Source organism: Rhizobium sp. 01N447_2 (genome assembly GCF_056399245.1).
Map to the genome: position 1 here is coordinate 1 of NZ_JBFTQY010000004.1, position 115343 is coordinate 115343.

Here is a 115343-nt window from a genome sequence, read left to right on the forward strand (position 1 = left end):
GCGCGGCAGTCGGCGCCGCTATCGGCGGCGTGTCTGGCGCCCTCATCGGCAGCGTCGCCGAACAGCCCGGCCAGTGCTACTATCGCGACCGTTACGGCCGCCGCTACATCGATAGTTGCCCGCGCTGAGAGCGCTCGGAGATCGGCAAATTCAGGAAATCCCGGACACACGTCCGGGATTTTTTGTGCTAAATTAGCGCGTTGGCAATTTAAAATGGTACACCCCKCGCGATTTTGTCGCTAAGCTGTTCATGGCTGGGCAACGAAGCTTCAATGTAGACATAACCAAAAGCGGCGGATGCGGATCAGAGGGACAGGCCCGAAAACAGGTACTGCGTATCGGCGAACAGGCRCCATGATGGTGGTCGCAGCGGCAGCTGCGTTCTCACCGGTCCTGATCGGCGACGCTTACGCCTTCAAGCTTTTCGGCATCACCATTTTCGGCAAAGAAGAAGACGAAGGCGAACAGGTGCCCGATCCGGTGCGCTACCACGTCGACCTCAGGGCCGATACCGCCGATCCCGACCTGAAAGAAGCGCTGGAAAACAGTTCCCGTCTCGTCAGCGACCAGAAGCAGCCGGTTTCCGGCGATCTTGGCATCGTCGTCAAGGCGCGCGACGACCGTGAGCGGCTGATCGCCACTCTGTATGAAAAGGCCCGTTATGGCGGCCTGGTGACGATCGCCATCGACGGCAAGAATATCGACGACCTGCCGCCCAATCCGACATTCGACCGGTCCGGACCGATCCCCGTCACCGTCGACATTGCTCCCGGTCCCGTTTTCAAGGTCAGGGAGGTACAGTTCGGCGGCGATGCTGCAAACCACAATCCCGCCGATTACGACCTCGCCCCGGGCGCTGAGGCCGGCTCGCTCGCCATCATCAGGGCCGGCGACAAGATCGTCGAACAATTGAAGAGTGAAGGCCGGCCCTTCGCCAAGTTGACCGAACGCAAGGTCGTCGCCGATCACAACAGCGATACCGTCGATATCGTCCTTGCTGCCGAGGGCGGTCCCATCGCCCCGATCGGCGATGTCGGCGTCACCGGCGAGAAGACTGTCAGACCAGGCTTCATCCAGCGCTACTCCCGGCTGAACAAGGGCGAAGCCTATTCCCCGGAAACGCTGAAGAAAGCCGGCGAGCGCCTTCGCGCCCTCGGCGTCTTTTCGAGCGTCACCATCCACCAAGGGGATGCGCTGGCGCCGGATGGCACCTTGCCGATGACGATCGAGGTCTCAGAAGGCAAGAGACGTTACTTCGGCGTCGGCGCGCAATATTCCACCACCGACGGCTTCGGTGTTCAGGGCTATTGGGGCCACCGCAATCTGTTTGGCGAAGCCGAAACGCTGAGGATCGAGGGATCGGTTTCGCGGCTTGGCGAAACGACGGATGTCGGCAGCCTCGACTATTCCGCAGGCATCCTCTTCACCAAGCCCGGCGCCTTCTTTCCCGCCGCCACGCTGAAAGCCGGCATCGTCGCCAAGACCGAAAATCCGGATGCCTATAACGCGACGCTCGTCACCGCCTCGCTCGGTCTTTCCTACGAACTGACTGACCAGGACACGGTCTCGGCGAGCGGCGAGGTCAGCTGGGAACGCGATGATGACGCCTTCGGCACGAACGACTATCTGACCTTCACCCTGCCGATCCAATATGATCGCGACGCACGCGACGACAAGTTCAACCCGACGGAGGGTTATCGCGCGACATTCTCGGCAAAGCCTGGCTACGAAATCTTCAACGCCACGCCCTATGCGGCATTCGAGGGCTCGATCTCCGGCTATCTGCCATTCGGCCAGGAAGACGGCGTCGTGCTGGCCGGCAAGGTTGCCGCCGGCGTCCTGATCGGCGGCGATAGCATTGGGGATATTCCCGCCACACAGCGCTTCTTTGCCGGCGGCGGCGGCTCCGTGCGCGGATACAGCTATCAGGAAATCTCGCCTTATAACGACAATGGTGATCCCACTGGCGGCCGCTCCTATGTGACCGGTTCGCTGGAGGCTCGCATCAAGATTACCGATACGATCGGCATCGTGCCCTTCATCGATGTCGGCACCGTATCGGACAGCACCTTTCCAGGTTTTTCCGATATCCGCGCCGGCGCCGGCGCCGGAATACGATATGCAACGCCTTTCGGCCCGCTGCGGCTTGATTTTGCCATGCCGCTGAACAAGTACGAAGATGGCACAGATTACGGAATCTACGCCGGCATCGGCCAGTCCTTCTAGAATTGCCGATTCCGTTCGTGTTTTCCGATCTGTGAGCCGTCATGAAAACGGGGTAGTGTCCGCGCCAATGCAAACGCTGGCAAAAATCGTCAACTGGATCATACGGCTCACCGGCTATGCCGTCGGTGCCACTTTGATTCTCGCGGTCGCTGCGCTTGCGATCTTCGGCTTCACCAGTTTTGGCGCTCGAATCGTTACCGAAAAGATAGCCTCCACGCTTTCCAACCGCGACATGACGATCGAGGTTCGCGAACCGCAAGGCCTTTTGACCGGCGGGCTTCGCGCCGCCGAGATCTCCATCTCCGACACCAGGGGTGTCTTTGCGGAAATTCATGGCATCGCGATCGACTGGAATCCGCTTGCGCTGCTGACGGGAACTTTCCATGCCAAACGCTTCGAGATCGAAGCGATCAACGTGCTGCGCAAGCCGGTGCGCACCCTGCCCTCGCGGCCCGGAGCTGAAAATTCCGGCGTATTTAATCTTCCGATCAAGGTCGATATAGACCGTGTCGCGCTGCCCGATATCAAACTTGCCGCACCCGTTGCCGGCCGCGCCTTTGCGCTCGCCGCCGAGGGCAGCCTTTCGGCGAATGGCGATGGCGGCGAAGCTGTCGTCAATGTCAGCCGTCACGCGGTCCCGGATGCGCGGCTTGCCGCCGACATCGCCTTTGCGCCTGCCGAAAACCGGCTGCGGCTGAAGGCGCAGCTGTCCGAGCCGAAGGGCGGGCTGCTGGCGGGCTTTCTCGGCCTGCCGGACAGCCCGGCCGTCAACATCGATCTGGACGGCCAGGGGCCGATATCCGATTGGAAAGGCAAATTGCAGGCTGCCCTCGACGGGCAGCAGCGCGCCGCAATCGAGGCCCGGCATCAGATTACGGAAGACGGGCTGCACCACCTCGACCTCAAGGGCGGCGGTGACCTGAGCTCGCTGCTTCCATCGGCATTCCGGCCGCTTTTTGCCGGCCAGACCAATATCGATCTTGCCACCACCTTCGACAATCACGGCAAGATCGATATCCAGACCGGCAATATCGCCACCGGCAGCGTGGTGATCGCCGCCTCGGGCACCCTCGATCCGGCCGRCAACAACAGTCTGAACGCCAATCTGCTCGGCACGTCGGGGCCCGTCGATTTCCGTTGGCCACTCGCTGAAGGCGAAGCGCGCTTCCTCATTTCTGGCCTCAACCTGGCACTAACAGGCGATGCGCAGGCGGCCCGGCTGAACGTCAGCGGCTCGCTCGACACCGCAACCCTTCCGCAGGCCAATATCGGCAATATCAAGCTGACCGCAAAGAGCGACGCCTTCAATCTCGCAGCGCGTTCCGGCAGCGTCCAGCTGCGCCTCGTTGCCGGCGACGCGACCTTTGCCGAGCCGAACCTCAATCGCGCGGTCCAGGGCCCGGTCACGATCGCCTCGCCGCTGCAGATCTCGCCCAGTGGCATCGGCTTCAACGGCACCACCGTCGAAAGTGCCAATATCAACGGCGGCCTCAACGGTTCCTATCGGCTGGCAGACAAGGCGCTGACCGGCAACCTCAAGCTCACCATCAACCCGGCAGCCCTGCCGGCTGCGGTAACAAGCAAGTTCGACGGACCGATCTCGCTCGAAAGCCAGGTGGTCGGCACCATCCCGTCAAAATTCGCGCTGTCCAATCTCGTCCTGAAGTCCAGCACGCTCGAAGCCGCCGGCAACGTCGCGCTTGATGGCGGGATGTTGAATGCCGATCTCTCCGGCCGGCTGCCTGACATCGGCAAGCTCATCCCCGGAGCCAGTGGTGGGGCGGGTTATGCGTTGAGAGTGGGCGGTGAGCTCCCGGCAATCTCGGTGACGGCCAATCTCAAGGCCGCCAGCCTTAAAATGGCCGACCGCACGCTCAGCAACCTCAATATCGACCTGTCGGGTCTCGCCGATCCCAAGGCGCCGCAGGGCAGGATCGCCGCCACCGGTACGATCGATGGCCAACCGATCGGCATCAACGGCGACATCACCTCGCAGGACGGCAAGATAAGCATTCCGGCACTGACCGCCGATATCGGCGGCAACCGGCTGACCGGCAATGTGGAATTCTCGCCCTCTCTGGAGCCAACAGGCGCATTGACCTTCGATTTCCCCAATGTCGGCCTGCTCGCCGCACTCGGCGGACAGAAGGCCGAAGGCGATCTCAAGGGTTCGCTCGGCGTCAGCAGCGACAGCGGCAGGATCGCGCTCAAACTGCTTGCAACAGGCGGCTCGATCCGCCGTGATACGCTTGCGATCGTCAAGCCGGATATCGATGTAACGGTCAGCGATCTCAGCGCCCTTGCCGCAAACGGCACGGTCAAGGCCGAGGAGGTGAGCGCCGGAACGAACAAGCTTGCCGGCCTTTCGCTTAGGTTTACCAAGCAGCAAAACCATACCAACTTCGATCTCGATGCTGCCTATGACGGCAATCCCCTGCTGGCCGCCGGCAATGTCGAGGCGGCGGACGGCACGATCCACCTGAACCTTGATCGTTTCTCGGCAAGCCCCCGCAATATCCCGATCGAGCTTGCCGCACCGACGCAGGTCGCCATCGGCGACGGTGCCGCCAGTCTGAACGGACTGACGCTGAAGACCGGCGCCGGTTCGGTGACCGTCACCGGTTCCGCCGGCGAAACGCTGAAGCTTGATGCCGATATCCGCGAGCTGCCGGCGGCGCTCGCCAACGGTTTCGTTCCGAACCTTTCAGCCGGCGGCACGATCTCCGGAACGATTGCCGTGACCGGAACGCCGGCAGCACCGGTCGCCGACTTCAAGCTCGACTGGAAGGATGCGACGACGGGCCAGACCAAGGGCGCCGGCCTGGCACCGCTCGGCATCACCGCCGGCGGCAAATTCGCCGACAACAAGCTCGATTTCGACACGACGGTCGGCAGCAATGACGGCCTCTCGCTGAAGGCCGCCGGCAATGTCGCGCTCGCCGACCCCAAGGCGCCGGTGCTTGATGTCAACGCCGATATCCTCAACCTGCCTGCCCGCATCGCCAATGGTTTCGTGCCCGATCTCGCCGCCGAAGGCACGATTACAGGAAAACTGACGGCCTCCGGCTCGCTGGCTGCTCCCACCGCCAATTTCGATCTCGATTGGAAAAGTGCTGCGACGAGCCAGACGAGGCGTGCAGGCCTTGCCGACCTCGCTGTCAAGGCATCTGGAAAATTCGCCGACAGCAAGCTCGATTTCGATACAGTGATCGGCGGCGCCGACAGCCTCTCGCTGAAGGCAAACGGCAATGTCGCCATCACGGGCACGACGATCGGCAAGGTCACGGTCGACGCCGCACTGGCGAATGTTCCCGCAAATATCGCAAACAGCTTCGTCCCCGATCTCGCCGCCGAAGGCGCGATCTCCGGAAAGATCTCGGCCAGCGGGTCGCTCTCCGCCCCGCGTGCCGATTTCGATCTCAATTGGAAAGACGCTGCAACGAGCCACACGAAACGTGCCGGCCTTGCAGCGCTCGGCGTGACCGCATCGGGAAAATTTGCCGACAACAAGCTTGATTTCAACGCGGCAGTTAGCGGCGACAAAGACCTCTCACTGAAGGCCATGGGCAATGTCGCATTGGCCGGTACGGCGATCGACAGCATCAAAGTCGATGCCGCGCTGGCAAATGTCCCAGCATATATAGCAAACAGCTTCGTCCCGGATCTCGCCGCCGAAGGTGCGATCTCCGGAAAGATCTCGGCCAGCGGGTCCCTTTCCGCCCCGAGTGCCGATTTCGATCTCAATTGGAAAGACGCTGCGACGAGCCACACGAAACGTGCCGGCCTTGCAGCGCTCGGCGTGACCGCATCGGGAAAATTTGCCGAAAACAAGCTTGATTTCAACGCGGCAGTTAGCGGCGATAAAGACCTCTCGCTGAAGGCCATGGGCAATGTCGCATTGGCCGGCACGGCGATCGACAGCATCAAGGTCGATGCCGAGATCGTCAAGCTTCCGGCCAGTCTCGCAAATGCCTTCGTTCCCGATCTGGCGGCCGGCGGCACGATATCCGGCACTGTGTCCGCCGCCGGGACACCCGCCGCACCGAAAGCCGATTTCAAGCTCGACTGGACGGATGCTGCGACCAGCCATACCCGAAGCGCTCATCTCTCGGGCTTAGCGCTCACCACATCCGGACGCTTCGCCGACGACCGGCTCGATTTCGATGCCAATCTCGGCGGCCGGGACGGCCTCTCGCTGAAGGCCGCCGGCAACATCGCGATATTAGGCACATCAGTTCGCAACCTCGACGTCAAGGCCGATCTCGCCAACCTGCCTGCAGGCCTCGCCAACGGCTTCGTCCCCGGTCTTGCCGCCGAAGGCACCGTCTCGGGCACGGCATCGGCCTCCGGCGCGCTGCCGAAGCCAGCGGTCGATTTCAAGCTCGACTGGAAGAACGCCGCGACCGCCCAGACCAAGAGCAGCGGCCTTTCGGGCCTGAGTGCTGCGGCATCCGGCAAGTTCGCCAACGACCGTGTCGACTTCGATGCCAACCTTAGCGGCAAGGACGGCGTGTTGGCCAAGGCGAAGGGCGGCGTCACGATCGCGGGAACGGCCATCCGGGACCTTTCGATCAATGCCGATATCCCGGCGCTGCCGGCAAATATCGCAAATGCCTTCGTTCCCGGTCTCGGTGCTGAAGGCACGCTTTCGGCAAACGCCATAACGTCGGGAACGCCGGCAAGCCCGATCGTCGATTTCAAGCTCAACTGGAAAGATGCCGCGACCAGCCACACCAAGGCTGCCGGCCTCTCTCGCCTTGCGCTGGCAGCGACGGGAAAATACGCCGGTGACAGGCTGGATTTTGATGCCACCCTCAACGGCAGCGGCGGCATTGCGCTCAAGGCCACCGGTAATCTCGCCATAGCCGGCACGTCGATCAAGTCTCTCGATGTCACGGCGAATACCACCAATCTGCCGGCGGGCATTGCCAACGGCTTCGTTCCCGGTCTTGCAGCCGAGGGCGCGGTCTCGGCGACCGTAAAGGCCACCGGCGCGCTATCGGCGCCCTCCGTCGACTTCAAGGTCGACTGGAAGAACGCGGCGACGAGCCAGACCAAAGGTGCCGGCCTTTCGCCGTTCAGCATCGGTGCGTCAGGCAAACTTGCCGGAAACAGGCTGACGGTCGACACCAGCCTTGCCGGTGACGCCGGCATGTCGCTGAAGGGCGGCGGCAGTGTCGTGATCACAGGCAATCGCGCCATCGACATGCGGTTTAACGGCAATCTTCCTTTCGCCGTGCTCGGCGCCCCGCTTGCGCAGCAGGGCCTCGTTGCGGATGGCGTCGCCACCGTCAATCTCCAGATCGGCGGAACGGCCGCAGCACCCGTCATCAACGGCACGGTCTCGACCAATGGCGCCAAGCTCGTCGACGTCCGACGCAACCTGGCCATCAACAATCTTATGGCGACCGTGACCTTCAATGGCAGCCAGGCCGTGATATCGCGCCTCAACGGCAGCCTTGGCGGCGGCGGCACGATTTCGGCCAGCGGCACGATCGGCATCCAGCCAGCCGGCGGCTTTCCCACCGACATTTCGATCAAGCTCGACAAGGCGGTCTATGTCGATGGAACCCTTGTCGTCTCGACCGTCAATGGCACGGTCGGCCTGCGCGGGCCGATCACCAATGCGACGCTGAGCGGCAAGCTTCGGCTGGACAAGACCTCAATCACGGTCCCGGAAAAATTGCCGACCTCACTGAGAGAAATCGACATCCGGCATAAGAATGCGCCGCGGGCTGTACTTGCGCAGTTGCGCGATGACGGCGAGCGMAAACCCGGCGAGAAATCCTCGGTGATCACGCTGGATCTCGAAATCGACGCGCCCTCGCATATCTTCGTGCGCGGCCGCGGCATCGATGCCGAGCTTGGCGGCCTGGTGACGATCCGCGGCACGGCGGCTGCACCCATCGTGACCGGCGGTTTCACCATGCGCCGCGGCCGCATGACCATTCTCAACCGCCGTCTGGACTTCTCCGACAAGAGCAGGATCACCTTTGCCGGCGACCTGACGCCGGCGCTCGATATGGAAGCGACCTCGGCCTCTGGATCGACGACGCTGACCGTCGACGTCGCCGGCCTCGCCACCGACCCCGCGATCACCTTTTCCTCCTCGCCCCAGCTGCCGCAGGACGAGGTGCTGGCGCAGCTGATCTTCGGCCAGTCGATGTCGAAGCTCTCGCCGGTGCAGATCGCCCAGCTCGCCGACGCCGTCAGTCAGCTGGCCGGCAACCGCTCCACCTCACTTTTCGAAGGCTTACGCAACCAGCTCGGCGTCGACGATTTCGACGTCAGCACCGATTCCAAGGGCCAGACGAGCGTCAGCGTCGGCCGCTATCTCAACGATCGCACCTATTTCGAATTGCAGCAGGGCGGTTCGGCCGGCGCCAAGGCGGTGATCAACCTCGATGTCGGCCGCGGCGTCAAGCTGCGCGGAGGGGCCGGTGGCAACGGTGAGGGCGAAGCCGGCATTGTCTATGAGCGGGAATACTGAGCCAGCCTAATCTTTGTTTTACGCAATTCCTGGCAAAACCGCTTCGCGCTTTGCCTGGGAAAACCGCTTCGCACTTTTCCTGGAAATTGCTCTAGAAACCCGTCTTACTCGTCTTGAGAAGGATATTGGTCTCGGTCGAATTGATGCCGTTGATCAGCCGGATGCGGCGCAGCGTCTCGTCAAAGGCGGCAAGGTCGCGGTCCTCGAGTTCGGCGACAAAATCCCATTTGCCGTTGGTGCTGTGAAGCGCGCGCACCTGCGGCAGGCCCCTCAACTGATCGGCCACCCTGTCGGCGAGCTTGCCGAGCACCTCGATCATGACGATGGCGCGCACGCCGGCGGACCGCGTCTCGTGACCGGTGCGAATGGTGAAGCCGACAATGGTGCCGCTGGCGACCAGTCGGTCGATACGTGCGGCAACCGTCGCCCGCGATGCACCTGTCGTCGCGGCAAGCGACGAGACGGAAATCCGGGCGTTATGGCGAAGTGCACTGAGAAGTTCGGTGTCGAGATCGTCCACGCTGACCACTTTGTCAAAATAGATTTATCAATCTGCGCAATCATAGTCCATTTCTGACGTTTTTCCATCTTTTTGCTACCAGCACTTTACCCCAATATTGGTCGAAACAGGCCACAACCACGGAGCCCTCGAAATGGATGCCCAATCGCGATCTGTCACCCTCATCGGCGCGCCGCTGGAAGAAGGCTCCGGCCGCAGGGGGGCTGCCATGGGCCCCGCGGCCCTGCGCATTGCCGGCGTCGACCAGACGCTGATCGAGCTTGGCCATGACGTCGCCGATATCGGCGATCTCAGGATCGTGCCGGCGATGGACCTGCCGAATCACCCGAAGGCCCACAATCTGAGGATTGTCGGCGCCTTCACACGCGCCCTCGAAAGCAGCGTCCACGACGTGGCCGCCTCCGGGCGTTTTCCGCTGATTCTCGGCGGTGACCACAGCCTTTCCATGGGCAGCGTCTCCGGCATGGCCCGCTATGCCGCTAGCAAAGGCCGCCCGCTCTTCGTCCTCTGGCTTGATGCCCATGCCGATTTCAATTCTCCGGCGACGTCGCCTTCCGGCAATATTCACGGCATGCCCGTCGCCTTCTTCTGCGGCGAGGCGGAGTTCGCCGAGATCCTGCCGAAGGATCGTCCGTTCGTCGATCCAAAGAATGTCTTCCAGGTCGGCATCCGTTCGGTCGATGCGCGCGAGCGCGAGGAAATCCACGAACACGGCGTCAATGTCTTCGACATGCGCGCGATCGACGAGCAGGGCATCGGCGCCATCATGCGTGAGATCCTCGATGTCGTGACCAAGGCGAACGGGCTGCTGCATGTCAGCCTTGACCTCGATTTCCTCGATCCCGAGATTGCCCCTGGCGTCGGCACGACGGTCCCGGGCGGCGCGACCTTTCGCGAGGCGCATCTGGTGATGGAAATGCTTTCGGACAGCGGCCTCGTCTCGTCGCTCGATCTCGTCGAGCTCAATCCGTTTCTCGACGATCGCGGCAAGAGCGCCCGCATCCTGGTCGAGCTGACGGCAAGCCTGTTTGGCCGCCGCATCTTCGATCGTCCGACACGCGCCGCATAAAATTGGCATCATGCTCTGGAGGGAGAACGGCCATGAACACATCGGAAAAACTGATTGCCACGGAACAACGGCTCGGCGCCCATAACTACAAGCCGCTCGACGTGGTGCTGACGCGTGGCGAAGGTGTTTATGTCTGGGATACTGACGGCAACCGTTATCTCGATTGCCTCTCAGCCTATTCCGCCGTCAACCAGGGCCATTGTCATCCGAAGATCCTCGCCGCCATGGTCGAGCAGGCAGGCAGGCTGACGCTCACCTCCCGGGCCTTCCGCAACGATCAGCTCGCCTATCTCTACGAAGAGCTCGCGGCTCTCACCGGATCGCACAAGATCCTGCCGATGAATTCCGGCGCCGAAGCGGTGGAGACCGCCATCAAGGCGGTGCGCAAATGGGGATACGAGGTCAAGGGCGTGCCGGAGGGCAAGGCGGAGATCATCGTCTGCGCCGATAATTTCCATGGCCGGACGCTGAGCATCATCAGTTTCTCCACAGATCCCGAGGCCCGCGCCGGCTTCGGTCCTTATACGCCAGGTTTCCGCATCATTCCCTTCGGCGATGCCGAGGCTTTCGCCGCCGCAATCAATGCCAATACGGTGGCCGCCCTGATCGAGCCGATTCAGGGCGAAGCCGGCGTCATCATTCCGCCGGCGGGTTATTTCACCCGCGTCCGCGAGCTCTGCACGGCAAACAACGTGACCCTCATTCTCGACGAGATCCAGACCGGACTTGGCCGCACCGGCAAGCTGCTGGCCGAGGAGCACGAAGCCATCGAGGCCGACGTGACGCTGATCGGCAAGGCGCTGTCCGGCGGCTTCTATCCTGTGTCGGCCGTGCTTTCGAATTCCGAGGTTCTGGGCGTGCTGAAGCCCGGCCAGCACGGCTCGACCTTCGGCGGCAATCCGCTCGCCTGCGCGGTGGCGCGTACCGCACTCAAGGTGCTGACGGAAGAGGGCATGATCGAGAACGCCGCCCTCATGGGCGACTACTTCACCGAAGGCCTCAGGTCGATCCGCTCGAACATCGTCAGGGACGTGCGCGGCCGTGGCCTGATGATGGCCATCGAGCTGGAACCCGAAGCCGGCGGCGCACGGCAATATTGCCATGCGCTGAAAGAGCGCGGCCTTCTCGCCAAGGATACCCACGACCATACGATTCGCCTCGCTCCGCCACTGGTCATCACCAAAGAGCAGGTGGATTGGGCCGTCTCGCAGATTGAAAAGACGATAGGCTGAGTAAATCGGCGCAATTCTTCTTCACTATCCCGCAGAAGCCTGGAAGATCCTGAATGCCAAAGATCGGCTGGAAGAGATCGACAGCAAAACCGCCTGGTTGTCATCCGAGATAAAAACCTTCGCAATCTCGTCGCCCAATTTAGATTTGGGCAACACTCTTTCGCTAATGTCGTCAATAACCGTAACGATGCTTCGCCGAGCGCAAAGCCATCGCGTGGTATGAAGGCAAAGCTTGTCCGCGCCAATGGTGGCGCATCCGCTTCTGCCCTAGCTTACGACAGTTGGGAAGAATTCTAATGGCCACGATCAATTCGACTAACTTCAGCGGCGATACGCTCGAAATTATTGCCTTCCGCCTGCATGATCAGGAATTCTGCGTCAAGACCACGACCATTCGCGAAATCCGCGGCTGGGCGCCGTCGACGCCGATCCCGCATGCACCGGCCGATGTCATCGGTGTCATGAACCTGCGCGGCTCGGTGATCCCGATCATCGATCTTGCTTTCAAGCTCGGCATGAAGAGCACGGTCGCCAATGAGCGCAGCGCCATCGTCGTCGCCGAAGTTCACAGCATGGTCATCGGCATGCTGGTCGACCGCGTCTCGGATATCCTCACCATCTCCTCCAGCCAGGTCCAGCCGGTGCCTGAAGTGACCGCGTCCTTCGACCGCGCTTATTGCGAAGGCATCATTGCCTCGGAAAACGGCATGATCTGCTTCCTGAACCTCGCCAAGATGTTCAAGGAAAACGAGACGGATGAACTGGCGGCGTGATTCGGACCATACAATCGAATAATAGAAGCCGCCCGCTTTGGGCGGTTTTTTATTGCGTCATCATAAGCAAATTTAAATCGCAACCATCATTTTTTCGGCTCTGATATTTGAATATTAGAGATGCCTTCTATACCGGATATTAACCATACTTCATCAGCATGAGTTGCGAAGCATAAGGACGACACGTTTCCCGATAGACAGGAAAAATAGCCGGTTATCGGCTGTCTTCCCGGCGCCGGTTTTTCTCGCCCGACCGGCTTCGCCTTACCAGCCTTAGCAGCAGAAGCTGCTGCTCATCTCATGGGGACGAGAATGTTTGGTCTATCTTACGATTCGAAATATATTCTCAATGCCATTTCCAAATCGCAGGCGATCATCGAATTCGATCTCAAGGGAAATATCCTCAAGGCGAACGAGAATTTCTGCAACGCACTTGGTTATCGCCTAGACGAGATCGTCGGCAAACATCACAGCATGTTCTGCGAGCCGGCCTATACGGCGACCCCGGAATATCGCGCCTTCTGGGCGCGGCTCGGACGCGGCGAATATGATGCCGGTGCTTACAAGCGTCTTGCCAAGGGCAATAGCGAGATATGGATCCAGGCTTCTTACAATCCTGTCTTCAAGGGCGGAAAGCCATTCAAGGTGGTGAAATTCGCCGCCGATATCACTGCCGCCAAGAAGCAGGCGGTCGAGGATTCCGGCAAGCTTCAGGCGATCTCACGGTCGCAGGCAGTGATTGAATTCACCCCGAAGGGCGAGATCCTGACCGCGAACGAGAATTTCTGCAAAGCCATGGGATATTCCCTGGCCGAGATCACCGGCAAGCATCACAGCATCTTCTGCGAGCCGGCCTATGTCAGCACCGAGGATTACAGCAATTTCTGGCGGCGTCTCGCCAATGGCGAATTCATTGCCAACGAATTCGTCCGCTTCGGCAAGGACGGCCGCGAAATCTGGATCCAGGCGGCTTATAACCCGATCGTCGATGCCGACGGCAAGATCTACAAGGTCGTGAAGTTCGCAACCGACGTCACCCAGCGCATGAGCGCGATTTCTCTGCTCGGCGGCGCGCTGCGTCAGTTATCCGAAGGTGATCTGACAAGGACGCTGGACACGCCCTTCGTCCCCTCGATGGAGCAATTGCGCCAGGATTTCAACACTGCGATCAAAGATCTTGCCGAGACGATGAAGACGATCGGCGAGAATGCCAGCGCGATCGCCGCCGGCTCACGCGAGATAGGCGCATCGGCGGATTCCTTCTCCAAGCGGACGGAACAGCAAGCCGCCTCCGTCGAAGAAACCGCAGCCGCGCTGGAAGAGATCACCACCACCGTCAACGATTCCAGCCGTCGCGCCGATGAAGCCGGCCGCCTCGTCGCCATGACCAAGCAGGGCGCCGAGCAATCCGGTGTCGTTGTCAGCAATGCCGTCGCCGCTATGGGCCAGATCGAACAGTCCTCGCGCGAGATCACCAACATCATCAGCGTCATCGACGATATCGCCTTCCAGACCAACCTCCTGGCATTGAATGCCGGCGTCGAGGCGGCCCGCGCCGGCGAAACCGGCAAGGGCTTCGCCGTGGTGGCCCAGGAGGTGCGGGAGCTGGCCCAGCGCTCCGCCAAAGCTGCCAAGGAGATCAAGGCGCTGATCAACACGTCGGGCGAGCATGTCAGGAACGGCGTCGGCCTCGTCGGCCGGACTGGTAAGGCGCTCGAAGAGATCGTCGCACAGGTCGGCGATATCGACGGCAATGTCGTCGCCATCGTCGAAGCCTCCAGGGAACAGGCAACCGGCCTCAAGGAAATCAACCAGGCGGTCAATACGCTGGATCAGGCAACCCAGCAGAATGCCGCGATGGTCGAGGAGAGCACCGCCGCCAGCCACAGTCTTGCGAAGGAAGCCGAAACGCTGCGTGTGCTGCTGACGAGGTTCCGTCTGCCGGGCCAGACCCAGACCGCCGGCAGGCATGAGGCAAGACAGACGGGTTCGCCGGCGCTGCATCTCGTTTCACGTGTCGCAAAGGCGCACGGCGCTGCCGGAGCAACAGCCCAGAGCTGGGAAGAGTTCTGATCGCGGTCTCCCCGCATGACCATTTTACCGTGCCGCCGCAAAGCGGCGGCACTTTGATCACGTTGAGCTGCATACGAAGATAAGCGCGTCGCATGATACCCATGCGGCGCGCTTTGATGGGTTACCCAAAGAGCGCAAAAGTCGCCCTCAGCGTCACCCAGACACCCCAGAGCAGCGGAATGCCGACGACGGCCCAGGCAAGCATCGCCTTGGCGTCCAGCCCGCCTGTGCCGATGCCGAAGGAACCCGTCGGCCCTGCATTGACGGCCGCCGACTTCGCCTGCAGCGCAGCGACCTCCTCATCGGACATAAACCATTTGTCCGAAAGCGGCCTGATCAGCGAATTGGCAATAAGCCCGAGCGCCAGCATGCCGGCGAGGATATACATGGTGCCGGTATAAAGGGTTGGACCGGGCGCTACGCCGGCTGCAATCTGCGCTTCGCGGATATAGTTGACGACGACCGGACCGACGATGCCGGCCGTTGCCCAGGCCGTCAGCAGCCGGCCGTGGATGGCGCCGACGAACTGCGTGCCGAAAATATCGGCAAGATAGGCCGGGATGGTCGCAAAGCCCCCGCCATACATCGACAGGATGATGCCGAAGGAGAGAACGAACAGCGCTTTGTTGCCCATGCCTGCGAAAGTGGGCGCCAGCGCATAGAGCACGATGCCGAGGACGAAGAAGCAATAATAGGTATTCTTGCGGCCGATCTTATCGGACAGCGACGCCCAGAAGAACCGTCCGCCGATGTTGAAGAGTGACAGCAAACCGGCAAAACCGGCGGCGATCGTGGCGATCGATGCCTTCTGCCCGGCGTCGAGCTGGGCGAAGCCGACATCCGGCAGGCCGATCAGCGAGCCGGCGAAGATTTCCTGCAGCATCGGCGAGGCCATGCCGAGAACGCCGATACCGGCCGAAACGTTGAGGCAAAGCACCGCCCAGATCAGCCAGAACTGCTTGGTCTTGTGGGCATCGCCGAGGTGCACATGTTTGGTGGTGATCATTGTGCTCTTGGCCACAGGCGGTGTCCAACCCTCAGGACGCCAGCCTGCCGGCGGAATGCGATAGCCGAAGGCGCCGCCCATCATGAATACGAAATAGATCGCCGCCATGACGATGAAGGTCTGCCAGACGCCGACCGAACTGTCGGTCTTGAAGGCGTTCATCAGCAGGTTGGCAAGCGGGGCGCCGATCATCGCACCGCCGCCGAAGCCCATGATCGCCATGCCGGTCGCCATGCCGCGCCGGTCGGGAAACCACTTGATCAGCGTCGAGACCGGCGAGATGTAGCCGAGGCCGAGACCGATGCCGCCGATAACGCCGGCACCGAGCCACATCATCCAGAGCTGATGGGTGATGACGCCGATCGCAGCAAGAATGATGCCGCCGCACCAGCAGCAGGCGGAAACGACGCCCGCCTTGCGCGGACCGGCGCGCTCAAGCCAGCCGCCCCAGATGGCGGCGGATGAACCAAGCAGAACGAAGAACAGCGTATAGATCCAGCCGAGGTCGGCAACACGCCAGTCGCAGGTCGTGGTGAACAGCGCCGAGGCGAGTGTCAGATCGGGGCAGGCCGTCGAGGCCGTGATCCCGAGCGACTTGGAAAGCGGCAGCCAGAAGACGCTGAAACCATAGGCCATGCCGATGCAGAGATGGATGGCGAGCGCGGCCGGCGGCACCAGCCACCGATTGAACCCGGGCCTTGCGACGATCCTTTCACGATCGAGCAGGCCTACCCCCGCCAACGCCCCGTCTGTACGTGTTTGCGCTGCAGTCATGAACAACTCCTCCTTGAATCGTACCTGGCTTGATTCAGACTTATTGTCACCGGCGCATATGCAGGCAGCTTGCTCCTGCCTCCCCTCCCGCATGGGCCGATGCTGGTTATCGGACCTAAGCATGGCGCGCAAAATTGTGCAGCGGTTTTGCGGTAACGACATGCTTTGAAATAAAGACCCAAAGCGCGAGGAACGCGCTTTAGTGTGTCACCGGCTCCGGCTTTCGGATCAGAGGAGCGGCCTGAAGCACGAGCGCATCCAGGCCGTTTTCCTCATTCTCCAGAATTTCGAACAATTGCCGCCGCATGCGCGGGTCCCAGAATTTGTTGATATGGTTGGCGACCCCCTGCGCGGCCTCGCTTTGCGGCTGGCTCTTGAAGAAGGTGGCGATCTGGTTTGCCATATAGACGAGCTTGGTCTTGGTATCATGCGACATCGGCAATGCTTCCGGGCGAGATGCGGTGCGGGTGGGTGAAGATCTCGAAATCCTCGCCGCGCACCAGCGCGACGAGCGTCATGCCGGCTTCTTCGGCCGTGCGGATGGCGAGAGCCGTCGGCGCCGATATGGCGATGAGCACCGGGCTGCCGAGGATCGCCGCCTTCTGCACCATCTCGACGGAAAGCCGGCTGGTGACGACGACGGCGCCGTCCCCGCCTCTTTCACTGGCGCGGATGACGGCGCCGCAGAGCTTGTCCAGCGCGTTGTGCCGGCCGACATCTTCGCGCACGGCAATCAGCCCGCTGCCGGGACGATAGAACCCGGCGCCATGCACCGCCCGTGTCTCACGATGCAGCGGCTGTGCCTCGTTCAGAAGCGAAACGGAGCGGCCGATATCCGCATGCGACAGCGCCAACGGCGATGTCGAAACGTCAGGCACCGGCCGTACCGCCTGTTCGATCGATTCGATGCCGCAGAGGCCACAGCCGACCGGCCCTGCCATGCTGCGGCGCCGTGCCCGCAGCCGATCGGCGACGTCGTCGACCAGGCTCACCTGCACATCGATCCCCTGCTCGCCCTCGACGACCTCGATGCCCGATATCTCCGCCGGCCCGGCAATGATGCCTTCGGTCAGGCTGAATCCGACGGCAAAATCCTCGAGATCCGCGGGCGTTGCCATCATCACCGCATGCGAACTGCCGCCATAGGAAAAGGCGATCGGCACCTCTTCCGGCACGATTCGCGAACCGGTCTGCAGGATGCCGTTGCGGCGGGCGGTTTCGGGGGCATGGGCAGTGACGGTGAAGGTCATGATGCAAACTCCCCCTTCTCCCCCGTGGGGGTCCGAAGGACGGGTCGAGACCCGTGGCTCGACCCCGTTTGATGCCCGTCAGGGCAGATGAGGGGGTGAGCGACAATAGGAGCGAACGAACGAGCGAAAGCGAGGTCGCATTTGCCGAGCCGCCCCCTCATCCGCCCTCCGGGCACCTTCTCCCCGAGGGGAGAAGGGAAAGCCACACCAGACCGCCCCCACATCGTCACTCCGCCGCCTCGAGTTTACCGGCGATGCGGCGTGACTGACGCGCCTGCTCGTCATATTCCAGCTGCCATTCACTCGGCCCGTTGGAGGGCGAGACCTGCACCGCCGTCACCTTGTATTCCGGGCAGTTCGTCGCCCAGTCGGAGAAATCGGTGGTGATGACGTTCGCCTGCGTATTGGGATGATGGAAGGTCGTGTAGACGACACCCGGCGCGACGCGATCAGTGATCAGCGCCCTGAGCGTCGTGTCGCCGGAGCGGCTGCCGAGCTTCACCCAGTCGCCGTCGCGAACGCCGCGCTGCTCGGCATCGTGCGGATGGATTTCCAGCCGGTCTTCCGCATGCCAGACGACATTCTCGGTCCGCCGCGTCTGCGCCCCGACATTGTACTGGCTGAGGATGCGGCCGGTTGTCAGCAGCAGCGGGAAGCGCGGACCGGTACGCTCGTCGGTCGCCACATATTCGGTGCGGATGAACTTGCCCTTGCCGCGCACGAAGCCATTGACATGCATGATCGGCGAGCCGAGCGGGTTCTTCTCGTTACAGGGCCACTGCACCGAGCCCATTTTATCGAGATAGTCGTAGGAGACCATCGCGAAACTCGGCGTCGTCGCGGCGATCTCGTCCATGATCTCCGACGGATGGGTGTAATTCCAGTCGAGCCCCATCGCCTGGGCAAGCTTCTGCGTCACTTCCCAGTCGCCATAGCCGTTGCGCGGCGACATTACCTTGCGTACGCGGTTGATGCGGCGCTCGGCATTGGTGAAGGTGCCGTCCTTCTCGAGGAAGGTCGAGCCCGGCAGGAAGACATGGGCGTAATTGGCGGTCTCGTTGAGGAACAGATCCTGCACGACGACGCATTCCATCGCCGCAAGCCCGGCCGCGACATGTTTGGTATCGGGATCGGATTGCAGGATGTCTTCGCCCTGGATGTAGATGCCTTTGAAGGAGCCGTCGACTGCCGCATCCAGCATGTTCGGAATACGCAAGCCCGGCTCGTTGTTGAGCTTCACGCCCCAGAGCTTTTCGAAGATGTCACGTGTCGCATCGTCGGAAATGTGCCGGTAGCCCGGCAGTTCGTGCGGGAAGGAACCCATGTCGCAGGAGCCCTGCACATTGTTCTGGCCGCGCAGCGGGTTCACGCCGACGCCGGGACGGCCGATATTGCCGGTCGCCATCGCCAGGTTGGCGATCGCGATGACCGTGGTCGAGCCCTGGCTGTGTTCGGTGACGCCGAGGCCATAATAGATCGCACCGTTGCCACCCTTGGCATAGAGCCTTGCCGCGCCGCGCAGATCCGCGGCCGGCACGCCGGTGAAGATCTCGGTCTGCTCGGGACTGTGCTGCGGTTCGGCGACGAAGGCCGCCCAATCCTCGAACTCCGACCAGTCGCAGCGCTCGCGGATGAACGCCTCGTCAAAGAGGCCTTCGGTGACGATCACATGCGCCAGCGCCGTCATGATCGCGACATTGGTGCCGGGCTTCAGCGGCAGGTGATACGAGGCCTCGATATGCGGCGAGCGGACGATATCGGTGCGGCGCGGATCGATGACGATGAGCTTGGCGCCCTGGCGCAGCCGCTTCTTCAGCCGCGAGCCGAACACCGGATGCCCGTCGGTCGGATTGGCGCCGATGACGACGACGACATCCGAATGCTCGACGCTGTCGAAATCCTGCGTGCCCGCCGACGTGCCGAACGTCTGGCCAAGACCGTAGCCGGTCGGCGAATGGCAGACGCGGGCGCAGGTATCGACATTGTTGTTGCCGAAGCCGGCGCGGATCAGCTTCTGCACCAGATACGTTTCCTCATTGGTGCAGCGCGACGAGGTGATGCCGCCAATCGCCTCGCGGCCGTATTGATACTGGATGCGGCGGAACTCCAGCGCCACATGCGCGAAGGCTTCGTCCCAGCTCACTTCCCGCCAGGGATCGCTGACCTTTTCGCGGATCATCGGATTGAGGATGCGGTCCTTGTGGGTGGAATAGCCATAGGCGAAGCGGCCCTTGACGCAGGAATGGCCGCGATTGGCCTGACCGTCCTTCCACGGCACCATGCGCACCAGTTCCTCGCCGCGCATCTCCGCCTTGAAAGAACAGCCGACGCCGCAATAGGCGCAAGTCGTCACGGCCGAATGCTCCGGCTGGCCGATCTGGATCACCGATTTCTCCGTCAGCGTCGCCGTCGGGCAGGCCTGGACGCAGGCGCCGCACGAGACGCATTCGGAATCGATGAAATGCTCGTGCATGCCGGGCGAAACGCGTGAGCCGAAGCCGCGGCCCTCGATCGTCAGCGCGAAGGTGCCCTGCACTTCCTCGCAGGCGCGCACGCAGCGCGAACAGACGATGCACTTTGAGGGATCATAGGTGAAATAAGGATTGGATTCGTCCTTCGGCATCCATTTCAGATTGATATCGCCATTGCTGCGCGCCTTGACGTGATTGTCGCCCTCATAGCCGTAGCGAACATCGCGCAGGCCAACGGCGCCTGCCATGTCCTGCAACTCGCAATCGCCGTTGGCCGCGCAGGTGAGACAGTCGAGCGGATGGTCGGAAATATAGAGTTCCATCACGCCGCGGCGGATATCCTTCAGCCGCCCCGTCTGCGTGTGCACCACCATGTTTGCCGCCACCGGCGTCGTGCACGAAGAGGGCGTGCCGTTGCGACCCTCGATCTCGACGAGGCAGAGCCGGCAGGAGCCGAAAGCGTCGACCATATCGGTGGCGCAGAGCTTCGGCACCTTGATGCCGGCCTCCATCGAGGCGCGCATGATCGACGTGCCCTCCGGCACGCTGATCTGCTGTCCGTCGATGGTGAGCCTCACCATGGCCTCGGATTTCGAAGCAGGAGTGCCATAGTCGATTTCATGGATGAGAGACATGATGGGTCTCCTTGCTTGAAATGGTGCGGTCAGCGCAGGCGTTCCATGAAAAACTTGTCATTCCGCCGCCTCCACCAGAGGTGCCGGCGAAAAATCCTCCGGAAAATGCGTCATGGCGCTCATCACGGGATAGGGCGTGAAACCACCCAGCGCACAGAGCGAACCGAACTTCATCGTGTTGCAGAGATCGGCAAGCAGCACCCGGTTCTTCTCCGGTTCGATGCCGTGAGCGATCTTGTCGGCCGTCTCCACGCCGCGCGTCGAGCCGATGCGGCAGGGCGTGCACTTGCCGCAGCTTTCGACGGCGCAGAATTCCATCGCGAAACGCGCCTGCTTCAGCATATCGGCCGTGTCGTCGAAGACGACGATGCCGGCATGGCCGATCAGTCCGTCCCTGGCGGCGAAGGATTCGTAATCGAATGGCGTATCGAACAGCGCCCGCGGGAAATAGGCGCCGAGCGGCCCGCCGACCTGCACGGCTTTGACCGGCCGTCCCGTCACTGTACCGCCACCGATCCTGTCGACGATATCTCCGAGCGAAAGACCAAAGGCCGTCTCAAAGAGGCCGCCATATCTAACATTGCCGGCAATCTGCAGCGGGATGGTGCCGCGTGAGCGGCCCATGCCGAAATCGCGGTAGAAGGCCGCACCCTTTTCCATGATGACCGGCACCGAAGCCAGTGAGATCACGTTGTTGATGACGGTCGGACAGTTAAACAGCCCCTTATGCGCCGGCAGCGGCGGCTTGGCACGCACGATGCCGCGCTTGCCTTCGAGGCTGTTGAGCAGCGCCGTCTCCTCGCCGCAGACATAGGCGCCGGCGCCGGTGCGCACTTCGATATCGAAGGCGCGGCCCGAGCCGAGCACCGATGGTCCGAGAATGCCGGCCTGGCGCGCGATGCCGACGGCCTCGGTCATGACAGCGATCGCATGCGGATATTCCGAGCGCGTATAGACGAAACCCTTCGTTGCCCCGGTCGCAAGCCCTGATATCGCCATGCCCTCGATCAACACGAAGGGATCGCCCTCCATGATCATCCGGTCGGCGAAGGTGCCGCTGTCGCCTTCATCGGCATTGCAGACGATATATTTGCGTTCACCGATTGCATCGAGAACGGTCTTCCACTTGATGCCCGTCGGGAAACCCGCGCCGCCGCGCCCGCGCAAGCCGGAGTCCGTGACTTCCTTGACCACGTCGGCTGAAGTCATCGAAATGGCGCGGCGTAGGCCGGCGAGGCCGCCGTGAGCCTCGTAATCGCCAAGCGAAAGCGGATCGATGACGCCGCAGCGGGCGAAGGTCAGGCGGGTTTGTTCCTTGAGGAACGGGAGGTCTTCAACCTCCCCGAGACAGAGCCGATGCTCGCCTCCATCAATCATCCCGGCATCGAACAGATCAGCCACGTCCTTTGACTTCACCGGTCCATAGCCGATGCGCTTGCCGGCAACCTCGACCTCGACCAGCGGCTCCAGCCAGAACATTCCGCGCGAGCCGTTGCGCACGATCTCGGCATCGAAGCCGCGGGCGGCGATCTCCTGGGCAATCGCCTTTGCCACTTTTTCGGCCCCGAGCGCCAGCGCTGCGGCATCGCGCGGAACATATATCCTGACCGTCATCGGCGTGCCTCCGCGACGAGTTCCGCCGCCGTCTGATCGTCGACCCGGCCATAGACCTCGCCGTCGAGCATCGCCGCCGGCGCACAGGCGCAGAGCCCGAGACAGTAGACCGGCTCCAGCGTCACGCCGCCATCGAGCGTCGTCTGATGAAAATCGATGCCGAGCAGTGTCTTGACGCGCTCGGCCAGCGCATCGCCGCCCATCGACTGACAGGCTTCGGCGCGACAGAGCTTCAGCACGTGCCGGCCGGCGGGATGATCGCGATAATCGTGATAGAAGGTCACCACGCCATGCACCTCGGCGCGGGAGAGGTTCAATTCCTCCGCGATGACGGGCATGGCTTCCTGCGGCACATAACCGAATTCCTGCTGAACCTCGTGCAGAATGGGAAGCAGCGGCCCTTCGAGAAAGCGAAGATCGGCGACGATGGCTCGGGTGCGCGCTGCAATATCGCCTTCGGCGATATGAATGGTCATAAGGCAGCCCTCCCGGCGGCTTGCTCGTTGCGAAATAGCGGGCCTCCCCCGGCCGAGTGCTATTCCGCAACCACCATCTCAGGGAAGCAGCCGGCGATCAATAAAGCTATCTCGTTGCTTGATAGTTTTTTTCTATCAAAGTTCTTCATCTTGCACGAGCACTCTCGCCTCGTGCAGCAAGGCCGAGACAAGCGGGGTGAAGGGCTCGCGATAAGGCGCAACAAGGCCGACCAGATGATGCGCCTCCGGCTCGACGATCGGGATCATGCGGATTTCCACTGGAAATCCGAAGGATTTTGCAACGTTGCGCGGCATGATGCTGGCCCAGCGCCCAGTCCTGACATGCGAGAACAACACGATCATCGAGTTGGATTCGAGCGTCGGATGCGCTGTGGCGCCCGCTTCCGTCAAGTGGCGGTTGATGATGCGGCGGTTTTGCATGTCGGCAGTCAATAGGCAAAGCCGAAGATCGCCGATCTCTCGCCAGGTCACGCTGTCGCGATCAGATAGCGGGCTGCCTGCAGCCGTGATCAGATTATAGCGCTCGGCATAGAGGGGGACAGTCGTGACGCGGCCGAGCGGCTCGTTTTCGAGATAGGTGATGCCGGCATCGATTTCGAGGTTTTCGAGCATGCTCAGCACCTGCAGCGAATTCCGCGAGACGATCGAGAAGGTCACGCCGGGATGCCGCTCCTGAAATGGCGTGGTGATGCGCGACAGCATGGCGAGGGCGGTCGGAATGGCGGCGAGGCGGATGTGGCCGGAAAGACCGCGGCGCGCGGCGCGCATCTCCTCGCGCATGGTGCGGGCATCGCCGACGATGCGTCGGGCCCATTCGAGCACGCGCTGCCCCTCAGGCGTCAGCCCCTGGAACCGCGAACCGCGCTGCACCAGCATGACGCCAAGCTGATCCTCGAGCTGCCGGATGGCAGCCGAAAGCGTTGGCTGCGAGATCCCGCACTCCTCCGCGGCGCGGCCAAAATGCTTTTCATTGGCAAGGGCGATGAAGAATTCCAGCTTGTCGATCATCCGGCCTCCCGATCCGGCATGACATCATCCGGGTCAGTTCATCTTTGACGCAGCAGCTGTGCTCCGCAAGGGCGGTCGCTAACTGTTTTCTGCAGCCGGAAAAAGATCGAACAGCGATTCGAGGAAGGCAAGCACGCTGACATTGCCGATGCTGTAATAGACCAGCCGGCCCTGACGGCGCGTATGGACCAGGCCTTCGAGCCTTAACCGCGCCAATTGCTGCGAGACCATTGCCTGCTGTATGCCGAGGATATTTTCGATTTCACTCACCGTCCGCTCCTCATTCGCCAGTATGCAGAGAATCAGAAGTCGGGTCTGGTGCGCTAGCGCTTTCAGCAGATCGCTCGCTTCGTGGGCTTTTCCAGCGAGTTTGTGCAATTCCTGGCCGGTCATCCCCGGCTCGGGTTTGGGCAACGGCATTCTGTATCTCGGAAGGGAGGCGATGAGGTAGATCAGCACAATAGCATATTCGCAAAAGCGAATTGGTCAAAAGTGATGAAATGCCAAAAAAGGTCCAAGCAAATCAGCAGATAAGCTGACCGCCGTTGATCTCGATCACCTGTCCGGTGATGTAGCCCGAGAGCGAGGGAGCCGCCAGGAACAGATAGGCGGGAGCGCAGTCCTCGGCCGTGCCGAGCCGCTGCAGGGGGATGGATTTTCTCGTCTGCTCAAGCTTTTCGCGGGAGGAATAGCGCTCATGGAATTCCGTCTCGATCGTTCCTGGCGACACGCAATTGACGCGGATTCCGTCCGGTGCAAGCTCGCGGGCAAGCGCCTTGGAATAGGTCGCAACGAAGGCTTTCGAGGCCGAATAAATCGAGGAACCGGGGCTGCCGCCGGTCAGCGCCGAAATCGAAACCGTGTTGACGATGGCAGCGCCTTCAGCCGCCTTTAATGCCGGCAGCAGCGCACGCGTCAGCGCCACCACCGATGTCTGGTTGAGCCGCACGACCGCCTCATATTCTGCGTCGGTGAGCGTAGCAGCGGGAAAACGGCCAAGCATGGTGCCGGCGTTGTTGACGAGTACATGCACCCTGTCGAAGAAGGCGAGAGCATCTTCAGCAAATTGGGCTGCCCCGCCGACTGCGGAGAAATCGGCGTGCAGCAGCAGCGCCCGTCTTTCGGATTCAGCCGTCAGCAGGAAATCCGGCAGGTCGCGTCCCGGCTTTCGCCCGGTATGGACGATCACCTTTGCGCCGCAGTCCAGGAACTGCCGGGCCACTTCAAGACCGATGCCGCGACCGGCGCCGGTCACCACCACATTGCGATTTTCGAATAGTCTGGGATGGAACACGAAGCCGTCCTCCTCGCGGACAGTGCCGCCGGTTGCGTCATTCGCCCTTAACATATGAGCGCGCCGACTGAAAGAAAGGCGCGCATCGATCTTTCCCGGAGAAGACCGGGGTTAGTTTTCGGTCTCCAGAAGCCGCGCGCCTGGCCCCTCCTTGCCAAGCCGGTCACAGGGATTGCGCAACGGACAGCTTTCGATCGACAGGCAGCCGCAGCCGATGCAGCCGGTCAGACGGTCGCGCAGCAGACTAAGCCGCCTGATTCGCGCGTCGAGATCATCCTTCCAGCGCGCCGACAGCGTCTGCCAGTCGGCGGCGGTCGGCGTGCGTCCCTGCGGCAAAGACTCGAACGCCGCCTGGATTTCCGAAAGCGGAATGCCGACACGCTGCGCCACCTTGATGATGCCGAGCCGGCGAAGCACATCGCGCCCATAGCGCCGCTGATTGCCGCGGGAGCGGATGCTCGAGATCAGCCCCTTGGTCTCGTAAAAATGCAGCGCCGAGACGGCCAGGCCGCTGCGCTCCGCCACTTCACCGACCGTCAGGAGCTTGCCGAGCGGCGCTGCAGGAATTGTATCCATCGCCTCTTGACCTCAATATTAGTTGAGGTTTTATAACCCTTGCTCCCGCAATCGTAAAGTCCAATCGCAATAAGGAGCGACGCATGCAAACACCCACCAGGCTGGCTGTCATCTATGGGAGCACGAGAGAGGGCCGCATCTGCGACCGGGTGGTCAAATGGCTGACGCAGGAGCTCGTCCGCTTCCCGCAATTTGATATCGACATCATCGACCCGCTCGATTTCGCGCTGCCGGTCAACCGTGACATGACGCACCCCGAAATCGACAGGCTCGCCGGGCGACTTGGCATGGCCGACGCCTTCATCATCGTCACGCCGGAATACAATCACAGCTTCACCGCCTCGTTGAAGTCGATCATCGATTTCTTCCTCGAGCCCTGGCAGGGCAAGCCGGTCGCCTTCGTTTCCTATGGCGGCATATCCGGCGGCCTGCGCGCCGTCGAACAGCTGCGGCTCGTCTTTGCCGAACTCCACGCCGTCACGATCCGCGATTCGGTGAGCTTTGCCGCACCTTGGAACCGCTTCGACCCGGACGGGCGGGTCGACAATCCCGCCGATGCACTGCGTTTGCTCGATCGGATGATGGCGAGGCTGGAATGGTGGACGCGGGCACTCGTCACTGCCCGCAGCGATCGTCCCTATGCCGGAATAGAGCGCCGCGCGTCTTTTAGACCCGCTAAGGACGCTCTATCACTTTGAATCCGCGCATAATCCTTTCCGAAAATCGATTCCGATTTTCGGGGTTATGCGCTAGCCGCCTGAGGCAGGAAGCTCCGGTTCCGTTCCCGGCAGGTACGGAACCATTGGGAACACCCGGGCAGGACCTCCGTCCGGGTGTTTTCCGTCACCTCAGCTTCATTCCGACCGCGCGGACGGGTTCGCAATTTTGCTGTTGCGGGGAGAAAACCCCGGTGATAGTTTCCGCGCAAATAACAGGGGAGCTCCGTATCGCCGGGGCTGAGATGTGAGGTGCAAACCTCTGGACCCTTCAAAGCTGATCTGGGTAATGCCAGCGGAGCGAGGTTCAGATGTTCTCAGGCGCACAAGTGTCACTCTATCCCATGTCCGGCAATTTCGTCGGCATCATTCTCGATGCCGTCAAGGCGCTCGATCCCTATCGCGACCGACTGCGCATCGAGACCGATGACATCTCCACACTGCTGGTCGGCCCGCCTGACATCCTCTTCGCCGCCATGCACGATCTTTTCGTCGCCGCCGCAAGGACCGGCGAGCATTGCGTGCTGTCCGCCGCCGTTTCACGCGGCTGCCCCGGCGAGCCCGACGACGCCATCTGCGGCGTCAACCCTTCCCCCGGCCAGGCGGAGCCGCTTGCCGAGCGCATAAGAGCCGCACTTGCCGCCGTTGACATCACCACCGAGAGCGGACAGCCGACCGCTGCGCAATTCTCGCTCTACGTCATGGGCACCGGTACCCATATGGACGAGATCTATGGCTGCATCGACTTCCTGAAGCGCTCCGGCACTTTCGACCGCGCCAAGAATTTCTGCACCAGGCTTTCTGGTGATGCCGGCGCGGTCTTCGCCACCATTCGTGAGGCCTTCTTTCGCTTCGGCGACCCCGAAGGGCATGTGACCCTCGACATCACGGTGTCGGCCAATACATCGCCGCACGTATTTTCAGACGCGCAAAGGACGCTGTAGCACCTTAAATTTGCTGCATAATTCCTTAAATCGATTCCGATTTAAGGAATTATGCAGCAGCCGACGAAAGCTTGAAATCGAACGCTGATGACACTGTCAAAACCATCGGATCCGCGCCTTGCCGCGCTCCGCGCCGCTCTCTACCGGGGCATACCCGCCTTGCTTGCCGGCTGCGTTTTTTTGGCGGCGTGGGAACTCTATGTCGATCTTTCCGGCATCAAACCATCCATCCTGCCGGCGCCTTCGCGCATCGTCGTCCAGGGCTGGCTGAACCGCGAGGCGCTGATCGCCAACACCTGGCCGACGCTCGGCGCGACACTCGGAGGTTTCGCCCTCTCGCTTGCCTTCGCCTTCGCCGCCTCGATCCTCATGGATTTCGTGCCCTTCATGCGCCGGGCATTGCTGCCGATCTTCATCACCAGCCAGACCCTGCCGCTGGTGGCGATCGCGCCCCTCGTCGTCCTCTGGTTCGGTTTCGGCCTGTTGCCGAAGATCCTGCTTGTGGCGCTCGTCACCTTCTTCCCACTGCTCGTCGCCTTGCTGCAGGGCTATGAATCGACCGACCGTGACATCACCGAATTGCTGAATTCGATGAAGGCGAGCCGCTGGCGCATTTTCCGCCTGGCACGGCTTCCCTCCTCGCTGCCCTATTTCTTCGCCGGTCTGCGGATCTCGATCACCTATGCCGTCGTCGGCGCGATCTTTGCCGAATATGCCGGCGCCGCCCGCGGCCTCGGCATCTATATCCTCAACGCAAAGAACAATTTCCGTCCAGATCTCGTGCTCGCCGCCGTCATCGTCAGCGCCGTGCTGACACTCTGCCTCTTCGGAGCGACACTGATGATCCAGCGCCTCATCATGCCCTGGCAACCATCCGGGGAGCGGCGCCGATGAACGGTGGAATGGTTGAATTGCGCAACATCTCGAAGTCCTTCGACGGCATGAAGGTGCTCGGCGATATTTCGCTCGCTGTCGCAAGCGGCGAGTTCGTCTCGATCGTCGGCCCGTCCGGCTCCGGAAAATCGACGGTCCTTAGATTGCTGACCCAGGCGCTTCGGCCCGATTCCGGTAGCATGCTTTTTAAAGGCGCGCCGCTGGAACAGGCGCCGCATTCCTTCGCCTTCATGCCGCAACGCGATGCGCTGATGCCCTGGCGCCGGATCATCGACAATGCGGCACTCGGCCTTGAGGTGCGCGGTATGAGCCGCCGCGCGGCCCGCGCCGCCGTCGCGCCTCTGTTCGAGCGCTTCGGCCTCGCCGGCTTCGAGCATCACTATCCCTCAGAACTATCAGGGGGCATGCGCCAGCGCGCCGCGCTGCTGCGCACCGTGGTCCAGACCCAGGACATGCTGCTGCTCGATGAGCCTTTCGGCGCGCTGGACGCGCTGACGCGCACGCAGATCCAGGAATGGCTGCAGGGCATGTGGACCGAACACCGTTGGACGGCGCTGCTGATCACCCATGATGTTCGCGAGGCCGTGTTCCTCTCCGACCGGATCTACGTGCTTTCGGCCCGTCCGGCGCGTATCATCCGCGAATTCCGCGTTCCCCTGCCCCGCCCGAGAAGCATTGCCGATCTCGGCTCGCCGGCGGCCCAGGCGATCGAAACCGAAATCCTGCAAACCCTGCTTCATCCGCTAGAACAGGATGATTTTAGGCCGATCGGCCTGAAATCTGAATCCTCTTCTAATTTAAAGAGTTAGAGCATGATGTCGTCCGAAAACCGCTCACACTTTTCGGCATCATGCTCTAGAGACCTGAGGAGGTCACCATGCTGCTTCTCACCCGTCGCCAGACGATCTTCGCCGCCATCGCGGCAAGCCTCGCCGGCCGCCCCGCCTTCGCCCAATCGGCGCCCGCAAAGGTCCGCATCGCGCTCGACTGGACGCCCAACACCAACCATATCGGCATCTATGTCGCCAAGGCGAAGGGCTTCTATGCCGATGCTGGCCTCGATGTCGAGATTCTTCCCTTCACCGATACCAGCGCCGGAACGCTGGTGTCCAACGGCGTTGCCGATTTCGGCATCAGCAGCGAGATCGAGACCCTCACGCAGCGCGCTGGCGGCGGTGATGTGAAGATGGTCTACGGCGTCGTCCAGACGGAAACCGCACGCCTGATCTTCAAGGGCGGACGCGACGACATCAAGAGCCCGAAAGACCTCGACGGCAAGACCTATGGCGGCTTTGGCGGCACCTGGGAGAGCGCGCTGATCTCCGCGATGATCCGCAATGATGGCGGCAAAGGCGACGTCAAGACCGTCACCCTCGGCACCTCTGCTTACGAGGCGCTGGACAATGGCTCGATCGATTTCACGCTGGAGATCTACACCTGGGAAGGCATCGCCGCCGAACTGGAAAAGCGGAAGATCGGCCGCTTCCACTATTCCGATTACGGCATTCCCGACGAGCAGACGACGGTCATCGTCTCCAGCGACGCCTATCTCTCCGCAAGTCGGGAACACGCCCGCGCCTTCATCCAGGCGACACGAAAGGGCTATGCCTACTCCGTCGACCATCCCGACGAAGCCTGCGACCTGCTGATCTCTGGAAGCAACGGCGCACTGATGAATACGGAACTGGTAAAGGCTTCTCAGAAAGCATTGATCGAGGGACACTTCCTAAAATCCGAGGCCGGTGTGATCGGTACACTCGACCCGGCAAAGGCCGGCGCCATCGGCGGCTTCCTTGTCGAAAACGGCATTCTGGTCGATGCCAATGGCGCCGCACTCAAGGAGAATCCAGACTTTTCCACCTATTATACCAACGAACTTCTCGACTGAGCCCACCCCCTGCCTTGCCCGTTGCGGCTTTCCGCTGCAAAATCCCAGATACGGATTCAGATCTTGGGCCGGATCGGCCTAAGATCTGAATCCGTATCTAAATCAAAGAAGTAGAGCATGATGTCCTCCGAAAACCGCTCACACTTTTCGGCATCATGCTCCGGGCAGGGCGGGGGACAAGATGCGACAACAGGAGAGACTGGCCGGAGCGGACTTTCTGCGCGCGACGGCCTGTCTGCTGGTGCTCGCCCACCACTTCGCGCTGCGGCTGGATATGCGCAGAATCCCCGACGAACTCGGACCGACCGCAAATATCCTCCGCTTCGGCAATTTCGGCGTCGCCATCTTCTTCGTGCTCAGCGGCTTTCTTCTTGCCCATCCCTTCTGGCGCGCGCTCGACGCCGGCGCCGACATGCCGAGCCTCCGGCACTACGCGATCCGCAGGGCGGCGCGCATCGCTCCGGGCTTCTGGTTCGCCGCCACCATCGGCTTCGCTCTCAGCCTGACGCTGCTTGACCTGCCGCTGACGCCGGAGCTTGTGCTCCGCTACGTCTCCGGGCTGCTGTTCATGAACCAGTGGCATTGGCGCACCTTGTTTCCTGTCGAAGCCGACGGGCCGCTCTGGTCCATTGCCTTCGAAGTCACCAGCTATGTGCTCCTGCCGATCTGCTTTCTCCTGCTGTTTCGTTTGCCAGTGCTGAGGCGGCGCCCATTGCCTACCCGCTTCGCCTGGCTTTGCGTCATCACAGCCGTGCTTCTCGCCCATGTGCTGATCCTGACCTTCTTTCCGCTCGACGACATCGGACGCGGCTGGCAGTACGGCCTGCAGGGCGGCGCGAAGGAGTGGATGCCGAGATATAATCCGATCGGCTTCTTTGCCGTCTTCGCGCTCGGCGCGCTTGCCGCCGGCGTCGAGGTCATGCTCCCAACAAGGCGCGCCTCCTGGTTCGATGTTATATCGCTCCTGGCCATCGCCGTTGCCGGCTACCGCCTCGTCATATCGCCCGGCGGCTCCGACGCGGCTTACGGCTGGCTCGAAATCCCCTATGGTTTTCCGGTCTTTCCGCTGGCGGTCGCAACGGCGCTCGTTTCGCTCAGCCATTCGCAACACCTGGGCAGGCTGTTCGACAACGCTCCTGTCCGCTACATCGCAAAGGTCTCCTTCGGCATCTATATCTGGCAGGAGATCATCCTGATATTGATCCAGAGACTCGACCCGGGCTCGTTTGGCTTTTCCTCGGAAAATGTCGTCACCGGCTGGCTGCAATCTTGCGGGCTGGCGGCGGCGCTCATCCTTCTGGTCGCAAGCCTCAGCTACTTCCTGCTGGAAAAGCCAGCGATCGATTTCGGCAACCGGCTGACGTCGCGCCAACCCAATCGGGCTACTCCTTTCAAAGTATAAATTTCCCGCAAGTGCAACTACAGGCGTTAAGGTTAACGCGAAATACTCCCATTTTTGGTGTCTTTAGGGTTATCAAATTCCTATTTATACCGATGACAAACGATACGTGACCCTGTATCTGTCTCACTGTTGTTCAGTACCGCATCTAAACTTGTGGACCTTGCGTAATGAATGCTTTTACTTCGAAGACGAATTCACGCTTCGATCCGTCTCAGCGTCAGGACAAAACCAAGATCCTGGTTATAGCGAACTCCAACATTCGCCAGCCGGAGAGCTTTTCCCCTGTCGAAAGAAAAATGGCGGTGCGGCTGGGTATGAAGCGGTTGATCGACATTGTCGCCTCAGTCAGCGCCCTGATGGTGCTGGCGCCGCTTTTTCTGGCAATCGCGCTTTTCATCAAGCTCGACGATGGCGGTCCGGTGTTTTTTCGCCAGATCCGCTGGGGGCTGAACGGCCGCAAGATCACGGTCTTCAAGTTCCGATCGATGCGTGCCGAAGCTTGTGATCCGAGCGGCGTTCAACAGACGGTCAAGGGCGACAACCGGGTGACCGGCATCGGCGCGGTGCTCCGCAAGACCAATATCGACGAGCTGCCGCAGCTTTTCAACGTCCTCAGGGGCGAGATGTCGCTGGTCGGCCCGCGCTGCCACGCCATCAACATGCGGGCAGCCGGCAAGCTCTACGAAGAACTGGTGCCGGACTACCATCAGCGCCACATCATGCGCCCCGGCATCACCGGTCTTGCGCAAACACGCGGTTGGCGGGGCCCGACGACGCGATCGCTGGAAGCCCGCGCTCGCATTGCCTGCGATATCTATTATGTCAGGAATTTCAGCCTGCTGCTCGACCTGAAGATACTGCTCCGGACGGTCGCCATGGAGCTGCGCGGCGGCACGGGCTTCTGAGAATGATCCGTCCTCACCGCCAGAGGTGGGCGGTCCTAAGGCGCTGCGCCTCTTAATTTCAGCTCGGCCGATAGCGCTGTTTTCCGCACATCGACAGAGAAAGTCAGAAACAAAAAAGCGGCCATCGCGGCCGCTTTTCATGGATCTTACCGATTGTAATCAATCCTGTTCAACGACGCCGCGCAGATGCGTCATTTCCATGATGAAGTGCTCAAGCTTCGACTTGTGCTCATGCAATTCGGCATGTTCGAGTTCCTCGCGGGCAGCCTCGATGCGGCGCGTCAGCTCGTCCTTCTGGAGTTCCTCGACCGGAACCGCGGATTCGGCAAGCAATGTGCAGCCAGTCGGCAGGATATCGGCAAAACCGCCGAACACGACGTAATCCTGCTTCTTGCCGGAGGCCGAACGCACGCTCACGACGCCCGGCTTGATCGTCGTCATCGTCGGTGCATGGTTTGCCATGACCGTCATCTCGCCTTCAGTCGCAGGGATAACGACCTCGGTGACCATCTCCGACAGCAGCAGGCGCTCCGGCGAAACGAGCTCAAAGTTGAAATTGTCAGCCATCAGTGACTTACCTTCCCGGCTATGGCTTTCGCATCTTGCAATTTAGTCCCGCAGAACGGGCAGTGCATTATCGCTTGGTCGAGATAACCGAGGCCTTCCTCGCTTTGAACCAGACCCACCACCATCATCAGCACGCCGTTATCGGCGCGATAGACGGTCGGCGCGGCTGGTTCCGGAAGATCCGCCACGACCCCCTTCAGGGAGTCGCAGCAGAATATCTCGTCTAGCGCGTCGCTCATTAAGCAGCTGCGAGCTTCTTGGCCTTTTCGACCGCTTCTTCCATCGAGCCGACCATGTAGAAGGCAGCTTCCGGCAGGTGATCGTATTCGCCGTTGACGAGGCCCTTGAAGCCCTTGATCGTGTCTTCCAGAGCAACCAGCTTACCCGGCGAACCGGTGAAGACTTCGGCGACGAAGAACGGCTGCGACAGGAAACGCTCGATCTTGCGGGCGCGGGCAACAGCAATCTTGTCGTCTTCGGACAGTTCGTCCATGCCAAGGATGGCGATGATGTCCTGCAGGGCCTTGTAGCGCTGCAGCGTCGACTGGACCTTGCGGGCGACGTCGTAATGTTCTTCACCGACGACCAGCGGATCGAGCATGCGCGACGTGGAGTCGAGCGGATCGACGGCCGGGTAGATACCCTTTTCAGCGATCGAGCGCGACAGAACCGTCGTTGCGTCAAGGTGGGCGAACGAAGTTGCCGGCGCCGGGTCGGTCAAGTCGTCGGCCGGAACGTAGATGGCCTGAACCGAGGTGATCGAGCCAGTCGTCGTCGTGGTGATGCGCTCCTGCATCTGGCCCATGTCAGTTGCGAGCGTCGGCTGATAACCGACGGCCGACGGGATGCGGCCCAGCAAAGCCGACACTTCGGAACCTGCCTGCGTGAAGCGGAAGATGTTGTCGACGAAGAACAGAACGTCCTGGCCCTGGTCGCGGAAGTGCTCGGCAACAGTCAGGCCGGTCAGGGCGACGCGGGCGCGGGCGCCCGGCGGTTCGTTCATCTGACCGTAAACCAGCGCAGCCTTCGAGCCTTCGCCGCCGCCATGCTTGTTGACGTTCGATTCGATCATTTCATAGTAGAGGTCGTTGCCTTCGCGGGTGCGTTCACCGACGCCCGCAAAAACCGAATAACCACCATGCGCCTTGGCGACGTTGTTGATCAGTTCCATGATCAGAACGGTCTTGCCGACGCCGGCGCCGCCAAAGAGGCCGATCTTGCCGCCACGTGCATAGGGAGCCAGAAGATCGACGACCTTGATGCCGGTGACGAGGATCTGCCCCTCCGTCGACTGCTCGACATAGGTTGGCGCATCCTGGTGGATGGCGCGCTTGTGAGCGGTGACCAGCGGACCGGCTTCGTCGACCGGCTCACCGATGACGTTCATGATGCGGCCGAGCGTCTCGTTACCGACCGGAACCATGATCGGAGCGCCGGTGTCGCCGACTTCCTGGCCGCGCACGAGACCGTCTGTCGAGTCCATCGCGATAGTACGGACGACGTTTTCGCCAAGGTGCTGCGCAACTTCGAGAACCAGGCGGATGCCGTTGTTGCTGGTTTCCAGCGCGTTCAGGATCTTCGGCAGTTCGCCTTCGAAAGCAACGTCGACGACGGCGCCGATAACCTGGGTGACTCTGCCGACAGAGCCAATCTTGGGGGTAGCTGCCTCAGCCATTTTCTGACCCTCTTTTCCTAGCCTCAGAGCGCTTCCGCGCCCGAAATGATTTCAATGAGTTCCTTGGTGATCTGCGCCTGACGCTGGCGGTTGTAGCTCAGCGTCAGCTTGTTGATCATCTCACCGGCATTACGCGTTGCGTTGTCCATAGCGCTCATCTTGGCGCCCATCTCGCCTGCGACGTTCTCGAGGAGCGCGCGGAAGACCTGGACGGAGATGTTGCGCGGGATCAGATCTTCGAGGATCGAAGCCGGATCCGGCTCATATTCATAGACGGCGCCTGCATGTTCGGCATCTTCGGCCTGCACAGCTCCCGCCGAAGCCGGGATGAGCCGCTGCGCCGTCGGAATCTGGCTGATCACCGACTTGAACTCGGAATAAAACAGCGTGCAGACGTCGAACTCACCGGCAGCATACATCTCGATGATGCGCTTGCCGATCTGGTCCGCATTCTCGAAACCAACGCGCTTGACGTCGCGCAATTCCTTGCGCTCGATGATCAGCGACGCGAATTCGCGGCGAAGGATGTCGTAACCCTTCTTGCCGACGGTGAAGATCTTCACCGTCTTGCCTTCGGCAAGCAGCTTGCGGACATGTTCGCGTGCAAAGCGTGCGATCTGCGAGTTGAAACCGCCGCAAAGACCACGTTCGGCCGTGCACACCACCAGCAGATGGACCTGGTCCTGGCCGGTGCCGGTCATCAGCGTCGGCGCACCGTCGGCATCGGTGACGGCCTTGGCGATATTCGCCAGAACCGCACCCATGCGCTGCGAATAAGGCCGAGCGGCCTCGGCCGCCTCCTGCGCACGCCGAAGCTTCGCCGCGGCGACCATTTTCATCGCCTTGGTGATCTTCTGCGTCGCCTTGACGGAGGCGATCCGGTTTTTCAGATCCTTAAGTGAAGGCATCCGTGATCCGTCCTAACTTAGGGCCCGATTACGAGAAAGACTTTGCGAAGCTATCGAGAGCAGCGGTGAGCTTGCCCCTGGTATCATCGCTGATTGCCTTTTCCGTGCGGATCGCGTCGAGGATGGCAGAGCCTTCCGAACGCAGGTATGAGAGGAAGCCCTGCTCGAACTTGCCGACCGAAGCGACCGGCAGCTTGTCGAGATAGCCGTTGACGCCAGCAAAGATCACGGCGACCTGCTCTTCCGTCTTCAGCGGCGAGAACTGCGGCTGCTTCAGGAGTTCGGTCAGGCGTGCGCCGCGGTTCAGCAGGCGCTGCGTCGCAGCGTCGAGGTCCGAACCGAACTGGGCGAAGGCGGCCATTTCGCGATACTGGGCAAGTTCGCCCTTGATCGAACCGGCGACCTGCTTCATCGCCTTGATCTGCGCCGCCGAGCCGACGCGGGAAACCGACAGGCCGACGTTCACGGCCGGACGGACACCCTGGTAGAACAGGTCGGTTTCAAGGAAGATCTGGCCGTCAGTGATCGAGATCACATTGGTCGGAATGAAGGCCGACACGTCGTTGCCCTGCGTTTCGATAACCGGCAGAGCCGTCAGCGAACCGGCGCCCTGGTCGTCGTTCATCTTCGCAGCACGCTCGAGCAGGCGCGAGTGCAGGTAGAAAACATCGCCCGGATAGGCTTCGCGGCCCGGCGGGCGGCGCAGCAACAACGACATCTGGCGGTAGGACACGGCCTGCTTGGACAGGTCGTCGTAACCGATCAGCGCATGCATTCCGTTATCGCGGAAATATTCGCCCATGGCGCAGCCGGCAAACGGAGCCAGGTACTGCAACGGCGCCGGGTCGGAAGCAGTCGCGGCAACGATGATCGAATATTTCAGTGCGCCGCGCTCTTCGAGCACCTTGACGAACTGAGCGACGGTCGAGCGCTTCTGGCCGACGGCGACGTAGACGCAGTAAAGCTTCTCGCCTTCCGGACCGTTGTCGTGAATGGCCTTCTGGTTCAGGAAGGCATCGAGAAGGATCGCGGTCTTGCCGGTCTGGCGGTCGCCGATAACCAGCTCGCGCTGGCCGCGGCCRATCGGAATCAGCGCGTCGATGGCCTTGAGGCCGGTCGACATCGGCTCGTGAACCGACTTGCGCGGAATGATGCCCGGAGCCTTGATGTCGACGCGCGAACGGCGCGTCGCGTTGATCGGGCCCTTGCCGTCGATCGGATTGCCGAGCGCGTCGACGACGCGGCCGAGCAGCTCCGGGCCGACCGGAACGTCGACGATGGCGCCGGTCCGCTTGACGGTGTCGCCTTCCTTGATGTCGCGGTCGGCACCGAAGATGACGACGCCGACATTGTCGGCTTCAAGATTCAGCGCCATGCCGCGGATGCCGCCCGGGAACTCGACCATTTCACCGGCCTGGACATTGTCCAGACCATAGACACGAGCGATACCGTCACCGACGGAGAGAACCTGGCCGACTTCCGAGACTTCTGCCTCTTTGCCGAAATTTTTAATCTGGTCTTTGAGAATTGCGGAAATTTCCGCGGCGCGGATATCCATCAGCCAACCTCTTTCAATGCGAGCTTAAGGGTAGAGAGTTTGGTACGAAGAGACGTATCAATCTGACGGGACCCGACCTTCACGATCAGACCACCAAGAATTGACGGATCAACCGTGACGGCAATCATCACGTCTTTGCCGGTAACGCTCTTGAGTGCCACCTTCAATTCGGTTTCCTGCGCTTGCGAAAGCGCATGTGCCGAGGTGACCTCGGCGGAGATTTCACCGCGATGGTTCGCGGCGATGATGCGGAAGGCCTTGATCATGCCCGGCAGGGCAAACAGGCGGCGGTTGCGCGCCACGACCTTCAGGAAATTGGCGAAGAAACCGCTGATGTCAGCCTTCTCACTGATGGCGACGATCGCCTTCAGCTGGTCCTCGGCTGAGAAAACCGGGCTTGCGACAAAGCGCTTCAGATCGGCGCTCTCATCCAGCATCGCCTGGAAACGGTCAAGATCGGCGGTTACGCCGTCAACGACGCCCTGCTCGAGCGCCAGTTCGAAAAGCGACGAGGCATAGCGCTCGGCAACACCAGAAGTAAGCTGGGACGTGTCTGCCACTGGCACAAATTTCCCTGATTTCAACCCAAAATCCGGCTCTCGGCGGGCGCCGAACCTATGATCTTGAATTCGTTTTGATTTCCCCCAGAAATCACAAGAGAAGCCTCTTGCTTCTTCCGAAATTCGGGGTCCGTCTAACATAGGATGTTCGGACTCGCAACACGCGTAACGCCCGAATACGCCTTTCACATGAATTTCTGTTCGCAAAATTGCGCAATGGCCTGGAAGCAGGCCGGAAAAGCCGTCTGCCGGCAGAGAGAGTCACGTCTGGGTGAAGCCGAAAACGTAGAGCAGCGGTAGCGCGGCCAAAGCGATCTGCACAACCAGAAGTAAATAGTTGACGAGATTACTCCCCTTATCGGACAGGATCGAGATGACACGGGCAAAGGCAGCCATCGCGAAGGAGGCACCGAGCGCCATGTAGATCCAGTCCTGGGCGAGCATGATCGCCGACAGCCCGAAGCCGAGATAGAAACCACCCATCGAGCGTCCCTCGCCGAAGCCTTCCGGCCGCCCCTCCTGCGCCTGCAGACCGAGAAGACGGAAAGTTTGGCCAGGCGCAAACATCATGATGAAGCCGGCCAGCGCCGTGAAAGCGGCGGAACAAAAAGCAAGCTGCTCGCCAAGCTCGGTCGGAAAATAAAACTCCATGCGTCAGCCCCAAATCACCGGATGAATCGGTGTTTTATGGCATGGGCCGAAAAGGGAGGGAATGGCGGCGTCATTCATTTAGAGAAAACTCTGCGGATCGATATCCAGCTGCACCTGCACCGATCCGCGCTCTTTGGGCGATTGCGACAGCATCGCCCGCAGAAACCCCTGCATGTCCGAGTTCCGCCGGCCATGCACCAAAAGCCGGAAGCGATGGCGGCCGCGCACCAGCGCAAGCGGCGCTTCGGCCGGGCCGAGCACCGAGATGCCCGACACCTGCGGTGCGGCGTTGCGCATGCCGCGCGCATGGTTTTCGGCGTCGTGGCGGGTTTCGGCCGAAACGATGATCGAGGCGAGCCTGCCGAAGGGCGGCAATAGGGCGCGTTCGCGTTCGGTGATCTCGCGCTCGTAGAAGGCTTCGGAATCGCCTGATACGATCGCCTGCATGACAGGATGCAGCGGCTGGTAGGTCTGCAGCAGCCCATGGCTCTTGAGGCCGGTGCGCCCGGCCCGGCCGGTCACCTGCGACAAAAGCTGGAAGGTGCGCTCGGCCGCGCGGGGGTCGCCATTGGCAAGGCCGAGATCGGCATCGACGATGCCGACCAGCGTCATCAGCGGAAAATTATGTCCCTTGGCGACAAGCTGGGTGCCGATGACGATATCGGCCTCGCCCTTGGCGATCGCTTCCAGCTCCAGCCGCAGCCGCTTTACCCCGCCCATGATATCCGAGGAGAGAACGATCGTTCGCGCCTCCGGGAAATGCCGTTCCACTTCCTCGGCGATGCGCTCGACGCCTGGCCCGCAGGCGACGAGATGGTCGAGCGTGCCGCATTCCGGGCAGGCCTCCGGCGTGCGCTCGGCATGGCCGCATTGATGGCATTGCAGCTGCTTGCGGAAACGATGCTCCACCAGCCAGCTCGAACATTGCGGGCATTGGAACCGATGGCCGCAGACCCGGCAGAGCGTCAGCGGCGCATAACCGCGCCGGTTGAGAAAGAGCAGCGCCTGTTCGCGCTTCTCCACCGTCTTGCCGATCGCCCGGATCAGCACCGGCGACAGGAAGCCGCCCCGCTCCGGCGCGTGCCTGCGCATATCGACCAGATGCAGGTCCGGCATCGCCGCATCGCCGAAACGCGTCGGCAGGTGGACGGTGCTGTAGCGTCCGCTCTGCCCGTTGACCTGGCTTTCGACCGACGGCGTCGCCGACACCAGGACGACCGGAAAATCACCGATGCGGCCACGCACCACAGCCATGTCGCGAGCATTGTAAAAGACGCGATCCTCCTGCTTGTAAGCGGGATCGTGCTCCTCGTCGACGATGATCAGCCCGAGATCCTCGAAGGGCAGGAAGAGCGCCGAGCGGGCGCCCGCCACGACCCGCACTTCGCCGGTCACCGCCTGGCGCCAGACCTTTTCGCGCATGCGCGGCGCAAGATCGGAATGCCATTCGGCCGGCTTTGCCCCAAAGCGATCCTGGAAGCGCTCCATGAAACTGGCCGTCAGCGCGATCTCCGGCAGCAGGATCAACACCTGCTTGCCGCGTTTCAGCGTCTCGGCAATCGCCTCGAAATAAACCTCGGTCTTGCCGGAGCCGGTCACCCCGTCGATCAGCGACACCGAAAATTCGCCATTGCGGACGTCGGTAACGATCTCTTCGGCTGCCTCCTTCTGCGGCCCTTCGAGACGTGCGGCAGCAAAATCCGGATCCGGCATCGCCACCACCGGCGGCGGCGGCAGGAATATCGCCTCAAAAATGCCGAGCGTGATCAGCCCGTCGACGACACTCGTCGAGACACCCGCCGCATGCGCAAGGCCGCTGCGTGTCCAGGAAAAGCCGTCGGAGGCGGTAGCGAGGACCCGGGCGCGGGCCGGCGTCATCCGCTCCGGTTCGCCGCCGACGAGCTTCAACCCCTCCACCATCGGTTCCGGCTCGAAGGCGTTCGGCGCCCTCAGCGCCATGCGGGCGACGAGGCCGGGCGGCGAGAGCGTATAGGTCGCCACCCAATCGATGAAATCCCGCATTTCCCTGGAAATCGGCGGGCAGTCGAAGACATGGCTGATCGGCCGAAGCTTCTTCGGATCGACACCGTCTTCGCCGCCGTCCCAGACGACGCCGATCACCTGCCGCGGCCCGAGCGGCACCTGCACGACCGAGCCGGGCTCGACCGCCATGCCATCCGGCACCGAATAAGAATAGGGTTTGGGCGCCGGCATCGGCACCAGCACCGGAACCGTTCGGTTCGCGGGCGGTGCCTCGAAAAGCGCGCCAAAGAGATCGGACGAATCTGTGCTCATCGCGCGTGACCATGCCCGCAAATCGATGGAATTGGAACCGCAAAGACGGGGCGGCGGTTCTGGTTCACCCCGACAATTTAAAGATCGAAGCTCGGAGGTTCAGCTTCATCTGGCCAGGCGATCGCCATCGCCGGAATAGGCTTCATTTGCCTTGCCATTGGGCTGCCGGAGGCGAATGATTGCCGACGCCTCGCGAGGATTGGGCGGCAGGACAGCGTTCTTCAACGCGATCGAATAGGCGTGTTTCGGATGTTCCAGCACGTCCCTGGCATCGCCGCTCTCCACCACCACGCCCCTACGCATGATCACCACGCGGTCGGATATATAATAGGCGGTTGCAAGATCATGGGTGATGTAGACGATCGAAACGTTGAGTGCGTCGCGCAAATCCCGGAAGAGATTGACAATAGACATACGAAGCGATGCGTCGACCATCGAGACCGGCTCGTCCGCCACGATCAGCTTCGGCTCGGGTATCAGCGCACGGGCGACGGCGATGCGCTGCAATTGGCCGCCTGAAAGCTCATGCGAGAAACGACCTTTTATCTCCGCCATCGACAGGCCGACACGTTGAAGGGCAACGTCGGCAATCGCCTCCTTTTCGGCGCGGCTCTTCGCGCCCTTGAAGCGATGGGCGGTGGCGAGCAGATACTCGTCGATCCGGGTCAGCGGATTGAAGGCCTCGAACGGATTTTGAAAGACCGGCTGGACCTTGGCCATGAAAGCCTCGCGATCCCTACGGGAACGCACCGCCTTCACATCCGTACCGTCGAAGCGGATGCTGCCTCGATCGGCCCTTTCGTTGCCGAGGATCATCTTCGCCAACGTCGATTTGCCGGAACCGGATTCGCCGACGATCGTGAATATCTCGGGCTTGTCGGCGGTAAGGGCGAAGCTGACATCATCGACCGCCTTCATCTTCTCGCGTGAGAAGAAACCGCCGATCGGAAAGAGCTTGGTGACGTGGTCGAGTTCGAGGAGGAAATGGCTGCTCATTGGATCTGGTACTCCCCGGCACGGAAGCATGCGACCCGCCCTCCGGTGGCGCTCGGCAGCATGGCCGGCACTTCACGCGCGCATTTGTCGATCGCGATCGGACAGCGCGGATGGAAACGGCATCCCGAGGGCGGATCCGAAAGTGCCGGCGGCTTGCCCCTGAGGCTCTTTCGCGTCGAGACGTCGCCGATGCGCGGCAGGCTGCCGATCAGGTGGACGGTGTAGGGATGCTGGGGATTGTCGAAGATCGCCTGCGTCGGCCCCTCCTCCGCCAGCCGTCCCGCATACATGATAGCCAGCCGGTCGGTGATGGCAGCATGCACCGACATGTCGTGGGTCACGAAGATGACCGAGGACTGCAGGCGCATCTGCACTTCCTTGATCAGCGCCAGCACGTCCTGCTGGACGAGTACGTCAAGCGCCGTCGTCGGCTCGTCGGCGATGATAAATTCCGGCTCGCAGACAGTGGCGAGAGCAATGGTCAGACGCTGGCGCATGCCGCCAGAAAGCTGGTGCGGAAAGGCCTCGAGCACATGTGGATCGAGATGCAGGCGGGCAAGATGCGCCTCGACGCGCGCGCGGAAGGCATCTGGATCGAGGTTCATGTGGCGGGAGGCGAAATCGGTGAAGGCGTGTTTGACCCTTCTGACCGGGTTCAGCACGTTCATAGAGCCTTGCATGATATAGGAAAGGTGGCGCCAGCGTGCCGCCTTCATCTTGTTCGGTTCGCCATAGACATCGATCGGCCCGTCGGCAAAATTGAATTTCACCGTTCCGCCGACGACGCGCATCGGCGGCCGGATGGCGCCGGCAAGCGTCTTGATCAGCGACGTCTTGCCGCTCGAGGATTCGCCGGCAATGCCGTAGATCTCGTTCCTGCGGATGGTCAGGCTGATATCGTCGACTGCGCGGATCTCTCGCCGCACGCCGAAATAATCATTGACGTAATAGCATTTCAGCCCGTCGATCGTCAGTGCGTCCATAGCGTTTTCGGCAAGGGTCAAAGGCTGCGTCCTCATCAGGTTCTGCATCTCCTCAAGCTCCCATGCGGGCCAGGCGCGAGCGCGGGTCGATATATTCGTTCACCGACATGGCGAGCATGAACAGGCCAAGGAACAGGACGACGACAAAGAGCATCGGAAAGGCGACCCACCACCATACGCCCGATACCATCGCGGAATGCGCATTGGCCCAGTAGATCATGCCGCCGATCGTCGGCCGGTTGATGTCGGAAAATCCAAGCACCGAGAGCGTCACCTCCAGGCCGATCGCCCAGATCAGATTGTTCATCGTCGTGAAGAAGACGATCGGCATGACATAGGGCAGATGCTCGCGGATGAGGATCTGTCGTGTCCGCATGCCGGAGAAGACCGCGTGCCGGGTAAATTCCCGGTGGCGGAGAGACAGGGCGACGGAACGGATCAGGCGGCTGTCATGCGTCCATCCGAGCAGCGCCGCGGTGATCGCCAGCATGAACCACGTCATCTGGTCGCGAAGCACGAAGACCAGAAGCAGCAGGATCGGAATATTCGGCAGTGCGCCGAGCGTATCGTTGACCGCCATGATGATCTGGTCGGTCCGCCCACCGATATAGCCGGAGATCAGGCCGACGGCGATGGCGATGATGCGGCTGACGAAGGCGACGATGATGCCGAAGAACAGCGTATTGCGCATCGAGGCGGCGATCTGCCAGAAAACCTCCTGGCCACGCGAGGTGGTGCCCAGCCAGAATTCGGCCGAAGGCGGCATGTCGGGCGCGACCACATAGATGGCATTCTCGTCATAGGGCGAGAAGAACGACGCCACGATCAGGGCCAGGATGATTGAGATCAGGATGGTTCCGAGCAGGAACTCCTTGTTGTAGCGAAGCAGATCTCTGAGGACTTTGAACATCACGGATTACCCCAGTTTCACGCGTGGATCGATCAGCGGATAGATGATGTCGATCACGAAGACCGCGGCGGCAACCGCGATGATGGCGATTGTCGTGACACCGAGAACGAGGCTGTAATCGCCGGAATAGATGCCGGAGATCAGAAGCTTGCCGATCCCGGGATAGTTGAAGACGAATTCGACGATGACGGCGCCGCCGAAGACATTGCCGAGACTGAGTGCCAGGCCGGTGACCTGCGGCAGCATGGCGTTGCGCGCCACATATTGCGAAAAGATGCTGCGCGAGCGCACGCCGCCAAGTTCGGCATAGACGACGTGATCGTCGGTGACGATGTTGGAAACCAGCGAGCGCATCGAGATGAACCAGCCGCCGATGCCGACGAGCACGAGGGTCAGGGCCGGCAGGATGCCGTGTTCGATCACCGAGCTGATGAAGGCCCAGTTGAAGGCCGGCGCGAGATTGACCTGCGCCCCGTCGCTGATCGGCAGGATCGGCCAGATAAAACCGAAGAGGATCACCAGGCTGAGGCCGATGATGTAGGTCGGGATCGGCTGCAGCGCCATGATGACGGCACCGGCAACCTTCAGCAGCTTGCTGCTGCGGAAATAGCCGGCAAGGGCGCCGAGAAAATTGCCGATGATCCAGGAAATGATTGTTGCGAGCGTCAGAAGCCCGACCGTCCAGGGTAATGCCCGGCCGATAACGGTCATCACGGGGGTTGGGAAAGAGGAAAGCGACGGGCCGAAATCGCCGGTCAGGACGCGGCCCCAGAAGGTGAAATACTGCTCCAGCAGCGGGCCGCCGGTGCCGTAGAGTTCACGCAGCGATTCACGAAGGATTTCGACGGCCTGCGGATCGGTAGAGCCGAAGCTCGTCAACAGCGACACGGTCTGCTCGATCGGATCGACCGGCGAAAAATGCGCGATCAGGAAGGCCAGCGTGATGCCGGTGAAGACCACGAAGAGAAATTGCAGAAAGCGTTTTGCCGCATAGATCAGAAAGCCGTTCATGACATCGACCCTTCAATAGCAGAACGGAAACAGCCGGCGGCCGGCTGTTTCCTTTGTTGTGCCTCGATCAAGGCTTCGGCGCATCCGGATTGGCCTTCAGCCCGACCACCATGTAGCGAATGTTCGACCAGTTCGGACCCGAGGCCGAATAGGGATTGTCCGCGCTCGGATAGTTGGTCCAGTAGGTTGTATCGAGCGGCGCGAACTTGTTGTAGGCCATCAGCGGGATCATCGGCATTTCCTCGACGGCGAGCTTCAGGAAGTCCTGGCCGAGTTTGGCGACATCGGCCGAATCGAAGGCGATCGACCGATTGCGCTCGATGATTTGGTCGAGACGCGGATCCTGCCAGCGCTGCAGGTTGCGCGGCGGCTGGATCTGCCCGACCGGCTTGATGAACTCCGAATGATAGCTGTCGAGGAAGAAAGAGAGATCGGGATGACCGCCCCAGGTCTCGATGCTCCAGTAGATCGCCGTCTCGAAATCGCCGGTGCTGAGGCGCTGGCCATTGGTCGGGCCGGCAACATCGACCTTGGTGGCAATGCCGGCTTGCGACCATTGCTGGGCGATCACCGTGCCGGCGCGGGCAAGCGTCGGGATGGCATCGCCTTCCACCTGCAGGCGGATCGTTAAGGGCGTCCCATCAGGCTTCACCCACTGGCGGCCGCTTTTCTTGAAGCCTGCCTTCTGCAGCAACTCGGTCGCAGCCTCAACGTCCTTCTTCCACCAACCGAAGCCGAAGGTACGCTGCAGCTTGGCCGGATCGGTCGGGATCTGATCGGCCCATTGGCTGCGCACCATATTGGCGATCTGCGACGAGATGTTGGGATCGTAGGGCTTGATCTTGCGGGAACCGGTGTCGAGTTCGAAATTCGTCAGCCAGTCCTGCATCGGTGCGTAATAATCATCCGGGGCAGAACCCGTCGGCGGCGTGGCAAGGGCGGCGATATTGGCCGCGCCGCGATAGGAGCCGAGCGCCACTTCGCGGATGTCGATCAGCAGCGCAAGAGCCCAGCGCACGTCCTTATTGTCGAAGGGCGCCTTCTTCGTATTGAAGAGAACCGAAGGCAGCGTCGGGTCCGGATGCGCAAACGGGAAGCCCTTCAGCCAGGAGGCTGTGGTCTTGCTGTCGCGCATGATCGAGAACATGCCCTCGGGCGCCATGTCGTTGATGACGTCGAGATTGTGGTTGCGTTGCTCGATGACGCGGGCCTCCGGATTGCCGGCGGCGCGATAGACGACGTATTTCACCTCGGGCGGTTGTGCCGCAGCCAGCCCGATCGACGTGCGCTGCCAGTCGTCGCGCAGCTTCCAGATCGTCCAGTTGCCACCCTTGTCATAATTCTGCAGCTGGTAGGGCCCGAGTGAAACCGGCGGGTTGTTGTTGAAAGACAGCGGATCTGCGGCCTTCTCGAAGACGTGCTTCGGCATGATCCAGGCGGCGTTCCAGCGCACGGTGAACAGTGTATGAAAGCGCGAGTTCGGCTTTTTCAGATGGAAGACGACGGTCTGTGGATCCGGATTTTCGATACTCGCGACATTGACGGTGAAGGGCGCGCTCCAGGCCATGCCGGGATGGTCGATCTGCGTCCGCACGGTATAGACCACATCGTCGCTGGTGAATTCGACACCGTCGCTCCAGAAGATCCCCTTGCGCAGCTTTACCGTCATCTCGGTGAAATCGGCGTTGTAGCGCGGCGGTTCGCTGGCAAGCGCATTCTGCCAGGCATCCTTGCCGCCTTCGGGATTGATGAACCACAGCGTATCGGTGGTCAGCTGCTGCAGGCCGTTAAGGTTTGCCGCCGCCCCGCCGCCCGGAGCCCAGAGATTGAACCAGTCGGCATTCTGCTGCGGCGTACCCTGGATGATCAGCGTTTCATTGCGCGGTATGCCGGCAATGAAATCCTGCGCAAATGCCGGAAGGGCCATGAGCGACAATAAGGCAATGGCTGCATATTTACGGAACTTCATCGGATGTTCCTCCTCCTCAACTCGCCGCAGCGAGCGCTTCCCGTAATCAATTGACGATGGCGTCCAGCGAACCCCTGCCTGCGCGTGCCGCAGGGCACATGCACTCCTCGGCGGCGGGCGAACTCACGCGGTAGTTATCGACAATTTTTTGAGAAACGGCAACTGATAATTTTGCAGACTATAAAAAATAGCGCATTTTCAGGCATTTTTGACGCAGGGCGCCGATGCGCTTTTTTATATTATTGACAAAGTGAGCGTTTGGCTTAGCTTTTGCGGCGAGCGCGGCGCCCTCCCAAGAGGCCGCACTTCATCACCAGACAGGTCGGCTGCTTTCGGGAGGAGGCTTTGGCATGACCGTTCAAGAGGACACCAGGATGAGCAGCCCCTATGACGTGACAATCTCCGTTCACGCCAACCGGCCAACCGGCAAATACGAACCCTTGTGGAACTGGTTCGGATACGACGAGCCGAACTACACTTACTCCCCGCACGGCAGGAAGCTGCTCAAGGAACTCACCGAGCTGAGCCCCGAGCCGCCCCGCATCCGTGCGCACAATCTTCTAACCAGCGGCGACGGCCTGCCTGCCCTCAAATGGGGTTCGACCAATGCCTATACCGAGGATGCGAACGGCAATCCGGTCTATGATTGGACGATCATCGATAAGATCTTCGACACCTATGTCGAAGCCGGCAACATTCCGCTGATTCAGATCGGCTTCACGCCGGAGGCGCTCTCCGATTTCGACGGTCCTTATCGTCACCAATGGGAACCGGCCGACAAATACGCAACGATCACCACCGGCTGGACGGCTCCGCCGACGGACCTGAAGAAATGGGGCAACCTGATCGAAGCATGGGCACGGCATCTCGCCGAGAGATATGGCGAGGACGTCGTTTCAAGCTGGCCGTGGGAAGTGTGGAACGAACCGGATGGTCACTACTGGACCGGCACCATCCCGCAATTCTGCGAAATGTATGATGTCAGCGCCAAGGCCCTGAAGCGTGCCTTGCCGAATGCCCGCGTCGGCGGTCCGCACACCTGCGGCGCCTTTGCCAATGAAAAGGCCCAGACCTTCCTGCGCGCCTTCCTCAAGCACGTGGTCGACAACAAGTCGCCGATCGATTTCCTCGCCTTCCATGCCAAAGGCAATCCCGTGATCTACGAGGGTCACGTCCGGATGGGCCTGCACAAGCAGCTCCGCGATATCGAGACGAACCTTGCCATCATCAACGAGTTTCCGGAACTCCGGCACCTGCCCGTGGTGATCGGTGAATCCGATCCGGAAGGCTGTGCGGCCTGCTCTGCACGCGTCCATCCGCAGAACGGTTATCGCAACGGCCCGCTTTACGGCGTCTATGTCGTCGAAAGCATGATCCGCACTTACGAACTGGCAAGACGCGCCAACATCCATATCGAAGGTGCAGTGACCTGGGCCTTCCTCTTCGACGACCAGCCCTATTTCGACGGCTTTCGCGATCTTGCCACCAACGGCGTCGACAAGGCTGTTCTCAACGGCTTCCGCATGCTCGGCAAACTCGGCGGCGAATGGCTGGAATCGGAAAGCGATTATCGCCGCGACATCGAGGATATCATGAGCCATGGCGTTCGCGGCAAGCCTGATGTCAACGTCGTGGCGACCCGCGACGACAAGGGCGTTTCCATTCTCCTCTGGCACTACCACGACGATGATGAAGCCGGGCCGTCCGCCGACATTGTGGTCAATCTCGACGGCTGGGACGGCAAGTCCGCCTCGCTCAAACATTTCAGGATGGACGAGGAGCATTCCAACGCTTTCGGCGTCTGGAAGGCGATGGGCAAGCCGCAGAATCCGGCCGGCGAAGATTATGCCAGGCTGGAAGCCTCGGGAAAACTCGCCGAGATCGAAGGTGAGGCATCGGCTAAGGTCGATGACGGCAAGATCACCCTCAAAGTCTCCCTACCGCGTCAGGGCGTGTCTCTCCTGCGCCTCGATTGGTGAGCCGGTAGGCGAAGGGAGCGCAATCGAAAGTTTGCGCTCCCTTTCAAGCGGCCGGTCGCGTCAGTTGTCACTGACATAGGCGAGATAGCGTTTCTTGCTCGGCTGCAGATGGTCGACGCAGAGCTGGGCGAGGACCCAGTTATCCCCACCGCGCAGCATCTCGATCATCAGCCGGTGATGTTCGTGCGAGATGCGCAGCGATTCCTTGCTCGACATCGAATTGGCGCGCACCGGCAGGCTGAGCCGCATATAGAGCTCGATCGATTGCACCAGATGCGCATTGCCGCAGGCGCCGAAGAGCGTCAGGTGGAATTTGTCATTGGCCTCGTGCACACCCCTGAGATAGCCGGATTCGATGTGGCGGCCATGCTCTTCGTGCAGCGCCAGCAGTTCCTCGATCAATGCCTCGGGTGCCGGCAGCTTTATCCACAGCGCCGCCTGCCGTTGCAGCAGTTCCCGAACGTCGTAGATTTCCTGAACCTGGCGAGCAGTCAACGAACGGACCGTCGCGCCCTTGTTGCGCTCCCGAACCACGATGCCCATCGTTTCGAGCTGCACGATCGCCTGCCGGGCGAAATGGCGCGTGACGTGAAAGCGGGCAAGGAGCGTGTCTTCGGTCAGACGGGTTCCAGGCGCCAGCCGCCCGAAGATGATGTCCTCCTCCAGCGCGCGGGCAATACTTAGATCGTCATGCTCGATGCCGTCTTCGCGGCTTTCGTTGAGCGTCTGCAATGTCATCTCCTCTGACGGCGGCGAGCCATGTTACAGTGGATTGCGTTCCGGGTCGAACCGGCTCAAGCGATAGATATCCTCGACAAGAGCAAGCGTTTTGATGTTGTCGCCCGGCGATGTCTCCATCGCCACCTTTCCATCGAGACTGTCGAGGAAATGCGCGATGGTCGCATCATAGGCGCCTTGGTAGGTCTCGTCAGGATCGAAGCTCTCCCGGCATTGCCGCCCACCCTCAGCCGAGAGCAGATTGCCGTTAAGTTCGAGCGTGCCGCGCGTCCCGAAGATGCGCAAGTGATCGCGCGGCGTCGGCAGCGCGCCATGCGCGGCGAGATTGGCATTGATGGTGACGAGAACGCCGTCGCTCGTCCGGCGGAGGACGACGCTCGCGACATCCTCCGCGACGATATCGCGATTGCTCCTCTCAAGCCGCGCAATCACCACCTCCATCTCGCCCAGAAGATATCTCAGCGTATCGAGATGATGGATCATGACTTCCATGACCAGCAGCCGCTCTTGCGTCCGGAAAAAGGGCTGGCGCACCAGCGCCGGCCTTTTTCCTTCCGCATCCGCTATCATGCCGCTGGACAGGAATTCGAACTGCACCTGGCGGATCTCGCCGGCAAGCCCCTCGTCGAGCCACGCCTTCAGCCGCCGATAATAGGCGCGGAACCGCCAGTTCTCGTGGATCATCAGTCTGCCCCTGCCGGAAAGACCTGCCAGCAGCTCGACCGCATCGCCGTAGGAAGGTGCCAGCGGCTTCTGGCAGATGATATCGAGGTCCTTTGCCGCCGCCAGCCGGACCAGTTCGACATGGAACTCCCGCGGCGCGCAGATATCCACGGCATCGAGCCGCTCGGCATCCAGCATCGCCTGCGCGCTCGTATAGTTGCGCGCGACGTCGAAGGCAGCAAGCCGGGCTGCGATCGCACTCGGCGACGGGTCGGCAATCGCCACGACCTCGGCCCTTTCCGATTGCCGCATCCATGCAGGCAGATGGTAGGCGCTGACCCAGCCGGCACCGATAATGCCGATACGCCGTCGTCTCGTTTCCATCATCGCGTTTCCTCTGCATTCAATCCCATTTTATCAATAATCTATCCGGCTTCTTTGCAAAAGCCAATCATCTGACTGTCGAGCGAAAGCACTAATTTCGCAGATTTCCATTGTATTTTATAATGATCGCCGAAGAAATCCAAAAATATGATACAGTGACGCCATCTTATTTATTGACAATCACCCGTATCCCTCTACGCTGACAGCACGGCTATGGATCAATTTGGCGAGGGAGGAACAGGTTTGTCGAACGGTCTTCGTCGCAAGCTGACGAGTTACGGCGATCAGGGATTCTCCCTTTTCCTGCGCAAGGCATTCATCAAGGCCATGGGTTATTCGGACGATGCGCTCGACCGTCCGATCGTCGGCATCGCCAACACCTACAGTGATTTCAACCCCTGTCACGGCAATGTGCCGCAACTCATCGAGGCAACCAAGCGCGGCGTAATGCTGACGGGTGCGATGCCCATGGTGTTTCCGACAATCTCGATCCACGAGAGCTTTGCCTCGCCGACCTCGATGTATCTGCGCAACTTGATGGCGATGGAAACGGAAGAGATGATCCGCGCCCAGCCGATGGATGCTGTCGTCCTGATCGGCGGTTGCGACAAGACCCTGCCGGCCCAGATCATGGCGGCGGCCAGCAGCGAGATACCGGCGATCTTCCTTCCGACCGGTCCAATGGCCGTCGGCCACCACAAGGGCGAACGGCTCGGCGCCTGCACGGATTGTCGCCGTTTCTGGGGACGCTTCCGCGCCGGAGAGATCGACGAGGCCGAGATCGCTGAGGTCAACAACAAGCTGGCCAGCTCGATCGGCACCTGCACGGTGATGGGCACGGCGAGCACCATGGCGAACCTGACCGAAGTCATGGGTCTCTGCCTTCCCCGCGCCGGTTCGGCGCCCGCCGTCGAATCCGAACGGGTTCGCCTTGCCGAGGAGACGGGCCGTGTCGCGGCGCGTCTCGCCATGGATGAGGCCGCACCGACGGTGCGTGATATCCTGACGCCACAGGCAATCCGCAACGGCCTCGTCGCGCTGCAGGCGATGGGCGGCTCGACCAATGCCGTCGTCCATCTTGCCGCGATAACCGGCCGCCTCGGCCTGCGCCTCGACATGGCCGAACTCGACCGGCTGGGCCGAAGCATTCCCTTGCTCGTCGACCTGCAGCCCTCCGGTCAGCATTACATGGAGCAGTTCCACGAGGCGGGCGGCGTCCCGGCATTGTTGAAGGCGGTGCGCCATGAAATCGACGGCAGCGCCCCGACGGTCTACGGCAGAACCATCGGCGAAATCATCGACGATGTCGTCGATGAGCCCGGCCAGACCATCATCCGCACCGTCGAGAAACCGTTGAAGCCGATCGGAACGATCGCGGTCCTGCACGGCAATCTTGCGCCGCGCGGCGCCGTCATCAAACAATCCGCTGCCACCAAGGATCTGCTCCAGCATATCGGCCGCGCCGTGGTCTTTGATTCCGTCGAGGATATGACGCTGCGCATCGACAGCGACGATCTCGACGTCAACGCCGACGACATCCTGGTTCTGCGTAATGCCGGGCCAAAAGGTGCACCGGGCATGCCGGAAGCCGGCTATCTACCCATCCCCCGCAAGCTGGCGCGGCAGGGCGTGAAGGACATGGTGCGGATTTCCGATGCCCGCATGAGCGGCACGGCCTTCGGCACGATCATCCTCCATATCGCGCCTGAAGCCGCCGATGGTGGCCCTCTGGCGATCGTCCGCACCGGCGATCACATTCGCCTCGACGTCGAGGGCCGGCGTATCGATCTCGATATCGACCAGGCGGAATTCGATCGCCGCATGCTTGATGTCGTCAATCGGCCTTCGCCCGCGCCGTCGCGCGGCTATGCCAAGCTCTATCAGGAGCGCGTGCTCCAGGCCGACGAAGGCGCCGACTTCGACTTCCTGCAAAGCGAGGAGCTCGACGCGCGATGAGCGCCGCTGATATGGAGGCACCGCTTTGCCTGCCCCGCCGGCCGCTGACGCGGCTGCCGTGGGCGGCACTGCCGCAAGGCACGGTCGATACGCATTTCCACGTCTTTCGTGCCGGCGCTCCGCTCAACACCCCACGCAGCTACACGCCTGACATCGCGACGATTTCCGATTGGATCGAATTCTCCGGCAACCTCGGTATCGCCAGAGGCGTTTTGGTGCAGCCAAGCGTCTATGGCCTCGACAACAGGGTGCTGCTGGAGGCGCTGGCCGCCTATCCAGATCGTCTGCGCGGCATCGTCGTCATCGATCCCGAAACCGCGGAGACCGAAATCGAGCGGCTCGACCGGCTCGGCGTGCGCGGCGTGCGGATCAACACGCGCAACAGGGGCGGCCTCCCGCTCGCCGCCGCCAGGACACTGGCGGAAAGCATTGCCCCTCTCGGCTGGTCGCTGCAATTGCAGATCAATCCCGAACAACTTCCCGACATCGCGGCAGCGCTGTCCGGCATTCGCCTGCCCATCATCATCGATCATCTCGGCTTCATTCCGCTTGCCACGGAGACGAGATCACGGCATGTCGATGGGCTGAGAAGGCTGATGGACGCGGCTGATACCTATGTCAAAGTCACCGCGCCCTACCGCTTGACGAAGGACATGAACGATCAAGGTTTCGCCGAGGTCGGTCGCGCCCTCGCCRCCACCCACGCAGAAAGGCTGCTCTGGGGCAGCGACTGGCCGCACACCGAATTGTGGGACGGCATGCCCGATGACGCCGAGCTGATCGAGACCATGCAGGCCACCATCGACGATCCCACGATGGCCGAAAGGATTTTTGTTCGAAATGCCGAAGCGCTGTTCTTCGGCCGCTGACTTGGAGAGTAGGAATGGCCAGACTGACCGAAGATGCCAAGGGCGTCTATGTGATTGCCGTAACCCCCTTCACCGATGACGGCGCGCTCGATCTCGCCAGTATCGACAGCATGGTCGATTTCTACGAGGGTGCCGGCGTCACCGGCCTGACGGTGCTTGGCCAGCTCGGCGAGGCTCCGAAGCTGACCGCCGAGGAATCGCGGACAGTCGTCGAACGGGTGCTGAAGCGCCTCGACGGGCGTCTTCCCGTCGTCGTCGGCGTTTCGGCGCCAGGGCTTGCGCCGATGAGCGAACTCGCCGAAGCCGTCATGGGTAAGGGTGCGGCCGGCGTCATGGTCGCGCCGCCCTGGACCGTCAAGACCGACGATCAGGCTTTCGCCTTCTACCAGTCGGTCGGCGAGGCCCTGGGCGATACGCCCTTCGTGCTGCAAGACTATCCGCTCACAACCAATGTGACGATCGCGCCCAAGGTCATCGAGCGCATCGTCAACGAGGTGCCGAACTGCGTCATGCTCAAGCACGAGGATTGGCCGGGTCTTTCGAAGATCTCGGCACTTCGCGCCGCCAGCGACAAGGGCGCCATGCGGCGCATCTCGATCCTTTGCGGCAATGGCGGGCTTTTCCTGCCCGAAGAGATGGGCCGCGGTGCCGATGGCGCCATGACCGGCTTTTGTTATCCCGAGATGATGGTGGGCGTCGTCGAGGCCTATGCCGCCGGAAATCCCGATCGCGCCCATGCGATCTTCGATGCCTATCTGCCGCTCGCCCGCTACGAACAGCAGCAGGGCATCGGCCTTGCCTCGCGCAAATACGTGCTTGCCAAGCGCGGCGTGATCAAGTCCGCCACCCTGCGCAAGCCAGGCGCCAAGCTCTCGGCGCTTGATATTGCCGATGTCGAGCGGCTGCTGGCACGTCAGGCCATCCGCCTCAAGGAGATCGGGGCGTAACGCACCGGCGCAAATCCGAAGCCGCTGGATCATCGCTGTGGCGGTGCAGCTCGAGCAGATGGCTATGTCCATCTCGTCCGTGGGGCTGAAACCCGAGCGACTCCCAGAACCTCGCCGCAGCATCGTTTCCCGCATGAACGGTGACGATGCTGCAGCAGGAACGCGCATGATCGAGCGGAGCCAGGGCAAGCATCCGGCCGATGCCGCGCCCGCGCATTGCAGGACGAATGTAGAAACGCCGCATCCGCAACGCCCCTGACATTACGGAGTCGACGGTCATGCCGCCTGTGCCGATGAGCGCATCATCGACATAGGCGCCAAGTAGCCTTTCGCCGTGATGTTCGAACCTGATATCGCCGGCCGACCATTCGTCGATAAGGCGGGCGACATGGCGATAGCCTTCCCGCCGGGCCTCGCTTTCGAGACCTGCCATCTCCTGCGGCAACCGATCGCGGAGCCTGCGGATATCAATTGTCATGGCAATGCCGATGGTTTTAGATTGCAGGAACCRGAATCTCGCGGCGCGGCGCCGCAGCCGGCAGGCCGACCGGCACGAAACTCGCGTCACCATCGGCTGCCATGTCGTGCACTGTATGTTTCTCCAGCGCCTTCGTCACCTCGTTGAGGTCGCCGTCCAGATGTTCGGCCGGAATGAGATTGCCGATGACGAAATCGAAGCGGTCGCCGCGTTTGTTCAGCAGTTCGTGAAAGACAGTCATGTCGCGAAGCTCCGTCGACCATTTCGCCAGCCAGTAGAACAGCCCCGAATTGCGTGCCGTCATATGGATGGGAAGGATCGGCAGATTGTATTTGCGCGCAAGCCCAACGGCCGAGGTCTTCCACGGACGTTCGTTCAGCCGGCCGTTCGCCCAATAGGCGATGCGGCCTGAGGGAAAGAGCACTGTCGCCTTGCCTTCCTTCACCGCATGGTTTGTCAGCTGCAGCGTTTCGCGCGCTTTCAGCTTGCTCTTATGCTCCTCCCGCCATTCGACGGGAATGATCATCTCGGCAAACCGTGGATTGACGCGGATGGCATCGCGATTGGCAAAGAACATCATGTCCGGCCGGCGCGCTTTCAAAAGATCGAACACGGCAACGCCGTCGGCGATGCCGGTCGGATGGTTGCTGACGAGGATGAAGCCGCCGGTATCAGGAATGCGTTCGCCGTTGGTGATGCCGATGTCGAGTTTCAGCATGTCGCTCATATATTCGAACGACTGGAAGCCCGGCATTTTGGCGACCGCATTGGCGAATTCGAGCGCCTTGTTATAGCGCAGCAATGTGTAGAGGAACGGCCGCATGACCGGCCAGAGCGGATTTTTCACGATCCTCTGGCCGCGTTCGGCAATCAGCGTATCGACGATATGACCGGGCTTTCCCTGTGAAACGAGAGCGATCGCTTCCGCGAGCTGTCCGAAAGCCGTCATGGAATCGCGCCGTGCCATGAAAGATCCTGTTTATGGGGTATAAGCTATCGCAGTAGAATATGATCGAAGGATGACAAAGGCTTGGCCGGCATTAGCAATTCCATAACTGTTCCTGCTCCAAATTGGCGGACTTGAAGGCAAAATCAAGGCCCGCAACGTGAACGAACTGCTTGTTATCGCCGATCAGCGCCTGATGGCGGAACGGGCCGCGTGGCTCGAAAACCTCGCCGGGGAGCGCCGTCTTTCCGAGCACACGCTCGACGCCTACGAGCGCGATACCCGCCAGTTTCTGACCTTTCTGACCGGCCATCTCGCCGGCCCGGCGACGCTCCGCGATATCAGGGAATTGCGCCCCGCCGATTTCCGCGCCTTCCTCGCGGCCCGGCGCAAGCAGGGCTCCGGCGCCCGATCGCTCGGCCGCAATCTCGCCGGTCTCCGTTCGCTGCTGCGCCATCTCGAAAAGAAGGGCCTGGTCAATGCCGCCGGTGCTGCCGCGGTGCGCTCGCCGAAACAGCCGAAATCGCTGCCCAAGCCGCTGTCGGACACCCAGGCGATCACCGTCGTCAGCGACGACGCCCAGCTCCACGACGAACCCTGGATTGCGGCGCGCGACGCAGCTGTGATGACGCTGCTCTACGGCTGCGGCCTGCGCATCTCCGAAGCGCTGGATCTGACTCCCGCCGACCTGCAGAAGGGCGCGACGACTCTGCGCATCACCGGCAAGGGCAACAAGACGCGGCTGGTGCCGCTGCTGTCTGTGGTCTTCGATGCCGTCGAGAAATACCGAGCGCTCTGCCCAYACCATCTCGAAAGCGGAGAACCGCTGTTTCGCGGCGCCCGCGGCGGCAAGCTGCAGGCTGCGATCATCCAGCGCACCATGCAGAAGATGCGCAGCGCCTTCGGCCTGCCGGAGACGGCGACACCGCATGCACTGCGCCACTCCTTCGCCACCCATCTGCTTGCCGGCGGCGGTGATCTGCGCACCATCCAGGAATTGCTCGGCCATGCCAGCCTTTCCACAACTCAGGTCTATACCGGCGTCGATGCATCGCGGCTGCTCGAGGTGTATGATCGGGCGCATCCGCGAGCGTAATGGATGTCGCCCAAAAGTGCGCAGCGGTTTTGGGGCAACGACATGCATATACGATAGGCTTAAAGCGCATCGCATGGATGCGATTGAATGTGAGGCGCTTTAAGCTCTCGTTAAGGCCTTCTCTTAAAGGAATATGCGCAAGCCGGGCGTAGAGCATGAAGCCTATAGAGCATGTGATCGGAACACCCATCATGACGACATCAATCGGCCGCCGGACGTCTTACCTCGCAGTACCGGCCAATCTGTTGCTCTGGCTGATCGCGGCCTTTCACATGCTGCTTCTTGCCGCGCTATTTGCCGCCTTCCTGACGGCAAGACCGGCAGCGGCTGAAGACGTCGTCTGTACCGGCCGCAACCTGATGGTCGAGCTGCAGCAGAACGACCCTGCCCGCTATGCCGAGGCGCTGAAGGAAGCTGACGCCACGCCGAACGGCAAGGGTATCTTCTGGAAGATCGAGAAGCCGGGACTTGCACCCTCTTGGCTGCTCGGCAGCATGCATGTCACCGATCCGCGCGTGCTGGCCCTGCCGCCACGCGCCCAGGCAGCCCACGACGCCGCCGACACGATCATCATCGAATCCGACGAGATCCTCGATGAGCGAAAGGCGACCGCCGCCCTACTCGCAAAGCCGGAGCTGACGATGTTCACCGACGGCACGACGATCGACAAGCTGCTTTCTCCCGAGGATTACACGCGTCTCGAAACCGGCCTCAAGCAGCGCGGTATCCCGATCAGCGCCGTTTCCCGGATGCGGCCCTGGATGATATCGAGCGCCGTCGCCCTGCCGGCCTGCGAAATCGCCCGCAAGGCAAAAGGCGCGCAGTTCCTCGACCAGAAGATCGCCACCGATGCCATTGCTCAGGGCAAACAGGTCAAGGGGCTGGAAACCCTTGCCGAGCAGATCCAGGCCATGGCCGATCTGCCGGTCGAATTCCATCTGAAGTCGCTGATCGAGACGCTGGAACTCGGCGACAAGATGAGCGATGTCGTCGAGACGATGACCGACCTCTACCTCTCCGGCGATATCGGCATGACCATGCCGATGCTGAAAACAGTGACGCCTGAAGAAGAGGGCGAAACCAACGATTATGCCGCCTTCGAGCAGCGCATCATCCTCGACCGCAACAAGGTGATGGCCGAACGCGCCGCCCCCATCCTCGACAGCGGCAACGTCTTCATGGCCGTCGGCGCCCTGCATCTGCCCGGCAAGGACGGCGTCATCGAACTGCTGCGCCAGCAGGGCTTCACCGTCACCGCGGTGAACTGAACCCGCCTAGAGCCTTCCTGATCAGCCGAGCGTCATGCGGCGCAGAACATTGCTTTTCCAATAGAACTGATGGACGAGGGCGCCGGCGACATGCGCTGCGATCAGCGCCCAGAGAATGATTTTCAGCACATCCGCGTGGAACGAACCGGCGGGATCGATACCGAAATAGTAGGCGGCGATGCCGGAAAGCGGCATCGCGAAGATCAGGATGTAAAGGCCGGCATGGGCAAGCCTCGCTGCAAGACGGAAGATCGCCGGCTCCTGCGCCATCTCATCCGGAACACCCTTGGTAAAACGCAGCCCGAGCCTGAGGATGGCAAGCACCAGGATGGCGATGCCGACATAGGCATGGATATTCGCCGATGAAATCTGCTCCGGCGTTGGCACTTGGCCCCTGCGCATGAGCCGATGCCAGATATTCATGCCATCGGGAAACAGCAGGTTGAAGAAGATCAGCAGGGCAACGGCCCAATGAAGAAAACGCTGGCTCAGGCTGTAACTCATGATGGACGGCTGCTGCATTTCTGGACCTTCGCGGATGCTGAACTCAATGATACGCAACAACTAAAACAGCCGCCTGCCTTCCGGCAAGCGGCTGTATGCTTTGTTACGAATATGTAAGGTTACATATGGATCGGCTTGAAGAAGGTTGCGAGCGCAGCCTCTTTCACCGCTTCCGACATTGTCGGATGCGCGTGGCAGGTACGGCCGAGATCTTCCGACGAACCGCCGAATTCCATCAGCACGGCGATCTCGTGGATCATCTCGCCGGCGCCGAAGCCGACGATATGGCCGCCGAGCACCCGGTCGGTTTCCTTGTCGGCAAGGATCTTGACGAAGCCGTCCGTCGCCAGCATCGCACGCGCCCGGCCGTTGGCCGTGAATGGGAATTTGCCGACCTTGTAGGCGACGCCTGCCGCCTTCAGCTCTTCCTCGGTCTTGCCGACGGAAGCGATTTCCGGCTGGGTATAGACGACGCTCGGAATGACCTCGTAGTTCACATGGCCATGCTGCCCGGCGAGGATTTCGGCAAGCGCCACGCCCTCGTCTTCCGCCTTGTGCGCCAGCATCGGACCCTTGACCACATCGCCGATCGCATAGATGCCGGCGACATTGGTCTTGAAGTGACCGTCGATCTCGACACGGCCGCGATTGTCGAGCGCAACACCAGCTTCTTCGAGGCCGAGGCCCGCCGTATAGGGCTTGCGGCCGGTGGCGATCAGCACGACTTCGGCGTCGAGCGTCACCTTGTCGCCGCCCTTGACGGGCTCGAAGGTGACCTTGGCGCCCTTATCACCCTTTTCGACGCCGGTAACCTTGGCGCTGAGATTGAAATCAATGCCCTGCTTGGCGAGCATGCGCTGGAATTGCTTGGAGACTTCACCGTCCATGCCGCCAAGGATTGTGTCGAGATATTCGACGACGGTGACTTTGGCGCCGAGGCGCGACCAGACGGAACCGAGCTCGAGCCCGATGACGCCGCCGCCGACGACGATCAGCGTTTCCGGCACCTTCTCCAGCGCGATGCCGCCGGTGGACGAAATGATGGTCTTTTCGTCGATCTCGACCTGTACGCCGGGAATGCCGGCGACGTCGGAGCCGGTGGCGATGACGATGTTCTTGCCTTCGATCTCCTGCACCTTGCCGTCGTCGGCGGTGACGGAAACCTTGCCGGCCGAGACGATCTTGCCGATGCCCTGGAAGGCATCGATCTTGTTCTTCTTGAAGAGGAAGGCGACGCCGTCGACATTCGACTTCACCGTCGCATCCTTGTGGGCCATCATATTGGCGAGATTGAGCGTCGGCGCCTGGACGTCGATACCGAGCGCGTTCATCCCGTGGCCGGCCTGATGGAACATTTCGGAGGCATGCAGCAGCGCCTTCGACGGAATGCAGCCGACGTTCAGGCAGGTGCCGCCATAGGTCACCCGCTTTTCGACGACGGCGACCTTGAGGCCAAGCTGGGCCGCCTTGACGGCGCAGACATAGCCGCCCGGGCCGGTTCCGATAATGATCACATCGTAGGACATTGCTTCTTTCCCTTTGGATTTTTCGTTTAATCGGCCGCGCGCGAGATCAGGCCGAGGAATTCGAGAATATATTGCAGGCTGTTTTTCCTAGTCGTTCTAGCGGCCGCCGCTCACATTGAGAATCGCGCCGGTGATATAGGAAGCCGACGAAGACAGAAGGTAGAGGATCGCATCCGCCACCTCCTCGGGCGTGCCCGCGCGCTGCATCGGGATCGACGGCGCCAGCTCGCGCGGCCGATCCGGCAGGCCGCCGGAGGCATGGAGGTCGGTTTCGATGACGCCAGGCCTTATCGCATTCACGCGGATACCCTCGGCTGCGACCTCGCGCGCCAACCCGACGGTGAACGTGTCGATCGCCGCCTTCGAGGCGGCATAATCGACATACTGCGTCGCCGAACCGAGGATCGCCGCCATCGACGAGATATTGACGATCACCCCGCCCTTCCCGCCATGCCGGCTCGACATACGGCGGATGGCCTCTGCGGCGCAGAGTATCGAGCCGGTCACATTGACGCGCAGCATGCGCTCGATCCGCTCTACCGACATCTCGTCGACGCGCTGCGGGTAATCGACGATGCCGGCATTGTTGACGAGCCCGTCGAGCCGGCCGAAATGCCGGTCGACCGCCGTGAACATCGAGACGATATCCGCAGCCTTGCCGACATCGCCCTGGATCGCCACAGCCTCGCCGCCATCCTCGACAATCGCAGCCACAACGGCATCCGCGGCTTGACGGTTGGCGGCGTAGTTCACCGCGACACGCCAGCCCTGGCGCGCGGCGAGCCGTGAAGCCGCAGCGCCGATACCCCGGCTTCCGCCGGTAATGAGAACCACAGGTGCATCGCTCATGTCGCACACTCCTTAAATGTCAGCACGTCCCACGGTGCCACCACGGCTTTGCCCTCGCCCCAGGCGCTGGATTCGCGGATGGCGGGACCAAGGCCGGGAAGCACGAGCTTTTCGGCCGCTTCAGCGCCTTCGGGCTGCAAATTGTCCATCTCACCCTTGGCATCCATGCCATAGACGGCGCCCTGCCAGACCGTGCAGGCATCGAGATCGGCGCCGGTCGCATCCCCCTCGGGGCAGTTGAACATCAGGATGCCGATGGCGCGCACCGGATCTTCCGAGGGCATGACATAACCGTCCATCACGACGGGTGTCTTGAGCGCGCTGACCTTGAATTGGTTGCTTGCGGCGGCCGACGGTGAATTCAGCGGCGCAAAGCGCAATTCATAGGCACCGTCACGATCGACGTAGACGGCCCGTTCCTGCTTGCATGCCGCACCGAAGGTGGAAGCCGGAACGGCGAAAAACGCCGCGGCTGCGATTGCAGCCACGCCTTTCCGTCTCGTCGTGATCACGATCCTTCCGCTCATTGCAGCTTCGGCTCCTTCCGCCCGTCGGCATTCTCGACGACGCTGAAATCCGTCAGCAGCACCAGCGCATGGCCGTCCTTGTCTAGCCCCCAGAAGACCGGATAAAAACCGTCGCCCCAGCCGCTCCAGAACACCGCGACGTTGCCCTTCTTGTCGGCGACCGGCCGATGCAACGCATAGATGCCCTTGCTGGCCTCAAGGTCCGACGCCAGCACGTCGTCATAATAATTGACGTCGGAATCCGGTTTCTGCGCCTGCGCCTGCCCTTCACGTTCTCCAATCAGACCAAGCGTATCGGCGTCCATGTAACAGCCGAGGCCGGCATCGACAGGGTAGCCGAAGATCTCGCCGTCCTTCAGCGTTGCCGGGTCCTGCCCAGGCAGGACCGCAAGCTCCCAACGATCCGGCTTGCCCTCGGCAAACCGCATGCTGGCGGCAGCGATGCGCCCGAAGGCCTGGTAGAGCGTCACCGGATACTCGCCCGGTGCAACCGTTCTTGCGAGCGCCGGACGATCGGGCTGCGCGAGCGGGTCGGCGGCGACGATGCGCCCCGATGTCAGCTCGACATTGCCCATGTGGATGACGCCGATCGACCGGCCGGAGAGTTCGGCATCACCAAGCGCCACCAGTCCGAAATTGCTGCTTGCCTTGCCGATATCCCAGCCGGCGGCCGATGCGGAGACCGGGACATGCGCGGCGGCAGCGCAAAGAAGAAGACGCGCCGCTCGCATGATCCGGTTCCGCATCGAAAGCGCTCCCTTAGAGATCGAGAACCAGGCGTTCCGGATCTTCCAGGCTTTCCTTGACGCGCACGAGGAAGGTGACCGCTTCCTTGCCGTCGACGATACGGTGATCGTAGGACAGCGCCAGATACATCATCGGACGGATGACCACCTGGCCGCCGATCGCAACCGGCCGCTCCTGGATCTTATGCATGCCGAGAATGCCGGACTGCGGCGCGTTGAGGATCGGCGAAGACATCAGCGAACCGTAGACGCCGCCATTGGTGATGGTGAAGGTGCCGCCCTGCATGTCGGCCATGGAGAGCGAGCCGTCACGGGCTGCCTTGGCAAGACGGCCGAGCTCCTTCTCGATTTCGGCGATCGACATCTGGTCGGCGTCGCGGATGACAGGAACGACGAGGCCTTTGTCCGTGCCGACGGCCATGCCGACATGGCAATAGTTCTTGTAGATGACGTCGGTGCCGTCGATTTCGGCATTGACGGCCGGCAATTCCTTCAACGCATGCGTCACCGCCTTGGTGAAGAAGCCCATGAAGCCGAGCTTGACGCCGTGCTTCTTCTCGAAAATGTCCTTGTACTTGTTGCGCAGGTCCATGACCGCCTTCATGTCCACCTCATTGTAGGTGGTCAGCATGGCGGCGGTGTTCTGCGCATCCTTGAGGCGCTTGGCGATCGTCTGGCGCAGGCGCGTCATCTTCACGCGCTCTTCGCGCGAGGCATCCTCGACCGTCGACGGGCCGCGCGCGGCGGCAGGCGTTGCCGCGGGGGCGGCCGCCGGAGCGGAAATGCCCTTGGCGACGGCGGCGATGACGTCGCCCTTCAGCACCTGGCCGCGCTTGCCGCTGCCGTCGACCTGATCGGCGGAAAGGTTGTTTTCGGCAAGCATCTTCGAAGCTGCCGGTGCCGGCGGCATGGTGGAGACGGAGGCGCTCGAGGACGACGCAGCAGCGGCGGCAACCGCCGGCTGGGCCGGAGCAGCAGCGGCCGGTTGGGCGGGAGCCGGAGCAGCAGGCGCGGCGGCCGGTGCAGCAGCAGCAGGCGCGGCAGCAGCGGCAGCCCCTTCGGCGATCTGGCCGAGCAGCGCGCCGAGGCCGACGGTCTCGCCGGCAGCAACGACGATTTCCGAAAGCGTGCCGGAGGCGGGTGCTGGAACTTCGATGGTCACCTTGTCGGTTTCAAGCTCGAGAATCGGCTCGTCGGCCTTGATGGCGTCGCCGACCTTCTTGAACCAGGTGCCGACGGTTGCCTCGCTGACGGATTCACCGAGAGTTGGAACGCGGATTTCTGTGGCCATTGTTCAGATCCTGATTTCGTGTGTTTTCGTTTATGCGTTTCAGACGGCAGGCGGCCGCGAGATGATCGAGGGCATCGGCAGGATATCGAAGCGGAAACCGAAACCGGAAGCAATGATCGGATCGCCGTCGGCAAGAAGCTGCGCCGCCGCCTGATCCTCGACCTCGACGATCGCCATGCCCCAGGCGCCTTCACCCTCGAAGACGGGGCCGACGATGATCGCCGATCCCGCAAGAGCGTTCCGATGCCAGTATTCGGCATGGCGTTTCATCGCCGCCATTTCCTCCCCGGTCCCGTCATGTGGGAAAGTGGGGCGCGGCGGCTGCAATCTCAGAAAGAAATAAGCCATTGCGCCCCCCTTGTTTTAACCGCCCAATGCATCCTCGAGGAATGCGGCGAGTTGCGACAGATGCTTGGACATCAGGCCCGTCGCCGGCGAGGCGGCGGCCGGACGGCCGGTATAGCGGACGCGCTGGTACTTCGCGTCGATATGGGCGAGCACCCATTCGAGGAAGGGGTCGATGAACGACCATGCGCCCATGTTCTTCGGCTCTTCCTGGCACCAGACCATCTCGGCGTTGCGGAAGCGCGACAGCTCGTTGATCAGCGCCTTTGCCGGGAACGGATAGAGCTGCTCGACACGTAAGAGATAGACGTCGTCGATACCGCGCTTTTCACGCTCTTCGAGAAGATCGTAATAGACCTTGCCGGAGCACATGACGACGCGGCGGATCTTGTTGTCCTTCTGCAGCTTGATCGGGCCGTCCTTGATCACCTCGGCATCGTCCCAGAGCAGGCGATGGAAGGCAGACTCGCCGGCCATTTCGGCAAGCGTCGAGACCGCCCGCTTGTGGCGCAGCAGCGACTTCGGCGTCATCAGGACCAGCGGCTTGCGGAAGTCACGCTTCAGCTGCCGGCGCAGGATATGGAAGTAGTTCGCCGGCGTCGTGACGTTGGCGACCTGCATGTTGTCTTCCGCGCAAAGCTGCAGGAAACGCTCGAGGCGGGCCGAGGAGTGTTCGGGACCCTGACCTTCATAGCCGTGCGGCAGCAGGCAGACGAGGCCGGACATGCGCAGCCACTTGCGTTCGCCCGACGAGATGAACTGGTCGAAGACCACCTGCGCGCCGTTGGCGAAATCGCCGAACTGCGCTTCCCAGAGCGTCAGCGCATTCGGGCGGGCAAGCGAATAGCCATATTCGAAACCGAGCACGGCCTCTTCCGAAAGCATCGAATTGATGACTTCGTAGCGCCCCTGCGTCGGTGAAAGATTGGCGAGCGGGATGTAGCGCTCTTCGGTTTCCTGATCGTAGAGAACCGAGTGGCGCTGCGAGAAGGTGCCGCGCTCGCAATCCTGGCCGGACAGACGGATCTTGCTGCCTTCGACGCAGAGCGCGCCGAAGGAGAGCGCTTCGGCCATCGCCCAGTCGATACCCTCGCCGGTGGCGATCATGTTGGCGCGGTTTTCCATGAAGCGCTGGATCGTGCGGTGCGCGTTGAAGCCCGCCGGGATCTCAGAGAGCTTACGGCCGATCTCCTTCAGCGTCTTCATCGGCACTGCGGTCTTGCCGCGGCGCTGCTCGTCGGCATTGTCGGCCGTGCGCAGGCCCGACCACTCGCCGTCCAGCCAGTCGGCCTTGTTCGGCTTGTACTGCTGGCCGGCCTCGAATTCCTGTTCGAGATGGAGGCGCCAGTCGGCCTTCATCTTCTCGACTTCACCTTCGGTGAGCAGGCCCTCGGCGACGAGACGGGCCGCATAGAGCTGCAGCACGGTTTTGTGGGCGCGGATCACCTTGTACATCTTCGGCTGCGTGAAGGACGGTTCGTCGCCTTCATTGTGGCCGTAGCGGCGGTAGCAGAACAGGTCGAGCACCACAGGCTTGTGGAACTTCATGCGGAATTCGGTGGCGATCTTCGCCCCATAGACCACTGCTTCCGGATCGTCGCCGTTGACGTGCAGGATCGGCGCCTCGATCATCTTGGCGACGTCGGACGGATAAGGCGACGAGCGCGAAAAGGCCGGGTTGGTCGTGAAGCCGATCTGGTTGTTGATGATCACATGCATGGTGCCGGCGACGCGGTGACCGCGCAGACCGGAAAGGCCGAGGATTTCGGCAATGACACCCTGGCCGGCAAAGGCCGCATCGCCATGGATCAGCAGCGGCAGCACCTTGGCGCGCTCGGAAAGCGGGATGATGTCGCCTTCCCAGACGGTGGCGTTCATGTCCTGCTTGGCGCGGACCTTGCCCATGACGACGGGATCGACGATTTCGAGATGCGACGGGTTCGCCGTCAGCGAAACGTGGATCTTGTTGCCGTCGAATTCGCGGTCGGAGGAGGCACCGAGATGGTACTTGACGTCGCCTGAGCCCTCGACCTCGTCGGGAGCGGCCGAGCCGCCCTTGAATTCATGGAAGATCGCCCGGTGCGGCTTGCCCATGACCTGGGAGAGCACGTTCAGGCGGCCGCGATGGGCCATGCCGAACACGGCTTCCTTGAGGCCGAGATGGCCGCCGCGCTTGAGGATCTGCTCCAGCGCCGGGATCAGCGATTCGCCGCCGTCGAGGCCGAAACGCTTCGTGCCCTTGAACTTGACGTCGAGGAATTGTTCGTAGCCTTCGGCTTCGACGAGCTTGGCAAGGATCGCCTTCTTGCCTTCCGGCGTGAAGGCCACACCCTTGTCCGGTCCTTCGATGCGCTCCTGGATCCAGGCCTTTTCTTCCGGATTGGAAATATGCATGAATTCGACGCCGAGCGTCGAGCAATAGGTGCGCTCGAGGATTTCGATCATCTCGCGGATGGTCGCGTATTCGAGGCCGAGCACGTTGTCGATGAAGATCTTGCGATCGTAATCGGCGGCCGTAAAGCCGTAATTCTCTGCCGAGAGCTCGCGATAATCGTCGACGGGAGCGGCGATGCCGAGCGGGTCGAGCTTGGCATGCAGGTGGCCGCGCATGCGGTAGGCGCGGATCATCATGATGGCGCGCACGGAATCGCGCGTTGCCTGCAGCACCTCGGTGCTGTCGGCAGGCTTGCCCTGAGCTTCGGCCTTGGCCTTGACCTTGGTCTCGATCACCTTCTCGACGATGCCCCAGTCGCCATCGAGAGCCGATACCAGATCGCCGCTTGCCTGAAGCGGCCAGTTCTTCTTGCGCCAGGAAGCGCCCTTGGCTGCTCTTTTCACATCGCTGGGATCCTCCTCCAGCGCCTTGAAAAAGGACCGCCACTGATCGTCGACCGATGCCGGATCTTCTTCGTACCGCGCGTAGAGCTGCTCGATATAGGCWGCRTTSGCGCCRTCYAGAAACGASGTGATCTGAAACTGCTCGTTGGCTTCTTGCCGTGCCATGGTGATATGCGGACGCTTCCGTCCGCCTCCTGACTTTGATGAATTTGCCGGCTTGATGGCCGGCTGCCGCATTCCAATTGCCGCCTGTCCGCGGCGCATCTGCTGGTCTCGTGTCATCGAGGCCGGGCGGAAGGCGCAGATGCCGTTCCTCCGCCCGGTCTATATAGGTGGCTTAGCCCTTGAGGACTTCAACCAGCGTCTTGCCGAGGCGGGCCGGAGAGGGCGACACCTTGATGCCCGCCGATTCCATCGCCGCGATCTTCGATTCCGCATCGCCCTTGCCGCCGGAAACCACAGCACCGGCATGGCCCATGGTGCGGCCCTTCGGCGCCGTACGGCCGGCAATGAAGCCAGCCATCGGCTTCTTGCGGCCCTTCTTGGCTTCGTCCTTGAGGAACTGCGCTGCGTCTTCTTCAGCCGCACCACCGATTTCACCGATCATGATGATCGACTGGGTCGCTTCGTCGGCCAGGAACATTTCCAGGACGTCGATGAACTCGGTGCCCTTGACCGGGTCGCCGCCGATGCCGACGGCCGTCGTCTGGCCGAGACCTTCATTGGAGGTCTGGAACACGGCTTCATAGGTCAGCGTGCCCGAGCGGGAAACGATACCGACCGAACCCTTGCGGAAGATCGAGCCCGGCATGATGCCGATCTTGCATTCTTCCGGCGTCAGGATACCCGGGCAGTTCGGACCGAGCAGGCGCGACTTGGAGCGATCGAGGCGAGCCTTGACCCGTACCATGTCCATGACCGGAATGCCTTCGGTGATGCAGGTAATGAACGGGATCTCGGCGTCGATCGCCTCGATGATCGCGTCGGCAGCACCGGCCGGCGGAACATAGATGACGGTCGCGTTGGCGCCGGTCTTTTCCTTGCCCTCGGCAACGGTTGCGAAGATCGGCAGGCTTTCGCCCTTCGCGCCGGTCCAGGTTTCGCCGCCCTTCTTCGGGTGGATACCGCCGACCATCTGGGTGCCGTAATAAGCGAGCGCCTGTTCGGTGTGGAACGTGCCGGTCTTGCCGGTTAGGCCCTGAACGAGAACCTTGGTGTCTTTGTTGACGAGAATGGACATGCGAGGCCTTTGTTTAGGAGAGGTTGGAAGACGTGGAGGACGCGCGACGATAGACGCCGCTGACGACCTCCTGCCAAGTATCACTGCCTGCAGGCGAAAAGCTGACGCCCATCCGGTAGCAGTCTTCATTTTCAAATGTGAATACGGTGCGCTGGCTGCCGCGCGGCGAAGTCTTCATCAGCACAAGCTCATTGCCGTTCCACTCGCCGGACGCCGGCACGGGCGGCGCAAAACCTGCGGTGTCGAACTGGTAGAGTTTGTAGGTCTGGTCCGAAGCATCGAAGCCGAAAACATTTCGCGCCTCGAACGAAACAGCACCATCGCGCGTCTGGCGATAGCGCTGCTCGAGAAAGAACCCGCCGAACAACGCCTCGCCGGAAAACTCAGCACTGGCCTTGCCTTCACTCGTCCACGCCGACGCCGCGACACGCTCGTCCCCTTCCCACACGCCGGCGAAGGCGTTGAGGCGGAAATGAGCAGCGGTGGGCGTGGACTGGAAGGCCATGATCGATCTCAGCCGTTGATCGCCGCGACGATCTTCTTGGCCGCATCGTCCAAGTCATCGGCCGCCGTGATCGCCAGACCCGACTCGTTCAGGATCTTCTTGCCGAGCTCGACATTGGTGCCTTCAAGGCGCACGACGAGCGGAACCTTGAGGCCGACTTCCTTGACCGCGGCAATCACGCCCTCGGCAATGACATCGCACTTCATGATACCGCCGAAGATGTTGACGAGAATGCCTTCGACCTTGGGGTCTGCGGTGATGATCTTGAAAGCCGCAGCAACCTTCTCCTTGCCGGCGCCGCCGCCGACGTCGCAGAAGTTAGCCGGCTCCTTGCCGTAGAGCTTGATGATGTCCATCGTCGCCATGGCAAGACCAGCACCGTTGACCATGCAGCCGATATTGCCGTCGAGCGCGACATAGGCGAGGTCCCACTTCGAGGCCTCGATTTCCTTGGCGTCTTCTTCGGTCTCGTCGCGCAGCGTCTTGACGTCGTCGTGACGGAAAAGCGCGTTGCCGTCGAAAGACATCTTGGCATCGAGGACGCGCAGGTGGCCATCCTTCATGACGATCAGCGGATTGACCTCCAGGAGAGCCATGTCCTTCTCGCCGAAGGCCTTGTAGAGCGTCGGGAAAAGCGTCGTGGCGTCTTCAGCGGCAGCGCCGTCGAGCTGAAGTGCCCTAGAGATTGCAGCAACGTCGGCAGCCGTCACGCCGGCTTCCGGATCGATGGCGATCGTCTGGATCTTCTCGGGCGTGTCGTGGGCGACGGCCTCGATGTCCATGCCGCCTTCGGTCGACACGACGAAGGCAACGCGGCCGACCGAGCGATCGACAAGGATCGAGCAATAGAGTTCGCGGGCAATGTCGGCGCCGTCCTCGATATACAGGCGATTGACCTGCTTGCCGGCTTCGCCGGTCTGAGCGGTCACCAGCGTATTTCCGAGCATTTCCTTGGCGTGGGAAACGACTTCCTCGATCGACTTGGCGAGGCGAACGCCGCCCTTGGCGTCAGGGCCGAGCTCCTTGAACTTGCCCTTGCCGCGGCCGCCGGCATGGATCTGGCTTTTGACCACGTAAAGCGGACCGGGAAGCGACTTGGCGGCAGCCTCGGCTTCTTCGACCTTGAGAATAGCCACACCTTCGGCAACCGGCGCGCCATAGCCCTTCAGCAGAGCCTTGGCCTGATATTCATGAATGTTCATGGGTGTATCCCTGTTTCGATTACTTCAGCCCATCGACTACTTGAGGGCAGGCGCGATGTTGATGCAGGCTTCGCAGAGACCGGCGACGGCGCCGACGGACTTGTCGAAGGCTTCCTTCTCGGTCTTGTTGAGATCGATCTCGATGATGCGCTCGACGCCGCCGRCACCGATGACGGTGGGAACGCCGACATACATGTCCTTGACGCCGTACTGACCGGAGAGGTGGGCAGCACAAGGCAGAACGCGCTTCTTGTCCTTGAGGTAGGATTCGGCCATCTCGATCGCCGAGGCGGCCGGCGCGTAATAGGCAGAGCCGGTCTTCAGCAGGCCGACGATTTCGGCGCCGCCGTCACGGGTCCGCTGGATGATCTCTTCGAGGCGCTCCTTGGTGACCCAGCCCATGGTGACGAGATCGGTGAGCGGAATGCCGCCGACCGTCGAGTAGCGGGCGAGCGGCACCATCGTGTCGCCGTGGCCGCCGAGAACGAAGGCCGTGACGTCCTGGACGGACACGTTGAATTCCTTGGCGAGGAAAAGACGGAAGCGCGAGGAGTCGAGAACGCCGGCCATGCCGACGACCTTATTGGCGGGAAGACCCGAGAACTTCTGCAGCGCCCAGACCATGGCGTCGAGCGGGTTGGTGATGCAGATCACGAAAGCGTTCGGCGCATATTTCTTGATGCCAGCGCCGACCTGCTCCATGACCTTGAGGTTGATGCCGAGAAGATCGTCGCGGCTCATGCCGGGCTTGCGGGCGACGCCTGCCGTGACGATGCACACATCGGCGCCCTCGATCGCGGAATAGTCACTGGCACCCGTCAGATTGACGTCAAAGCCTTCGACGGGCGACGACTGGGAGATATCGAGACCCTTGCCCTGGGGAATGCCGTCCGCGATGTCGAAGAGGACGATGTCGCCCAGTTCCTTCAGGCCGGCGAGGTGCGCCAGCGTGCCACCAATCATGCCAGAACCAATGAGTGCGATCTTGTTACGCGCCATTTCGCTGTTTCCTTTGCGATCAAATTCGTCGAACGGACGCGCAAGGCACCGCCCAATGACGCAATCGCATAGACCCAAAGCCTAAAAATGGCAATGCATTATTTTTGATGCAGCGTTTTCAATCGTTTAGATCCAAAAATTCTTACGTAAACGTAATACATTCTGTCACCAGATTGTTACTCTGCGGCGCGCTTCTCATGGTGCAGCGCAAGATATTCCGCACTGCGCATCTCGAACAGGCGCGAAGCCGTGCGGTCGAATTCGAAGCCTTCGGTGCCGCGGCGTTGCAGCAGCAGTTGCTCCGGCATCGCCGCCGCGGAAATGTAAAGCCGCACGGCATGATCGTAGAACGTATCGACCATAATGATGAACCGCTTGATCTGGTTCCGCCTTTCCGGCCCGAGCAAGGGAATGTGATCGACGAAGACCGTATCGAAACGCTCGGCGATGGCCAGGAAGTCGACCGCCCCGAGCGGCTTGTCGCAGAGATCGGCGAAAGAGAACCGCGCCATGCGGTCGACGGCGAGCGGCACATGGATGTGGCGCCCCTTCATCGGAATATCCAGCGGCTGGGCCTTGCGCCCATGCAGCGCCTGCGTCCAGGACGCATCCATCGCCATGTCGTTATGCTCGTTGATCGGCACCAGGTAGACCGGCTGGCTGCTCAGCTTCTCCATCCGGTAGTCGGTCGGCGAATCCAGGGTGACGACATCGACATGCTGCTTGAGCAAGGCGACGAAGGGCAGGAAGAGGCCGCGATTGAGACCATCCGTATAGAGATTGTCGGGCTCGACATTCGAGGTCGCGACCAGCACGCATCCGCGCACGAAAAGCTCGGAGAACAGCCGCGACAGGATCATCGCATCGGCAATGTCGGTGACCGTGAACTCGTCGAAGCAGAGCAGTTCTGCCTCGTCGTAAAGCGCTGCGGCGACCGGCGGCATCGGATCGGCCTGTCTCGTCTCGCCGTTCTTGAGCTTCAGCCGGTGTGCCGCGATGCGGTTATGCACATCCGCCATGAATTCGTGGAAATGCGCCCGCCGTTTCTTCCTGCACGGCGCCATCGCAAAAAACATGTCCATCAGCATGGTCTTGCCGCGCCCGACGCTGCCGTGGATATAAAGCCCCTTGATGCCGTCGGCGGATTTCTTCTTGGCGGCAAACAGCCAGCCGAGCGCGCTCGATTTTGCCGCCGGCCGCCGCTGCTTCAGACCGGCAAGCACCCGGTCGAGGTTCTTTGCCACGTCCAACTGGGCGGAATCGACCTGGAGCGCGCCCGATGCGGTCAGCGCTTTAAGCTGTTCGCAGACGCTGAGCGCATAATCCGGCATTGGTTGCATGAGGGCATATCCGCCTGTCAGTCAACGGCGGAGACCCGCCGGAACATTTACCGGCTGAGGCTGATCGACTGGCCCGTGCTCGTCTGTCCCTCAAAGCGGTTGTCGGCCGTCTTGTAGACGCTGCCGAGCTGGTTGCCGGAGCGGTCCTTGAGCAGCACCTGCTTGCCGGCGACCTCCCAGGAGCCCATCGCCGTCAGTTCGCCGACGCAGCCACGCGTTCCGCCGCGCGAACCGCTGCCGAGATTGGTGAGCGTCAGGAACATGTCGCAGCTGCCGTTGACGCGCCAGCTTCCGACCATCGATTCCTTGGTGATATCGAGCGCATTCGCGGCCATTGCGCCAGGCTGAGCGCCTGGCATCGGCGCCGTCGTCGTTGGCGCGGCCGGAAACTGCGAGCTGCCGGTCGGCGGTGGGAGCTGCCCACCCTGCACCGAGGGAACCGGCTGCGCCGTCAACGGCGCCGGACCGGCACTGGCGTTGGAGCTGTAATCATATGCCGTACGCTGACAACCGGCTAGCGACAGAACCACCACCAGACCTGTCATCGCATATCGCAACTGCATCATCATACTCCTGAATTCGGCTATCGCCGTAAAGAAACGGGCGTGAGACAAGTCCGATTATCGTAATTCGATTTGGTTAATCAAGTCGTGCTGCATAAATTGCCCGTGACAACAACTAACCGAAAAACGATACAGTTCAACTGTCCCGCTGCAAAACTTCCTGCACATAGAATTTGTCAGCAAGGTGTTGCGCGCGTTCATCTCTGTCAGGATCCCTGTCGAACGCGCGCAATGTCTCGGAATAGCGCTCAGGTGCATCCTGCAGAAGGATTGCACCGAGCCGACCTGACATAGGTGACGGCTTCGGGATCGAAGCCGTCGATTCCGCCATCGGAATGCATGCTGATCAAACCCGGCGCTCGACCATCATCTTCTTGATTTCGGCGATCGCCTTGGCCGGGTTGAGGCCCTTCGGGCAGGTCTGCGCACAGTTCATGATCGTGTGGCAGCGATAGAGGCGGAATGGATCCTCGAGATTGTCGAGGCGCTCGCCGGTCGCCTCGTCTCTGGAATCGATCAGCCAGCGATAGGCCTGCAGCAGAACGGCCGGACCGAGATAGCGGTCGCCGTTCCACCAGTAGCTCGGACAGGAGGTCGAGCAGCAGGCACAGAGGATGCATTCATAGAGGCCGTCGAGCTTCTGCCGGTCCTCATGGCTCTGCTTCCATTCCTTGGCCGGCGCCGGCGACACCGTCTTCAGCCATGGCTCGATCGAACGATGCTGGGCATAGAAGTTGGTGAGGTCGGGAACCAGATCCTTGACGACGGGCAGATGCGGTAGCGGATAGATCTTCACCGCGCCCTTGATATCGTCGAGGCCCTTGGTGCAGGCGAGCGTGTTCGTGCCGTCGATATTCATCGCGCAGGAGCCGCAGATGCCCTCACGACAGGAACGGCGCAGCGTCAGCGTCGGGTCGATCTTGTTCTTGATGTAGAGCAGACCGTCGAGCACCATCGGCCCGCAGTCGTCGACATCGATATAGAAGGTATCGATAGAAGGGTTCTGACCGTCATCCGGGCTCCAGCGGTAGACGCGGAATTCGCGGGTGTTCTTGGCACCCGCCGGCTTCGGCCAGACCTTGCCTTCGCGCATCTGAGAATTCTTGGGGAGAGCGAGTTCAACCATGTCCGGTTCCTCTTGAGATCAGTACACGCGAGCCTTCGGCTCGATCTTGTGCGGATCGATGCCTTCGGCAATGAGCTCGGTATGGACCGGCCGGTAGTCGAGCTTGACCTCGCCCGCCTCGTTCACCCAGGCGAGCGTGTGTTTGCGCCAGTTGACGTCGTCGCGGCCGGCGAATGCACCCTCGGTATAGTCTTCGCGTGCATGCGAACCGCGGCTCTCCTTGCGGGCCTCGGCGCCGTAGATCGTCGTGATGGCGTTGGCCATCAGGTTCTGCAGCTCAAGCGTTTCCACAAGGTCGGAGTTCCAGATCATCGAACGGTCGGTGACCTTGATGTCCTTCATCTCGCCCCAGATTGCCGAGATGCGCTGGCAGCCCGATTCCAGCGATTCCTGCGTGCGGAAGACGGCGGCGTCTTCCTGCATGGCGCGCTGCATCTTCTCGCGCAGTTCCGCCGTCGGCGTGCCGCCGCTGGCATGACGCAGACCGTCGAAGCGGTCCATGATCTTGTCGCAGGCTGCGACATTGAGATGCGGGATCGGCGCGGCGCGGTCGATCACCTCGCCGGCGCGGATCGCAGCGGCGCGGCCGAAGACCACGAGGTCGATCAGCGAATTGGAGCCGAGGCGGTTGGCGCCGTGCACCGAGGCGCAGCCGGCTTCACCCACAGCCATCAGGCCGGGAATGATCCGTTCCGGATTGGCACCGTCGGCGTTCAGCACTTCGCCCCAATAATTCGTGGGAATGCCGCCCATATTGTAGTGAACGGTCGGCAGAACCGGGATCGGCTCGCGCGTGACGTCGACGCCGGCGAAGATCTTGGCGCTCTCGGAAATCCCCGGCAGGCGTTCATGAAGAACGGCCGGATCGAGGTGGTCGAGATGCAGGAAGATGTGGTCCTTCGCCTTGCCGACACCGCGGCCTTCGCGGATTTCCAGCGTCATGCAGCGCGAAACGACGTCGCGCGAGGCAAGGTCCTTGGCCGAAGGCGCGTAACGCTCCATGAAGCGCTCGCCCTCGGAGTTGACGAGGTAACCGCCTTCACCGCGCGCGCCTTCGGTGATCAGACAGCCCGAACCGTAGATGCCGGTCGGGTGGAACTGGACGAATTCCATGTCCTGCAGTGGCAAGCCGGCGCGCGCCACCATGCCGCCGCCGTCGCCGGTGCAGGTATGGGCTGATGTTGCCGAGAAATAGGCGCGGCCGTAGCCGCCGGTCGCCAGCACCACCATCTTGGCGGCGAAGCGATGGATCGTGCCGTCATCGAGGCACCAGGCGACGACGCCCGTGCAGCGGCTGCCGTCTTCCGACATGATCAGGTCAAGCGCGAAATACTCGATGAAGAATTCGGCATTGTTGCGCAGCGACTGGCCGTAGAGCGTATGCAGGATGGCGTGACCGGTACGGTCGGCAACGGCGCAGGTGCGCTGTACCGGCGGGCCTTCGCCGTAATTCTGCATGTGTCCGCCGAACGGGCGCTGATAGATCTTGCCTTCTTCGTTGCGCGAGAACGGCACGCCGTAATGCTCGAGCTCATAGACGGCCTTCGGCGCTTCCATGGTGAGATACTGCATGGCGTCGACGTCGCCGAGCCAGTCGGAACCCTTGACGGTGTCGTAGAGGTGCCACTGCCAGCTATCCGGCGTCATGTTGCGCAGCGAGGCGGCGATGCCGCCCTGGGCCGCGACCGTATGCGACCGGGTCGGGAATACCTTGGTGATGCAGGCCGTGCGAAAACCCTGCTCGGCCATGCCGAGCGTGGCGCGCAGCCCGGCGCCGCCGGCGCCGACGACGATCACGTCGTAGGAGTGATCGACATACTTGTAGGCCTTGCCATTCTGGGCGGGTGAAGTCGGTGCCATATCAGCTTATCCTACGAATGCGATTTTCAGAATGGCGAAGAGACAGAGGCCGGCGATCAGGATCGCAAAGAACGTGTTCAGCATCAGGAGAACGATCTTGCCGAACTCGCCATGCACGTAATCCTCGATGATGACCTGCATGCCGAGCTTCATGTGGATGACGCCGGAGATCACCATCAGCCCCATGACGACCGCGATGAAGGGGTTCGACAGCGCGCGAACCACATCCGCATAGGGCGCGCCGGCATAAGCGAGCATGAAGATGACGAAGAAGAGGATGAGCGGAACATTGGCGACGGCCGTCAGCCGCTGGCGCCAGAAATGGTCCGTGCCGTCCTTGGCGGAGCCAAGCCCGCGAACCTTGCCGAGGGGGGTGCGCATATCCATGAGAGGACCTTCAGATGCGAATGAGGAAACCGATCACCCAGACCAGCACGGTCAGACAGAGCGACCCGATGATGTTGGCGATGGCGAGCTTGGTCGAGAATTCTTTCCCGAAGCCATAGCCGAGATCCCACATGAAGTGGCGGAAGCCGCCGAGCATGTGGTGCAGCAGCGCCCAAGTGTAGCCGAGAAGCACGAGCTTGCCGAGAAGGCTGCCGAGCACCCAGTTAGCCCAATCGTAAGAGCCCTGGCCGCTTGCCGCCGCGATCAGCCACCAGGCGACGAGGATCGTGCCGACATAGAGGGCGCCACCGGTGATACGGTGAACGATGGACATGATCATGGTGGGGATAGGCTTGTAAATTTGCAAATGCGGCGACAGAGGCCGGTTATTTGTCACATTCGCCATCAGAACCTCGCGGCGGCTATTCTGCGCTCCCGAATTCGGAGCATGCTCAGTCAACCACACGAATGACAAAATTCTCTGTGTGCGTTGCATCAATTGCGACGTTTAATCACCGGAAACGCCGACGACAAGCACAATCGCTGTCTGCTTTTAATTTAATCGATTCGCGTTACCGGGAAGTTTGCGGGCTAACAAAACTGGCCCTTTCCGCTCAAATTTTGCGCTGATTCTCCGGCCCGAATGGACAAGCTTCGGCTTTTGGCGCAATCTGGCGTTAACGATTTGTTAGGGATCGGAATTCCGGAGGCCGGCCACCCATGTTTCGAAGTCTGTCCGCAGTCGCCCTGCTTGCCCTGTCCGCGTTTGCTGCACTTCCCGCCGAAGCCGGCGACCGCCGCAGCGATCATCGCTTTCCCGGCCATCGTCACGCTTTCCACGGCGGATTACTCCTCGGCGAACGTATCGGCTGGCGCGATCGCGGCATCCGTTCCGACAACGCCTATCGATATCGGAACCGCAAAGAACGGATGCCGTTCCTGAAACAGTTTTCATCGCCGGCGACCAATCGCTTCGCCCGCAACAATCTCATCGTCGTCGTACCCCAGGCGCAGGGTGGTGGTGGCGGCACCTATGCCGGCTCTTCTTACGTCTATCAGGCCGATGGCGGAACCTATGTCGGCGGCGACGGCTATGGCTTCTATCCCACAGCACGGCCTGAGCAACTGGCACCGAAGGCGAAAGTCATCGATATCGCGGTGCAGGACGATCCCTGCGCCTATGAGGCCAATGTCTGCGTCATCCGGCCTTAGCGCATGATGCCGAGAGTGCGGAATTCCGCTCCGGCTTCGCTGACAAGGCTATGAAGATGACGAACGCAGGCGGCTCAAATTTGTCCGGCCCCACTCTTTCGCGACGCGGCTACGTCAATACGGATGGCGCACATCGGCGGGAGATTCTTGTCCTCAAACGTCGCCCGCCGCGGCGTTCCGCTATCCGGCATCCAAGCATCCCAGGCTCTGTTCATTTCTTCGAATGAGGCAAGGTCCCTGAGCCAGATGTTGGCGAGAATGATCTCTGACTTGTCGGTACCTTCGCGCAGCAGCATGTCATTGATGCGCTCCAGTATTTCGTTGGTCTGCGCAGTCACGCTCGCTCCCCTCGTCAGGTTTGCGACCTGGCCGGGCAGATAGGCCGCATCTGCGAGGAGAGTTTCGTCAACTTTGGCTTGCCCCATCATCGTATTCGCAGACTTCCATGAATGCTTGAGATTGGGCCGTCGACCCTTCATGGATCATTGTGGAGCTTCGCTCGCCACTCCGGTAGAGGGAATTAAATTGACCCGATATAATGGAAGCTGAACGCTCCTAGAACAGGATGTCGTCGAAAACCGATCACACTTCGGCATCATGCTCTAGCTGGACAATATGGCCGTATGCCGCGAAATGAAGTCCACAAGATAGCGCGCACCTTCGGCCGTCTCGGATTGAGCATACAGACCGATCTCGATGCGCACCGGACCGGGCAGATCCGCCGATCGGTCAAGCGTCCGGCAGCCCTCCGGTTTCGTATTCAGCATCATTGGCGCGACACCGATACCGACGCGAACCGCGGTCGCCATGGCGACCAGCGTCGATGCGACGCACGCCGTCTTCCACTTGATGTTTCGCTGGGACAGAGCCGCAATCGTCGGGAGCGTCCAGGGACACTCCTCCTCGAACATGATGATGGGAAGCGGTTTTTCCGTATCCGCCACAAAGTCGGATCTGACCGTCCACATTAAATATTCGGTCCAGATCAGGGTCGGTTTTCGCGCGAGGCAGGTGATGTCGCAAACCACGAGATCGAGCTTCCTGTCTTCAAACAGGCTGGCGAGGCGGCGATTCGGCTCGACGATGATGTCGATCTCGACCTTCGGGTTCTGGGCTCTGAAGGCACTAAGAATGTCGATCAGGTGGCCGGCTGCGAAGTCCTCAACGACGCCGAGGCGAATGCGGTCCTCGATCATCTTGCCTGTCAGCCTTTTCCCGACCTCGTCGCTGAGGGCGACCATTTCGCGGGCATAAGCCAGCATGATCTGCCCATGGCTCGTGAGTTCGAGGCCCTTTGACGAACGCGAAAACAGCGTAACGCCGACAAGCTCCTCCAGCTTGCGGATCTGCATGCTCACGGCCGCCTGCGTTCTGTTCAGCTTGACGGCTGCTCCATTGACGGTGCCGATCTCCGCGACGGTCAGAAATGCACGAAGCAGATAGGAATCAAGATCAAGCATCAGAAGCCGCATTCCGTACTTTGTGGCGCTCGAGAGCCGAGGGCCTCTCTGCCCGTAGGTGGATATTGGACGAACCATGTCCTTCCGGCAACTGGTGACCCTTAGCCCGGGCACAGTGCAGGCTGCGCCACATCAATGCCAGCTTATCGCGCAAAGAGAACGCATGCCTCGGGGGGAATGGAAACGCTGATCTCCTGTCCGCGAGTGAAAGCTATGTCTGGACGGTTCGGGCAAGCCGAGATTATGCGGTCGCCACTGGCAAGGTCCAGAACGACATGCCTGAAGGCACCGAGTGTCACGACGTCGGCAACACGTCCGGCCATGGCTCCGGTCGCCGGAGCGCCGGACGATATCTCGACGCTTTCCGGCCTCACGCAAATCTCGGCGGCACCTGAAAGGCTTGCCGTGGAGGCGACCGGAAACTCCCAGCCGGATTCGGAGCGAAATTTCCGGGCCGTTCCGCCCGCGGTCGAAATCGAGCCATGGATCCAATTCGTCCGACCCATGAAATCCGCGACGAAACGCGAGTCTGGACGCCAATACACATCGTCCGGCCTGCCGGATTGCATGATTGCTCCACGGTTCATCACGAATATGCGCTCTCCCAGGCTCATCGCCTCCTCCTGGTCGTGGGTTACCACGATGGCGGTCGAGCCGACCGCGGCGAGCACATCCTTCAATTCGGTGCGCAGCTCATGCCGAAGTTTGGCGTCGAGAGCCGACAGGGGCTCATCCAGAAGAAGGAGGCTTGGATGGGTGGCGAGCGCCCGCGCAAGCGCAACACGCTGCTGCTGGCCGCCGCTCAACTGGTGCGGCCGCCGCTGTCCGAAACCGACGAGCCGGACGAGCTCAAGCATCTCGGCAATACGGCGTGGTATTTGCGCCGGCGGATGGTTGCGATGGCGAAGTCCGTAGCCGATGTTCTGTTCGACGGTCATATGCGGGAAAAGAGCGTAGTGCTGGAACAGCAGCCCGACATTGCGCTCATAGGGTTTCAACCCGGCCATCGGCTGGCCGTCGATCAAGATCGAGCCTTTGTCGGGCCGCTCGAATCCGGCAATGAGCCGAAGAATGGTGGTCTTGCCGCAGCCACTCGGCCCAAGCAGTGCGATTGTTTCACCTGGGTTCACCGAGAAGGAGATATTACCGAGGGCGACCGTTTCGCCGAAGCGCTTGCTGACCCCTTGAAATTCCACGGCAGAAATCATCGCATTGTCCTCATGAACGAAACAAACCCTGACCGACGACAGTGTCGAAGCCGACGACAYGGTCCAGCACAACGATCAGCAACGCGGTGACGGCAATCAGGACCACGGCCGCTGCAGCGATCGTCAGATCGAAAGCCGCGCGCATGTTGCTGACCAGCGTAACAGGCAAGGTCGTTGCGGACGGATCGCTCAGAAACAGACTGATCGATACGTCATCCATCGAAATTGCGAAGGCGAAGATCGCGCCGGTGACGACGCCCGTCCGCATGAGCGGCAGGGTAATGGTCCAGAAGGCCTGGCGCTCGGTGGCGCCGAGAACCATTGCGGCTTCCGTCAATCGTTGGTCGCTGCCGAGAAGGCTGGCGAGACTGGTCCTTATGCAATAGGGCAATGTCACGATCACGTGGCCGAGGAGCAGGCGCGCCATACCATTTGTGATGCCGGCCTTGGAAAGGAAAAGCAGCAGGCCGAATCCAATCACGACCGGCGGGACGATGAGTGGCGAGAGAAAGGCCGAAGTCAGCGCTGCCTTTCCTGGAAAATTGCCCCGGGCAAGACCGACAGCCGCCGCAGTTCCAATCGTGACAGACAGAACCGTCGTGAGTACCGCCAAGATGAGGCTGGTACGCAGGCTGGCAAGGATATCCGCCTGGGAGACGAGCCGTTCGAACCAGTGAAGCGACAAGGCAGGTGGCGGCATCGGGCCGAGGTAGGTCCTGGCGTCGAAAGCCATGACGCATGTTATCACCAACGGGATGGCGAGGAACGCCAATCCAAGGCCGATGACACCGTAGGCAAGGGAACCGGCGATCCGGTCTCCGCTTCTCGCTGCAAGAGACTGCATGCTCATCGGAAAACCCTCCGCGCCTGCGCAAACGTTATGACAGCGACGACCGCCAGGGCCGCGGCAAGCATGACGAGCGAGATCGCCGCGCCGCTCGGGTAGTTGGCGATATCGCTGAACCGGGTGTAGATGACGTTCGACATGAAAAGCACCCGGCCCCTCCCGAGCACCATGGGAATGACGAAGGCGCTGATCGCGAAAGTCAGTGAGACAAGCGTGCTCGAGATCAGAGCCGGGAAGCTCAGGGGAAGCGTGATCGACAGATGGGCTTTCCATCCCGGCGCGCCGAGCGACTGGGCTGCATCGAGCAGACGCGGATCGATCGATTGCATCGCGCCAATCAACGTTAGCGTTGCGACCGGTATGATCGAGTGAACCAGACCGGCAATAACGACGATATTGATATATTCGCGGCTGTTGGGCGAAAGGCCCAATGTCAAGAGGAAAGGTCGGAAGATGCCGACCGATCCGAAGGTCAGTTCGATCGCGTACGTCTTGATCAGGACGCTGGAAAGAACAAGCGTAATCAAGAAGCCGAGGGTGAGTGTGCGCATCCGCGGCGAGATCCGCCGCACGATGAAATAGGCCAGCGGGAATGCCACAAGCTGGCCGATGATCGCGGCAACTCCGCCGATCCAGAAGGTCGTCAGCAGGACGCTTGCAAACGCCTGGTTTGCAAGCTCGTAATAGTTTTGAACCGTTGCCGCGGCATTTTCCACGGAGCCTACGCGTCCCGGCGTAAACTCCTTCAAGCTTTCGATTGCCAGGTTGATGAGCGGTGACAGAAAACCGAATGCGAACACCAGCAGGGCTGGCCCGAGCGTCAGGGCCGCATCTCGGCGATCCGGAATTGAAATGGCAACGGGTTGCCGCCTTACCTTGGTCATGGTGGAACAGCCTTTTCCTCGCCCTTGCGGGCCATGAGAAAGGGAGGTTGTCGAAGCCCGCGCCTACGACAACCTACCGCGGGGTGTCTTAGAGCAACGGGGCGATATCCTGCTCCCAGCGCTTGGACCAGGCATCCTGCTGTTCGAGAACGGCATTGTAGTCCGGCACATAGACGAAGCTCGAAAACTCGTCCGACGTGAAGGACAGATGCTTGAGATTGTCGGGTGTGACCGCCTTGCTGTTCAACGGCGCTTCGCCAGCCACCTTGGCGTAGAGCGAGTTCATGTCCGGGCTGATCGCGAAGTTGACGAAATCGAGCGTTGCCTTGGTGTTTGGCCTATTCTTCAGGACGCCGAAACCGCTCTGGTAGAGAAAGGCCTTGAAGTTGCTGTCCTTGGTGAAGCGCGTAACCGGGAAGTTCTTCGCCACGGCTGCCCAGCCGGGCTCGGCGAAGAAGCCGACGGAGGTCTCGCCCGACGTCAGCGAATTGGTGAAATCGATATCGGTGACGGCAACGCGGCCGATATTGCCGGATTTCGCCAATTCCGTCATGAGCTTCCACCCGGGCTCCATATTCGTTTCACTGCCGCCGGCGTGAAGGGCGAGCGCGACAATCTGGAGCATCATGCTCTGTGTCGGGCCTGGCCAGCAGATCGCGCCCTTGAGATCGGGGCTCAGCAGATCATCGATGGTCTTCACGGCGATCGGAGCCGTGTCGGTTCGGGCACCGAAATACACGCCGCCAACTGCGCGCGGGACCGCCTTGATATTGCCCTTGCCGTCACGAATGATGATTTTCTCGGGAATATTCGCGAGGTTGGGAACATCGGCAGGATTGATGGTCTCGAGCCAATCCTCCTTCACCATGCTGTTGAACGAGCCTTCCCAGCCGGCGACATAGTCGTAGTCGACATTCGGCCAGACGGCCTTGATCTTCGGCAGGATCGCGCCCGCGCCGCCCTGGTGAAGAACCCAGTTGAATGTCGCGGCATTCTGGTCGGCGGCAATCTGCTTCATCGCTTCGACGACATCGCCGCCCCATTCGACGGCGGTGAGATTGCCGCTGCCGGCTGCGGCGGATCTTGCAAACCCGGTCATCGTGCCGGCAATCCCCACGGCGGCGGCGGATCCGAGGAAGCGGCGGCGTGTCATATCGTGCAACATGGTAGGTTCCCTTTGCTGTCGGCCCTCTGCCGGACCGTTCGCATCGGAGACTGCTTGGAGGTTGCCAACCGCGGTAGTGGGAAAATTCTCGCAGGGTTATAAAGTTTTCTGAATGCACCGATGGACGCACTACCCGCATCGCGGAGCCTCGACGGATCCAAGCTATCAATAATCGTTATATCCCCTCTCGAATTTTCGCGGTTCCAAGAGAAGTGGGCGGCGCCGATGATGATGGCAGCATCAATACCGTGGGAGCCTGCCTTGACCATTGACCGGGATTTTCTGGAAGACTTGAGAAAGCGCTTCGGCAGCGCTGCAGGCGGGGAGATGGAAGATCCACACTTCCGCGCCGTGGCGGCGAGCGTATTCAAGGACGGCGACAGCCGCAAATGGCCCTTCGCCGATCCTGCGACCTTTCTGGATGCCCGTTTCATCGAGAACGGCTTGCGGCCCGAGGTGCTTGAGGCGCTTGACGTGGCTCTGATCGGCGTGCCGATGGACCTCGGCGTTACCAATCGCGCCGGCGCGCGGCTGGGGCCGCGGGCCGTCCGGGCGATCGAGCGTATCGGTCCCTACGAGCATGTTCTGCGTGTCGCGCCGATGGGAGGGCTAAAGGTCGCCGATGTCGGCGACGTGCCGATGCGCAGCCGGTTCGGCCTCGCCGAATGCCATGCCGACATCGAGGCCTGCTACCGGATGATCGCGGCAACCGGGGTTATCCCGCTGTCGGTCGGCGGCGACCATTCGATCTCCGGCGCCATCCTCAAGGGCCTGGCGGCCAGCCAGCCGGTCGGCATGATCCACATCGACGCTCATTGCGACACCGCTGGTCCCTATGAGGGCTCCAAGTTCCATCACGGCGCGCCCTTCCGCGAGGCGGTTCTGGCGGGCGTGCTCGATCCGAAGCGTACGATCCAGATCGGCATCCGCGGCGGCGGCGAATATCTCTGGGAGTTCTCCTTTGCCTCCGGCATGACCGTCATTCACGCGGAAGAGGTGGCGGAGATGGGCCTCAAGGCGGTGATCGCAAAGGCTCTGGAGGTCGTCGGCGCCGGTCCGACCTATCTCAGTTTCGACGTGGACAGCCTCGATCCGGCCTTCGCTCCGGGAACCGGCACGCCAGAAGTCGGCGGGCTTCAGCCGAGGGAGGCTCTGACCCTGCTGCGCGGCTTCAAGGGCATCAACTTCGTCGGCGGCGACGTCGTGGAAATCGCGCCGCAATACGACAACACCACCAACACCGCGCAGATCGCCGCGCAGGTCCTGTTCGAACTCCTGTGCCTCGCGATGTTCAGTCCCGCGGTCAGGACAAAGCTGACCTGAGAACAAGCTCCACAACGGCAGCGTGCCTCGTGCCCGCTGCCATCCATCACCTGTCGCACAACACGTCTCAAAAAGGGGAACGACATGACTGCTCTTATGAAATTACGCTTCACCGCTACTGCGGCAATTGCCGTGTTCGGCATCCTGGCAGGGGCCGCACAGGCCGACGAACTTGCCGATATCAAAGCCGCAGGCGAGATCAACATCGGCATCTTCTCCGATTTCCCGCCCTTCTCTTCGGCAAGCGCCGATATGAGCATCAAGGGCTATGACGTCGACGTCGCCCAGAAGATCGCCGACAGGCTCGGCGTGAAACTCAATCTCGTCAGCGTTACTGGCCAGAACAGGATCGCCTACCTGAACGACGACCGCGTCGACCTGCTGATGAGCGTCGGCTATTCGAAGGAGCGCGCCGAGGTTATCGATTATGCAGCCCCGTACGCCCCCTACTATATCGCCGTCATCGGTCCGACGGCGCTGAAGGTGAGCGGCAAGGAAGACCTTGCCGACAAGACAATTGCCGTCAATCGTGGGACGCTCGAAGACACGTCGCTGACGGCCGCCGCCCCCGGCTCGGCCGCGATCCAGCGCTTCGAGAACTACAATTCGGTCATCCAGGCCTTCATATCCGGCCAGACCCAGTTGATGGTCGTCGGCAACGATGTCGGTGCGCAGGTTCTGGCACGACAGGAAGCCTTGAAGCCGGAGCAGAAGTTCCAGCTCCTCAGCTCCCCCTCGCACATCGCGCTCCGCAAGGGCGAGGAAGGCCTGAAGAAGGCTGTCAATGACAGCGTCGCCGCAATGATCGCCGATGGTTCGCTCGACGCAGGCTCGAAGAGCTGGCTGAAAGCGCCGCTCAACCCGGAAAACCTGAAGGACTGACGAGGACGGCCTCCCACTCACCAGAGCATGATGCCGAAAACTGTAAGCGATTCCGGTGGCATCATGCTCCAATTCTTTGCTTGAGAGGCGGATCCAGATTTCCGGGGCGATCCGGCCCAGATCATCCGGCTCCAAAGGACATGCGATGAGATACAGCCTCGATTTCAATTGGCTTTGGGACGGAATGGGAGCTCTGGCTTATGGCGCGGGCACGACGCTTGCCCTGACGGCCTCCACATCGGTCCTCGGGATCGTTCTCAGCATTCTCGGCGCGGCCGCGCGCCGGGGACCTTATCCGTGGTTGCGCAAGGTCGTCGGCCTCTATGTGGAAATCATGCGCAATACGCCGTTCCTGGTGCAGCTGTTCTTCATCTTCTTTGGCTTGCCTAGCCTCGGCATTCGCCTCGATCCGGTCACCGCCGCCGTCCTTGCCATGACCCTCAACATGGCGGCCTACACGATCGAGGTGGTCGGGGCCGGGCTCGATGCCATACCGAGAGGCCAGAAGGAGGCGGCGCAGGCACTCGGCCTGAGGCCTCGGCTGGTGTTCTTCAAGATCATCCTGCCGCAAGCGATCGCCATCATTTTTCCGGCGCTGACGAGCCAGATCATCATCATGATGCTGGAATCGGCGGTGGTTTCGCAAATATCCGTCCGCGAGCTGGCGCAGGAGGCCGATCTGCTTCAGTCGCGCACCTTCCGCTCCTTCGAGACCTATCTGGTGGCAACGTTGATCTACCTTTCGATGTCCGCCGCACTTCGCCGGCTCCTTGTCGCCGGGAAACGCCGTTTTCTGGGAGCCGGTCTGGCATGATTGAGTTCACCTTCTGGGACATTCTGCGCAATCTTGTCTTCGCGACACGCTGGACCCTTGTGCTTTCGCTCGCAGCCTTTGCCGGCGGCGCCATCGTTGGCCTGGCGATCCTGTCTGCACGGATATCGAAAACGCGCTGGCCGCGCAGCTTCGCGTCCGGCTACATTGCCCTGTTTCAGGGGACGCCGCTCCTCATGCAGCTCTTTCTGATGTTCTTCGGCCTGCCGATGCTCGGTTTTCGGATCGAGTCATGGACCGCGGCCGTCTGCGGCCTGACGTTCTATGCCAGCGCTTATCTTGCGGAAATCTGGCGGAGCGGCGTCGAGGCGGTGCCGCGCGGGCAATGGGACGCCGCAGCCAGCCTGGGCTTGCATCGTCTCCTCGAACTTCGCCTTGTCATCCTGCCGCAGGCTTTCCGGATCACGCGCGCGCCGACCGTCGGGTTCTTGGTCCAGTTGATCAAGAGCACCGCACTGGCCTCGATCCTCGGCTTCGACGAACTGCTGAAAACCGCAAACGCCATCAACAACGCGACCTTCGAACCTTTCAAGGTCTACGGTCTCGTCGCGGTGATCTTCTTCGCCCTGTGCTATCCGCTGACGCAATACGCCAGAATTCTGGAGAAGAAAGCGGCGTTTGGCTGAGCGGTGTTCAGTGCTCCGCATTCCGATTGCAGCGAGGTGCCCAAAAGGCCGACGCCGGTTGAAAAGCTGGTGCGCCGCGCGGCGGCGACGCGGCTCTCGTTCAATCACACAGAACTCGCCTTATCCCGCAGTTAGAACTTCCTGAGAGATCGCTTCAATGACCGACACACAAATCCGTATTCTCGATGCCCGGACAACGGGCGAGCTCCTACCGTTCGGCGCGCTGGTCGCGACCCTGCGGCAAGCATTTGCTGAAGGCTGTGTCGTGCCGGTACGGCATCACCACACGATAACCAATAGCGGCGAGCTGGATGCGACGCTGCTTCTGATGCCGGCCTGGCATGAAACGCACCGGTCGGAGCGCTACCTTGGCATCAAGATCGTCACCGTCTTTCCCGGCAACACGGTGCGCGGCATTCCCGGTTTGACCTCGACTTATATGCTCTATGATGGTCGGACCGGGATGCAGCTTGCGCTACTTGACGGAAACACGATCACGACGCGCCGGACGGTAGCGGCATCGGCCCTTGCTGCGGACTATCTTGCCCGAAAGGACGCTCGCCGTCTGCTGGTGATCGGCGCTGGCCGCGTCGCGAGCCTCATACCTGATGCCTATCGCGCCGTCCGGCCGATCGCGCATGTCGATATCTGGGATATCGATCCCGCCAGCGCCGAACGGCTGGCGCAGAGCCTCCGGCAACAGGGGCTCCAGGCCGCTGCGGTCACGGACCTGGAAGCCGCGGCGCGGCAAGCCGATATCGTCAGCGCAGCGACGCTGGCGACAGCACCGCTTATCCGCGGCGAATGGCTGCGGCCGGGCACCCACGTCGACCTGATCGGCGGCTTCACCCCGGCGATGCGCGAAGCGGATGACGAGGCGCTTCGCCGCTCCTCGCTCTATATCGACACGCACGAAGCCCTTCACGAAGCGGGCGATCTGGTTCAGCCGATCAGAGCCGGCATCATTTCTACAGATGCGGTGCGTGCGACACTTGACGAGCTGTGCCGCCGGGATGTTCCAGCGCGGACGTCCAACGATGAGATCACTCTCTACAAGGCAGTCGGAACGGCGTTGGCTGATCTTGCCGCCGCGACGATGGTGTATGAAGCCGCTTTGATCGCCGGCTGACGTCTTTTGGTCCGGGCAATCGCGAATGATCGGAACGGAAGATCCTCGATTTTTCTAAAGGAGGACTGATCACCCTCAGCATACGGGCTCCCTGTTTCGACGCTCTTGGCCCGTCCAGGCATTCGATCACCAGTGCTGCGCCGACCAAAGTCCGAGGCCGACCATGTCGGTTCGGTGGACGAAGGGGAAGCAATGGGCCGGCGCTGATATTCGTGCGATATAACGCTTTGTGTGCCATAGTCGGGTAAGCCCCTTGAGCAAATCCGATATAGACCCGCAGTGATTACAAATCCGCCGCGCATCGAAATCCAGCAACTGGCCCATTTCGTGCTGGCCTGTCAGAGCCCGACGCTGGCGGAGACCGCGCGCGAGCTTGGGATTGCTCCTTCGGCGCTGACATCAAGTCTGCGTACTTTGGAAAATGAACTTCAACTCAAGCTCTTCATTCGGAAAAGCGGTCACCTCAGTCCTTTACCGGCAGCCTTCTGGCTGTTTCAGCAGGCAACGGCCATCCTTCATCGCGAAAGGTTCGTGCGTCGGATGCGGAACGGGGACACGGCCCCCCTTCGCATCGATATTCGTCTCGATCTCAGTTTCTCCATCGGCCGGTTTTCGAAGGCGATCGGACGTACTGTCGAAGATATGGAACGCGAGCGGCCCGACCTGCTGATCGACGTGATGTTTGCAGACGGGCGAGGAAAATCCCTTGTTGACGAGGAGGCTGCGGAAATCCCGGGCAACGCGGGTTCGATGGAAATCGAAGTCGGCTATATCACAGGCGTGCCATCTGCGAACCTGCCTGCGATGACGCCCTTTTACGATGAGGTCTGGGTTTCCGTCGGAACGGCGGAGGCCGCGGTTGATCTTCGCTCCCCCAATCAGAAATTTGTCGTTTTGAAAATGCGTCAGGCACTTCGCGATGCCGTCACCCGATATGCGGACGAGCATGGCATCCGCGACCGCATGATCCTGATGGATGAGGAGCCGGCAGATCTTCATCGGCTGCTCAACGAGTTTCCGCAGATGCGGTTCCTGATGCCCCGCAGTATGGTCGCCGACCGGCTCGGACTTGCGCGCCTGCATCTGGAGCCCCTCGATCCGCCGTTGTCGAGCACCTTGGGCGTGCGCGCAAACGGGCCGGACCAGGAGGTCGTGTCCGCCCTGCTTTGTAGCCTCAAGAAAAATCTGGAGGCAACGGAGGCCAATATCGTCTTCCGGCCGCAGTTGACGGCACGTCAATTGCACTACTTCAACCTTGCGCATCTCAGCGGAGGCATTTCGGCGGCGGCGCGCGCGGCGCATGTCACCCAACCCTCCGTTTCGACCCAGATTCAGAAGATCGAGGCGGTTGTCGGGCAACCCCTGTTCGAACGGCGGCGCAACGGTGCCGAGAGCACGAAGGCCGCCAAGGCATTGCTTCCGTTCACCTTGGAGATCGAAGAGCGCATCGACAGCCTTCTAAAGGCCAGTCAGGATATTGCCGCCCACACTCAAGCGACCATCTCAATCGGCATGCTGCCGAGTTCGGGGCATGATAGCGTCATGACGGACAAGGTGGCGCAGGCGCTGACGGCAACCCGCCTCGGCCATCCCGAATACCGGCTGAGGATCGTCGAAGGTTCCAACGCTGCGCTTCACGACCAGGTGCGCGCGGGAGAGCTCAATCTGGCCATTGTCGGCGTCGTCCAGACGCAGATGACCCGGATCCATCTCGGACCGAGCGAGCGCCTCTCGGTCGTTGCCAATCCGGCCTTGAACCTTGCCGGCCGAACGGAAATTCCACTGGCCGAAGTTTGCGGATTTCCGCTGGTTCTCGGAATCAAGCATCTCAGTATCCATCAGGCGTTCATGGCAGCCGCCAGCGCGCGGCATCTGCGTGTCGAGCCCATCATGGACGTCGGTTCTCTGCCATTGGCCATCGCCATGGTCCGCCGCTTGCCGGTCTGCACGGTCCTGCCGGTGTCCTCGGTCCAGCAGGACATCGGCAGCGGACGCCTCACCGCGGCGTCGATTACGGAAGACGTCATCGCCGGAAACCTCTCGGTGATTTTCTCCGGCGAAAGGACGCTGTCCGAGGCGGAACGGACGATGATCCAGTCACTCGTTGCCGTCTTCGGCCAACAGGCGTGATCTAACGCATGTCGCGTCGGATCGGGATCATGCGCGGAGCATTCTGATTTTCCTATCCTCCAATTCATGATTTTCGAGCTACCCAGCCTCCGGCCTGCGGCTGATACTTGCCGCATCAAACAGCTCGAAAATGACTTTCACAGGATTGCCGGATGAATGATCGCCCTGATCCGCTTGAAGACGCGGCCATGACATCCAAGACGGCCAGCGCCGCAATGCGCGGCAGCGAAAGCGATCAATCCTGTCGAGGCATTCTTCAGGAACTCGACCGACGCGGTCAGCTGCTGGTGATTTCGGAGGAGATCGACCCGATCCACGACGTGTCGGCCATCCTTTCCATCGTCGATGAAAAGGCGGCGGTGCGGCTCGACCGCATCAAGGGTCACGACATGCCGATCTTCGGCAACATCCTGTCGGATCTCGATCGTGTCGCCCTGGCGCTTGACGTCGCGAAAAGCGAGATCCAGGAAAAGCTGCTGTCCTCGATCGCCTCTCCCATGCCGCCTGTCTTCGTGGACGATGCGCCGGTACAGCAACAGCTCTTCCAGGACGACATCCTGACCCGGCTTCCAGTCCCGACATTCTTTTCCAAGGAGACCGGTCCTTACATTACCGCGGGTCTGATCGTGGCGCGCGACCCTGAAACGGGCTTGGGCAACGCGTCCTATGCCCGCATCAAGGTGCTTGGTCCGAACGAGGCGATGATCGGGATTGCACCGAACCATCATCTCGCCATCATGGCCCGCAAGGCGGGCGCCAAAGGCGAGCCGCTGCCCTTCGCCGTCGTCCTCGGCGCGCATCCAGCCATTCAGCTTGCCGCCTGCTTCTATCTGGGGCTTGGTGACGATGAAATGCACTGCGCCGGATCGCTGCTCGGCGAGCCGGTGCGGCTTGTCCGCTGCAAGTCGATCGATCTTGCCGTGCCTGCAGAGGCGGAGATCGTGCTCGAAGGTCATATACATAGCGACGAGCCGATCCTCGAAGGACTGGTCTCGGAATATCACGGCATGTACGAGGATTACGGCTCCGGCATGCGCGCCAGCTTTGGATGCATGACCTGCCGCTCCGACGCGATGTTGCAGGTGATCGAGCCCGGTTACCATATGGAGCACCTTTATCTCGGCGCAGTGCCGATCGCTGCCGGCCTCAAGGCCGTCATCCGGCGATCCGTTCTCAATGTCGGCGAGGTTGCCGTCACCGCATCAGGCAGCGGACGGAACAACGTGGTCGTGCAGATCGATGCGCCCCGCCCGGGACAGGCACGCCGCATCATGTCGATCTGCTGGGGTGCGGTCAGCATCGTCAAGAACGTCACCATCGTCGATAGCGATGTCGACCCCTGGGATATCGATGCCGTCGAATTGGCCAAGATGACGCGCATGCGCGCGGCGCGCGACATTCTCATCGTCACGGATCTTCCGGCAGACCGGTCCGAGCCTCAGGAGGACGGCGGCGTGATCGCCAAGGTCGGTTACGACGCCACGATGAAGGCGGGCGATCGGAAGGAAGGGTTCGACAAGGCGCTTCCGCCGCCGGATTCCTACGAACGGATGCGCCAGCTGCTATTGCGCGTCAAGCCGGAGATGCTGATTTGAGGCGATTGATCATCGGCATATCAGGGGCTTCCGGTGCAATCTACGGACTGCGTGCGCTGGAGATGCTGCGGGATTTCGACGATGTCGAGACGCATCTCGTCATATCGCCCGCGGCGATCCGCACGGCACTGGCCGAAGGGACGGGAAAGACCGCGGACGAAATCCGTGGCCTCGCCGACCGGGTCTACAGCCACGGGGATATCGGCGCCTCGATCGCCTCCGGCTCCTTCCGGTGCGACGGCATGCTGGTTGCGCCATGCTCGATCAAGACGCTGAGCGGGATCGCGCATTGTTATGCGGACGATCTGATCGTGCGCGCCGCCGATGTCTGCCTGAAGGAACGCCGCCGGCTGGTGCTGATGGTGCGGGAAACGCCGTTGCATGCGGGCCATATCGCGCTGATGGACCAGGCAACACGCAACGGCGCCGTCATCATGCCGCCGGTGCCGAGTTTTTACACCCTGCCGAAATCAATCGCCGAAATGGTCGACCAGACCGTGGGGCGTGCGCTGGATCAATTCGGGCTTCATCATCCGACGGTCCGGCGCTGGACGGAGGATCATAACGACTGAGCCATGACGAGCAGCGCTGAAAGCTGCCGGGCCATCATGTCAACCGCATGCACAACAACGACGCACAATCACTCCCCCAGGGGAACTCAAAAAAAGGAGATAGAGTGATGTTGTCAGACAATCGTTCCAGAAGGCTGCAGAGCCTGTTCATGCGCGGCGCCGCCGCCTTGCTGTTGTCGCTGATGGCGGCCGCACCCGTGATGCTTGCCGCGTCTCACGCGGGCGCGCAGACGGAAAAACCCGTGAGCGGCGGCACGATGACCATTATCAACGGTTCGGACATCAAGAGCTGGGATCCGGCGATCACCGCCGGCACCTATCCCGGCGGTCCGATGGATGTGCTCGACGCCGTCTACGGCTTCATCGTCTACGTCAACGACAAGGGCGTCGTGACCGGCGGCATGGCTGAAAGCCTGACCAGCACAGACGCCGTGACCTGGACCTTGAAGCTTCGCAAGGACATGAAGTTCACCGACGGGACGCCCTATGATGCGGAAGCCGTCAAATATAATTGGGACCGCGCCGCCGATCCGGCCACGCTTTCACCGGCGCAGCCGTTCATATCCTCATGGAACAAGGCAATCACCGTCGTCGATCCGCAAACCCTGACGATCAAGCTGTCCTCCCCGAACGCCAATTTCGCAGCCCAGGTCGCCGAGCTGTGCCCCTTCATCGCCTCGCCGGCAGCATTGAAGGTCGCCAAGGAAAAGACCGACATCAAGCCGGTGGGCGCCGGCGCCTTTACGCTGACCGAGTGGAACCAGGGCATATCAATGACCATGGCCCGCAATCCCGGTTATTGGGATCAGCCGCGCCCTTATCTGGATACGATCAAGTTCGCGATCATTCCCGAAACCAACAGCCGCATCGCCACCGTCGTGCAGGGCGGCGCAACGATGATGGCCGGTTATCCCTATCAGTTCGGCTCGAACGCAACGGCGCCGGGGGTTGCGACCCGCGAGATCCCGATCCGCGGCATCAACCGCGCCTATCTCAACCAGGCCAAGGGTATCTTCACGGATGTTCGCGCCCGCGAGGCCTTCTATTCCGCCATCGACCGCGCGCGGCTGATGCAGGCCTTCACGCAGATGCCCGGCTACAAGGCACCCAGCAATTACTTTGGAGAGAATTCGCCGTATTTCGATAGCGCTTCATCTCTTCCCGCCTATGATCCGAAGAAGGCGCAGGAACTGTTCGACGCCCTGAAGGCGGACGGCAAGCCATTTTCGATCAAGATCGTCACCTATACCAACTCGGACCTGAAGCGTCTTGCCGCCTACATTCAGCAGGTGCTGACCGGCTATGAAGGTGCCTCGGCTGAGATCGTTGAGGTCGACCAGGCTTCGCTGATCCAGCGGTGCAAGACGCAGCTCGACTTCGACATCTGCGTCGAAGGCGGGGTGCTGGTGTCGAACGGTGCCGAGCCGAACATTTCCAACCTGCTGAGCTCCGGCGGTGCTTTCAACTGGGGACAGTACAAGAGCGCCGAGATGGATGCTGCATTGAAGGAAGCCAGCTCCACCCTCGACCCTGCCGCTGTCAAAGCCGCCTATGGCAAGGTTCAGAAGCTCGTTGCAACCGAGATGCCGCTCTACATCTTCGGGGAACAGACGCGCTCGCTGCTGCTGCGCAACAATACCGGCGGCGTCGTTCCTTCGAACGGCGGCATCCTGCAAAAGCAGTTCCTCTACGTCTGCACGGATGCCTGCCAGAAATAGCAGGTTCCAGATCATGACGCGCAGGCTCGCCCGGAAGATCCGGGCGGGCAAGGCAGGATCGGTCGATGGGCTGGACGACCGTACACGCCAGAGACGTTAAGACGACAGAATGAGCCCTGCGACGCGGGGCGATCGGAAAAGGTGGATGACGATGATCGGCAATCGCGAGAAGGTGAAGTTTCGGGATCTGGTTTCCCGCAAGCAGGTGTTCACGCCCTGCGTCTGGGATTGCTACTCCGCAAAGGCGGCGGAAATGGCCGGCTTCGAGGCGATCCTGCTCAGCGGCGCGTCGCTGGGATTCAGCATGTCCGGCGTGCCGGATCTTGGCCTGCACAATCAGGAGGAACTGGTCTATGCGACCGACCGCATCGCCGACTACTCGCCTTTGCCGCTGGTTATCGATGCCGATGACGGCTTCGGCGATGTCGTCCAGACCTTCCGCACCTGCTATCGTCTCGCCAAGGCCGGCGCCGGCGCGATCCTGATCGAGGATACGCCCAATGAACGCGGCTATGCGCGGTTCGGCCGCGCCATGGAGGCAGCGACCCTTGCCGGCAAGGTCGATGGCAACGTGCCGCATGAGGTCGTCTCGCAGGAGCTCTGGCTCGCCAAGATCAAGGCCTCGATCGAAGCCTGTCAAGGCAGCGATTGCGTGGTGATAGCGCGCACCGAATCCAAGCTCGAAAAAGGGTTGGACGACGCTATCGAACGCTGCGTGCGCGCCGCAGCGCTCGGCGCTGAAATGACCTATGTGCATGGCCTGCGCACGCTGGAGGAATGCCGGAAGGTGGCCAAGGAATTGCCCGGCTGGAAGATGTTCGGCGATGTCGCGACCGTCAATGGCGTGCCCTTCGTGCGGCTTGAAGAAATCGAGGCGCTCGGCTTCAACTTGGTGACCATGCACTATCTCGAGAAGGGATCGATGTATGGCATGATGGATTACGGTCGGCATGTCTTCAAGGACCGCAGCACGCGCTACGCGGATGAGCACAGCATGGGCGGCATGACGCCCGCCGAGCAGAAATCCTCGCTGGAGCGGGACAGCGGCTGGCTCGATGCCGAGGACAGATGGAAGGCGCTCTGATCCCGGAGACCGGCCGCTCTGCCGTCTCGTTTTGCGAAATCCGGATGCCGGTCCAGCCCGGCATCGGATGTTCCACCTGACAATCGGAGTCCGATCGTTGCGAATTGCCAAGCTCTCCTATCTGAAAGCGGTCGGCGTCCGGCTTCTGGCCGGCATTCCGGTCTTCCTGCTGGTGACGTTCTCGGCGACGGCGCTGTCGAGCCTGATGCCGGGGTCGGCGGCGCAGCTGATCCTCGGAGAGAACGCGACGCAGGCCCAGATCGATGCGCTGAACAGCCGTTACGGTTACGATCTGCCGGTCTGGGAACGTTATCTCGGCTGGCTCGGACGGCTTCTTCACGGAGATCTCGGGCAGACCATGTTCAGCCAGCAGTCCGTGGCAAAACTCCTGGTCGACCGGGCGGCGGTGACGTTTGAGATTGCGTTGCTTGCCATGTTCGTCTCGCTGCTGATCGGCGTGCCGCTCGCCATGTACACCGCCAGCCGGCCGGGCGGCATCGTCGATACGGTGCTGCGTGCAGTCTCCTCGGTCATGCTGTCGATCCCGACCTTCGTCATCGTGGTTCTGCTCGGTTTCGTCTTTGCAATCGTGCTGCGCTGGCTGCYGGCGACCGGCTGGGTTACCTTCAGCGACGATCCGATCGGCAATCTCTACTATGTCGCCTTGCCGGTGATGTGCCTCAGCGTGCACCAGGCAGCCTATTTCTACAGGGTGAGCCGCAGCGAATTCGTCGCGGTCCTCCAGGAGGACTATGTCCTCGTTGCCAAGGCCAAGGGCCTGCCGACACGCTATATCCTGATGCGCCACGTGCTGCGCCCGGCCTCTCCCCAGGTGCTGACGGTGATGGGCCTGTCGATGACCTATCTGCTCGGCGGTTCCTTCATCGTCGAGAGCTATTTCGCGGTGCCCGGCATCGGCTGGACCGTTCTCAATGCGGTGAGCAGCCACGACCTGCCCGTCATGCAGGCCATCCTGTCGCTGACGGTGGTGATCTTCGTCGTCATCTTCATCCTGGTCGATCTCGGTTACGCGCTTATCGATCCGCGGGTGGACGTGTCATGAGCCGCCTCCAACCAACACAAACGGACCTCGTGCCCGGCGAAGCGGTCGCATTGGCGGAGACGTTGAATGCCGCGATGCCGAAGACCGCGCGTTTCCGCATGCCGAGCGGCCATCCGATGGAATGGTTCGCCTTCGTGTTCCTGACGGTCCTGATCATCTCCTCGGTTTTCGTGGAGTTCATTCCGGGTCTCGTTCGAGCAAGCTTTCCTTATGGCGATTTCTCGCAGGGTCCGGAATGGAGCCTGAACGGCCTGTTCGGAACCGATGCGCTCGGGCGCAGCATCCTGTCCCGGGTGCTCTACGGTGCGCGAACGACGCTCGCCATCGTCTCGGTCGCGACGCTGATCTCGCTGGTGATCGGCATGATCCTCGGGATGCTGGCCGGTTTCTATCGCGGCCCGGTCGAGCGGATCGTCGATCTCTATGCCAATTCCATGGCGTCGCTTCCGCCGATCCTCGTCATCCTGGCGCTGATATCGGTGACCGGAAATTCGGTTTTCACGATGATGCTGGCGCTTGGCCTGCTCGACATCGGAACGTATGCACGCATCGCCAAAGGCGGCGTGATTGCCCAGAACGACCGTGATTACGTGCTGGCGGCACGCGCCATGGGCGCATCGGACATGCGGCTTCTGCTGCGCGAGATCCTGCCCAATCTCGTTCCGCCGCTRACGGCCATCGTTCCGCCGCTGATGGCGGGGTTGATCATCACAGAGGGATCGCTGAGCTTTCTCGGTTACGGCATTCCGGCGCCGGCGCCGAGCTGGGGCGGGATGATCGCCAGCTCGACCGACCTGCTCAGCCGCTTTCCAGTGCTGATCTTCGGACCGATCGTCGCCATCGTTCTAACAGTTTACTCGCTCAACACGGTCGGGGATTGTCTGGCCCGTCGCATGAACCATCGCGGCAGGGAACTCTGATATGAGTGAGGCTGCGAAAACCACCCCGGTCCTCGATTGTCACGATCTCTCCTGCTATTTCAGGTCGCCGATCGGACCCATCCGCGTGCTGCATGACGTCAGCTTCAGCATCCCTCCGCGTACGACGCTCGGCATCGTCGGAGAATCCGGCGCGGGCAAATCCATGCTGGTCAAGACGATCATGGGGATTGCGCCGGAGGGCATGAAAACCAGCGGCCGCATCCTCGCCGACGGGACCGATCTGTCGACGCTCAACGAGGCGAAACGCCGCGCCTTTCTCGGCCGCAAGTTCGGGATGGTTTTCCAGAACCCGATGACATCCCTCAATCCGTTCGTGCGGGTGGGGCGGCAGATCGAAGAGGCGAGCCGCTTCCATCTGCGGCTTGGAAAAGCGCAGGCGAAGGCACTCGCGATCGAACTACTGGCAAGCGTCGGCATTCCCGATGCCGCGGAATGTTACGGACATTATCCGCATCAGTTTTCGGGCGGCATGAAGCAGAGGATCATGRTCGCCACGGCACTTGCCTGCCAGCCGGATCTGCTGATCGCCGACGAGGCGACGACTGCGCTCGACGTGACGGTTCAGAAGGAAATTCTCGATCTGCTGCAGCTTATCCAGCAGCAGCGGCAGATGTCGATGATCCTGGTGACGCACAATCTGGGCATCGTCGCCGGACGCACCGACGACATCCTCGTGCTCTATGGCGGGCATGTCGTGGAATACGGCCCGACGGACACCGTCTTTTCCCATCCGCGCCATCGCTATACCGAGGCTCTGCTTTCGGCGATGCCGCGCATGGACCAGCCGGCTCATACGAAACTGCACACGATTCCGGGCCGTCCGCCCGATCTTGCCAACCCCGCGCCCGGATGCCCGTTCGCACCGCGCTGCCCCGCCGCCGAGGCCCGCTGCCATGCTTCGATGCCGCCGATGACCACCAGTGCGGATGGCAAGCATCGCTTCGCCTGCTATGTGCCTGTTCAAACCGGCGATGCAGCCGACACTGCGGTCGAAAGGAGGGCATCGTCATGAATGACGAGGCTTCCGGCCAGGCCGTCGATACAGGTGCCGCAACGCATGCCTTCGATGCTTTCCTGCGCGACGACGCGCTTTTGAAGGTACGCGATCTCTCGGTCAGATATCGCCGCGGCGGCAAGATCTTTGTTGCGGTCGACGGCGTCTCCTTCGACGTGGCTCCTGGGGAAACACTCGGTCTCGTCGGAGAGTCGGGCAGCGGCAAGACGACCATCGGTCRTGCCCTTTTGAAGCTTCTGCCGAAGGTGGACACGCGTGTCGACGGCCACGTCGAATATGACGGCCTGAATCTTGCCGACCTGTCTGCTTCCGATCTTCGCGCCATCCGAAGCAAACTGCAGATGATCTTCCAGGATCCGATTTCCTCCTTCAATCCGCGCCGCAAGGTGCAGGATATCGTCGGAGAAGGCCTCGAGATCCAGGGCATCCGCAAAGCGGAAAGACTGGAAAGGGTCGATCGTGCGCTCAACGATGTCGGCATGAGCCGGACGATGGTGGAGGGCCGCAGGCCGCATCAGTTTTCCGGTGGCCAGTGCCAGCGTATTGCGATCGCACGGGCGCTAGCCGTTGGGCCGGAGCTGATCGTCTGCGATGAGCCGGTTGCGTCTCTCGACGTGTCGGTGCAAGCGCATGTGATCAATCTTCTGCAGGATATCCGCCAGAATCGAAACCTGGCGCTGATCTTCATTTCCCACGATCTTGCCGTCGTGCGCAATGTCAGCGACAGGGTCGCCGTCCTCTACATGGGCAAGATCGTCGAGATCGGAACCGGCGACGCCATCTATCAGCGTCCGGCGCATCCTTATACCCGCATGCTGCTGGAAGCAGTCCCGGTTCCCGATGCCAGCCGGAAGATCGTGCCGAGCGCAACGCCGACGCAGGCCTTGTCGCGGAGCGCGCCGCCATCCGGATGCCGGTTCCGCAGGCGTTGCCCGCGCGCTCAGGCGGTCTGTGCGGCGCAGGAACCGAAGCTTGCGGCGATGCCCTACGGCCAGTTCGCGGCCTGCCATTTCCCTCACGACGAACCGGCACCCGGAATGAAGACGGCGGAGCAAGCGTGATGGAAAAAGCCCCTGACGCATTCGAAGAAAAAACGCTGGCAAGCGGCAGTGCGCGCTCAGAACAGGATACCGGAACTGCGAGGCGCGCTGCTTTCTGTGCCAATGTGTTCGATGTCATGGTCCGGCTCTACGGCGAGCCCGGCATCGCGTCCTGGTGCCTCGAAGCCCAGACACGTCATGCGGTGGATGTGCCGTCTCTGCTGTTCTTCGCTCTTGCGGATAGTGACGGACACGGCGCGGATGACGGCGAGATGCAGCGGCTTCTGGAACGTGCCGGCGAATGGCGCTCGCTTTTCGTCCTGCCGTTGCGACACCTTCGGCTAACCCTGCGTCAAGGCCGCAGGAACACGGCAGAGATTGAATTTTACGAGAAGATCAAGGCAGCGGAGCTGGAGGCGGAACGGTTGCAGGTCCGGCGTCTGGCCGACGACTTTCTCCCGCTCGAAGGGCCGGGCGGGCTGGCAGCCCGTTATCTCGAAACGATTTCCATGCCGGAACCCAAGGCAGGGGCGTTGATCGGGCGGCTTCGAGACGCCACCAAAGCCGTGTGCCACGGCTTTCCCCATCACGCGCACTGAGGATCTGAAGACATCATGAGCGATTTCGACGCCGTCATGACAGGAACCATCGTCACGGAAGAAGGTGTCGCGGAAAACTACGTCGCCGTCACTGGTGGCATTATCGCTGCGATGGAGACAGGCTGCGCTCCCGGCGCGCGACGTGTTCGATTTCGGCACTTATTTTCTCACACCTATCGAGCTTCAAGGACATCGAGATGAACGCCATAATTTTAGACGGTGACAGCCTGACGATCAAAGATACCGTTCGCATCGCGCGCCAGGGCGCCAAGGTAGCGCTCGCCGATGCAGCGCGCGCCGAAATCATCAAGGTGAGAAACTATATCGAGGAAAACTGGCTGACCGAAAATGCGCCGCCAACCTACGGCTTCAACACCGGCGTCGGCAAGCTCAAGGATTATGCCATCAACCAGGCCGATAACGACCGCTTCCAGCGCAATATCGTGCTCTCTCATTGCTCCGGCATCGGAGAGCCGGCATCGGAAGAAATCGTCCGCGCCATGATGGCCGTCCGTATCAACGCCTTCTGCCTCGGAGTTTCCGGCCTGCGGATCGAGGTGGTTGATCGTCTCGTTGAGATGTTGAACTGCGGCGTTCACCCTGTGGTGCCGATCCAGGGGTCGGTCGGCGCGTCCGGCGATCTGGCGCCGCTGGCGCACATGGTTTCGGTGTTGATCGGCTATGAGGAGGCGGAAGCCTATTACCAGGGCGAACGCATGCCAGCGCCGCAGGCTCTGGAAAAAGCCGGCATCTCCCCGATTGCTTTCGATCTCAAGGCGAAGGACTGCCTTGCCCTCATCAATGGCAACAGCCTCTGCGCGGCCATGGCGGTTCTCAACCTCCACGACGCCGAGATGCTGATGAAGACTGCCGATGCGGCCGGCGCGCTCAGTCTGGAGGCGATCCGCGGCGAGCAGGCGGCATTCGATCCCCGCATACATCTCGTGCGCAAGCAGCCCGGGCAGATCGCGACTGCGGAAAATATCCGTCGCATTATCGAGGGCAGCCGTCGCACGACCGAGGCAGCACGTGCGGTACGCCTCGAGGACGATATTCTGCATCCGAAACACACCGCCCGAATCCAGGATCAGTATTCCTTCCGTTGCCTGCCGCAGGTGCATGGAAGCTGCCGCGACCAGTTGGAACACGCCAAGGAGTTGATCACGCGCGAGCTCAACGCCGCGACCGATAATCCGCTCGTCTTCTGGAACGAGCTCGGCGCGCTGGAATTCCTGTCCGGCGGCAACTTTCATTGCGAACCCATCGCTTTTGCCATGGACTTGCTGACGATCGCTTTGGTGGAAATCGGCAATATTTCCGAGCGCCGCCTGTTCTCGCTCTGCGACACGACATTGAACTACGGCCTGCCGCCGAACCTTGCCGGCAAGCCGATCGGCCTGAATTACGGCTATGGCATCATCTCGACGGCCGCGGCGTCCGTCGCATCGGAAAACAAGACGCTGGCTTTCCCCGCCGTTGCCGATACCATCCCGACCAAGAGCAGCCAGGAAGACCATGTTTCGATGGCGACATGGGCATGCCGCAAGACGCGTCAGGTGGTCGACAACATGCCGAAGATCCTTGGTGTTGAATGCCTGCTTGCGGCCCGCGCCATCTTCCTGACTGAAGAGGCACTCGGCGGCTACAAGCTCGGAACCGGCAGCCAGGCGCTCTATGACACGCTTCGCGACGCGATCCCGTTCCAGCAGGAGGACAGCTACATGCCCAAGCAGACCACACCGGCTCTCGAGATCGTGCGGTCCGGCGCATTTCTCGAGGCCATCGAGAACAAGATCGGCGCGCTGAAATAGGTGGGCGGCCGATTTGGGCTGCGGCCGCATCATGAAGCGCCGGCGTTTCATCACCGCCTGCAATTCCCCTGACCGGAGAGAACGATGTTCGATGATCTGATAATGCCGCCAGCCGACAAGATCCTGTCGTTGATGCCGATTTTCCGGCAGGATAGTCGTTCGAACAAGATCGATCTCGGCGTCGGAGTCTACCGGGACGCCTCCGGTACGACGCCGATCCCGCGGGCGGTGAGGGAGGCAGAAAAGCGAATTCATACCGCGCAGACGACCAAAGCCTATGTCGGCCCGGCCGGAGATCCTGTTTTTTGCGATCTCATCGGCAGGCTTGTCTTCGGCGAGGCGGCGCCGTGGGAGCGAATTCGCGGCATCCAGACGCCGGGCGGAGCAGGCGCCTTGACGGTGCTCGCCGGCCTGATCTCCCTGGCGCGCCCGGGTGCCGCGGTCCATGTGCCCGACCCGACCTGGGTGAACCATGTGTCGATCCTCGAAGACAACCGGCTTCGGGTCGTCACTTACCCGTACCTCGATAGCCGAACAGGCGAGGTGGATTTCGACGCCCTGCTCGATCATTTCTCACGGTCGGAGCGGGGCGACATCGTGTTGCTGCACGGCTGCTGCCACAATCCGACGGGCGCCGACCCGAGCCGTTCGCAATGGCAGGCGCTGGCGAAGATCATCGCCGAGCGCGGGCTCGTTCCCCTGGTCGATATCGCTTATCAGGGGTTTGGCGAGGGTCTCGAGGACGATGCCTTCGTGGTACGGCTGCTCGCCGGCATGGTTCCGGAAATGCTCGTCTCCTCGTCATGCTCGAAGAATTTCGGAATCTATCGCGAGCGCACAGGTGCCGCATTCATTCTCGCCGCCAACGCGGATCGGGCGGATGCAACCAAGGCGCAACTCACGGTGCGAGCCCGTGTCGTCTATTCGATGCCGCCGGATCACGGCTCGGCTATCGTTCGCACCGTCCTGGAAGACCCGGCACTCGCGGCCGACTGGCGCGCCGAACTGGACGGTATGCGCTCCAACATTCTGTCGCTGCGCCAGGGGCTTGCTGCCTCGTTCCGGCGTTTCACCAATGGCAGCGACTACGATTTCCTCGCCAAGAACAAAGGCATGTTTTCGCTGATCGGTCTGACACCCAGGGAAGCTGTGATGTTGCGCGAGCGTCACGCCGTCTATATCGTCGAGGACGGACGCATCAATGTCGCCGGGCTGCAGGCCAGCCAGATCGACACCTTTGCGGAAGCCGTTCTGGCAGTTCGCGGAATCAGCTGATCAGCACCCTTTTGAGGCATTAACAGGGAGTTCGGCATCTACGCAGTCTGAAACAGCAACCAAGAACCCTCCACTTGATCGCGCTAAAGGTCAGCGACTTGTAGATGCATTCGCGTAAATGCCATTAGGCTCTCGATGTGTTGGGCGACAGCTCGGCGCGTTTCCTCGACGTCGCCCCGGTCGATCGCCTCGATGATAACGAGGTGTTCCGTGGAGTCCGGCTTCAGGCGATCTTTCAGGCGGTCGATTTCGAAGAGACGCGTGGTCGCCCGAAGCTCCCGCAGTACCTTTGCCATGACCGCGTTGCCGCAATGATCGATAATCATATTATGGAGATTGTCGTCCGAGAACCAATGCGCGTCTGTGTGATACGCCGTCGCGCCCAATAGGTCGTGGATTTCCTGCCGGACGCTCATCAAAAGACGTCGCGGAATGGCGTTGATCGACAGTACCGCTGCTTCAGGTTCGATCAACAACCTCAGTTTCAAGCTTTGAAGATACTCGCCGACATCCACCTGTCGCACGACGTAGTTTCGGCCATCGCCCTTGCGAACCAGGCCTTCGCCTTCTAATCTCTGCAGCGCTTCGCGCAGCGGTGTCCTCGAAATCCCGAGTGTCTCGGCAAGCCTTGCCTCAACGATGACATGCCCGCCTTTCAGCCGGCGGTGCCGGATCATGTCGGACACGGCCTTGTAGGTCAGCGATGCAAGATTATGCTGCCCTTTCTCCGCAATTTTCCGACCCGGGGCCGCTAAGGCGTCTGTCACCGTTTGCTATTTCCTTGTTCTTTAGGGCGTTGGCCGCTCGACGCGGCACCGCGCTTTCCTTACGCGATCACTTGTTACATATGATAGCCGATTTGGAAAAGGACTGGAACGAGTGCAGATGGACGATGGTCTGAATGAAGTTGGCGACTCCAGCCTTGCTGACGAAACCTACCGTTCCCTGCTGGCCGATATTCTATCAGCCAGGCTCGCGGGGGGATCGGTCGTCCAGCAACGCCGCCTGGCGACGAAACATGCTGTTTCGCGTTCTCCCATGCGCCACGCGCTGGGACGTCTCGAAGGAGAGGGACTACTTGTCAGAAACGAAAAAGGCGTTCTCTCAGTCAGGGTCATCAGTCTCAAGGATTACCTTGACAGTCTCACCATGAGGATGCTGCTCGAACCAACTGCGGCTGCGCTCGCCAGCCCCCATGTTTCGCGACTTGAACTGGACCCTTTGACAAGGATGCTGGACGAGATCGAGGCCGACCCCGAACCTGACCCTGAGATGGTCTGGGCGTTTGACGATGCGCTTCACAACTATATCGCAAGCGAAAGCCGCAACCCCTTTATGGCAACCACGATCGGGGAGATGCGGCGCTACACAACGATCTTCGAGCGGCAGCTGCCTGTGGTGCGTGCGAAGCCGGGCGTGCGGGAACATCGAGCAATCCTGCTTGCCTTGGCCTCCAACGATGCCGAGGCGGCTCGCCGAGCCATGACCGATCATCTCGAAGTCGTCCGTCAGGGCGTCCTTGCGAACTACTGAATCGATGAGTTGAGAATGCACTTGCATCTACGGTGAACTTTTGTATAAAAATGGGATCCCACTTGAATGCACGGTCGGGATCCAACGATAAAGAACCGAACTCCCAGAGGCTCTCCATGCTCCGTTCACACTTCTCTCGCAGCGTTCTTGCCGCGTCCTTCCTGTCGGTCACAGCGTCTTTTGCCTTCGCTCAATCCTGCGAACCCAAAGTGGCGGCAGGCGAGTTGATCAAGCCCGGCACGCTCGTCATGTCGACCAATCCAACGCTTCCTCCGCTCCAGTTCATCGACTCCACGGGTGATCTGAAGGGCATGCGCATCGACCTCGGCAAAGAGATCGCCAAGCGCCTTTGCCTTGAGCCCGAATATGTCCGCATCGAATTCTCGGCGATGGTTCCGGGCCTGCAGGCTGGCCGCTGGGACATGATCAATACGGGCATTTTCTTCACCGAAGAACGCGCCAAGATCATGCAGATGATCCCCTATGAAGATCAGGCCATCAGCGTCTCCGTGGCACCAGATTCGAAGAAAAACGTCGCCGCAAAAGATGATCTTGCCGGCATGACGATCGGTGTCGAAATCGGTGGTTTCGAGGAAACGAAGACACGCCTTCTCGACAAGGAACTGCGTGACGCGGGCAAAGAAGGCTTGACCATCCAGACGTTCGATAATTTCGCCCTGGCCTACCAGGCTCTGCGGGCAGGCCAGGTGCAGGGTGTCGTGTCGATCGACGCCGTCGCCAAGGAGTACGATTCTCGCGGGGACTTCAAACGGGCAATCAGCGGCCTCTACCCAGCCCCGGTTTCTGTCGCATTCAAAAGCCCGGCTTTGGCCGATGCCGTGTCTGCGACGTTGAAAGACATGAAGGCGGATGGATCTTTAAAGGCGCTCTTTGACAAATACGGCCTGCCGATGGTCGCGGGTGACTATTCGGTTAAAGGCCCCGGCCGCTGAACTGATTTCAAGGATCGTTTAGAGATGAGGCGGGGCGCGACCACGTCGCGCCAAACCTCTTGCAGAAAGTCGTTGTCATGTCGCTTTGGAACTGGTCCGGCTTCTTCGGTTATCTGTTCAACCCCTTTATACTTGGCGGGGTGTTCACGACCGTTTGGCTCACCGTCGTCTCGTTGATTGCGGGGCTTATCCTCGGCTTCGCCCTTGCATTAATGCGGCGATCGTCGCGGCGGGTGCCATACTACATTGCCAAGGCGTATATCTGGCTTTTTCGCGGCACGCCGCTTCTTGTACAGTTGATTGCAATCTACACGGCGCTTCCGCTGTTCGGCATCAAGTTCACCGTCATAGAGGCGGCGTTGCTCGGATTGGCTCTCAACGAGGCGGCGTATCTCGCGGAGATCATTCGTGCCGGTATCGAAGCCGTGCCGGAAGGCCAGACCAGGGCAGCGCGCGCACTCGGCATGACCGAGCGTCAGATCATGCGCTACATCGTCATGCCGCAAGCTTTTAAAGTTATCGTTCCGCCTCTCGGCAATTCGGTGAACGGTCTCTTGAAAACGACCTCCGTCACTTCTGTGATCTCGGTCGAAGAACTCCTTCGCCGGACTCAGGTTCTCATCCAGGAGCGGTTCATGGTGCTCGAACTGTTTGCGGTCGCGGCGATTTATTACCTCCTCCTCACAACACTCTGGGACTTCTTCCAGAGCCATATCGAAAAGCGTCTCGGTCAAGCCGGATCGCGGCTTTCCATTAACGAGAAGCGCTAGAACCAGGATTTTCAAATGCAGAAGACGTTCCGCGGTGTCTACACCGTGATGATTACTCCGTTGGATCCCAGCGGCGCGGTCGATCTGAAGGGGCTGGCTGCCTTTACCGACTGGCAGGTTAAAGAAGGTATCCATGGCCTGATCCCTCTTGGATCGACAGGTGAGTTTCTGTCGCTCAGCGAGGAAGAGCGCGATGGTGTGGCGAGGACCGTCATCGAAACTGTCGCGGGACGGGTGCCTGTTCTGATCGGCACGGGAGCGGAAGATACGCGGGAATCCATTCGCCTTAGCGTCAAGGCCGAGGCAATGGGAGCTGAGGGCGTCATGATTATTCCGCCGTTCTATTCCACCCCAACGGATGACGAACTCGTTCACCACTACAAGAGCATTGCGTCTGCCGTGGCCATCCCGATTATGGTCTACAACAATCCCGCGACCGCAAACGTCGATCTGAAGCCGGAGTTGGTCAAGCGGATCGCCGAAATCGATGGCTGCGACTATATCAAGGAGTCCACCCTCGAAGTGACGCGCGTGCGCGATATCATCCGGCTGGCCGGCGACGATATGACTGTGTTCGGGGGCATACTCGGGTTCGAGTCTTTCGTTATGGGTGCGCAGGGCTGGGTGGCAGTGGCTTCAAATGTTGCGCCAGGACCGATGGCGCGGATCTTCGAACTTGTCGCAAATGAGAAAAAGTTCGATGAGGCAAGAGAGCTTTACCTCAAATGGCTGCCTGTCATTCAGGCGGTCGGGGGCCAGGCCTATGTCGCAGGAACGAAGTCCCTGCTGACCCACATGGGATTTGGCGCAGGCCTGCCGCGTCCGCCGCGCCTACCGTTGCCGCCCGCGCAGGATGCCGCCATGAAGAGGCTGGTGGCCGATTTCGGTCTGACGTTCAGCGTCTGAGGAATTCCATGATGCCCGTCGCTTCCATAAACCAGAGCTTGAGGCCCGACGATGCACGGGTCAGGCTCTCGGTCGACGGTCTGCAGATATTTGCCGAAAAGGGCATGTCTGTCGCCGCCGCCATCGAGGCGACGGGGCGGCATGAATTTTCCCGAGGCATCAAAGGCGACGGCCGTGGCCTCTTCTGCGGAATGGGCGTCTGTCACGATTGCCTCGTGACGATCGACGGAAAAGCCAGCCAGCGGGCCTGCATGACCATTGTCGACGATGACATGCAGGTTCTGCGTCCTGCTGCGCGGCCCGACCTTGCCACTGGTCAGATTGCCGATCTCTGCGGTGTGCCGCAGTCCTTGACGACAAGGACGATGGACGTTCTCATCGTCGGAGCGGGGCCTGCAGGGCTTGCCGCAGCTGAGGTTCTTGCTGCGGCCGGCGCCAAGGTGACTGTCATTGATGAACGGCCGTCCGCCGGCGGACAGTATTTCAAACAACCCTCGACACGGAGCGCCACTGAGCGAGTGAGTGGCGACGAGCAGGCTTTATCCGGCGCAGCGCTTATAGGGCAAGTGCGCGACCATGGCGTGACATTTCTAAGCGCTACGGTGGTGTGGGGTGCCGCACGTGACGACGACGGTTCGCTTATCATCGCCTGCTATGGCTCCGGCCATGCGTTTTACTGCAAGCCGAAAATACTCATCATCGCGACGGGGGCCTACGAACGCCCAACGCCAGTGAGGGGTTGGACACTTCCTGGTGCGATGACAACAGGGGCCGCCCAGACGTTGCTGAGAAGCTACGGAACTGTGCCCGGCCGACGGGTCGTTATTGCCGGAAACGGTCCTTTGAATATGCAGGTCGCAAACGAACTTCGAAAGGCAGGAGCCTCCATAGTCGCTTTGCTGGAAGCAGCGCCGCCACCGTGGTCTCGGCCGGTGGCAGCCCTCGGCCTTCTGACAACGGATCCCGCCCTCGCCCGCCACGGATTGCGCCAGATATCGTCGCTTAGGTCCACGGGCGTCAAGATAGGCTGGAGTAGCGTGCTCACCGCGATCAACGGTTCGCAACGTGTGGAGAGCGTCACGTTCGCCGGACCAGGCGGCGAGACCAATCTCGATGCTGACACCGTCCTTATCGGCGGCAATTTCACATCCTCCAATGAGCTGTCCCGGCTACTCGGCTGCGGCCATGAGGTCGTCGGCGGCGATCTGCGGGCAGTGCGAGGTCTCGACGGCCAGACAACGCTTGCAAACGTGCATATTGTCGGTGAAGCGGCGCGTTTCGGCGGCGCGCATGTTGCGATGGCAGAAGGGCAGATCGCCGCCTCCGCGATTGCTCGAAAACTGGGCCTCCTTGTCCAAAYCGACGAAAGCGCAGTGAAAAGGCTTGCCCGCCATAGACGCTTTCAAGAGGCCCTTTGGCAGGTCTTTGCGCCGAAGGACGATGCAAAGACAAAGACGGCAATTCCGCCAGATGATGCATTGATCTGCCGTTGCGAAGGGGTGACTTACGGTGTCTTGAGGACGCTCAGCGCAGATAGTGAGCAGGACGTTTCGACATTGAAGCGCCTGTCGCGTGCAGGCATGGGCCGGTGTCAGAGCCGCTACTGCGGCAAAGCGATCGCTGACGTCGCGAAAGAACGGCACCTCACGGGCGAAACAAGCGGTTTTCTGGCTCCGCAAATGCCACTTCGACCTATTCCGCTGGCGGCGGTTGCGGTCGAAAAGCCGGAATGGGGCGGCCACAAGCGCGCACTTTTGCCGGAAAAGCCCCCATTGGCGAATCCTCAACCTTTGCCTGTGGCGGAAACGTCCACGCTGGTAATCGGCGCCGGCATTGCAGGCCTTTCGACGGCGCTCTTCCTTGCCCGGGAAGGCGAGGACGTTGTGGTGGTGGAGCGCGCTTTTGCGAACTCGCTGGCGTCCGGAGGGAATGCAGGAAGCCTTCATGCCCAGTTGCTTTCCTTCGACCACGGTGCCCGTGCCGAAGGTGGCGGCGGAGCGGCCGCACAAACACTTCCCCTCCAGCGCGATTCAATCGCTCTTTGGGCCGCGCTGCAAAGCGAGCTCGGGCAGGATTTCGAGATGAAGGTCACAGGCGGCCTCATGGTGGCCGAATCCGATGACCACATGCGTTTTCTGGCGGAAAAGGTCGGGGTGGAGTGCGCGGCCGGGATCGATTGCCGCTTGATCGGGCAAGAGGAACTGCGCTCCCTGGAGCCTGCTCTGTCTTCTCACTTCGTCGGTGCTGCCTACTGCTCCCAGGAGGGCAAGATCAATCCTCTCGTCGCTACGCAATATATATTGGAGGCGGCACGGCGAGACGGCGCTCAAGTCTTCGAAAATTGCGAGGTCACCGGAATAACGACCTCGGACGACGGGTTTGAGGTCAAGACATCGAGGGGCATGTTGCGGGCAAAACGGATCGTAAATGCAGCCGGAGCCTTCGCTTCAAGGATCGGCGCGATGCTCGGTGTCCATGTGCCGGTATTCGGTGCTCCACTGCAGATGGTGGTTACCGAGGCCGCAGCACCTTTGATCTCGTGTCTCGTCGCCCATGCCGACCGCCATTTGACACTCAAGCAGGCGGCAAACGGGAACTTCATCATCGGCGGCGGCTGGACGGCAGGCCTCGATCCCATCCATCAACATCCACGCCCGCTACTGTCGAGCCTTGAGGGAAACCTTTGGGTTGCCCAGCACGTCGTTCCCGCTCTGCGCAAACTTCACGTCATCCGAAGCTGGGCAGCGATGAACATCAACATCGACGGTGCGCCGATCCTCGGCGAACATCCGTCAATGCCCGGGTTCTTCAACGCCGTCACTTCAAACGGCTATACGCTCGGCCCGATCGTCGGCCAGTTAACATCCCGGCTCATTCTCGGTCGCGAGACCGATAGAGCCTTGCAACCCTTTTCTATCGCGCGTTTCCAGAAAGGCCGGGCATGATTGAGATCACTGACGTTACCAAATATTACGGTCAGTTCGCTGTCCTTAAGAACTGCTCGGTGAACGTCGAGCGCGGTGAGGTCGTGGTTGTCTGCGGTCCCTCGGGGTCGGGCAAATCGACGTTGATCAAATGCGTCAACGGGCTCGAGCAGTTTCAGGAAGGTTCGATCCGGGTGCATGGTATCGAAGTCGGCGACCCGAAGACCGACCTGCCAAACCTTCGCACACGGGTAGGGATGGTCTTCCAGAACTTCGAATTGTTTCCACATCTGACGATCATCGACAATATCATGCTGGCGCAGAAGATTGTCATTGGCCGCAGCGAAACGGCAGCCCACGCCAAGGCCATGGCGCTTCTTGATCGCGTCGGACTGACGGACCACGCGAAAAAATATCCAAGCCAACTCTCCGGCGGGCAGCAGCAGCGCGTGGCGATCGCGCGGGCGCTCGCGATGGATCCGCTCGCCATGCTCTTCGACGAGCCGACATCCGCGCTTGATCCAGAGATGATTTCCGAAGTGCTCGACGTCATGACCGGACTGGCAAAGGACGGCATGACGATGATGGTCGTCACCCATGAGATGGGATTTGCCCGCCGGGTGGCGACACGTGTGATTTTCATCGATCAGGGCGAGATCGTCGAGGATCGTCCGAGCGAGGAGTTTTTCGCGGGAAAACACAACCCACGAACCGAAGCTTTCCTTGGCAAAATCCTGCAACACTGAAGGTTAGGCTTGTGAGCGACTACGATCTCATCATCCAGAACGGCACGGTGGCGACTGCTGCGGATGTTTTCCAGGCGGATATCGGCATTAAAGACGGCAAGATTGTCCAGATCGGGCAGAGCCTGTCTGGTGCTGCGCGCACGATCGACGCCTCGGGCAAATATGTCCTTCCAGGCGGCATCGACAGCCATGTCGAACGGACCATCCGTCATGCGGAACTGCATGATGGCGCAGACTATTCGCCCTACGAGGGGATCGAGATCACCGGCTGGCCGATAACGACAATTGTCGCCGGAAAGCCTGTCGTCGAAAACGGCGTCCTGGTGGGTACCAAGGGCCACGGGCAATATCGGAAAGCCGCGGCGAAACAAATCAACAAGCAGTCAAATCTAACAAGAGCGACATCATGAAACTGAAAATTACAGCAGGGCCATTCATCTTCGACGCTGTCCTGGAAACTGCCAAAGCGCCCAAAACCTGTGAAGCATTCATCAAGCAGATGCCGTTCGATGGTAAAATCGTGCACGTTCGCTGGTCTGGCGAGGGCGTTTGGATCCCGCTTGGCGACCATGATTTCGGCGTCGGTTATGAGAACCATACAAGCCATCCGGCCCCCGGTCATATCATCCTTTGCCCGGGAGGCATTAGCGAAACGGAAATCCTGCTTGCCTACGGAGGCGTCGATTTTTCATCGAAAATGGGCCAACTGGCTGGCAATCATTTCATCACAATCACATCCAATCTCGACCAACTCGCCGAAATAGGGCGCCTCACGCTGTGGGAAGGCGCGCAATCCATTCGATTTGAGGCCGTATCCTAAAGCATGATGATTTTAGGTCGGGTCGGCCTAAAATCTGAATCCTGTTCTAAATTAAATAGTTAGAGCATGATGTCGCCCGAAAACCGCTCACACTTTTCGGCATCATGCTCTAGGCGCAATAGCCGAGGCGACAGGGTTGACGCCGGCGTGCCAGCACCGCCCAACGCGGCGGTTGGCACGTTTCCTGCATTCTAGTCTTCGAGATTTTCTTCAAGATTTCCAAATGGTGGACGAGGCCCGAAATGTCTTTTGACTTTGACTTCGAACTTGCGAAAAGAGCGGCGCAAGAAYTGCCTCCGTCGCAGAAGCAGCCAAAAACGCGCAAGATGTCTCTTCTACAGAGGCTCATGGCTTCGCCGCCCATTCCTCCTCGTCCGTCTCTCAGCATTCTGCGCCCATATCGAGGTGGTGATGCGCAATGACGCTGTGATACCCCTGTCGAGCAGGTAAGACGGTGCTGTGCCGACGGTTCTATTCCCGTCGAGGCGGCGTCATTTCTACGGATGCGGAATGATCGGAACGCGCCTGTTGCCCCGTTCCAATAGGTCGGCAGCCTCTGCTCCCCACGACTTCAATAGCGCGCATCTTCAAGGCCACAGAAAGGGTCTACCGGGTTGATGCCGAGGAAGGGCTTGCGACCGAGCATACAATCAACGACGGCTTCCTGTACGCTGTCCATGGTGGAGTACGCATTGATATAGGCCGGTACGCGCGGCGCATCGTAAAGGTGATAGGGATGCCCAAATGAGATCATTGCGGAGGGAATATTCRTCCAGGGTCGGTACATGGCCTTGAAAAGGCCCCCACCACCCATCCTATGCCAGTCGACGAATATCCGGCCTCGTACGAGCAGCGACTCGTCGCCTAGCGCGTAGAGGACGAGGTCGAAGTCGTCGGGGGTCGGCACGATGTCCGGTCGGTCGATCGTGACTTCGAAACCTTCCTTCCGCAACAGCGCGGGTAGCAAGAATTCCAGTGGCTGCGGCATGAGCGGATGAATGATGCCGCCGTCGACCAGCAGCACGCGCTTTGTCTTCGCCGGATCGAGCGGAAAGATGCCATTGACGTCCTTCACAAGCGTAGGCGAGCGGCCGATGTATTCCCTTGATGCAGCGACATTGTCTGGATGCGCAAGCAGGTGGCGCGCTTCCGCCGCATCGGGGAGGACATCTGACGGTTGAAAAAGTTTGAGATGCGCCTTGAGCGCCAGCACGCGAAGAACCGCTTCCTCAAGTCGTTCCGGAGTAATTTTCCCATCTTCGACGGCAGCCTTGACCGCCGCCATATCCTCCTCAGGTTCATCGCTGAAGAGGATCATGTCGCAGCCATTTGCGATGATATCAGGCAGCGTATCGAGGTGGTGGCCCCAGGCGGACAGCCCTCCCATGGGTGTCGCGTCAGAGACGATGATACCATTGAAGCCGAGTTCGTCTCGGAGAAGATCAACGTTCAGCAACCGGGAAACCGAGGCCGGTCGGAAAGCCTCAAGCCCGGCATCTGGCATCTTCGATCGAATGTAGGCCGGAAGGGAAATGTGCCCGCTCATGATTGCCAACACGCCCTCGGCGATCAGCGTTCTATAGAGCCGACCGAAGGTTTCCTTCCACTCCTCCATGGAAAGCGGATTGGTCGTCGTAACGAGGTGCTGATCGCGGTCGTCATATCCCTCGCCCGGCCAGTGCTTTGCGGTGGCCGCAACGCCATTTCGTTGGAGACCGCGAACATGGGCAACCGCGTGCCGCTCAATCTTGTTGACATCGGAGCCGTATGACCGTGTACCGACAATCGGTGATCGGAACGCGGTATTTATGTCGATGACTGGCGTGAAGGACCAGCGCACCCCCATCGCGCGGCCCTCGCGTGCCAAGATTTCTGAACTTTTCTCGGTCGCCTGAACGTCGTCGACGGCGGCAAGGCCGAGTTGGCCCAGCACCGGAGTGCCGAAAGCGAAGGAATGACGGCTGCCTTCGAGGTCTGCGCTGATGATGGGCGGGACTTTGCTCTTGGCCACGAGGTCAGAGATGACCCGTCGCTCGAACTCGAGGTCGGCCGTGAAGAAGCGGGTTACGCCGCCCGGCCTTAGTGAAGCAATGCGTTTGAAATCCTCCTCATCCGTCCCGATCATGATCAAGGTGAAGAGTTGGCCGATCTTGTCATCGAGATCGAGCGAGGCATAGACGTCGCGGATCCAGGATATCGCAGCGTCGTCGAGGTTGAACGGCGCTTTGCGAAGCTCGTCGTAGATCGTCATAAGTTCCCCCGTTGATCAACGCTCTGCGGATAGCCCGTGTGAATATGCACGCTATCCCGTCATAAGCCAGCTCGGTGATGTCAGGTTAAGTTCGTCGGGAACATTTTGGATATCGAGGGTCGGCTTGAGCAGTCGCTTGAGCAGCGGGCGGCGAAGCGACGGCCGCTTTAGTTCCCCCTGAATGGCCTGGGACATCAGGCTCTCATTTTTGATCTAGGAAGCGAAGCGCCACACCGTCGTCTTCTTGATTTCGCTGTCCTCCAGCGCCCGCGTTACCGGCACATCATAAACCGCGCAGAATTCCAGCCGATCCCGCGGCAGGTAACTGCGTCCGGGGTCTCCGACCAGCACCCATTTGCCATCAGCTGCCAGCTTCGCAAGCCAGGGAACGAGCGCATCGGCGAAAGCGCGGTCGTAGAAGACGTCGCCGGCAAGCACGATATCCGCATCGACGGCCTCCCCGATCAGATCGGCGCCGGTAAATCCGAGTGAAACGTGATTGGCCTCGGCATTCAGCCGGACTGCCGCCTCCGCCCAGGGATCGATATCGCTAGCCATGACCTCCCGGGCACCGGCCATCACGGCCGCAATGCCGACAAGGCCGGAACCGCTGGCGAAATCAAGCACCCGCTTGCCGCGCACCGCTTCCGGATGATCGAGAACGTAGCGCGCCAGTCCCTGGCCGCCCGCCCAGGCAAAAGCCCAGAAGGGCGGCGGCAGGCCGATCGCTTCCAGTTCCTCCTCCGTCTTCAGCCAGAGCTCATGCGCCTCGCTTGCCAGATAGAGCGAAATCTCCGGCACATGCGGCGGCGGCATCAGGCTGGTATTGGCGCGGATGAGGGCTTCTGGATCAGTCTTCAACGCGGCGGATTGTCCAGTCCGCCCATCCGGCAGACTTCGAGATATTCTTCCTCGGTGACTGGCTGCACCGACAGCCGCATCGAGGTGACGAGCGCCATCTTGGCGAGCTTCTCGCTCGCCTTGACATCCTTCAGCGTCACCGGCTTCGGCACGTCCACGACGGCGCGGATATCGACGCAATCCCACTTCGGATCGCCCTTGGCGGAAGAATCGGGATGCGACAGGGCTGAGACTTCGACGATGCCGACGATCTCCAGCCCGTCATTGGAATGATAGAAGAACCCTTTGTCGCCGATCTGCATCGCCCGCATATTGTTGCGCGCCAGATAGTTGCGGACGCCGGTCCATTCCGTGCCCTTTTCGCCCGCAGCCTTCTGCTGCTCCCAGGACCAGGAAGCGGGTTCGGATTTATAGAGCCAGTGCGCCATGCTCACGCCTCCGGTTTGTTGAAGACCCAGTTGTAGGCCTTGACGTCGACGCTTTCGAATAGTCCCGCCTTGGCATAAGGATCGGCATCGGCAAGCGCACGCGCTGCCTCTTTCGATTCCGCTTCGACGATGATCAGGCTGCCGCAGGGCTTGCCGTCGTCATCGAGAAACGGGCCGGCGATCTTCAGCGTGCCCTCGGCATTCAGCTTGTTCAGATGCTCGATATGCGTCGGACGCGTATCCATGCGCACGTTGAGGTGTCCCGGTTTATCCTTGCAGAGAAGGGCGAAAAGCATGTCTGTCTCCTATTCGGTGGTGATCGGACGCGTCATCAGCTGCTCTATGGCCTCTGATATATCGAGCCTGCCGTCGATGATGGCGGATACGGCATCGGTGATCGGCATGCTGACCCTCAATTCCGCCGCAAGCCGCGAGGCGACGGAGGCGGCAAACGCGCCTTCCACCAGCGCACCCTGCAAGGGATCGGTCTTTTCGCCGCGCCCGAGTGCGATGCCGAAGCGCAGATTGCGCGATTGATGGCTCGTCGCCGTCAGCACCAGATCGCCGAGGCCGGAAAGCCCGCGCACCGTATCCGCCTGCCCGCCTTTGGCGACGACGAAACGCGACATCTCGGCAAGCCCGCGCGCAATCAGCGCCGCACGCGCCGAATCGCCGATGCCGCGGCCTTCGACGATGCCGCAGGCGATCGCCAGCACATTCTTCAGTGCGCCGCCGAGCTGCACGCCGATCCGGTCGTTGGAGGCGTAGAGCCGGAAAGTCCGGCCGGATATCGCCTGAGCGAGCCGCTCCGCGGTCTCCATGTCGGCTGCCGCAATCGCCATCGCCGTCGGCAGACCCTTGGCGATATCGGCGGCAAAACCCGGACCGGAGAGCACGGCGACGGAATGGTCCGGCAGTTCCCGTTGCAGCATGTCGGTCAGAAGATTGCCGGTCGCCCGCTCGATGCCCTTGGCGCAGGTGACGACCACGGCATCCTTGGCTAGATAGGGACCGTATTGCCGCGCCGCATCGGCCTGCGCCTGCGACGGCATTGCAAAGAGCACGATGGAGGCACCAGTGATTGCATCCGCCTCGGCGGAAAATTCCAGCGTATCGGGCAGGAGAATGCCGGGCAGTACCGCATCATGCAGCCGTTCGGCCTTCAGATCGGCAATCAGTGACGGATCACGCCCGACGAGTGTCACGGCGCTGCGGCCGGCAAGGGCGA

105 protein-coding genes and 1 riboswitch (1 of these 106 running past the window's edge) are annotated in these 115343 nt (G+C 61.1%); of the genes, 46 read left to right on the forward strand and 59 right to left on the reverse strand.

Features of this window, described 5'->3' with window-relative positions:
- Nucleotides 1-297 precede the first annotated feature (297 nt).
- Complete coding sequence (locus tag AC1ECN_RS03625; RefSeq protein ID WP_477952222.1) at nucleotides 298-2226, forward strand: autotransporter assembly complex protein TamA; 1929 nt, start codon at nucleotides 298-300, stop codon at nucleotides 2224-2226.
- A 67-nt stretch (nucleotides 2227-2293) separates the two neighbouring features.
- The gene (locus AC1ECN_RS03630; protein ID WP_477952284.1) at nucleotides 2294-8716 is read left to right on the forward strand and encodes a translocation/assembly module TamB domain-containing protein; all 6423 of its coding nucleotides are present in this window, start codon (nucleotides 2294-2296) and stop codon (nucleotides 8714-8716) included.
- A 91-nt stretch (nucleotides 8717-8807) separates the two neighbouring features.
- Here AC1ECN_RS03630 and AC1ECN_RS03635 read toward each other — a convergent pair whose 3' ends face one another.
- On the reverse strand, nucleotides 8808-9245 hold the full coding sequence (locus AC1ECN_RS03635; RefSeq protein ID WP_017966296.1) for an Lrp/AsnC family transcriptional regulator: 438 nt from the start codon (nucleotides 9243-9245) through the stop codon (nucleotides 8808-8810).
- 124 nt (nucleotides 9246-9369) lie between these two features.
- Here AC1ECN_RS03635 and rocF point away from each other — a divergent pair, with 124 nt between their 5' ends.
- The 4 genes from rocF to AC1ECN_RS03655 all read left to right on the forward strand — a co-directional run bounded on the left by rocF (nucleotide 9370) and on the right by AC1ECN_RS03655 (nucleotide 14383).
- The gene (gene rocF, locus AC1ECN_RS03640; protein ID WP_024323355.1) at nucleotides 9370-10305 is read left to right on the forward strand and encodes an arginase; all 936 of its coding nucleotides are present in this window, start codon (nucleotides 9370-9372) and stop codon (nucleotides 10303-10305) included.
- Nucleotides 10306-10337: 32 nt separating this feature from the next.
- A complete protein-coding gene (gene rocD, locus AC1ECN_RS03645; protein ID WP_130725904.1) occupies nucleotides 10338-11537 on the forward strand; it encodes an ornithine--oxo-acid transaminase in 1200 nt (399 codons plus the stop codon).
- A gap of 296 nt (nucleotides 11538-11833) precedes the next feature.
- The gene (locus tag AC1ECN_RS03650; protein ID WP_003543427.1) at nucleotides 11834-12310 is read left to right on the forward strand and encodes a chemotaxis protein CheW; all 477 of its coding nucleotides are present in this window, start codon (nucleotides 11834-11836) and stop codon (nucleotides 12308-12310) included.
- Between the two features lie 312 nt (nucleotides 12311-12622).
- Nucleotides 12623-14383, forward strand: a complete 1761-nt coding sequence (locus AC1ECN_RS03655; protein ID WP_024323356.1) for a methyl-accepting chemotaxis protein — start codon at nucleotides 12623-12625, stop codon at nucleotides 14381-14383.
- A 121-nt stretch (nucleotides 14384-14504) separates the two neighbouring features.
- On the opposite strand, the gene AC1ECN_RS03660 is transcribed toward AC1ECN_RS03655, so the two are convergent.
- From AC1ECN_RS03660 to soxR, 10 genes are all read right to left on the reverse strand, one after another.
- The gene (locus AC1ECN_RS03660) at nucleotides 14505-16163 is read right to left on the reverse strand and encodes an OFA family MFS transporter (RefSeq protein ID WP_130701864.1); all 1659 of its coding nucleotides are present in this window, start codon (nucleotides 16161-16163) and stop codon (nucleotides 14505-14507) included.
- Nucleotides 16164-16362: 199 nt separating this feature from the next.
- Nucleotides 16363-16599: a formate dehydrogenase subunit delta gene (locus AC1ECN_RS03665; RefSeq protein ID WP_130725905.1), complete on the reverse strand. Its 237-nt coding sequence runs from the start codon at nucleotides 16597-16599 to the stop codon at nucleotides 16363-16365.
- Nucleotides 16589-17413 carry a formate dehydrogenase accessory sulfurtransferase FdhD gene (gene fdhD / locus AC1ECN_RS03670; RefSeq protein WP_130725906.1) on the reverse strand — a complete coding sequence of 275 codons (825 nt, stop codon included), beginning with the start codon at nucleotides 17411-17413 and terminating at the stop codon, nucleotides 16589-16591. The genes AC1ECN_RS03665 and fdhD overlap by 11 nt, the downstream gene beginning before the upstream one ends.
- A gap of 226 nt (nucleotides 17414-17639) precedes the next feature.
- On the reverse strand, nucleotides 17640-20519 hold the full coding sequence (gene fdhF / locus AC1ECN_RS03675; RefSeq protein WP_130701868.1) for a formate dehydrogenase subunit alpha: 2880 nt from the start codon (nucleotides 20517-20519) through the stop codon (nucleotides 17640-17642).
- Nucleotides 20520-20576: 57 nt separating this feature from the next.
- Entirely contained in the window at nucleotides 20577-22133 is a 1557-nt protein-coding gene (locus AC1ECN_RS03680) for a formate dehydrogenase beta subunit (RefSeq protein ID WP_130725907.1), read from the reverse strand.
- Entirely contained in the window at nucleotides 22130-22609 is a 480-nt protein-coding gene (locus AC1ECN_RS03685) for a formate dehydrogenase subunit gamma (RefSeq protein ID WP_024323361.1), read from the reverse strand. Before AC1ECN_RS03685 ends, AC1ECN_RS03680 begins: the two co-directional genes overlap by 4 nt.
- Nucleotides 22610-22744: 135 nt before the next feature.
- Nucleotides 22745-23638 (reverse strand): LysR family transcriptional regulator, encoded by an 894-nt coding sequence (locus tag AC1ECN_RS03690; RefSeq protein ID WP_018069027.1) that lies wholly within the window; start codon nucleotides 23636-23638, stop codon nucleotides 22745-22747.
- A gap of 78 nt (nucleotides 23639-23716) precedes the next feature.
- Nucleotides 23717-24058, reverse strand: a complete 342-nt coding sequence (locus AC1ECN_RS03695; RefSeq protein WP_018069028.1) for an ArsR/SmtB family transcription factor — start codon at nucleotides 24056-24058, stop codon at nucleotides 23717-23719.
- A gap of 103 nt (nucleotides 24059-24161) precedes the next feature.
- Nucleotides 24162-24932 (reverse strand): SDR family NAD(P)-dependent oxidoreductase, encoded by a 771-nt coding sequence (locus AC1ECN_RS03700; protein ID WP_024323362.1) that lies wholly within the window; start codon nucleotides 24930-24932, stop codon nucleotides 24162-24164.
- A 111-nt stretch (nucleotides 24933-25043) separates the two neighbouring features.
- On the reverse strand, nucleotides 25044-25508 hold the full coding sequence (gene soxR, locus AC1ECN_RS03705) for a redox-sensitive transcriptional activator SoxR (protein ID WP_024323363.1): 465 nt from the start codon (nucleotides 25506-25508) through the stop codon (nucleotides 25044-25046).
- An 83-nt stretch (nucleotides 25509-25591) separates the two neighbouring features.
- Between soxR and AC1ECN_RS03710 the strand changes: the two genes are divergently transcribed.
- The 7 genes from AC1ECN_RS03710 (at nucleotide 25592) to AC1ECN_RS03740 (ending at nucleotide 32257) form a co-directional block, all read left to right on the forward strand.
- On the forward strand, nucleotides 25592-26206 hold the full coding sequence (locus AC1ECN_RS03710; protein ID WP_130673190.1) for an NADPH-dependent FMN reductase: 615 nt from the start codon (nucleotides 25592-25594) through the stop codon (nucleotides 26204-26206).
- A gap of 225 nt (nucleotides 26207-26431) precedes the next feature.
- Nucleotides 26432-26545: riboswitch (TPP riboswitch) on the forward strand.
- Complete coding sequence (locus AC1ECN_RS03715) at nucleotides 26536-27168, forward strand: YkoF family thiamine/hydroxymethylpyrimidine-binding protein (protein ID WP_018069032.1); 633 nt, start codon at nucleotides 26536-26538, stop codon at nucleotides 27166-27168. (Overlaps the previous riboswitch by 10 nt.)
- A gap of 87 nt (nucleotides 27169-27255) precedes the next feature.
- Nucleotides 27256-28062, forward strand: a complete 807-nt coding sequence (locus AC1ECN_RS03720; RefSeq protein WP_075225468.1) for an ABC transporter permease — start codon at nucleotides 27256-27258, stop codon at nucleotides 28060-28062.
- Nucleotides 28059-28871 carry an ABC transporter ATP-binding protein gene (locus AC1ECN_RS03725; RefSeq protein ID WP_130673191.1) on the forward strand — a complete coding sequence of 271 codons (813 nt, stop codon included), beginning with the start codon at nucleotides 28059-28061 and terminating at the stop codon, nucleotides 28869-28871. The genes AC1ECN_RS03720 and AC1ECN_RS03725 overlap by 4 nt, the downstream gene beginning before the upstream one ends.
- A 68-nt stretch (nucleotides 28872-28939) precedes the next feature.
- Nucleotides 28940-29950 carry an ABC transporter substrate-binding protein gene (locus AC1ECN_RS03730; RefSeq protein ID WP_130673192.1) on the forward strand — a complete coding sequence of 337 codons (1011 nt, stop codon included), beginning with the start codon at nucleotides 28940-28942 and terminating at the stop codon, nucleotides 29948-29950.
- A 181-nt stretch (nucleotides 29951-30131) separates the two neighbouring features.
- The gene (locus AC1ECN_RS03735) at nucleotides 30132-31352 is read left to right on the forward strand and encodes an acyltransferase family protein (RefSeq protein ID WP_130673193.1); all 1221 of its coding nucleotides are present in this window, start codon (nucleotides 30132-30134) and stop codon (nucleotides 31350-31352) included.
- Between the two features lie 167 nt (nucleotides 31353-31519).
- Nucleotides 31520-32257 carry a sugar transferase gene (locus tag AC1ECN_RS03740; RefSeq protein ID WP_018486450.1) on the forward strand — a complete coding sequence of 246 codons (738 nt, stop codon included), beginning with the start codon at nucleotides 31520-31522 and terminating at the stop codon, nucleotides 32255-32257.
- A gap of 159 nt (nucleotides 32258-32416) precedes the next feature.
- On the opposite strand, the gene AC1ECN_RS03745 is transcribed toward AC1ECN_RS03740, so the two are convergent.
- From AC1ECN_RS03745 to AC1ECN_RS03805, 13 genes are all read right to left on the reverse strand, one after another.
- Nucleotides 32417-32824, reverse strand: coding sequence for a F0F1 ATP synthase subunit epsilon (locus tag AC1ECN_RS03745; protein ID WP_130662369.1), 408 nt, complete (start codon nucleotides 32822-32824; stop codon nucleotides 32417-32419).
- Nucleotides 32824-33063 carry a hypothetical protein gene (locus tag AC1ECN_RS03750; protein ID WP_477952228.1) on the reverse strand — a complete coding sequence of 80 codons (240 nt, stop codon included), beginning with the start codon at nucleotides 33061-33063 and terminating at the stop codon, nucleotides 32824-32826. Before AC1ECN_RS03750 ends, AC1ECN_RS03745 begins: the two co-directional genes overlap by 1 nt.
- On the reverse strand, nucleotides 33063-34499 hold the full coding sequence (gene atpD, locus AC1ECN_RS03755; protein ID WP_018069039.1) for a F0F1 ATP synthase subunit beta: 1437 nt from the start codon (nucleotides 34497-34499) through the stop codon (nucleotides 33063-33065). Before atpD ends, AC1ECN_RS03750 begins: the two co-directional genes overlap by 1 nt.
- 23 nt (nucleotides 34500-34522) lie before the next feature.
- The gene (locus tag AC1ECN_RS03760) at nucleotides 34523-35407 is read right to left on the reverse strand and encodes a F0F1 ATP synthase subunit gamma (RefSeq protein ID WP_018069040.1); all 885 of its coding nucleotides are present in this window, start codon (nucleotides 35405-35407) and stop codon (nucleotides 34523-34525) included.
- Between the two features lie 28 nt (nucleotides 35408-35435).
- On the reverse strand, nucleotides 35436-36965 hold the full coding sequence (atpA, locus tag AC1ECN_RS03765; RefSeq protein ID WP_018069041.1) for a F0F1 ATP synthase subunit alpha: 1530 nt from the start codon (nucleotides 36963-36965) through the stop codon (nucleotides 35436-35438).
- Nucleotides 36965-37531, reverse strand: coding sequence for a F0F1 ATP synthase subunit delta (locus AC1ECN_RS03770; RefSeq protein WP_197727439.1), 567 nt, complete (start codon nucleotides 37529-37531; stop codon nucleotides 36965-36967). Before AC1ECN_RS03770 ends, atpA begins: the two co-directional genes overlap by 1 nt.
- Nucleotides 37532-37786: 255 nt before the next feature.
- A complete protein-coding gene (locus AC1ECN_RS03775) occupies nucleotides 37787-38176 on the reverse strand; it encodes an AGROH133_08824 family phage infection protein (protein WP_027666861.1) in 390 nt (129 codons plus the stop codon).
- 78 nt (nucleotides 38177-38254) lie between these two features.
- On the reverse strand, nucleotides 38255-40471 hold the full coding sequence (locus AC1ECN_RS03780; protein WP_130673194.1) for a primosomal protein N': 2217 nt from the start codon (nucleotides 40469-40471) through the stop codon (nucleotides 38255-38257).
- Between the two features lie 105 nt (nucleotides 40472-40576).
- Nucleotides 40577-41467 carry an ABC transporter ATP-binding protein gene (locus AC1ECN_RS03785; RefSeq protein ID WP_477952230.1) on the reverse strand — a complete coding sequence of 297 codons (891 nt, stop codon included), beginning with the start codon at nucleotides 41465-41467 and terminating at the stop codon, nucleotides 40577-40579.
- Nucleotides 41464-42498 carry an ABC transporter ATP-binding protein gene (locus tag AC1ECN_RS03790; protein ID WP_130673195.1) on the reverse strand — a complete coding sequence of 345 codons (1035 nt, stop codon included), beginning with the start codon at nucleotides 42496-42498 and terminating at the stop codon, nucleotides 41464-41466. The genes AC1ECN_RS03785 and AC1ECN_RS03790 overlap by 4 nt, the downstream gene beginning before the upstream one ends.
- A 4-nt stretch (nucleotides 42499-42502) precedes the next feature.
- Nucleotides 42503-43360: an ABC transporter permease gene (locus AC1ECN_RS03795; RefSeq protein WP_130673567.1), complete on the reverse strand. Its 858-nt coding sequence runs from the start codon at nucleotides 43358-43360 to the stop codon at nucleotides 42503-42505.
- Nucleotides 43361-43366: 6 nt separating this feature from the next.
- Entirely contained in the window at nucleotides 43367-44371 is a 1005-nt protein-coding gene (locus tag AC1ECN_RS03800) for an ABC transporter permease (RefSeq protein WP_130673196.1), read from the reverse strand.
- A 67-nt stretch (nucleotides 44372-44438) separates the two neighbouring features.
- The gene (locus AC1ECN_RS03805; RefSeq protein ID WP_130673197.1) at nucleotides 44439-46340 is read right to left on the reverse strand and encodes an ABC transporter substrate-binding protein; all 1902 of its coding nucleotides are present in this window, start codon (nucleotides 46338-46340) and stop codon (nucleotides 44439-44441) included.
- Nucleotides 46341-46690: 350 nt separating this feature from the next.
- Between AC1ECN_RS03805 and AC1ECN_RS03810 the strand changes: the two genes are divergently transcribed.
- On the forward strand, nucleotides 46691-48319 hold the full coding sequence (locus AC1ECN_RS03810) for a GH39 family glycosyl hydrolase (protein ID WP_130673198.1): 1629 nt from the start codon (nucleotides 46691-46693) through the stop codon (nucleotides 48317-48319).
- Nucleotides 48320-48379: 60 nt separating this feature from the next.
- On the opposite strand, the gene AC1ECN_RS03815 is transcribed toward AC1ECN_RS03810, so the two are convergent.
- Both AC1ECN_RS03815 and AC1ECN_RS03820 read right to left on the reverse strand, forming a co-directional pair.
- Nucleotides 48380-49051 carry a GntR family transcriptional regulator gene (locus AC1ECN_RS03815; RefSeq protein WP_105007570.1) on the reverse strand — a complete coding sequence of 224 codons (672 nt, stop codon included), beginning with the start codon at nucleotides 49049-49051 and terminating at the stop codon, nucleotides 48380-48382.
- A 30-nt stretch (nucleotides 49052-49081) separates the two neighbouring features.
- The gene (locus tag AC1ECN_RS03820) at nucleotides 49082-50107 is read right to left on the reverse strand and encodes a Gfo/Idh/MocA family protein (protein ID WP_164581974.1); all 1026 of its coding nucleotides are present in this window, start codon (nucleotides 50105-50107) and stop codon (nucleotides 49082-49084) included.
- A 240-nt stretch (nucleotides 50108-50347) separates the two neighbouring features.
- On the opposite strand from AC1ECN_RS03820, the gene AC1ECN_RS03825 reads away from it, so the two are divergent.
- Genes AC1ECN_RS03825 through AC1ECN_RS03835 form a run of 3 tightly spaced genes read left to right on the forward strand, consistent with a single transcriptional unit; the run spans nucleotide 50348 to nucleotide 53876 of the window.
- Nucleotides 50348-52060 (forward strand): IlvD/Edd family dehydratase, encoded by a 1713-nt coding sequence (locus AC1ECN_RS03825; protein ID WP_130673200.1) that lies wholly within the window; start codon nucleotides 50348-50350, stop codon nucleotides 52058-52060.
- Complete coding sequence (locus tag AC1ECN_RS03830; RefSeq protein WP_477952232.1) at nucleotides 52057-52929, forward strand: amidohydrolase family protein; 873 nt, start codon at nucleotides 52057-52059, stop codon at nucleotides 52927-52929. The genes AC1ECN_RS03825 and AC1ECN_RS03830 overlap by 4 nt, the downstream gene beginning before the upstream one ends.
- 14 nt (nucleotides 52930-52943) lie before the next feature.
- Nucleotides 52944-53876, forward strand: coding sequence for a dihydrodipicolinate synthase family protein (locus tag AC1ECN_RS03835; protein WP_130673202.1), 933 nt, complete (start codon nucleotides 52944-52946; stop codon nucleotides 53874-53876).
- Here AC1ECN_RS03835 and AC1ECN_RS03840 read toward each other — a convergent pair.
- Nucleotides 53857-54354 carry a GNAT family N-acetyltransferase gene (locus tag AC1ECN_RS03840; RefSeq protein ID WP_130673203.1) on the reverse strand — a complete coding sequence of 166 codons (498 nt, stop codon included), beginning with the start codon at nucleotides 54352-54354 and terminating at the stop codon, nucleotides 53857-53859. The genes AC1ECN_RS03835 and AC1ECN_RS03840 overlap by 20 nt on opposite strands.
- Before the next feature lie 16 nt (nucleotides 54355-54370).
- The gene (locus tag AC1ECN_RS03845) at nucleotides 54371-55321 is read right to left on the reverse strand and encodes a GNAT family N-acetyltransferase (RefSeq protein WP_477952235.1); all 951 of its coding nucleotides are present in this window, start codon (nucleotides 55319-55321) and stop codon (nucleotides 54371-54373) included.
- 139 nt (nucleotides 55322-55460) lie between these two features.
- Between AC1ECN_RS03845 and AC1ECN_RS03850 the strand changes: the two genes are divergently transcribed.
- Together AC1ECN_RS03850 and AC1ECN_RS03855 are read left to right on the forward strand one after the other, a co-directional pair.
- Nucleotides 55461-56396 (forward strand): tyrosine recombinase XerC, encoded by a 936-nt coding sequence (locus AC1ECN_RS03850; protein WP_477952237.1) that lies wholly within the window; start codon nucleotides 55461-55463, stop codon nucleotides 56394-56396.
- Nucleotides 56397-56587: 191 nt separating this feature from the next.
- A complete protein-coding gene (locus AC1ECN_RS03855) occupies nucleotides 56588-57664 on the forward strand; it encodes a TraB/GumN family protein (protein WP_130673206.1) in 1077 nt (358 codons plus the stop codon).
- Between the two features lie 21 nt (nucleotides 57665-57685).
- On the opposite strand, the gene AC1ECN_RS03860 is transcribed toward AC1ECN_RS03855, so the two are convergent.
- From AC1ECN_RS03860 to sdhC, 18 genes are all read right to left on the reverse strand, one after another.
- Nucleotides 57686-58186, reverse strand: a complete 501-nt coding sequence (locus AC1ECN_RS03860; RefSeq protein ID WP_130673207.1) for a cytochrome b — start codon at nucleotides 58184-58186, stop codon at nucleotides 57686-57688.
- 101 nt (nucleotides 58187-58287) lie between these two features.
- Nucleotides 58288-59694 (reverse strand): dihydrolipoyl dehydrogenase, encoded by a 1407-nt coding sequence (gene lpdA / locus AC1ECN_RS03865; protein ID WP_130673208.1) that lies wholly within the window; start codon nucleotides 59692-59694, stop codon nucleotides 58288-58290.
- A gap of 96 nt (nucleotides 59695-59790) precedes the next feature.
- Nucleotides 59791-60543, reverse strand: coding sequence for an SDR family oxidoreductase (locus AC1ECN_RS03870; RefSeq protein ID WP_130673209.1), 753 nt, complete (start codon nucleotides 60541-60543; stop codon nucleotides 59791-59793).
- Nucleotides 60540-61070, reverse strand: coding sequence for a hypothetical protein (locus tag AC1ECN_RS03875; RefSeq protein ID WP_130673210.1), 531 nt, complete (start codon nucleotides 61068-61070; stop codon nucleotides 60540-60542). Before AC1ECN_RS03875 ends, AC1ECN_RS03870 begins: the two co-directional genes overlap by 4 nt.
- The gene (locus AC1ECN_RS03880) at nucleotides 61067-61816 is read right to left on the reverse strand and encodes a DUF4241 domain-containing protein (RefSeq protein ID WP_130673211.1); all 750 of its coding nucleotides are present in this window, start codon (nucleotides 61814-61816) and stop codon (nucleotides 61067-61069) included. The genes AC1ECN_RS03875 and AC1ECN_RS03880 overlap by 4 nt, the downstream gene beginning before the upstream one ends.
- Before the next feature lie 13 nt (nucleotides 61817-61829).
- Nucleotides 61830-63107 (reverse strand): 2-oxoglutarate dehydrogenase complex dihydrolipoyllysine-residue succinyltransferase, encoded by a 1278-nt coding sequence (gene odhB, locus AC1ECN_RS03885; protein WP_130673212.1) that lies wholly within the window; start codon nucleotides 63105-63107, stop codon nucleotides 61830-61832.
- 39 nt (nucleotides 63108-63146) lie between these two features.
- Entirely contained in the window at nucleotides 63147-63455 is a 309-nt protein-coding gene (locus AC1ECN_RS03890) for a YciI family protein (RefSeq protein WP_033181816.1), read from the reverse strand.
- Between the two features lie 15 nt (nucleotides 63456-63470).
- Nucleotides 63471-66455: a 2-oxoglutarate dehydrogenase E1 component gene (locus AC1ECN_RS03895; RefSeq protein WP_130673213.1), complete on the reverse strand. Its 2985-nt coding sequence runs from the start codon at nucleotides 66453-66455 to the stop codon at nucleotides 63471-63473.
- A gap of 172 nt (nucleotides 66456-66627) precedes the next feature.
- On the reverse strand, nucleotides 66628-67530 hold the full coding sequence (sucD, locus tag AC1ECN_RS03900; RefSeq protein WP_011653811.1) for a succinate--CoA ligase subunit alpha: 903 nt from the start codon (nucleotides 67528-67530) through the stop codon (nucleotides 66628-66630).
- A gap of 13 nt (nucleotides 67531-67543) precedes the next feature.
- Nucleotides 67544-68035: a DUF1579 family protein gene (locus AC1ECN_RS03905; protein ID WP_130673214.1), complete on the reverse strand. Its 492-nt coding sequence runs from the start codon at nucleotides 68033-68035 to the stop codon at nucleotides 67544-67546.
- Between the two features lie 8 nt (nucleotides 68036-68043).
- The gene (gene sucC, locus AC1ECN_RS03910) at nucleotides 68044-69237 is read right to left on the reverse strand and encodes an ADP-forming succinate--CoA ligase subunit beta (RefSeq protein ID WP_130673215.1); all 1194 of its coding nucleotides are present in this window, start codon (nucleotides 69235-69237) and stop codon (nucleotides 68044-68046) included.
- Nucleotides 69238-69273: 36 nt separating this feature from the next.
- Nucleotides 69274-70236 carry a malate dehydrogenase gene (gene mdh, locus AC1ECN_RS03915; protein ID WP_477952241.1) on the reverse strand — a complete coding sequence of 321 codons (963 nt, stop codon included), beginning with the start codon at nucleotides 70234-70236 and terminating at the stop codon, nucleotides 69274-69276.
- A 176-nt stretch (nucleotides 70237-70412) separates the two neighbouring features.
- On the reverse strand, nucleotides 70413-71576 hold the full coding sequence (gene zapE, locus AC1ECN_RS03920; protein ID WP_130673216.1) for a cell division protein ZapE: 1164 nt from the start codon (nucleotides 71574-71576) through the stop codon (nucleotides 70413-70415).
- A gap of 47 nt (nucleotides 71577-71623) precedes the next feature.
- On the reverse strand, nucleotides 71624-72139 hold the full coding sequence (locus AC1ECN_RS03925) for a protease inhibitor Inh/omp19 family protein (protein ID WP_003543526.1): 516 nt from the start codon (nucleotides 72137-72139) through the stop codon (nucleotides 71624-71626).
- 346 nt (nucleotides 72140-72485) lie between these two features.
- The gene (locus AC1ECN_RS03930; RefSeq protein ID WP_003567268.1) at nucleotides 72486-73265 is read right to left on the reverse strand and encodes a succinate dehydrogenase iron-sulfur subunit; all 780 of its coding nucleotides are present in this window, start codon (nucleotides 73263-73265) and stop codon (nucleotides 72486-72488) included.
- 18 nt (nucleotides 73266-73283) lie between these two features.
- Nucleotides 73284-75125, reverse strand: coding sequence for a succinate dehydrogenase flavoprotein subunit (sdhA, locus tag AC1ECN_RS03935; RefSeq protein WP_075225481.1), 1842 nt, complete (start codon nucleotides 75123-75125; stop codon nucleotides 73284-73286).
- A 6-nt stretch (nucleotides 75126-75131) separates the two neighbouring features.
- Nucleotides 75132-75512 (reverse strand): succinate dehydrogenase, hydrophobic membrane anchor protein, encoded by a 381-nt coding sequence (gene sdhD / locus AC1ECN_RS03940; RefSeq protein WP_075225482.1) that lies wholly within the window; start codon nucleotides 75510-75512, stop codon nucleotides 75132-75134.
- A 10-nt stretch (nucleotides 75513-75522) separates the two neighbouring features.
- Nucleotides 75523-75918, reverse strand: coding sequence for a succinate dehydrogenase, cytochrome b556 subunit (gene sdhC / locus AC1ECN_RS03945; protein ID WP_075225503.1), 396 nt, complete (start codon nucleotides 75916-75918; stop codon nucleotides 75523-75525).
- Nucleotides 75919-76232: 314 nt separating this feature from the next.
- Here sdhC and AC1ECN_RS03950 point away from each other — a divergent pair, with 314 nt between their 5' ends.
- A complete protein-coding gene (locus tag AC1ECN_RS03950; protein WP_075225483.1) occupies nucleotides 76233-76724 on the forward strand; it encodes a hypothetical protein in 492 nt (163 codons plus the stop codon).
- Between the two features lie 74 nt (nucleotides 76725-76798).
- Here the strand turns inward: AC1ECN_RS03950 and AC1ECN_RS03955 are convergent, their stop codons facing one another.
- The 6 genes from AC1ECN_RS03955 to AC1ECN_RS03980 all read right to left on the reverse strand — a co-directional run bounded on the left by AC1ECN_RS03955 (nucleotide 76799) and on the right by AC1ECN_RS03980 (nucleotide 82288).
- Nucleotides 76799-77152: a RidA family protein gene (locus AC1ECN_RS03955; protein WP_012759284.1), complete on the reverse strand. Its 354-nt coding sequence runs from the start codon at nucleotides 77150-77152 to the stop codon at nucleotides 76799-76801.
- A 174-nt stretch (nucleotides 77153-77326) separates the two neighbouring features.
- Complete coding sequence (locus AC1ECN_RS03960) at nucleotides 77327-78196, reverse strand: LysR family transcriptional regulator (protein ID WP_178385473.1); 870 nt, start codon at nucleotides 78194-78196, stop codon at nucleotides 77327-77329.
- Between the two features lie 131 nt (nucleotides 78197-78327).
- Nucleotides 78328-79392, reverse strand: a complete 1065-nt coding sequence (locus AC1ECN_RS03965; protein WP_130673217.1) for an ABC transporter ATP-binding protein — start codon at nucleotides 79390-79392, stop codon at nucleotides 78328-78330.
- Nucleotides 79393-79402: 10 nt separating this feature from the next.
- Nucleotides 79403-80242, reverse strand: coding sequence for an ABC transporter permease (locus AC1ECN_RS03970; RefSeq protein ID WP_477952245.1), 840 nt, complete (start codon nucleotides 80240-80242; stop codon nucleotides 79403-79405).
- Nucleotides 80239-81123, reverse strand: a complete 885-nt coding sequence (locus AC1ECN_RS03975; protein ID WP_024320368.1) for an ABC transporter permease — start codon at nucleotides 81121-81123, stop codon at nucleotides 80239-80241. The genes AC1ECN_RS03970 and AC1ECN_RS03975 overlap by 4 nt, the downstream gene beginning before the upstream one ends.
- Nucleotides 81124-81211: 88 nt before the next feature.
- Nucleotides 81212-82288, reverse strand: coding sequence for an ABC transporter substrate-binding protein (locus tag AC1ECN_RS03980; RefSeq protein WP_130673218.1), 1077 nt, complete (start codon nucleotides 82286-82288; stop codon nucleotides 81212-81214).
- Nucleotides 82289-82549: 261 nt separating this feature from the next.
- On the opposite strand from AC1ECN_RS03980, the gene speB reads away from it, so the two are divergent.
- The 18 genes from speB (at nucleotide 82550) to AC1ECN_RS04070 (ending at nucleotide 101923) form a co-directional block, all read left to right on the forward strand.
- On the forward strand, nucleotides 82550-83611 hold the full coding sequence (speB, locus tag AC1ECN_RS03985) for an agmatinase (protein WP_027689405.1): 1062 nt from the start codon (nucleotides 82550-82552) through the stop codon (nucleotides 83609-83611).
- Between the two features lie 84 nt (nucleotides 83612-83695).
- Nucleotides 83696-84493 carry a transporter substrate-binding domain-containing protein gene (locus AC1ECN_RS03990; RefSeq protein ID WP_018069081.1) on the forward strand — a complete coding sequence of 266 codons (798 nt, stop codon included), beginning with the start codon at nucleotides 83696-83698 and terminating at the stop codon, nucleotides 84491-84493.
- A 145-nt stretch (nucleotides 84494-84638) separates the two neighbouring features.
- Nucleotides 84639-85307, forward strand: a complete 669-nt coding sequence (locus AC1ECN_RS03995; RefSeq protein ID WP_018069082.1) for an amino acid ABC transporter permease — start codon at nucleotides 84639-84641, stop codon at nucleotides 85305-85307.
- A complete protein-coding gene (locus AC1ECN_RS04000) occupies nucleotides 85304-85951 on the forward strand; it encodes an amino acid ABC transporter permease (protein WP_018069083.1) in 648 nt (215 codons plus the stop codon). The genes AC1ECN_RS03995 and AC1ECN_RS04000 overlap by 4 nt, the downstream gene beginning before the upstream one ends.
- Nucleotides 85952-86108: 157 nt before the next feature.
- The gene (gene lhpI, locus AC1ECN_RS04005; RefSeq protein ID WP_018069084.1) at nucleotides 86109-87080 is read left to right on the forward strand and encodes a bifunctional Delta(1)-pyrroline-2-carboxylate/Delta(1)-piperideine-2-carboxylate reductase; all 972 of its coding nucleotides are present in this window, start codon (nucleotides 86109-86111) and stop codon (nucleotides 87078-87080) included.
- Nucleotides 87081-87359: 279 nt separating this feature from the next.
- Nucleotides 87360-89210 (forward strand): LysR family transcriptional regulator, encoded by a 1851-nt coding sequence (locus tag AC1ECN_RS04010; protein WP_130673219.1) that lies wholly within the window; start codon nucleotides 87360-87362, stop codon nucleotides 89208-89210.
- A gap of 152 nt (nucleotides 89211-89362) precedes the next feature.
- Nucleotides 89363-90805 carry a UbiD family decarboxylase gene (locus AC1ECN_RS04015; protein ID WP_075225487.1) on the forward strand — a complete coding sequence of 481 codons (1443 nt, stop codon included), beginning with the start codon at nucleotides 89363-89365 and terminating at the stop codon, nucleotides 90803-90805.
- Complete coding sequence (locus tag AC1ECN_RS04020) at nucleotides 90802-91377, forward strand: UbiX family flavin prenyltransferase (RefSeq protein ID WP_012759297.1); 576 nt, start codon at nucleotides 90802-90804, stop codon at nucleotides 91375-91377. The genes AC1ECN_RS04015 and AC1ECN_RS04020 overlap by 4 nt, the downstream gene beginning before the upstream one ends.
- 107 nt (nucleotides 91378-91484) lie before the next feature.
- Nucleotides 91485-93095, forward strand: coding sequence for an ABC transporter substrate-binding protein (locus AC1ECN_RS04025; RefSeq protein ID WP_075225488.1), 1611 nt, complete (start codon nucleotides 91485-91487; stop codon nucleotides 93093-93095).
- Nucleotides 93096-93240: 145 nt separating this feature from the next.
- Nucleotides 93241-94179, forward strand: coding sequence for an isocitrate lyase/PEP mutase family protein (locus tag AC1ECN_RS04030; protein ID WP_024320377.1), 939 nt, complete (start codon nucleotides 93241-93243; stop codon nucleotides 94177-94179).
- Nucleotides 94180-94246: 67 nt separating this feature from the next.
- Nucleotides 94247-95242, forward strand: a complete 996-nt coding sequence (locus AC1ECN_RS04035) for an ABC transporter permease (protein WP_477952251.1) — start codon at nucleotides 94247-94249, stop codon at nucleotides 95240-95242.
- Entirely contained in the window at nucleotides 95239-96162 is a 924-nt protein-coding gene (locus AC1ECN_RS04040; protein WP_075225490.1) for an ABC transporter permease, read from the forward strand. Before AC1ECN_RS04035 ends, AC1ECN_RS04040 begins: the two co-directional genes overlap by 4 nt.
- Nucleotide 96163: 1 nt before the next feature.
- The gene (locus AC1ECN_RS04045) at nucleotides 96164-97195 is read left to right on the forward strand and encodes an ABC transporter ATP-binding protein (RefSeq protein ID WP_477952253.1); all 1032 of its coding nucleotides are present in this window, start codon (nucleotides 96164-96166) and stop codon (nucleotides 97193-97195) included.
- Nucleotides 97192-98259: an ABC transporter ATP-binding protein gene (locus tag AC1ECN_RS04050; protein ID WP_477952254.1), complete on the forward strand. Its 1068-nt coding sequence runs from the start codon at nucleotides 97192-97194 to the stop codon at nucleotides 98257-98259. Before AC1ECN_RS04045 ends, AC1ECN_RS04050 begins: the two co-directional genes overlap by 4 nt.
- Nucleotides 98259-98837: a TIGR02444 family protein gene (locus tag AC1ECN_RS04055; protein WP_075225493.1), complete on the forward strand. Its 579-nt coding sequence runs from the start codon at nucleotides 98259-98261 to the stop codon at nucleotides 98835-98837. Before AC1ECN_RS04050 ends, AC1ECN_RS04055 begins: the two co-directional genes overlap by 1 nt.
- A gap of 15 nt (nucleotides 98838-98852) precedes the next feature.
- Nucleotides 98853-99038 (forward strand): hypothetical protein, encoded by a 186-nt coding sequence (locus AC1ECN_RS04060; RefSeq protein ID WP_130656564.1) that lies wholly within the window; start codon nucleotides 98853-98855, stop codon nucleotides 99036-99038.
- Nucleotides 99035-100648 (forward strand): histidine ammonia-lyase, encoded by a 1614-nt coding sequence (hutH, locus tag AC1ECN_RS04065; RefSeq protein ID WP_075225494.1) that lies wholly within the window; start codon nucleotides 99035-99037, stop codon nucleotides 100646-100648. The genes AC1ECN_RS04060 and hutH overlap by 4 nt, the downstream gene beginning before the upstream one ends.
- An 84-nt stretch (nucleotides 100649-100732) precedes the next feature.
- Entirely contained in the window at nucleotides 100733-101923 is a 1191-nt protein-coding gene (locus AC1ECN_RS04070) for an amino acid aminotransferase (RefSeq protein WP_075225495.1), read from the forward strand.
- An 83-nt stretch (nucleotides 101924-102006) separates the two neighbouring features.
- Here the strand turns inward: AC1ECN_RS04070 and AC1ECN_RS04075 are convergent, their stop codons facing one another.
- Nucleotides 102007-102690 (reverse strand): GntR family transcriptional regulator, encoded by a 684-nt coding sequence (locus tag AC1ECN_RS04075; protein ID WP_075225496.1) that lies wholly within the window; start codon nucleotides 102688-102690, stop codon nucleotides 102007-102009.
- Nucleotides 102691-102802: 112 nt separating this feature from the next.
- Between AC1ECN_RS04075 and AC1ECN_RS04080 the strand changes: the two genes are divergently transcribed.
- From AC1ECN_RS04080 to AC1ECN_RS04115, 8 genes are all read left to right on the forward strand, one after another.
- Entirely contained in the window at nucleotides 102803-103456 is a 654-nt protein-coding gene (locus AC1ECN_RS04080) for a GntR family transcriptional regulator (RefSeq protein ID WP_178385474.1), read from the forward strand.
- 116 nt (nucleotides 103457-103572) lie between these two features.
- Nucleotides 103573-104409, forward strand: a complete 837-nt coding sequence (locus tag AC1ECN_RS04085) for an ABC transporter substrate-binding protein (RefSeq protein ID WP_018482713.1) — start codon at nucleotides 103573-103575, stop codon at nucleotides 104407-104409.
- Nucleotides 104410-104486: 77 nt separating this feature from the next.
- Complete coding sequence (locus AC1ECN_RS04090; protein ID WP_011653848.1) at nucleotides 104487-105179, forward strand: amino acid ABC transporter permease; 693 nt, start codon at nucleotides 104487-104489, stop codon at nucleotides 105177-105179.
- Between the two features lie 15 nt (nucleotides 105180-105194).
- Nucleotides 105195-106085, forward strand: a complete 891-nt coding sequence (gene dapA / locus AC1ECN_RS04095) for a 4-hydroxy-tetrahydrodipicolinate synthase (protein ID WP_130673222.1) — start codon at nucleotides 105195-105197, stop codon at nucleotides 106083-106085.
- 11 nt (nucleotides 106086-106096) lie between these two features.
- On the forward strand, nucleotides 106097-109030 hold the full coding sequence (locus tag AC1ECN_RS04100; protein WP_477952258.1) for an FAD-dependent oxidoreductase: 2934 nt from the start codon (nucleotides 106097-106099) through the stop codon (nucleotides 109028-109030).
- Nucleotides 109027-109755 (forward strand): amino acid ABC transporter ATP-binding protein, encoded by a 729-nt coding sequence (locus AC1ECN_RS04105; RefSeq protein ID WP_477952260.1) that lies wholly within the window; start codon nucleotides 109027-109029, stop codon nucleotides 109753-109755. The genes AC1ECN_RS04100 and AC1ECN_RS04105 overlap by 4 nt, the downstream gene beginning before the upstream one ends.
- 11 nt (nucleotides 109756-109766) lie before the next feature.
- Nucleotides 109767-110165: a hypothetical protein gene (locus AC1ECN_RS04110; protein WP_130673223.1), complete on the forward strand. Its 399-nt coding sequence runs from the start codon at nucleotides 109767-109769 to the stop codon at nucleotides 110163-110165.
- Nucleotides 110162-110575 (forward strand): DUF3830 family protein, encoded by a 414-nt coding sequence (locus AC1ECN_RS04115; RefSeq protein ID WP_130673224.1) that lies wholly within the window; start codon nucleotides 110162-110164, stop codon nucleotides 110573-110575. Before AC1ECN_RS04110 ends, AC1ECN_RS04115 begins: the two co-directional genes overlap by 4 nt.
- 571 nt (nucleotides 110576-111146) lie before the next feature.
- On the opposite strand, the gene AC1ECN_RS04120 is transcribed toward AC1ECN_RS04115, so the two are convergent.
- The 6 genes in view from AC1ECN_RS04120 to AC1ECN_RS04145 are tightly spaced (at most 51 nt apart) and all read right to left on the reverse strand, a layout consistent with a single transcriptional unit that may run on beyond the window.
- Nucleotides 111147-112826: a glycoside hydrolase family 3 protein gene (locus AC1ECN_RS04120; protein ID WP_477952262.1), complete on the reverse strand. Its 1680-nt coding sequence runs from the start codon at nucleotides 112824-112826 to the stop codon at nucleotides 111147-111149.
- Between the two features lie 51 nt (nucleotides 112827-112877).
- On the reverse strand, nucleotides 112878-113021 hold the full coding sequence (locus tag AC1ECN_RS04125; protein ID WP_204340802.1) for a hypothetical protein: 144 nt from the start codon (nucleotides 113019-113021) through the stop codon (nucleotides 112878-112880).
- 18 nt (nucleotides 113022-113039) lie between these two features.
- Nucleotides 113040-113687, reverse strand: coding sequence for a class I SAM-dependent methyltransferase (locus tag AC1ECN_RS04130; RefSeq protein WP_130673226.1), 648 nt, complete (start codon nucleotides 113685-113687; stop codon nucleotides 113040-113042).
- Nucleotides 113684-114115: an EVE domain-containing protein gene (locus AC1ECN_RS04135; RefSeq protein ID WP_130673227.1), complete on the reverse strand. Its 432-nt coding sequence runs from the start codon at nucleotides 114113-114115 to the stop codon at nucleotides 113684-113686. Before AC1ECN_RS04135 ends, AC1ECN_RS04130 begins: the two co-directional genes overlap by 4 nt.
- 2 nt (nucleotides 114116-114117) lie before the next feature.
- Nucleotides 114118-114411, reverse strand: coding sequence for a YciI-like protein (locus tag AC1ECN_RS04140; RefSeq protein WP_003543605.1), 294 nt, complete (start codon nucleotides 114409-114411; stop codon nucleotides 114118-114120).
- A gap of 9 nt (nucleotides 114412-114420) precedes the next feature.
- Nucleotides 114421-115343, reverse strand: the 3' portion of a protein-coding gene (locus AC1ECN_RS04145) for an NAD(P)H-dependent glycerol-3-phosphate dehydrogenase (RefSeq protein ID WP_130673228.1). Its footprint extends 61 nt past the window's final position; 923 of the gene's 984 nt are visible here — the last part of the coding sequence; its start codon lies beyond the right edge, outside the window; its stop codon occupies nucleotides 114421-114423.

Coding starts and splice junctions, on each gene's coding strand:
- rocF (WP_024323355.1), top strand. CDS start 9,370: ATGGATGCCCAATCGCGATCTGTCACCCTCATCGGCGCGCCGCTGGAA.
- rocD (WP_130725904.1), top strand. CDS start 10,338: ATGAACACATCGGAAAAACTGATTGCCACGGAACAACGGCTCGGCGCC.
- AC1ECN_RS03650 (WP_003543427.1), top strand. CDS start 11,834: ATGGCCACGATCAATTCGACTAACTTCAGCGGCGATACGCTCGAAATT.
- AC1ECN_RS03655 (WP_024323356.1), top strand. CDS start 12,623: ATGTTTGGTCTATCTTACGATTCGAAATATATTCTCAATGCCATTTCC.
- AC1ECN_RS03660 (WP_130701864.1), bottom strand. CDS start 16,163: ATGACTGCAGCGCAAACACGTACAGACGGGGCGTTGGCGGGGGTAGGC.
- AC1ECN_RS03665 (WP_130725905.1), bottom strand. CDS start 16,599: ATGTCGCATGATACCAAGACCAAGCTCGTCTATATGGCAAACCAGATC.
- fdhD (WP_130725906.1), bottom strand. CDS start 17,413: ATGACCTTCACCGTCACTGCCCATGCCCCCGAAACCGCCCGCCGCAAC.
- fdhF (WP_130701868.1), bottom strand. CDS start 20,519: ATGTCTCTCATCCATGAAATCGACTATGGCACTCCTGCTTCGAAATCC.
- AC1ECN_RS03680 (WP_130725907.1), bottom strand. CDS start 22,133: ATGACGGTCAGGATATATGTTCCGCGCGATGCCGCAGCGCTGGCGCTC.
- AC1ECN_RS03685 (WP_024323361.1), bottom strand. CDS start 22,609: ATGACCATTCATATCGCCGAAGGCGATATTGCAGCGCGCACCCGAGCC.
- AC1ECN_RS03690 (WP_018069027.1), bottom strand. CDS start 23,638: ATGATCGACAAGCTGGAATTCTTCATCGCCCTTGCCAATGAAAAGCAT.
- AC1ECN_RS03695 (WP_018069028.1), bottom strand. CDS start 24,058: ATGCCGTTGCCCAAACCCGAGCCGGGGATGACCGGCCAGGAATTGCAC.
- soxR (WP_024323363.1), bottom strand. CDS start 25,508: ATGGATACAATTCCTGCAGCGCCGCTCGGCAAGCTCCTGACGGTCGGT.
- AC1ECN_RS03710 (WP_130673190.1), top strand. CDS start 25,592: ATGCAAACACCCACCAGGCTGGCTGTCATCTATGGGAGCACGAGAGAG.
- AC1ECN_RS03715 (WP_018069032.1), top strand. CDS start 26,536: ATGTTCTCAGGCGCACAAGTGTCACTCTATCCCATGTCCGGCAATTTC.
- AC1ECN_RS03720 (WP_075225468.1), top strand. CDS start 27,256: ATGACACTGTCAAAACCATCGGATCCGCGCCTTGCCGCGCTCCGCGCC.
- AC1ECN_RS03725 (WP_130673191.1), top strand. CDS start 28,059: ATGAACGGTGGAATGGTTGAATTGCGCAACATCTCGAAGTCCTTCGAC.
- AC1ECN_RS03730 (WP_130673192.1), top strand. CDS start 28,940: ATGCTGCTTCTCACCCGTCGCCAGACGATCTTCGCCGCCATCGCGGCA.
- AC1ECN_RS03735 (WP_130673193.1), top strand. CDS start 30,132: ATGCGACAACAGGAGAGACTGGCCGGAGCGGACTTTCTGCGCGCGACG.
- AC1ECN_RS03740 (WP_018486450.1), top strand. CDS start 31,520: ATGAATGCTTTTACTTCGAAGACGAATTCACGCTTCGATCCGTCTCAG.
- AC1ECN_RS03745 (WP_130662369.1), bottom strand. CDS start 32,824: ATGGCTGACAATTTCAACTTTGAGCTCGTTTCGCCGGAGCGCCTGCTG.
- AC1ECN_RS03750 (WP_477952228.1), bottom strand. CDS start 33,063: ATGAGCGACGCGCTAGACGAGATATTCTGCTGCGACTCCCTGAAGGGG.
- atpD (WP_018069039.1), bottom strand. CDS start 34,499: ATGGCTGAGGCAGCTACCCCCAAGATTGGCTCTGTCGGCAGAGTCACC.
- AC1ECN_RS03760 (WP_018069040.1), bottom strand. CDS start 35,407: ATGCCTTCACTTAAGGATCTGAAAAACCGGATCGCCTCCGTCAAGGCG.
- AC1ECN_RS03775 (WP_027666861.1), bottom strand. CDS start 38,176: ATGGAGTTTTATTTTCCGACCGAGCTTGGCGAGCAGCTTGCTTTTTGT.
- AC1ECN_RS03780 (WP_130673194.1), bottom strand. CDS start 40,471: ATGAGCACAGATTCGTCCGATCTCTTTGGCGCGCTTTTCGAGGCACCG.
- AC1ECN_RS03785 (WP_477952230.1), bottom strand. CDS start 41,467: ATGAGCAGCCATTTCCTCCTCGAACTCGACCACGTCACCAAGCTCTTT.
- AC1ECN_RS03790 (WP_130673195.1), bottom strand. CDS start 42,498: ATGCAGAACCTGATGAGGACGCAGCCTTTGACCCTTGCCGAAAACGCT.
- AC1ECN_RS03795 (WP_130673567.1), bottom strand. CDS start 43,360: ATGTTCAAAGTCCTCAGAGATCTGCTTCGCTACAACAAGGAGTTCCTG.
- AC1ECN_RS03800 (WP_130673196.1), bottom strand. CDS start 44,371: ATGAACGGCTTTCTGATCTATGCGGCAAAACGCTTTCTGCAATTTCTC.
- AC1ECN_RS03805 (WP_130673197.1), bottom strand. CDS start 46,340: ATGAAGTTCCGTAAATATGCAGCCATTGCCTTATTGTCGCTCATGGCC.
- AC1ECN_RS03810 (WP_130673198.1), top strand. CDS start 46,691: ATGACCGTTCAAGAGGACACCAGGATGAGCAGCCCCTATGACGTGACA.
- AC1ECN_RS03820 (WP_164581974.1), bottom strand. CDS start 50,107: ATGATGGAAACGAGACGACGGCGTATCGGCATTATCGGTGCCGGCTGG.
- AC1ECN_RS03835 (WP_130673202.1), top strand. CDS start 52,944: ATGGCCAGACTGACCGAAGATGCCAAGGGCGTCTATGTGATTGCCGTA.
- AC1ECN_RS03840 (WP_130673203.1), bottom strand. CDS start 54,354: ATGACAATTGATATCCGCAGGCTCCGCGATCGGTTGCCGCAGGAGATG.
- AC1ECN_RS03855 (WP_130673206.1), top strand. CDS start 56,588: ATGACGACATCAATCGGCCGCCGGACGTCTTACCTCGCAGTACCGGCC.
- AC1ECN_RS03860 (WP_130673207.1), bottom strand. CDS start 58,186: ATGCAGCAGCCGTCCATCATGAGTTACAGCCTGAGCCAGCGTTTTCTT.
- lpdA (WP_130673208.1), bottom strand. CDS start 59,694: ATGTCCTACGATGTGATCATTATCGGAACCGGCCCGGGCGGCTATGTC.
- AC1ECN_RS03870 (WP_130673209.1), bottom strand. CDS start 60,543: ATGAGCGATGCACCTGTGGTTCTCATTACCGGCGGAAGCCGGGGTATC.
- AC1ECN_RS03875 (WP_130673210.1), bottom strand. CDS start 61,070: ATGAGCGGAAGGATCGTGATCACGACGAGACGGAAAGGCGTGGCTGCA.
- AC1ECN_RS03880 (WP_130673211.1), bottom strand. CDS start 61,816: ATGCGGAACCGGATCATGCGAGCGGCGCGTCTTCTTCTTTGCGCTGCC.
- odhB (WP_130673212.1), bottom strand. CDS start 63,107: ATGGCCACAGAAATCCGCGTTCCAACTCTCGGTGAATCCGTCAGCGAG.
- AC1ECN_RS03890 (WP_033181816.1), bottom strand. CDS start 63,455: ATGGCTTATTTCTTTCTGAGATTGCAGCCGCCGCGCCCCACTTTCCCA.
- sucD (WP_011653811.1), bottom strand. CDS start 67,530: ATGTCCATTCTCGTCAACAAAGACACCAAGGTTCTCGTTCAGGGCCTA.
- AC1ECN_RS03905 (WP_130673214.1), bottom strand. CDS start 68,035: ATGGCCTTCCAGTCCACGCCCACCGCTGCTCATTTCCGCCTCAACGCC.
- sucC (WP_130673215.1), bottom strand. CDS start 69,237: ATGAACATTCATGAATATCAGGCCAAGGCTCTGCTGAAGGGCTATGGC.
- zapE (WP_130673216.1), bottom strand. CDS start 71,576: ATGCAACCAATGCCGGATTATGCGCTCAGCGTCTGCGAACAGCTTAAA.
- AC1ECN_RS03925 (WP_003543526.1), bottom strand. CDS start 72,139: ATGCAGTTGCGATATGCGATGACAGGTCTGGTGGTGGTTCTGTCGCTA.
- AC1ECN_RS03930 (WP_003567268.1), bottom strand. CDS start 73,265: ATGGTTGAACTCGCTCTCCCCAAGAATTCTCAGATGCGCGAAGGCAAG.
- sdhA (WP_075225481.1), bottom strand. CDS start 75,125: ATGGCACCGACTTCACCCGCCCAGAATGGCAAGGCCTACAAGTATGTC.
- sdhD (WP_075225482.1), bottom strand. CDS start 75,512: ATGGATATGCGCACCCCCCTCGGCAAGGTTCGCGGGCTTGGCTCCGCC.
- sdhC (WP_075225503.1), bottom strand. CDS start 75,918: ATGGCGAATGTGACAAATAACCGGCCTCTGTCGCCGCATTTGCAAATT.
- AC1ECN_RS03950 (WP_075225483.1), top strand. CDS start 76,233: ATGTTTCGAAGTCTGTCCGCAGTCGCCCTGCTTGCCCTGTCCGCGTTT.
- AC1ECN_RS03955 (WP_012759284.1), bottom strand. CDS start 77,152: ATGATGGGGCAAGCCAAAGTTGACGAAACTCTCCTCGCAGATGCGGCC.
- AC1ECN_RS03960 (WP_178385473.1), bottom strand. CDS start 78,196: ATGCGGCTTCTGATGCTTGATCTTGATTCCTATCTGCTTCGTGCATTT.
- AC1ECN_RS03965 (WP_130673217.1), bottom strand. CDS start 79,392: ATGATTTCTGCCGTGGAATTTCAAGGGGTCAGCAAGCGCTTCGGCGAA.
- AC1ECN_RS03975 (WP_024320368.1), bottom strand. CDS start 81,123: ATGACCAAGGTAAGGCGGCAACCCGTTGCCATTTCAATTCCGGATCGC.
- AC1ECN_RS03980 (WP_130673218.1), bottom strand. CDS start 82,288: ATGTTGCACGATATGACACGCCGCCGCTTCCTCGGATCCGCCGCCGCC.
- AC1ECN_RS03990 (WP_018069081.1), top strand. CDS start 83,696: ATGACTGCTCTTATGAAATTACGCTTCACCGCTACTGCGGCAATTGCC.
- AC1ECN_RS03995 (WP_018069082.1), top strand. CDS start 84,639: ATGAGATACAGCCTCGATTTCAATTGGCTTTGGGACGGAATGGGAGCT.
- AC1ECN_RS04000 (WP_018069083.1), top strand. CDS start 85,304: ATGATTGAGTTCACCTTCTGGGACATTCTGCGCAATCTTGTCTTCGCG.
- lhpI (WP_018069084.1), top strand. CDS start 86,109: ATGACCGACACACAAATCCGTATTCTCGATGCCCGGACAACGGGCGAG.
- AC1ECN_RS04015 (WP_075225487.1), top strand. CDS start 89,363: ATGAATGATCGCCCTGATCCGCTTGAAGACGCGGCCATGACATCCAAG.
- AC1ECN_RS04025 (WP_075225488.1), top strand. CDS start 91,485: ATGTTGTCAGACAATCGTTCCAGAAGGCTGCAGAGCCTGTTCATGCGC.
- AC1ECN_RS04030 (WP_024320377.1), top strand. CDS start 93,241: ATGACGATGATCGGCAATCGCGAGAAGGTGAAGTTTCGGGATCTGGTT.
- AC1ECN_RS04055 (WP_075225493.1), top strand. CDS start 98,259: ATGGAAAAAGCCCCTGACGCATTCGAAGAAAAAACGCTGGCAAGCGGC.
- AC1ECN_RS04060 (WP_130656564.1), top strand. CDS start 98,853: ATGAGCGATTTCGACGCCGTCATGACAGGAACCATCGTCACGGAAGAA.
- hutH (WP_075225494.1), top strand. CDS start 99,035: ATGAACGCCATAATTTTAGACGGTGACAGCCTGACGATCAAAGATACC.
- AC1ECN_RS04070 (WP_075225495.1), top strand. CDS start 100,733: ATGTTCGATGATCTGATAATGCCGCCAGCCGACAAGATCCTGTCGTTG.
- AC1ECN_RS04085 (WP_018482713.1), top strand. CDS start 103,573: ATGCTCCGTTCACACTTCTCTCGCAGCGTTCTTGCCGCGTCCTTCCTG.
- AC1ECN_RS04090 (WP_011653848.1), top strand. CDS start 104,487: ATGTCGCTTTGGAACTGGTCCGGCTTCTTCGGTTATCTGTTCAACCCC.
- dapA (WP_130673222.1), top strand. CDS start 105,195: ATGCAGAAGACGTTCCGCGGTGTCTACACCGTGATGATTACTCCGTTG.
- AC1ECN_RS04105 (WP_477952260.1), top strand. CDS start 109,027: ATGATTGAGATCACTGACGTTACCAAATATTACGGTCAGTTCGCTGTC.
- AC1ECN_RS04115 (WP_130673224.1), top strand. CDS start 110,162: ATGAAACTGAAAATTACAGCAGGGCCATTCATCTTCGACGCTGTCCTG.
- AC1ECN_RS04125 (WP_204340802.1), bottom strand. CDS start 113,021: ATGTCCCAGGCCATTCAGGGGGAACTAAAGCGGCCGTCGCTTCGCCGC.
- AC1ECN_RS04135 (WP_130673227.1), bottom strand. CDS start 114,115: ATGGCGCACTGGCTCTATAAATCCGAACCCGCTTCCTGGTCCTGGGAG.
- AC1ECN_RS04140 (WP_003543605.1), bottom strand. CDS start 114,411: ATGCTTTTCGCCCTTCTCTGCAAGGATAAACCGGGACACCTCAACGTG.